Annotated in this window: 104 protein-coding genes, 3 tRNA genes and 1 pseudogene (1 of these 108 only partly in view); 70 read left to right on the plus strand and 38 right to left on the minus strand. The window is 71.6% G+C overall.

Annotated elements, in window-relative coordinates:
- A protein-coding gene (locus tag ABEB12_RS13880; RefSeq protein ID WP_185064642.1) for a DUF72 domain-containing protein crosses the window boundary here: on the plus strand, positions 1-766 show its 3' portion. Its footprint begins 32 nt before the window's first position; the window shows 766 of its 798 coding nt (coding positions 33-798); the start codon falls outside the window, past its left edge; its stop codon occupies positions 764-766.
- Here the strand turns inward: ABEB12_RS13880 and ABEB12_RS13885 are convergent.
- Complete coding sequence (locus ABEB12_RS13885; protein WP_345702801.1) at positions 744-1889, minus strand: MFS transporter; 1146 nt, start codon at positions 1887-1889, stop codon at positions 744-746. The genes ABEB12_RS13880 and ABEB12_RS13885 overlap by 23 nt on opposite strands.
- 177 nt (positions 1890-2066) lie before the next feature.
- Between ABEB12_RS13885 and ABEB12_RS13890 the strand changes: the two genes are divergently transcribed.
- Positions 2067-3617, plus strand: coding sequence for a M20/M25/M40 family metallo-hydrolase (locus ABEB12_RS13890; RefSeq protein ID WP_185063877.1), 1551 nt, complete (start codon positions 2067-2069; stop codon positions 3615-3617).
- 114 nt (positions 3618-3731) lie between these two features.
- On the opposite strand, the gene ABEB12_RS13895 is transcribed toward ABEB12_RS13890, so the two are convergent.
- Both ABEB12_RS13895 and ABEB12_RS13900 read right to left on the minus strand, forming a co-directional pair.
- Positions 3732-3923 (minus strand): 4Fe-4S domain-containing protein, encoded by a 192-nt coding sequence (locus ABEB12_RS13895; protein ID WP_185063878.1) that lies wholly within the window; start codon positions 3921-3923, stop codon positions 3732-3734.
- 211 nt (positions 3924-4134) lie between these two features.
- On the minus strand, positions 4135-6009 hold the full coding sequence (locus tag ABEB12_RS13900) for an AMP-binding protein (protein ID WP_185063879.1): 1875 nt from the start codon (positions 6007-6009) through the stop codon (positions 4135-4137).
- 81 nt (positions 6010-6090) lie between these two features.
- On the opposite strand from ABEB12_RS13900, the gene ABEB12_RS13905 reads away from it, so the two are divergent.
- A complete protein-coding gene (locus ABEB12_RS13905) occupies positions 6091-6234 on the plus strand; it encodes a hypothetical protein (RefSeq protein WP_185063880.1) in 144 nt (47 codons plus the stop codon).
- Between the two features lie 18 nt (positions 6235-6252).
- Here ABEB12_RS13905 and ABEB12_RS13910 read toward each other — a convergent pair whose 3' ends face one another.
- The 3 genes from ABEB12_RS13910 to ABEB12_RS13920 form a co-directional block, all read right to left on the minus strand.
- Positions 6253-7644: a hypothetical protein gene (locus ABEB12_RS13910; protein ID WP_185063881.1), complete on the minus strand. Its 1392-nt coding sequence runs from the start codon at positions 7642-7644 to the stop codon at positions 6253-6255.
- A 90-nt stretch (positions 7645-7734) separates the two neighbouring features.
- Positions 7735-7956, minus strand: a complete 222-nt coding sequence (locus ABEB12_RS13915; protein WP_185063882.1) for a cation transporter — start codon at positions 7954-7956, stop codon at positions 7735-7737.
- Between the two features lie 119 nt (positions 7957-8075).
- A complete protein-coding gene (locus ABEB12_RS13920; RefSeq protein WP_185064643.1) occupies positions 8076-8357 on the minus strand; it encodes a metal-sensing transcriptional repressor in 282 nt (93 codons plus the stop codon).
- A gap of 224 nt (positions 8358-8581) precedes the next feature.
- Here ABEB12_RS13920 and ABEB12_RS13925 point away from each other — a divergent pair, with 224 nt between their 5' ends.
- From ABEB12_RS13925 to ABEB12_RS13945, 6 genes are all read left to right on the plus strand, one after another.
- On the plus strand, positions 8582-8836 hold the full coding sequence (locus tag ABEB12_RS13925; protein WP_185064740.1) for a hypothetical protein: 255 nt from the start codon (positions 8582-8584) through the stop codon (positions 8834-8836).
- A gap of 127 nt (positions 8837-8963) precedes the next feature.
- Positions 8964-9036: transfer RNA gene (locus ABEB12_RS13930), tRNA-Glu, on the plus strand.
- Positions 9037-9049: 13 nt separating this feature from the next.
- Positions 9050-9123: transfer RNA gene (locus tag ABEB12_RS13935), tRNA-Asp, on the plus strand.
- A 37-nt stretch (positions 9124-9160) separates the two neighbouring features.
- Positions 9161-9237, plus strand: a tRNA-Phe gene (locus ABEB12_RS13940).
- A 600-nt stretch (positions 9238-9837) separates the two neighbouring features.
- Positions 9838-10131 (plus strand): helix-turn-helix domain-containing protein, encoded by a 294-nt coding sequence (locus ABEB12_RS42120; RefSeq protein ID WP_425572250.1) that lies wholly within the window; start codon positions 9838-9840, stop codon positions 10129-10131.
- Positions 10128-11108, plus strand: a complete 981-nt coding sequence (locus tag ABEB12_RS13945; protein WP_221498477.1) for a tetratricopeptide repeat protein — start codon at positions 10128-10130, stop codon at positions 11106-11108. The genes ABEB12_RS42120 and ABEB12_RS13945 overlap by 4 nt, the downstream gene beginning before the upstream one ends.
- Here the strand turns inward: ABEB12_RS13945 and cutA are convergent.
- The 5 genes from cutA to ABEB12_RS13970 all read right to left on the minus strand — a co-directional run bounded on the left by cutA (position 11064) and on the right by ABEB12_RS13970 (position 13547).
- Complete coding sequence (gene cutA, locus ABEB12_RS13950; RefSeq protein WP_185063884.1) at positions 11064-11384, minus strand: divalent cation tolerance protein CutA; 321 nt, start codon at positions 11382-11384, stop codon at positions 11064-11066. The two genes, ABEB12_RS13945 and cutA, sit on opposite strands and share 45 nt — an antisense overlap.
- Positions 11385-11439: 55 nt before the next feature.
- Positions 11440-12087 carry a hypothetical protein gene (locus ABEB12_RS13955; protein WP_185063885.1) on the minus strand — a complete coding sequence of 216 codons (648 nt, stop codon included), beginning with the start codon at positions 12085-12087 and terminating at the stop codon, positions 11440-11442.
- 67 nt (positions 12088-12154) lie between these two features.
- Complete coding sequence (locus ABEB12_RS13960) at positions 12155-12643, minus strand: hypothetical protein (RefSeq protein ID WP_185063886.1); 489 nt, start codon at positions 12641-12643, stop codon at positions 12155-12157.
- Positions 12644-12717: 74 nt separating this feature from the next.
- A complete protein-coding gene (locus tag ABEB12_RS13965) occupies positions 12718-13374 on the minus strand; it encodes an SDR family oxidoreductase (protein WP_345702802.1) in 657 nt (218 codons plus the stop codon).
- Entirely contained in the window at positions 13371-13547 is a 177-nt protein-coding gene (locus tag ABEB12_RS13970) for a hypothetical protein (protein WP_345702803.1), read from the minus strand. The genes ABEB12_RS13965 and ABEB12_RS13970 overlap by 4 nt, the downstream gene beginning before the upstream one ends.
- Before the next feature lie 113 nt (positions 13548-13660).
- Here ABEB12_RS13970 and ABEB12_RS13975 point away from each other — a divergent pair, with 113 nt between their 5' ends.
- Together ABEB12_RS13975 and ABEB12_RS13980 are read left to right on the plus strand one after the other, a co-directional pair.
- Positions 13661-14398 (plus strand): hypothetical protein, encoded by a 738-nt coding sequence (locus ABEB12_RS13975; RefSeq protein WP_185063887.1) that lies wholly within the window; start codon positions 13661-13663, stop codon positions 14396-14398.
- Positions 14399-14419: 21 nt separating this feature from the next.
- Complete coding sequence (locus ABEB12_RS13980; protein ID WP_221498478.1) at positions 14420-16033, plus strand: AMP-binding protein; 1614 nt, start codon at positions 14420-14422, stop codon at positions 16031-16033.
- Here the strand turns inward: ABEB12_RS13980 and ABEB12_RS13985 are convergent.
- Both ABEB12_RS13985 and ABEB12_RS13990 read right to left on the minus strand, forming a co-directional pair.
- Positions 16030-16491 carry a nuclear transport factor 2 family protein gene (locus ABEB12_RS13985; protein ID WP_185063888.1) on the minus strand — a complete coding sequence of 154 codons (462 nt, stop codon included), beginning with the start codon at positions 16489-16491 and terminating at the stop codon, positions 16030-16032. The two genes, ABEB12_RS13980 and ABEB12_RS13985, sit on opposite strands and share 4 nt — an antisense overlap.
- A gap of 654 nt (positions 16492-17145) precedes the next feature.
- Positions 17146-18387 carry an oxygenase MpaB family protein gene (locus tag ABEB12_RS13990; protein ID WP_185063889.1) on the minus strand — a complete coding sequence of 414 codons (1242 nt, stop codon included), beginning with the start codon at positions 18385-18387 and terminating at the stop codon, positions 17146-17148.
- 58 nt (positions 18388-18445) lie between these two features.
- Here ABEB12_RS13990 and ABEB12_RS13995 point away from each other — a divergent pair, with 58 nt between their 5' ends.
- The 4 genes from ABEB12_RS13995 to ABEB12_RS14010 all read left to right on the plus strand — a co-directional run bounded on the left by ABEB12_RS13995 (position 18446) and on the right by ABEB12_RS14010 (position 21916).
- Positions 18446-19084 carry a TetR family transcriptional regulator gene (locus ABEB12_RS13995; protein ID WP_221498479.1) on the plus strand — a complete coding sequence of 213 codons (639 nt, stop codon included), beginning with the start codon at positions 18446-18448 and terminating at the stop codon, positions 19082-19084.
- Positions 19085-19173: 89 nt separating this feature from the next.
- Positions 19174-20523 carry a C4-dicarboxylate transporter DctA gene (gene dctA, locus ABEB12_RS14000; protein WP_185063890.1) on the plus strand — a complete coding sequence of 450 codons (1350 nt, stop codon included), beginning with the start codon at positions 19174-19176 and terminating at the stop codon, positions 20521-20523.
- Positions 20524-20549: 26 nt separating this feature from the next.
- Positions 20550-21401, plus strand: a complete 852-nt coding sequence (locus tag ABEB12_RS14005) for an alpha/beta fold hydrolase (RefSeq protein WP_185063891.1) — start codon at positions 20550-20552, stop codon at positions 21399-21401.
- Between the two features lie 5 nt (positions 21402-21406).
- Complete coding sequence (locus tag ABEB12_RS14010; RefSeq protein ID WP_345702804.1) at positions 21407-21916, plus strand: DinB family protein; 510 nt, start codon at positions 21407-21409, stop codon at positions 21914-21916.
- Positions 21917-22318: 402 nt separating this feature from the next.
- Here the strand turns inward: ABEB12_RS14010 and ABEB12_RS14015 are convergent, their stop codons facing one another.
- The 3 genes from ABEB12_RS14015 to ABEB12_RS14025 form a co-directional block, all read right to left on the minus strand.
- The gene (locus ABEB12_RS14015; RefSeq protein WP_345702805.1) at positions 22319-22879 is read right to left on the minus strand and encodes a TetR/AcrR family transcriptional regulator; all 561 of its coding nucleotides are present in this window, start codon (positions 22877-22879) and stop codon (positions 22319-22321) included.
- A gap of 61 nt (positions 22880-22940) precedes the next feature.
- Complete coding sequence (locus tag ABEB12_RS14020; RefSeq protein ID WP_185063894.1) at positions 22941-23270, minus strand: SMR family transporter; 330 nt, start codon at positions 23268-23270, stop codon at positions 22941-22943.
- Positions 23267-23920: an NAD(P)H-dependent oxidoreductase gene (locus tag ABEB12_RS14025; protein ID WP_185063895.1), complete on the minus strand. Its 654-nt coding sequence runs from the start codon at positions 23918-23920 to the stop codon at positions 23267-23269. Before ABEB12_RS14025 ends, ABEB12_RS14020 begins: the two co-directional genes overlap by 4 nt.
- 109 nt (positions 23921-24029) lie before the next feature.
- Between ABEB12_RS14025 and ABEB12_RS14030 the strand changes: the two genes are divergently transcribed.
- The 3 genes from ABEB12_RS14030 to ABEB12_RS14040 are packed head-to-tail and all read left to right on the plus strand — an operon-like array spanning position 24030 to position 26115.
- A complete protein-coding gene (locus ABEB12_RS14030; RefSeq protein ID WP_185063896.1) occupies positions 24030-24719 on the plus strand; it encodes a 2OG-Fe(II) oxygenase in 690 nt (229 codons plus the stop codon).
- Positions 24720-24728: 9 nt separating this feature from the next.
- Positions 24729-25754 carry a pirin family protein gene (locus ABEB12_RS14035; RefSeq protein ID WP_345702806.1) on the plus strand — a complete coding sequence of 342 codons (1026 nt, stop codon included), beginning with the start codon at positions 24729-24731 and terminating at the stop codon, positions 25752-25754.
- Between the two features lie 37 nt (positions 25755-25791).
- Entirely contained in the window at positions 25792-26115 is a 324-nt protein-coding gene (locus tag ABEB12_RS14040; protein ID WP_185063898.1) for a GNAT family N-acetyltransferase, read from the plus strand.
- Between the two features lie 112 nt (positions 26116-26227).
- On the opposite strand, the gene ABEB12_RS14045 is transcribed toward ABEB12_RS14040, so the two are convergent.
- From ABEB12_RS14045 to ABEB12_RS14060, 4 genes are all read right to left on the minus strand, one after another.
- Positions 26228-27025, minus strand: coding sequence for an alpha/beta fold hydrolase (locus ABEB12_RS14045; RefSeq protein ID WP_185063899.1), 798 nt, complete (start codon positions 27023-27025; stop codon positions 26228-26230).
- A 12-nt stretch (positions 27026-27037) separates the two neighbouring features.
- On the minus strand, positions 27038-27973 hold the full coding sequence (locus ABEB12_RS14050; RefSeq protein ID WP_185063900.1) for an SDR family NAD(P)-dependent oxidoreductase: 936 nt from the start codon (positions 27971-27973) through the stop codon (positions 27038-27040).
- A 66-nt stretch (positions 27974-28039) separates the two neighbouring features.
- Positions 28040-28855, minus strand: coding sequence for a class II aldolase/adducin family protein (locus ABEB12_RS14055; protein WP_345702807.1), 816 nt, complete (start codon positions 28853-28855; stop codon positions 28040-28042).
- Positions 28856-28863: 8 nt separating this feature from the next.
- Positions 28864-29871, minus strand: coding sequence for a zinc-binding dehydrogenase (locus ABEB12_RS14060; RefSeq protein ID WP_185063901.1), 1008 nt, complete (start codon positions 29869-29871; stop codon positions 28864-28866).
- A 99-nt stretch (positions 29872-29970) separates the two neighbouring features.
- Between ABEB12_RS14060 and ABEB12_RS14065 the strand changes: the two genes are divergently transcribed.
- Positions 29971-30522 carry an AAA family ATPase gene (locus ABEB12_RS14065; RefSeq protein ID WP_185063902.1) on the plus strand — a complete coding sequence of 184 codons (552 nt, stop codon included), beginning with the start codon at positions 29971-29973 and terminating at the stop codon, positions 30520-30522.
- A gap of 420 nt (positions 30523-30942) precedes the next feature.
- Positions 30943-31398, plus strand: coding sequence for a hypothetical protein (locus tag ABEB12_RS14070; protein WP_185063903.1), 456 nt, complete (start codon positions 30943-30945; stop codon positions 31396-31398).
- A 319-nt stretch (positions 31399-31717) separates the two neighbouring features.
- On the opposite strand, the gene ABEB12_RS14075 is transcribed toward ABEB12_RS14070, so the two are convergent.
- Positions 31718-32632 (minus strand): NAD-dependent epimerase/dehydratase family protein, encoded by a 915-nt coding sequence (locus ABEB12_RS14075; RefSeq protein WP_185063904.1) that lies wholly within the window; start codon positions 32630-32632, stop codon positions 31718-31720.
- Between the two features lie 267 nt (positions 32633-32899).
- On the opposite strand from ABEB12_RS14075, the gene ABEB12_RS14080 reads away from it, so the two are divergent.
- The 5 genes from ABEB12_RS14080 (at position 32900) to ABEB12_RS14100 (ending at position 36709) form a co-directional block, all read left to right on the plus strand.
- Positions 32900-33538, plus strand: a complete 639-nt coding sequence (locus tag ABEB12_RS14080; protein WP_185063905.1) for a bifunctional DNA primase/polymerase — start codon at positions 32900-32902, stop codon at positions 33536-33538.
- A 234-nt stretch (positions 33539-33772) separates the two neighbouring features.
- On the plus strand, positions 33773-34981 hold the full coding sequence (locus ABEB12_RS14085; protein ID WP_185064648.1) for a DUF445 family protein: 1209 nt from the start codon (positions 33773-33775) through the stop codon (positions 34979-34981).
- Positions 34982-35137: 156 nt separating this feature from the next.
- Entirely contained in the window at positions 35138-35641 is a 504-nt protein-coding gene (locus tag ABEB12_RS14090; protein ID WP_185063906.1) for a helix-turn-helix domain-containing protein, read from the plus strand.
- A gap of 5 nt (positions 35642-35646) precedes the next feature.
- The gene (locus ABEB12_RS14095) at positions 35647-36318 is read left to right on the plus strand and encodes a hypothetical protein (protein ID WP_185063907.1); all 672 of its coding nucleotides are present in this window, start codon (positions 35647-35649) and stop codon (positions 36316-36318) included.
- Positions 36319-36406: 88 nt separating this feature from the next.
- Positions 36407-36709: a DUF2516 family protein gene (locus ABEB12_RS14100; RefSeq protein ID WP_185063908.1), complete on the plus strand. Its 303-nt coding sequence runs from the start codon at positions 36407-36409 to the stop codon at positions 36707-36709.
- 4 nt (positions 36710-36713) lie between these two features.
- On the opposite strand, the gene ABEB12_RS14105 is transcribed toward ABEB12_RS14100, so the two are convergent.
- Entirely contained in the window at positions 36714-37574 is an 861-nt protein-coding gene (locus ABEB12_RS14105) for a hypothetical protein (protein WP_185063909.1), read from the minus strand.
- 107 nt (positions 37575-37681) lie between these two features.
- Here ABEB12_RS14105 and lon point away from each other — a divergent pair, with 107 nt between their 5' ends.
- Complete coding sequence (gene lon / locus ABEB12_RS14110) at positions 37682-40051, plus strand: endopeptidase La (protein ID WP_185063910.1); 2370 nt, start codon at positions 37682-37684, stop codon at positions 40049-40051.
- A gap of 176 nt (positions 40052-40227) precedes the next feature.
- Here lon and purU read toward each other — a convergent pair whose 3' ends face one another.
- The gene (gene purU, locus ABEB12_RS14115) at positions 40228-41112 is read right to left on the minus strand and encodes a formyltetrahydrofolate deformylase (protein ID WP_185063911.1); all 885 of its coding nucleotides are present in this window, start codon (positions 41110-41112) and stop codon (positions 40228-40230) included.
- Positions 41113-41135: 23 nt separating this feature from the next.
- Positions 41136-41636 (minus strand): DUF2505 family protein, encoded by a 501-nt coding sequence (locus tag ABEB12_RS14120; protein WP_185063912.1) that lies wholly within the window; start codon positions 41634-41636, stop codon positions 41136-41138.
- A gap of 59 nt (positions 41637-41695) precedes the next feature.
- Here ABEB12_RS14120 and ABEB12_RS14125 point away from each other — a divergent pair, with 59 nt between their 5' ends.
- From ABEB12_RS14125 to ABEB12_RS14140, 4 genes are all read left to right on the plus strand, one after another.
- Entirely contained in the window at positions 41696-42784 is a 1089-nt protein-coding gene (locus tag ABEB12_RS14125; protein ID WP_425572245.1) for a UDP-N-acetylmuramate dehydrogenase, read from the plus strand.
- Positions 42781-43962, plus strand: coding sequence for an Ig-like domain-containing protein (locus ABEB12_RS14130; protein ID WP_185063914.1), 1182 nt, complete (start codon positions 42781-42783; stop codon positions 43960-43962). The genes ABEB12_RS14125 and ABEB12_RS14130 overlap by 4 nt, the downstream gene beginning before the upstream one ends.
- Positions 43963-44019: 57 nt before the next feature.
- The gene (locus ABEB12_RS14135; protein ID WP_345702809.1) at positions 44020-45147 is read left to right on the plus strand and encodes a pyridoxal phosphate-dependent aminotransferase; all 1128 of its coding nucleotides are present in this window, start codon (positions 44020-44022) and stop codon (positions 45145-45147) included.
- A gap of 396 nt (positions 45148-45543) precedes the next feature.
- Positions 45544-46110: a DUF3558 family protein gene (locus ABEB12_RS14140; RefSeq protein WP_185063915.1), complete on the plus strand. Its 567-nt coding sequence runs from the start codon at positions 45544-45546 to the stop codon at positions 46108-46110.
- A 53-nt stretch (positions 46111-46163) separates the two neighbouring features.
- On the opposite strand, the gene ABEB12_RS14145 is transcribed toward ABEB12_RS14140, so the two are convergent.
- The gene (locus tag ABEB12_RS14145) at positions 46164-46907 is read right to left on the minus strand and encodes an SDR family NAD(P)-dependent oxidoreductase (RefSeq protein ID WP_185063916.1); all 744 of its coding nucleotides are present in this window, start codon (positions 46905-46907) and stop codon (positions 46164-46166) included.
- Between the two features lie 54 nt (positions 46908-46961).
- Here ABEB12_RS14145 and mshA point away from each other — a divergent pair, with 54 nt between their 5' ends.
- Positions 46962-48266 carry a D-inositol-3-phosphate glycosyltransferase gene (gene mshA / locus ABEB12_RS14150; protein WP_345702810.1) on the plus strand — a complete coding sequence of 435 codons (1305 nt, stop codon included), beginning with the start codon at positions 46962-46964 and terminating at the stop codon, positions 48264-48266.
- 157 nt (positions 48267-48423) lie between these two features.
- Here the strand turns inward: mshA and ABEB12_RS14155 are convergent, their stop codons facing one another.
- Positions 48424-49191 (minus strand): LuxR C-terminal-related transcriptional regulator, encoded by a 768-nt coding sequence (locus ABEB12_RS14155; RefSeq protein ID WP_221498481.1) that lies wholly within the window; start codon positions 49189-49191, stop codon positions 48424-48426.
- A 249-nt stretch (positions 49192-49440) separates the two neighbouring features.
- On the opposite strand from ABEB12_RS14155, the pseudogene ABEB12_RS14160 reads away from it, so the two are divergent.
- The 8 genes and pseudogenes from ABEB12_RS14160 to ABEB12_RS14195 form a co-directional block, all read left to right on the plus strand.
- A pseudogene (locus ABEB12_RS14160) lies at positions 49441-49687 on the plus strand (FAD-dependent oxidoreductase); the annotation flags it as partial.
- Positions 49571-50104: a flavin monoamine oxidase family protein gene (locus tag ABEB12_RS14165; protein ID WP_345702846.1), complete on the plus strand. Its 534-nt coding sequence runs from the start codon at positions 49571-49573 to the stop codon at positions 50102-50104. The pseudogene ABEB12_RS14160 and the gene ABEB12_RS14165, both read left to right, overlap by 117 nt.
- The gene (locus tag ABEB12_RS14170) at positions 50101-50607 is read left to right on the plus strand and encodes an ester cyclase (protein ID WP_345702847.1); all 507 of its coding nucleotides are present in this window, start codon (positions 50101-50103) and stop codon (positions 50605-50607) included. Before ABEB12_RS14165 ends, ABEB12_RS14170 begins: the two co-directional genes overlap by 4 nt.
- Before the next feature lie 31 nt (positions 50608-50638).
- A complete protein-coding gene (locus tag ABEB12_RS14175) occupies positions 50639-51064 on the plus strand; it encodes a DUF3574 domain-containing protein (RefSeq protein WP_185063918.1) in 426 nt (141 codons plus the stop codon).
- A gap of 533 nt (positions 51065-51597) precedes the next feature.
- Positions 51598-52101: a YbjN domain-containing protein gene (locus ABEB12_RS14180; protein WP_185063919.1), complete on the plus strand. Its 504-nt coding sequence runs from the start codon at positions 51598-51600 to the stop codon at positions 52099-52101.
- Positions 52102-52198: 97 nt separating this feature from the next.
- A complete protein-coding gene (locus tag ABEB12_RS14185; protein WP_185063920.1) occupies positions 52199-53185 on the plus strand; it encodes a DUF4349 domain-containing protein in 987 nt (328 codons plus the stop codon).
- Positions 53186-53913: 728 nt separating this feature from the next.
- Positions 53914-54627, plus strand: a complete 714-nt coding sequence (locus ABEB12_RS14190; protein WP_185063921.1) for a dienelactone hydrolase family protein — start codon at positions 53914-53916, stop codon at positions 54625-54627.
- Positions 54628-54638: 11 nt separating this feature from the next.
- The gene (locus ABEB12_RS14195) at positions 54639-55382 is read left to right on the plus strand and encodes a phosphoglyceromutase (RefSeq protein ID WP_185063922.1); all 744 of its coding nucleotides are present in this window, start codon (positions 54639-54641) and stop codon (positions 55380-55382) included.
- 156 nt (positions 55383-55538) lie between these two features.
- On the opposite strand, the gene ABEB12_RS14200 is transcribed toward ABEB12_RS14195, so the two are convergent.
- From ABEB12_RS14200 to ABEB12_RS14215, 4 genes are read right to left on the minus strand one after another with little or no spacing between them, the layout of a single operon-like run.
- A complete protein-coding gene (locus tag ABEB12_RS14200; protein WP_185063923.1) occupies positions 55539-56357 on the minus strand; it encodes an ESX secretion-associated protein EspG in 819 nt (272 codons plus the stop codon).
- On the minus strand, positions 56354-57688 hold the full coding sequence (locus ABEB12_RS14205) for a collagen-like domain-containing protein (protein WP_185063924.1): 1335 nt from the start codon (positions 57686-57688) through the stop codon (positions 56354-56356). The genes ABEB12_RS14200 and ABEB12_RS14205 overlap by 4 nt, the downstream gene beginning before the upstream one ends.
- A gap of 5 nt (positions 57689-57693) precedes the next feature.
- Positions 57694-58284, minus strand: a complete 591-nt coding sequence (locus tag ABEB12_RS14210) for a DUF3558 family protein (RefSeq protein ID WP_185063925.1) — start codon at positions 58282-58284, stop codon at positions 57694-57696.
- 8 nt (positions 58285-58292) lie between these two features.
- Positions 58293-58682, minus strand: coding sequence for a hypothetical protein (locus ABEB12_RS14215; protein WP_185063926.1), 390 nt, complete (start codon positions 58680-58682; stop codon positions 58293-58295).
- Positions 58683-58865: 183 nt separating this feature from the next.
- On the opposite strand from ABEB12_RS14215, the gene ABEB12_RS14220 reads away from it, so the two are divergent.
- The 11 genes from ABEB12_RS14220 (at position 58866) to ABEB12_RS14270 (ending at position 68948) form a co-directional block, all read left to right on the plus strand.
- Complete coding sequence (locus ABEB12_RS14220; RefSeq protein WP_185063927.1) at positions 58866-60116, plus strand: ATP-binding protein; 1251 nt, start codon at positions 58866-58868, stop codon at positions 60114-60116.
- Positions 60113-60802: a response regulator gene (locus tag ABEB12_RS14225; RefSeq protein ID WP_185063928.1), complete on the plus strand. Its 690-nt coding sequence runs from the start codon at positions 60113-60115 to the stop codon at positions 60800-60802. Before ABEB12_RS14220 ends, ABEB12_RS14225 begins: the two co-directional genes overlap by 4 nt.
- 48 nt (positions 60803-60850) lie before the next feature.
- Entirely contained in the window at positions 60851-61861 is a 1011-nt protein-coding gene (locus tag ABEB12_RS14230; protein WP_185063929.1) for a Ppx/GppA phosphatase family protein, read from the plus strand.
- A complete protein-coding gene (locus ABEB12_RS14235; RefSeq protein ID WP_185063930.1) occupies positions 61858-63180 on the plus strand; it encodes a hypothetical protein in 1323 nt (440 codons plus the stop codon). The genes ABEB12_RS14230 and ABEB12_RS14235 overlap by 4 nt, the downstream gene beginning before the upstream one ends.
- 5 nt (positions 63181-63185) lie before the next feature.
- A complete protein-coding gene (locus tag ABEB12_RS14240) occupies positions 63186-64049 on the plus strand; it encodes a sugar phosphate isomerase/epimerase family protein (RefSeq protein WP_345702811.1) in 864 nt (287 codons plus the stop codon).
- 37 nt (positions 64050-64086) lie between these two features.
- Positions 64087-64953, plus strand: a complete 867-nt coding sequence (locus ABEB12_RS14245; RefSeq protein ID WP_185063932.1) for an acyl-CoA thioesterase domain-containing protein — start codon at positions 64087-64089, stop codon at positions 64951-64953.
- 146 nt (positions 64954-65099) lie between these two features.
- Positions 65100-65900 carry a pyrroline-5-carboxylate reductase gene (gene proC / locus ABEB12_RS14250; protein ID WP_185063933.1) on the plus strand — a complete coding sequence of 267 codons (801 nt, stop codon included), beginning with the start codon at positions 65100-65102 and terminating at the stop codon, positions 65898-65900.
- Positions 65901-66193: 293 nt separating this feature from the next.
- On the plus strand, positions 66194-66406 hold the full coding sequence (locus tag ABEB12_RS14255; protein WP_345702812.1) for a helix-turn-helix domain-containing protein: 213 nt from the start codon (positions 66194-66196) through the stop codon (positions 66404-66406).
- Between the two features lie 212 nt (positions 66407-66618).
- On the plus strand, positions 66619-66720 hold the full coding sequence (locus tag ABEB12_RS14260; RefSeq protein ID WP_010241351.1) for a 30S ribosomal protein bS22: 102 nt from the start codon (positions 66619-66621) through the stop codon (positions 66718-66720).
- A 171-nt stretch (positions 66721-66891) separates the two neighbouring features.
- Positions 66892-67929, plus strand: a complete 1038-nt coding sequence (locus tag ABEB12_RS14265; protein ID WP_185063934.1) for an NAD-dependent epimerase/dehydratase family protein — start codon at positions 66892-66894, stop codon at positions 67927-67929.
- Between the two features lie 14 nt (positions 67930-67943).
- A complete protein-coding gene (locus ABEB12_RS14270; protein WP_425572246.1) occupies positions 67944-68948 on the plus strand; it encodes a lysophospholipid acyltransferase family protein in 1005 nt (334 codons plus the stop codon).
- A 161-nt stretch (positions 68949-69109) separates the two neighbouring features.
- On the opposite strand, the gene ABEB12_RS14275 is transcribed toward ABEB12_RS14270, so the two are convergent.
- The 3 genes from ABEB12_RS14275 to ABEB12_RS14285 all read right to left on the minus strand — a co-directional run bounded on the left by ABEB12_RS14275 (position 69110) and on the right by ABEB12_RS14285 (position 72262).
- Positions 69110-70015: an HAD family hydrolase gene (locus ABEB12_RS14275; protein WP_185063935.1), complete on the minus strand. Its 906-nt coding sequence runs from the start codon at positions 70013-70015 to the stop codon at positions 69110-69112.
- A 164-nt stretch (positions 70016-70179) separates the two neighbouring features.
- On the minus strand, positions 70180-71499 hold the full coding sequence (locus ABEB12_RS14280; RefSeq protein WP_185063936.1) for a DUF5667 domain-containing protein: 1320 nt from the start codon (positions 71497-71499) through the stop codon (positions 70180-70182).
- Positions 71500-71668: 169 nt separating this feature from the next.
- Positions 71669-72262 carry a sigma-70 family RNA polymerase sigma factor gene (locus ABEB12_RS14285; protein WP_221498628.1) on the minus strand — a complete coding sequence of 198 codons (594 nt, stop codon included), beginning with the start codon at positions 72260-72262 and terminating at the stop codon, positions 71669-71671.
- 773 nt (positions 72263-73035) lie between these two features.
- On the opposite strand from ABEB12_RS14285, the gene ABEB12_RS14290 reads away from it, so the two are divergent.
- The 18 genes from ABEB12_RS14290 (at position 73036) to ABEB12_RS14375 (ending at position 93842) form a co-directional block, all read left to right on the plus strand.
- Positions 73036-74640: an AMP-binding protein gene (locus ABEB12_RS14290; RefSeq protein ID WP_345702813.1), complete on the plus strand. Its 1605-nt coding sequence runs from the start codon at positions 73036-73038 to the stop codon at positions 74638-74640.
- A complete protein-coding gene (locus ABEB12_RS14295) occupies positions 74637-74900 on the plus strand; it encodes a glutaredoxin family protein (RefSeq protein ID WP_185063937.1) in 264 nt (87 codons plus the stop codon). The genes ABEB12_RS14290 and ABEB12_RS14295 overlap by 4 nt, the downstream gene beginning before the upstream one ends.
- A gap of 605 nt (positions 74901-75505) precedes the next feature.
- Positions 75506-77302 carry a molybdopterin-dependent oxidoreductase gene (locus ABEB12_RS14300; protein ID WP_185063938.1) on the plus strand — a complete coding sequence of 599 codons (1797 nt, stop codon included), beginning with the start codon at positions 75506-75508 and terminating at the stop codon, positions 77300-77302.
- Positions 77303-77436: 134 nt separating this feature from the next.
- Positions 77437-78111, plus strand: a complete 675-nt coding sequence (locus tag ABEB12_RS14305) for a fasciclin domain-containing protein (protein ID WP_185063939.1) — start codon at positions 77437-77439, stop codon at positions 78109-78111.
- Between the two features lie 224 nt (positions 78112-78335).
- Positions 78336-79112 carry a redox-sensing transcriptional repressor Rex gene (locus ABEB12_RS14310; RefSeq protein WP_185063940.1) on the plus strand — a complete coding sequence of 259 codons (777 nt, stop codon included), beginning with the start codon at positions 78336-78338 and terminating at the stop codon, positions 79110-79112.
- Positions 79109-80569 (plus strand): glutamyl-tRNA reductase, encoded by a 1461-nt coding sequence (locus ABEB12_RS14315; RefSeq protein WP_185063941.1) that lies wholly within the window; start codon positions 79109-79111, stop codon positions 80567-80569. Before ABEB12_RS14310 ends, ABEB12_RS14315 begins: the two co-directional genes overlap by 4 nt.
- The gene (gene hemC, locus ABEB12_RS14320; RefSeq protein WP_185063942.1) at positions 80566-81534 is read left to right on the plus strand and encodes a hydroxymethylbilane synthase; all 969 of its coding nucleotides are present in this window, start codon (positions 80566-80568) and stop codon (positions 81532-81534) included. The genes ABEB12_RS14315 and hemC overlap by 4 nt, the downstream gene beginning before the upstream one ends.
- An 18-nt stretch (positions 81535-81552) precedes the next feature.
- On the plus strand, positions 81553-83091 hold the full coding sequence (locus tag ABEB12_RS14325; RefSeq protein WP_185063943.1) for a uroporphyrinogen-III synthase: 1539 nt from the start codon (positions 81553-81555) through the stop codon (positions 83089-83091).
- A gap of 301 nt (positions 83092-83392) precedes the next feature.
- Positions 83393-84364, plus strand: a complete 972-nt coding sequence (gene hemB / locus ABEB12_RS14330; protein ID WP_185063944.1) for a porphobilinogen synthase — start codon at positions 83393-83395, stop codon at positions 84362-84364.
- A 97-nt stretch (positions 84365-84461) separates the two neighbouring features.
- Positions 84462-84890, plus strand: a complete 429-nt coding sequence (locus tag ABEB12_RS14335) for a hypothetical protein (protein WP_185063945.1) — start codon at positions 84462-84464, stop codon at positions 84888-84890.
- Positions 84891-84958: 68 nt separating this feature from the next.
- Positions 84959-85597 (plus strand): hypothetical protein, encoded by a 639-nt coding sequence (locus ABEB12_RS14340; RefSeq protein ID WP_185063946.1) that lies wholly within the window; start codon positions 84959-84961, stop codon positions 85595-85597.
- Between the two features lie 61 nt (positions 85598-85658).
- Positions 85659-86981 carry a glutamate-1-semialdehyde 2,1-aminomutase gene (gene hemL / locus ABEB12_RS14345; RefSeq protein ID WP_185063947.1) on the plus strand — a complete coding sequence of 441 codons (1323 nt, stop codon included), beginning with the start codon at positions 85659-85661 and terminating at the stop codon, positions 86979-86981.
- A 17-nt stretch (positions 86982-86998) separates the two neighbouring features.
- Positions 86999-87607, plus strand: coding sequence for a histidine phosphatase family protein (locus tag ABEB12_RS14350; protein WP_185064656.1), 609 nt, complete (start codon positions 86999-87001; stop codon positions 87605-87607).
- The gene (locus tag ABEB12_RS14355; RefSeq protein WP_185063948.1) at positions 87604-88188 is read left to right on the plus strand and encodes a redoxin family protein; all 585 of its coding nucleotides are present in this window, start codon (positions 87604-87606) and stop codon (positions 88186-88188) included. The genes ABEB12_RS14350 and ABEB12_RS14355 overlap by 4 nt, the downstream gene beginning before the upstream one ends.
- A 54-nt stretch (positions 88189-88242) precedes the next feature.
- Entirely contained in the window at positions 88243-89019 is a 777-nt protein-coding gene (locus tag ABEB12_RS14360; protein ID WP_185063949.1) for a cytochrome c biogenesis protein CcdA, read from the plus strand.
- Positions 89019-90632 (plus strand): cytochrome c biogenesis protein ResB, encoded by a 1614-nt coding sequence (gene resB / locus ABEB12_RS14365; protein ID WP_185063950.1) that lies wholly within the window; start codon positions 89019-89021, stop codon positions 90630-90632. Before ABEB12_RS14360 ends, resB begins: the two co-directional genes overlap by 1 nt.
- A gap of 586 nt (positions 90633-91218) precedes the next feature.
- The gene (gene ccsB, locus ABEB12_RS14370) at positions 91219-92223 is read left to right on the plus strand and encodes a c-type cytochrome biogenesis protein CcsB (RefSeq protein ID WP_185063951.1); all 1005 of its coding nucleotides are present in this window, start codon (positions 91219-91221) and stop codon (positions 92221-92223) included.
- 296 nt (positions 92224-92519) lie between these two features.
- The gene (locus tag ABEB12_RS14375; RefSeq protein ID WP_345702814.1) at positions 92520-93842 is read left to right on the plus strand and encodes a MinD/ParA family ATP-binding protein; all 1323 of its coding nucleotides are present in this window, start codon (positions 92520-92522) and stop codon (positions 93840-93842) included.
- 272 nt (positions 93843-94114) lie between these two features.
- On the opposite strand, the gene ABEB12_RS14380 is transcribed toward ABEB12_RS14375, so the two are convergent.
- Positions 94115-94309, minus strand: a complete 195-nt coding sequence (locus tag ABEB12_RS14380) for a hypothetical protein (protein ID WP_185063952.1) — start codon at positions 94307-94309, stop codon at positions 94115-94117.
- A 143-nt stretch (positions 94310-94452) separates the two neighbouring features.
- Here ABEB12_RS14380 and ABEB12_RS14385 point away from each other — a divergent pair, with 143 nt between their 5' ends.
- Positions 94453-94845 carry a DUF4229 domain-containing protein gene (locus ABEB12_RS14385; RefSeq protein WP_345702815.1) on the plus strand — a complete coding sequence of 131 codons (393 nt, stop codon included), beginning with the start codon at positions 94453-94455 and terminating at the stop codon, positions 94843-94845.
- On the opposite strand, the gene ABEB12_RS14390 is transcribed toward ABEB12_RS14385, so the two are convergent.
- The 4 genes from ABEB12_RS14390 to ABEB12_RS14405 all read right to left on the minus strand — a co-directional run bounded on the left by ABEB12_RS14390 (position 94765) and on the right by ABEB12_RS14405 (position 98354).
- Entirely contained in the window at positions 94765-95640 is an 876-nt protein-coding gene (locus ABEB12_RS14390) for a 1,4-dihydroxy-2-naphthoate polyprenyltransferase (RefSeq protein WP_185063953.1), read from the minus strand. The two genes, ABEB12_RS14385 and ABEB12_RS14390, sit on opposite strands and share 81 nt — an antisense overlap.
- Positions 95641-95715: 75 nt before the next feature.
- Complete coding sequence (locus tag ABEB12_RS14395) at positions 95716-96516, minus strand: ABC transporter permease (RefSeq protein ID WP_185063954.1); 801 nt, start codon at positions 96514-96516, stop codon at positions 95716-95718.
- An 18-nt stretch (positions 96517-96534) separates the two neighbouring features.
- Positions 96535-97059 carry an ABC transporter permease gene (locus ABEB12_RS14400; protein ID WP_345702816.1) on the minus strand — a complete coding sequence of 175 codons (525 nt, stop codon included), beginning with the start codon at positions 97057-97059 and terminating at the stop codon, positions 96535-96537.
- Positions 97060-98012: 953 nt separating this feature from the next.
- Positions 98013-98354, minus strand: coding sequence for a hypothetical protein (locus ABEB12_RS14405; RefSeq protein WP_345702817.1), 342 nt, complete (start codon positions 98352-98354; stop codon positions 98013-98015).
- Here ABEB12_RS14405 and ABEB12_RS14410 point away from each other — a divergent pair.
- Positions 98353-98541: a hypothetical protein gene (locus tag ABEB12_RS14410; RefSeq protein WP_345702818.1), complete on the plus strand. Its 189-nt coding sequence runs from the start codon at positions 98353-98355 to the stop codon at positions 98539-98541. The genes ABEB12_RS14405 and ABEB12_RS14410 overlap by 2 nt on opposite strands.
- The last annotated feature ends 192 nt before the right edge of the window (positions 98542-98733 follow it).

The following is a 98733-nucleotide window of genomic DNA, read 5'->3' on the forward strand; positions in this document are numbered from 1 at the left end:
GCGCGGCGAGTTCTACCCCAAGGGCCTGGCCCACCGGCGCGAGCTGGAGTACCTGGCCGGTCGGCTGCGCAGCGTGGAGATCAACGGCTCGTTCTACGCGCTGCAGCGCCCGGCCAGCTACCAGGCCTGGTCCGCGCAGACGCCGGACGACTTCGTGTTCTCGGTCAAGGGACCGCGGTTCATCACGCACATGAAGCGCCTGCTCGAGCCGGAGACGCTGCTGGCCAACTTCTTCGCCTCCGGGGTGCTCGCGCTGGGGCCGAAGTTGGGGCCGGTGCTCTGGCAGCTGCCGCCCAACTTCCGCTACGAGCCGGACCGGCTGGCCGCGTTCTTCCGCGAGCTGCCCCGGGACACCGAGGAGGCCGCCGCGCTGGCCACCCGGCACGACGAACGCCTGGAGGGCCGCGCGCACCTGGTCACGGACGCCCGCCGCCCGCTGCGGTACGCGCTGGAGGTCCGGCACGCCAGCTTTCAGACCGACGAGTTCCCGGCGCTGTTGCGCGAGCACCATATCGCCCTGGTCACCGCCGACTCGGCCGGCCACTGGCCGTACTTCGAGCAGCCCACCGCCGACCTGGTCTACCTGCGGCTGCACGGCGACGCCGAGCTCTACACCAGCGGTTACACCGACGAGGCGCTGGACCGCTGGGCGTCCAAGATCCGGTCGTGGCGGGCGGCGCACGACGTGTTCTGCTACTTCGACAACGACGTGAAGGTGCGCGCGCCGGCGGATGCGATGGCGCTCACCCGGCGGTTGGCTGGATGAGCGTCGCCCGGACCGCGCGCACCGACGGGTGCGCCAGCATCAACCGCCGCCCGAGCACCAGCACCACCGACGCGCTGACCATCGCGCCCGCGCCGACCAGCCAGGCCAGCGGGTAGGAGTGCGAGGCGAGGAACCCGAAGACCAGTGGTCCCAGGCAACCGCCCAGGTAGACGCCGGCCTGAGTGATCGACGTGGCCGACGCGGGGGCCAGCGGGTTCAGCCGGACCACGGCGAAGTTGAGCACGCCCGGCCACGACCAGCCGAGGCCGTAGCCGAGCACGGTGCCCAGCAGCAGCGGCCAGATGCCGGGCAGCGCGAGCAGGGCCAGCCCGGCCGCACCGGTGAGTAGCGTCCCGGCGACGATCAGCAGATGGTTGCCCTGGCGGCGGTCGGCCAGCCAACCGCCGCCGATCCGGGAGATCACGCCGACCACGCTGCCCATGGTCAGCACCGCACCGGCCATTCCGGGGCCGATGCCCTGCGCCACGGCCGAGTCGACCAGGAAGATGCCCAGCGCGCTGGCCGACCCGGCGGCCAGCGTGGCGCCCAGCGCGAGCACGATCAGCGGCCCGGTGGCGCGTTCCGGGGTGTCTTTGGTGTCCTTGGTTGATTTCGGCCGGGCCGGTGGGCGCGGGCCGCGCGGCGCCAGCGGCAGTGCGCCCAGGGCCAGCGCGCCGACCACCAGGAACGCCCAGCGCCAGCCGACGGTCAGCGCCACAGTGGGGATGGCCGCGCCGGTCAGCAGGGTGGCGATCGGGATGGCGGACTGTTTCACCCCGAAGGAAAGTCCCTGCCGGTGCTTCGGCACCTGGCGGGCCAGGGAGAGGTTGGAGGACAGCTGGCCGAGCGAGTTGGCCGCCGCGCCGACCATCATGATGATCACCAGGGTGGTGTACGACCGGGCCAGGCCGCCGATGCCGAACATGGTCAGCGAGGCCAGCAGCACGCCGGCCCGGCTGGTCAGGCGGTCGCCGTAGCGCTCGACCAGTGCGCCGGCCGGGATCGAGCACAACGCGCCGGCGGCGAAGTACAGCGCGACCACGACGCCCAGCCCCGCCGGGGAGAACCCGAGCTCGTCACCGATCTGCACGGCCAGGCCGCCGACCAGGAATACCGGAACCACCGACGCGGTAGTGGTGGCAACCGCGCCGATCGCAGCTTTGACGGCTCCGCCACCCGCCGCGTCGCCACTGACCACACAAGCAGCGTGCGCCGCCCGGAAGATCAGCCGCAACCGCTCGTGGGATAGATCGCATCGGGGTACGTTCCTTGACAAGTCAGAGACTTGGAGGGGGTCTTGATGGAGGGCATCTCACGGCGCAAGGCGATTCGCATCGGCGGCCAGACGGTGGGGCTGGCCGCACTGGGCGGCCTGGTGGGTGGGACGACCGCCGGATGCGCGCCGGCTTCCGGTCCGGGTGGCGCCGCTTCCGGGAAGCCCGCGCCGGCCGATCTGGACCCGCTGGAGCTGACCCGGGCCATGGTCCGCTTCGACACCTCGCACAACGGCGAGGGCGGGGTCACCGTGCCGCACGCCGAGATGCTGCGGGCCAAGTTCGCCGCGATCGGGGCCGAGACGGAGATCATCCCCACCCCCAAGCCGGACAACGCGCACTTCATCGCCCGCATCAAGGGTGCCGGCGCGCCCGGCGGGCCGAAGCCGCTGCTGCTGCTCTGCCACTCCGACGTGGTGACCGTGGAGCGGGAGCGGTGGAGCGTCGACCCGTACGCCGCCGAGGTGCGCGACGGCTGGGTGTACGGCCGGGGCACGCTGGACATGAAGGGCACCAACGCGGCCTTCCTCGCCGCACTGTTCCGGCACGTCAACGAGGGTGCCCGGTTCGACAGGGACATCATCTTCCTGTCCGACTGCGACGAGGAGGCCGGCACGCACGGCACCCGCTGGTTGGCCGAGGGGCACTGGGACAAGATCGACGCCGGCTCGGTGATCACCGAGGGCGGCTGGATCCTGACTCGCGCCGACGGGGTGACGCCGATGCTGGCGGCGGTCACCGTGCAGGACAAGTCTTCGGTGAACCTGGAGCTGGTCGCCCAGGGGACCACCACCCACTCCTCCCATCCGATGCCGGACGCGGCGATCATCCGACTGGACCGGGCCATCGCCCGGCTGTCCGACTACCAGCCCGGGGTGAACATCACCCCGCTGGCCCGCCCGTACTTCGAGGCGCTGGCCTCGGCAACCGACAACCCGTCACTGGCCTCGGCCCTGCGGGTCATGTTGGGGGCCACTGACCAGGGCGAACGCAACCGCGCCGGCGACCTGGCGGTGCAGCTCAGCTCATACCCGTGGCTGCACAACGCGCTGATGCGGCACGTGATCACCCAGGTGATCCAGCAGGCCGGCTACCGCACCAACGTGATGCCCGGGTCGGCCACGGCGATCATGAACCTGCGGCTGATGCCCGGCGGCCAGCCGATCGGCGCGGTGATGGACGAGATGCGCGGGGTGCTCGGCGGGGACAACCAGCTGACCCTGCGGGTGAGCTCCCGGGGCGCCGGCACCCAGACCCCCGAGCAGCTGGTGGCCGCCGCCGAGAAACGCCTGGTCGTGGCGCCCGCACCGACCGACACGGACGTTTTCCGCGCACTGGAGAAGGGCCTCAAGGAGACCTTCGCCGGCGTACCGGTCACATCCAGCCCGTTCGAGGCGGGCACCAGCGCCGGCCCGTGGCGCGACCGGGGAATCCCCGTGTACGGCCTCTACCCCTACCCGGTCGACAACGACACCCTCACCCGCATGCACGGCAACGACGAACGAATCCGCATCGACGCCCTGCACCAGGCCACCACCCTGATGTACCGAGTCTTCGCCAACTTCCGCCTCCCCTAACCCCCACCGCCGCCCCCGGCGAGTCGGGGATCCAGGCACGGCGAGTCGGGCTTTCGGGCACGGCGAGTCGGGGATCTGGGTACGGCGAGTCGGGCTTTCGGGTACGCGGACCGGTCAGTCCTCGATGCGGATGGCCGCCTTCGGGCACATCTGCACCGCCTGCTCGACCTCGGCGCGCTTCGACTCGTCCGGGTTCTCGTCCAGGATGTACAGGAAGTCGTCATCCCGGACCTCGAACACGTCCGGCGCCACACCCATGCACAGCGCGTTGCTCTCGCACTGATCAAAGTCAACTACGACCTTCATGGCGCTCATCCTGCCTCGGATCGTTCCGTCGCGACAGCTAGCCAAGCCTAACCTGACCTGGCCCTTCGGGTCTGTCGCCTGCCTCCTGGTCGGTATACCCGAAATCCCGACACTCCGTACCCAGATCCCCGACTCGCCGTACCCGAAATCCCGACTCGCCGTACCTGGATCCCCGACTCGCCGGGGTGGCCGGCGGCCGGGGGTGGTGGGGTTAGCGGCGGAGGATGGGGCGGAGCTTGTCGAGGACGCCGGGGTCGTCGATGGTGGACGGGATGGGCTCGTCGGCGCCGTCGGCGATGCCGCGCATCGTTTTGCGCAGGATTTTGCCTGAGCGCGTCTTGGGGAGTGCGGGGACGACGGCGACCTCCTTGAACGAGGCGACCGCGCCGACCTGGTCGCGGACCATGGCGATCAGTTCGGCGGCCAGCTCGGCCTCGTCGGCTTCCACGCCCGCCTTGAGCACCACGAATCCTCGCGGGATCTGGCCTTTCATCGTGTCCGCGACGCCGATCACCGCGCACTCGGCCACGTCGGGGTGCGCGGCGAGCACCTCCTCCATGGTGCCGGTGGACAGCCGGTGACCGGCCACGTTGATCACGTCGTCGGTGCGGCCCATGACGAACACGTAGCCGTCCGCGTCCAGGTGGCCGCCGTCGCCGGTGAGGTAGTAACCGTCGAACGCGGACAGGTAGGAGGCCACGTAGCGCTCGTCGTCGTTCCACAGCGTGGGCAGCGCACCGGGTGGCAGGGGCAGCTTGAGCACGATCGCCCCGTCGGTGTCCGCCGGCGCCGGTGAGCCTGAAGGGTCGAGCACCTGGACGTCCCAGCCCGGCACCGCCACGGTCGGGGAACCGGGCTTCACCGGCAGCGGCTCGAGGCCCATCAGGTTCGCGGCGATCGGCCAGCCGGTCTCGGTCTGCCACCAGTGGTCGATCACCGGCACACGCAGCAGGTCCTGCGCCCAGCGCAGCGTCTCGGGGTCGAGCCGCTCGCCGGCCAGGAACAGGCACCCGAATCGTGACAGGTCGTAGTCGGCGAGCAGGGCGCCCTTCGGGTCCTCCTTCTTGATCGCGCGGAACGCGGTCGGCGCGGTGAACATGGCCTTCGCGCCGTGCTCCGCGATCACCCGCCAGAACTGGCCGGCGTCCGGGGTGCCCACCGGCTTGCCCTCGTAGAGCACCGTGGTCGCCCCGGTCAGCAGGGGTGCATAAACGATGTACGAGTGGCCGACGACCCAACCCACGTCCGACGCGGTGAAGAACACCTCGCCCGGCCCGATGTCGTAGATGTTGGCCATTGACCAGCGCAAAGCCACCGCGTGCCCGCCGTTGTCGCGGACCACGCCCTTCGGCTTGCCCGTTGTACCCGATGTATACAGGATGTACAACGGGTCGGTGGCGGCCACCGGAACGCAGTCCCGAGGGGTCGCCGCGGTGAGCGCGGTGGCCCAGTCCACGTCCCGCGCGCCCAGTTCGGCGGTGGCCTGCGGGCGCTGCAGGATCACGCAGTGGTCGGGCTTGTGCGTGGCCAGCTCGATGGCGCGGTCCAGCAGCGGCTTGTACTCGACGACCCGGGCAACCTCGATTCCGCAGGACGCCGACACGATCACCTTGGGCGCCGCGTCGTCGATCCGCACGGCCAGCTCCTTGGCCGCGAAGCCGCCGAACACCACCGAGTGCACCGCGCCGATCCGCGCGCAGGCCAGCATGGCGATGACCGCCTCGGGCACCATCGGCATGTAGATCACCACGCGGTCGCCGGCCGTGACCCCCAGTTCGGCGAGCACCCCGGCGAACCGTGCCACCTCGTCGCGCAGCTCGCCGTAGCTGTAGGTGCGCGTCGTCCCGGTCACCGGGCTGTCGTAGATCAGCGCGGCGCGGTCGCCGTGGCCGGCGTCGATGTGCCGGTCCAGCGCGTTGTGGCAGGTGTTGAGCGTGCCGTCCGGGAACCAGCGGTAGAAGGGCGGGTTCGACGAGTCGAGCACCTGGGTCGGCTTCTGGTACCAGTCGATCGCCTCGGCCGCCGCTCCCCAGAACCGCGCGGGGTCGTCCAGGCTGGCGCGGAAGGTGTCCTGATAGCCGGTCATGCGTCTCTCCGATTGGCTGCCGTTTGTGATAGAGGTGACACTAGATGGGCTCGGCTGGCACGGCACGACGGATCGGAATCGGTGGACGAGGAACGTCGGACGGACGAAGCGGACCTGGGCGGTGACCCGGTCTGCTGGTTGAACCGGGTCTGCATGGAATGCGGCCGGTTCGCCGCCGAGCCGGGTGACCGCTGCGCGGAGTGCGGCGCGGACCTCCCCGACTGACCGGCCGTCCCCGGTGCCTCAGGGCCTCCGCCGGGGCAGCAGGTGGGCCACCGGCTCCGGAGCGCGATGCCGCGCACCCGGGCGGTCGGCCGGCCGCGCGGCGTGCGAGCCGAACAGCGGGGTCACCGGTGAGGCCGGCCCGCCCTCGGACTCGAAGTCCTCCGCGTGGGGGTCCGCGTCGGCCGGTCCGTGCCGCTGGGCCGGGGGGAGCGGTTCCCGCACGTCGAGCGGGTCGAACTCGTGGAACGGCTTGAGGTGGTCCAGCGGGGAGGGTGTCGGCGTCGCTTCGGGCTCCGGGGCGCGCCGGGACCGGCGTCGCGGTGCCTCCGGCGTGCCGGCCTCCCGGCTGTCGGTCCGCTCGGTGCCGCGCGCTCCGGCCTCGCGGTGCCGGGAACCGCGTGCCCCGGTGTCGCGCTGCCCGGTGTCGCGGGCGCCGGCCTCCCGGCGGCGGGTGCCTCGGGCTCGGGGCGCGGCCGGGTCCTCGGTGCCCAGGTCGGTAGCACCGCCGCGGCGGCCGCCGGGCGGGGAACCGGCGTTCGCGGTCCGGAATCCGCCGCTGCCGGTGACCGGTGAGCCGCCGGTACCGGTGTTGGGCGAGCCGTTGGAGCCGGGTTCGGCGGCGCGAAATCCCCCGGTGCCGCTCGCCGGTGACCGGCCGGCGCCGGGGTCGGCTGCCCGGAATCCGCCGGTGCCGGTGTTGGGTGAGCCGGTGCCGCCGGGGGCGGCGGCGCGGAATCCGCCGGTGCCGGTGTTGGGTGAGCCGGTGTTGCCGGGGTCGGTTGCCCGGAATCCGCCGGTGCCGGTGTTGGGTGAGCCGGTGTTGCCGGGGTCGGTTGCCCGGAATCCGCCGGTGCCGGTGTTGGGCGAGCCGGTGCCGCCGGGGGCGGCGGCGCGGAACCCTCCGCTGCCGGTGGTCGGCGAACCGCCGGTCCGTGCGCCATCCGCGCGGAGTCCGCCGGTGGCCCGGGAGCCGCCCGCACCGGGTCCGGACGGGCGTCTTCCGTGGCCATCCGGGGCCGCGCCGGGGTCAAGTGGACCGGGGACAAGTGGACCGGGGGCGGGTGAACCGGGGCCGGACCGGGCGCCGTTGGCCGGGGTTTCGCCGTTCGTCTCCTTGTCCAGGCGCTCGAGCACCCAGTCCACCAGCAGCGAGGTCGGCGGGACCCCTCGGGCCTCGGCCAGCCGGCGCAGTTGTTCGATGCGGGCCGAGGGCAGCCGTACCTGGAACACCTGGGCCGAGCCGAAACGGCCGGCGAGGTCGGACGGCGCGTCCGCCTCGGGAGAGATCGCGGCGAGGTACGACTCGAGCTCGTCGGTCGGCGGCGGGGTGGAACCGGTGCGCGAGTCGGTGCCCGGCTCAGTTCGTGAGTCGGCACGGTGTCTGGACGGACGGCGATCGCGGAACACCATGGCGAAGAACCTTAGGGGTCCATTAGGGCGGGAGCGGGCATATCGTTCGCGTTATCCAAATATCATGCGATGAGGCGACGGCTGGCTGCGTCAGTCGGCCAGCGCGTAACCGGCTTCGGCGACGGCGCCCGTAATTTCCGCGCCGTTCAGCTCTCGATCACTCGTGATAGTGACGGCGCCGGTACCCAGAGTCACATCGACCGATCGCACGCCGCTCAGCGCGCGCAGCTCCTCGGTGACCGCACCGACGCAGTGGTCGCAACTCATTCCGGTGACGGTGACGGTAATGCGGAACGGAGCCTGTACGGCCATCTGAGCCTCCTGGGGTGCGCTGGTTCTTCCGGGGTTGTTGAGGTCCGTGTGGGGGTAACTCAAGCGGGTGATGTCCATCGTGCCGCCGGGTCCGTTCGGCCGGCGCAGGGGGGTGCCGTTCAGGAGCGGACCAGCCGGGCGATCGCGTCCGCCGCTTCCTTGACCTTCGCGTCGGCCTCTTCGTCGCCCGCGCGCGCGGCGTCCACCACGCAGCTGGACATGTGCTCGGTGAGCAGCTCGAGCGCGAACGACTGCAGCGCGCGGGTGGCGGCGGAGACCTGGGTCAGCACGTCGATGCAGTAGGTGTCCTCGGCGACCATGCGCTGCAGCCCGCGCACCTGGCCCTCGACCCGGCGCAGGCGGCGCAGGTGCGCTTCCTTCTGGTGGGCGTAGCCCGGCATCCCTGGGCTCTCCCCATCGTGCGTCACCCCACGAGCATACCTCTCGGGGGTACCTCGTGCGGAGACAGGCTTTCGGGTAGCCGTTATGTCACTGAGGGTGTATGAGGTCACCCGGGCAGGGGGGTGCACGGGGCCTGCGCGATAGGTAACGTGCACGTCGCGGTGACGGGGGTGACCGATTTGTGATCGGTGGCGTTCGCGCCGAATGCCGACGGGGAGGCGCAATGAGTGGTTCGGGCAGCGTGCCCGCGCAGACCGCAAAGTCTGCTGACCAGCGATTTGGCAGGGACGTACCGGCGGCGGCCATTCCGACACAACGGAACGCCGCCGACGCCTATCGGGTGACGGAAGATCAGGTTCACCGGGCGCGCATCGTGGTCGCGCGCAACGCGGAGGACTCCGAGGATTGCCGGCGGCTGCTGGACATGCTCGGGCTGATCGCTTCGTCGCCGGATCAACTTCCGCCCGTGCGGCGCTGATCGAGGCCGGTCAGAGCCCTGTCGGGCGGTTGTCGGGGGGTCGATTTGAGTGCTGCCCGGGGTCTGACATATGCTTTCATCGCTCCCAGCGGTCAGCCGTTGGAGGTCACGGTCCAAACGGGCCTGGGTCCCCATCGTCTAGCGGCCTAGGACTCCGCCCTTTCAAGGCGGCAGCGCGGGTTCGAATCCCGTTGGGGGCACGTAAGTGAGCAAGGCCCAGTGGCGCAGTTGGTTAGCGCGTCGCCCTGTCACGGCGAAGGTCGCGGGTTCGAGTCCCGTCTGGGTCGCTCGGTTCGATGTCTGGCTTCTGGCCAGGCGCGCCGGGGCCAGGTAGCTCAGTTGGTACGAGCGACCGCCTGAAAAGCGGTAGGTCGGCGGTTCGACCCCGCCCCTGGCCACCACATGTAGCCTCACCAGGGAAGATGCCACAGAGAGTGGATCGTCCCTGGTGAAGGATCTTGACTTAACCTACCGCCTTTGGCCTCACTCATGTGGAATCCAGGGCGAACCATGGCGAGCGTCGACGTACCGTGGAAGCTCCTCGCGGACGCGCCAGTCCGCCCAACAGCCTCCGCACCGTTTAGACGGCCTGGGTTCTGCTGCCCGGCTGCCTGCTGGAAGCCCACACACCGTCCGGCCGTTTGCCTGGTCGACCATGAGTTGGGCATGAGTGAGGATGCTTCCCCGGACATTGACGTACCGGACCGCGAGTTCGGCGTCTTGCTTGATGCGGCCAAGCGGGTACCGGCCTGTTGGCTGGGAAGGCCGCTCTGGCCCGCCGAGTGTGCTCATGTCGCCACGAAACCGCTGGTCGCTGCCCTGAGATAAGGGCACAGCGAGTACCCGATCTGGGTAAACGCGCCGGTAACTTAAGTCAAGAGCGCACCGGCTGAGGAAGGATCGAACCCGTGGCAAGGCAACGGCCGGCGGACTTTCTGCCAGCATGTGTGCTGGCTCGGCCGGACTTCGTCGAGGCGTGTGCTGCGCGAGATCTCGGTGCTGTGTTGAGGCTGGCGAAGCAGTGGGGTGGGCTCGGGTTCTCGGCCTCGCACCTCGCGCGGCGGTGTGAGATGACCGTGTCCAGGGTTCAGGACTACGCCAACGGGCGAATCCAAGCGAAGCGGGTTGAGATCTTCGAGCGCGTTGCGGATGGTCTGCGCATCCCGGGCGCGATGTTCGATCTAGCTGCACGCCCCTGGGAGCGGGACAGCCAAGATTCTCACGTCGTGGAAGCCACACGGAGTGAACCCTCGACGGAGGACGGAGAACTATCCGTGCTGCGCGCGAATTCATGAAACTCAGTGCCGAGCTTGCCGCTACAAGCGTGGTGGCGGGACTGCCCTCCGGAGTTAGCGGTGACAAGATCGGCGCGACGTCGGTGGACGAGCTTCGAGCCAGCTTCGCTCGACTGCGCCTGCTCGATGACCAGCTCGGCGGCGGCGACACGTTCCGGGTGTATCTATCGGAAGTGGAGAACCTGGCGGCCCTCCTTAAGCGCGGTGGGTTCGCTACGCCGGTGCAGCGGGAGCTGCAAATTCTGTTCGCGGAACAGACTCAGCAAGCCGGGTGGGCCGCGTTTGACGCAGGGTGGCAGCAAAAGGCGACGAGCTTGTTCGAGCGGAGTTTTGAGGCGGCCAAGGAGGCGAACTCTGCCGAGCTGGCAGGCAACGCCCTGGCGCTCCGCTCGTATCAGCTTCTGTCGAACGGGACTCTCGCTCCCGAACTCACCGACAAATCGCTCATGATCGCCGCGGACACGGTCCACCCGGCGGTGAAGTCGCTGCTCTACCAGCGTGGTGCTTGGACCTATGCCGTCGCCGGCCGAGTCGGGCAAACTGCCGAGGCCCTCGGCCGCGCCAGCGAGGCACTTGCCGACTCAGCGGCGGCCGGGCCGGCGCCCGATTGGGCTGCGTGGGCGCACAATCCGCTGGAACTGCAAATCATGACCGGCCGGTGCTGGTCGGTTCTGCACAGGCCGATCCGAGCGATCACGGCGCTAGAAGCGGCCATGGGACAGTACGACGACAGCCACGCCCGCGATAAGGCGCTGTACCTTTCCTGGCTCGCCGATGCCTACCTGGACGCGGGCGAGGTCGAGCACGCGGCGGTGGTAGCGGGCCGCGCGCTCGACCTTGCGACGAACGTCGCGTCGACCCGTCCACGTGAGCGGTTTGCGGCGCTGCTCGGCCGGCTTGAGCCGCACAAAACCGTGGCGGAGGTTGGCGAGCTATTCGTGCGTAGTCCGCTCGACCCAGTCCAGGTAGGGAGCTAGACCAGCGGCGAGCGGAATCGCCGTGATCTCCGGGTTCGTCCACTCGTGCTGCTCTACGAGGTGCTTCTCAAGCTCGGCGTATCGGTCCTCGGTGGTCTTGAGGATGACCTGCCACTCCTCACCGGTGCCGAACTCGCCCAGATGCCAGAACGTGCTCGTGACGGGACCAACCACCTGGCCGCCGGCGGCCAGCCGCGCCTCGACCGCGCCGCGTGCCAATTCGGTCGCGACCTCCTTGCTCGGCGCTGCTACTTGGACCTGCCAAACCTGTGCCATGCCATCCGAGGTTAGTGCCCAGGACAGTGGCGGTTGCTCGTTCGGTCTACCGGGGTCAGCCGGCGGGTTGGGGCGGCGGGAGCAGCTCGGCCACGGTGCGGCCGGAGCTGTGCAGTTTGTCGCCGAGGCCGTTCAGTGCGTCGCCGACGGCGCCCAGGATGTCGGAGATCTCGCGTAGCGAGGCGGAGAGCAGGTCGAGGTTGCCGGCGACGCCGGTGACCGTGGCCGCGCCGTCGTTCAGCGTCCGCGCCGGGCCTTCCAGCGGCTTGGTGCTGCCGACGTCCAGGCCGGAGATCACGTCGAACCCGGCGACCATGGTGAACTTCGGCTCGAAGCTCGGGATGTCGATCTCGTTGAGCTGGGTGGCCACGCCGGTGAGCATGGCGGCGGCCGCGCCCAACTGGTCCTTGGTGGAGGCCATCACGTCGGCGCCGCCGGTGAGCGCGCCCCGGGCACCGCCGCCGCCGTCCGGCCCGATCAGCGCGCGGGCGGCGTTGGCGGCCTGCTCGCCGGCCTCGGCCAGCCCGGTGCCGACCGTGTTCAGCAGCTCCGGCAGCTGGTGCAGCAGGCCGGCCGCGCCGTCCGGCAGGTCGCGCAGCAGCTGGAGCAGGCGACCGAAGTCGTCCTGGTTCTCGAGGAAGAAGTTGACCGCCCGCTTGACCTCGTCGATGTTGAGGTCGGTGAACAGTTTGCCAAGATCCACGGCCGGAAGTTTATGAGTCACGACGGCCGTCCGCGTCGCCCCCACCGGGTGAATCCCGGGGCCGGTTTCAGGGTTGGTAGAGCTCGGACACCCGGTCGATGTGATCGGTGCCGTCGACGTGCAGCCGGGCCAGCACCGAGGTGCCCCGGGACAGCACGGCGACCAGCTGCTCGCGGGTGCACGGGCGGTTGCCGTCGCCCCGGTCGTCCACGGTGATCTCGGTCGAGCACAGGGTGAGCGCGCTGAGCACGGTCGGCCGGGCGGCCAGCGGGAGCCGGTGCGTGGCGGAGTCCGAGGGGTCGGGTTCGTAGTGCCCGTTGTCGGCGCCGCCGGCGACCCGGTGCACCACCTGGAAGCGGACCATCCCGGCGGCCGCGTCGAAGCCGACCAGTTGGGCGGTGACGTCGGTGTTCGGGAATCGCAACTGGGACGCGGACGGCGGGGCGGCGGACGGCGGGGCGGCCGGAACCTGGGGGCCGCCGCACGCGGCCAGGGAGAACGCGGCGACGCCGGCCAGCAGGAGGCCCTCGGCGGCGCGGATCGCACGGTTGGTCACGATCGGAGAAGCTACCGACCCGGCGCTCCAATGCAAAGATCTTTGCGTTGTCCGATAGGCGACACAAGTCTGCTTCAGTACGTGGAGGCGCCGGCGTCCACCGGCATGGTGGTCCCGGTGACGTACCGGCCGGCGTCCGAGGCCAGGTAGACGATCGCGTTGGAGATGTCCACCGGTTCGATCAGCGGCACGGGCAGCGTGTTGCGCAGCGACTCCACGGCCGAGGGGTACTCCTCGGTCAGCGCCTGGAACTCCGGGTTGGCCACCATCGGGGTGTTCACGCCGGTGGGGTGGATGGTGTTGCACCGGATGCCGAACGGGCCGAGGGCGTTGGCGTAGCAGCGCATGAGCCCCACGACGCCGTGTTTGGCGGCGTGATAGCCGAGCGTCCCGTGGCTCTTCAGGTCCATGCCCCGCAGCAGGCTCTTGAGCCCGGCCATCGAGCTGGTGATCACGATCGATCCGCCCTGGCCCTGGTCGATCAGGGTGGGGATCGCGGCTTCGCAGGTGTGCAGCACGCCGGTCAGCATGATGTCGATCGACTCGTGCCAGGCCTGGATCGGCTTGGCCTTCTCGCCGATGATGGCCAGGATGCCGGCGTTGGCGAGAACGATGTCGACGTGGCCGAGCTCGGCCAGGCCTTCGTCGAACACCGCCTGGACGGCCCGCTGGTCGCGGACGTCGGCCCGCTTCGCCACGATCCGCCGGTCGAGGGCCTCGACCTGCTTCACCGTGTCGGCGAGGTCGTCCTCCGTCGCTCCCGCGAGGGCACCGAGTCGATCTGCTCGCAGATGTCGAAGGTGATGATGTCGGCGCCCTCCTGGGCCAGCCGGACCGCGTGCGAACGCCCCTGTCCGCGGGCGCCGCCGCTGATGAACGCGACCTTGCCGTCAAGCACGCCCATGACGATCTTCTCCCGTTTCGGTCCTGGCGATAGCACGCTCGTGGGATGGCGCCTCGCGCCGGAGTGAGTGATGATAGTGCTTACTTCTATCCGCCACAGCGTTGTGAGGGACCATGTCCGAGCGCAGTCAGATCGCCATTGTGTGGTGGGCGCTTGCTTTCACCACGATCTTCGGGGTTGTCCTTGGGGTGCTGCTGGACATGATCCCGCCGCCCGACGCGACCATGAACGCCGCGCAAATCGCGCAGTGGTACACGGAGCGGGCCGGGCAGATCAAGCTGGGTGCCACCCTGGGCGCCTGGACCGGCGCGTTCATGCTGCCGCTCTGGGCGGTGATCGGCGTGCAGATCTACCGCCAGGAGAAGGGCCTGCCGATCTGGTCGGTGATGGCCGTCGCCGGCGGGGCGATGATGTCCATCTTCCTGGTTCTGCCGCCGCTGTTCTTCGGCGTCGCCGCGTTCACCCCGACCCGGGCGCCCGAGATCACCGCGACGATGCACGAGCTGGGCCTGTTGACGCTGGTCACCACCGACCAGTACTACATCTTCAACTGGGTCGCGGTGGTGGCGATCTGCTTCCTGCCCCAGCGGGCGCCCCATTCGCCGTTCCCGCGCTGGTTCGGCTACTTCAGCGCATGGATCGGGTTCATGTTCGAGGCCGGCGCCATCGCGTTCAACGCCCGCACCGGCCCGTTCTCCTGGAAGGGCCTGCTGGTCTTCTGGTTCCCGCTGACCCTCTTCGGGCTGTGGATCCTGGTCATGTCGTACCTGCTGCTGACCAACCTGGCGAAGCAGAAGCGCGACGCATTGGCCGCCGAGCAGGCGAAGCAACCGGAGGTCGCCGCGGTCTGATATCTCACTTAGCGTGAGGTGATGCCGAGCCCAATGCTGCGCCGCGCCGCCGACTACCAGGAACTGTGGCACCAGATCGACTTCGCCACGCTGGACATCCCGGAGCGGTTCAACATGGGGGTGGCCTGCACCGACGTCAACGATCCCTCGGCCCGGGCGCTCACCGTGGTCAACCGCGACCGGACCAGCCGGGACTACACCTTCGGTGAGGTCACCGAGCAGGCGAACCGGCTGGCCAACGCGCTGATCGCGCTGGGCATCGGGCGCGGCGACGTGGTCGGCGTGGTGAACCCGGCCTCGTTCGAGACCGGCAGCGCCTACATGGGGCTGCTCCGGATGGGCGCGGTCGCGCTGCCGCTGTCCTCGCTGTTCGGCCCGGACGCGCTGCGCTACCGGCTGGACAACGCGGGCGCTCGCGCGGTGATCACCTCGGCGGCGAACGCGCCCAAGGTGCGCGAGGCGCTGGCCGGCGCGCCGGACGTGCCGCTGCTGGTGATCGACGGCGCGGGGGAGGGGGAGCACGACTACCGGCGGGCCCTGGCGGCGGCGTCGCCCGCGTTCACGCCGGTGGAGACGGCGGCGGAGGACCCGGCGTTCCTGATCTACACCTCGGGCACCACCGGCGACCCCAAGGGGGCGCTGCACGCCCACCGGATCGTGTTCGGGCACATCCCGGCGTTCGAGACGATCTTCGAGTTCTACCCCCAGGCGAACGATGTGCTGTGGTCGCCGGCGGACTGGGCGTGGATCGCCGGGATCATGGACATCCTGGTGCCCGCCTGGTTCTACGGCCTGCCCGTGGTGGTGGACCTGGACGGCGCGTTCAACGCGGAGCGCGCGGTGTGGCTGATGCGCGAGTTCCGGGTGACGTTGACGCTGCTGCCGGCCACCGCGCTCCGGGTGATCCGGGCCTCCGGGTTGCCCGGCGGCGACTTCGCCTACCGCTCGGTGTGCTCCGGCGGGGAGGCGTTGGGCGCGGAGCTGCTGCGGTGGAGCGAGGAGTTCTTCGGCTGCACGGTGAACGAGGGCTACGGGCAGACCGAGCTGAACGCGTGCATCGGCAACTGCGCGACGGTGTACCCGGTGAAGCCGGGCTCGCTGGGCCGGTCGCTGCCCGGAGCGGTCGCCGTGGTGCTGGACGCGGACGGCAACCCGGTGCTGGACCAGCTGGGCGAGATCGCCGTCGACCGGCGGCACCCGAGCACCATGCTGGAGTACTGGCGCAACCCGTCGGCGACCGCCGAGAAGTTTCACGGAAACTGGCTACTCACCGGTGACTTGGGCAAACAGGACACCGACGGTTACATCTGGTTCGAGGCGCGCAAGGACGACGTGATCAACTCGGCCGGCTACCGGATCGGCCCCGGCGAGATCGAGAGCAGCCTCGGCGCGCATCCGGCGGTGGCCATGGCGGCGGTGATCGGCGTGCCGGACGAACGGCGCGGCCAGGTCCCGAAGGCCTTCGTGGTGCCCCGCGACGGCTACGCCGGGGACGACGCGCTGGCCGACCAGCTGCGTACCCACGTGCGCGAGCGGCTGGCGCCGCACGAGGTGCCCCGGCAGATCGTGTTCCTGGACGACCTGCCGAAGACCACCACCGGCAAGATCATGCGCCGGGCATTGCGGGACCTCTAACGGCGCAGCCTGTTGCGGACGAAGGTGAACAGCGCCGACGGGCGGGTGACGATCCCCTTGACCAGCGGCAACGGGTCGAAGTAGGCGATCCGCTGGCGGACCTTGCCGTGCTCCAGCCGGATCCGGTCCAGGCTGATCCAGCTGAACGGTCGGCCGCCGAGCGTGCCGGACAGGCGCAGCTCGATGTACACCACGCCGTCCCGGTGGCCCCAGCTGACGATCTCCCCGGTCAGGTCGGGCATCAGCGAGAACAACCGGCGCCAGAACGCGGCGGCCTCGGCGTGGCCGTGCACGGGCGCCTCCACCGGCTGGATGAACTCGACGTCCGGGTGCACCAGCTCGTTCAGCCGTTCCGGGGTGGGCTCGGCCCAGAACTCGCCGAACCGCCGGACGAAGTCGACCGCCTCGGCCTCGCCGTGCGGGTCCTCGATGCGGGCTTTCTCCTCAATCGTGCTCATGCAAAAACCCTAAGCGCGGCGGCCCCGCTCTGTCTAGATACAGACTGTTTGTATTTTTCTTTTGGCAATTCCCCTGTGGTGTTGCGCTGCGGGGCGTCGCTGCGTGGATTCGTTCCGTGACGGCGGTGGCGGTTTGGTGAGGTTTCGGTCTGGCGCGGTGCCGGTCCAGGGCGGCTTGGGCGGCGCGGCGGGGCGGTCTCCCGCGGCTCGGGTACGGCCCGTTGCGCCGCTGTTGGGTGCGCACCTGGCGGCTCGTTCGCTACGCACCGTGACGGCCGGGCCGGCCCTCGCGCGGGTTCGGGCCGCCATCACTCGCCGAGCGCTGGTTCAGTCCGGTTGGATCATGGAATCCGCCGGACTGAGCTTGCGCTCGGTGAAGCCGCCCGCCTGGCTGCCCACCGCCGCGCCCTCCGTTCGCGCTCCGTCCGACCACGGTCCGTGACCGAGGCGCGGGCCGGCGGCCGCCCGAAACCGGTCGGCCCGACACCATGGCACGGGAGATCGCCCCGCCGCGCCGTCCAGGCCGATCTCCGAGCCGGCACCCGGCTCAACTGAAGATCGACATCAACCTCACGCACCTTTCGAAGCCCAAAAAGGGCCGTGAGGTTGATGTGGATCTTGATCCCGGGCGGGAACTGGCGGCGTCGGGAGGGCTCAGTTGGGCAGGGCGCCGATGGCGGGTTTGGCGGCGCCGAAGCGGCGGTTCATCTCGCGTTCGGCGAACCGGCCGTTGACCCGTTCCAGCAGGCGGCGGCCGGCCCGGATGCGGGCGACCAGGCCGGACTCCAGCAGGTTCCGGGCGACAACCCCCGGGATGGCCCAGACCGGCGTGATCGGCAGCTCCAGGTCGCGCATGCCCTCCTTGCGCAGGAAGTAGCGCAGCATGCTGAGCAGGCGCAACCGCGTGTAGGTGGAGCGCGCCTTGTTGAACCGGCCGTACCGCAGCGTGCGCATGCCCTCGACCAGTGACCCGCTGAGCGCCGCGCCGGCCGGCGTGACGTCGCCCTGCGCCAGGATCACGTGGTACATGAACGCGGTCTGCTCGCGTTCGGTGTCGAACAGCCAGTCCTCGTCGACGCCCATCAGCCAGCCCACGTAGCGGCCCAGGTGCATGATCGCGTGCGCTTCCTTGGGCGGCACGATCCAGCCGAGCAGCCGGGCACCGATGAGCAGGATGCAGAAGAACAGCGCGAGGGTGGCGGCCTGGTCGCTCTGGTTGATCGGCAGGCCCCACCGCCCGGTATCCCAGCGGCCGTTGCGCTCGAACCGGTCGTTCATCAGCGCGTGCATCGCGCGCACGTGCACGGTGAGCTTGAAGCCCTCGCCGTCGCGGCGCATCGCGCCCGGCTGATGGGTCGCCAGCGCCCACTTCTGGGTCTCGCCGAGCCGGCGCATCGCGGTGGAGCCGGTCAGGCCGCCGGTCTCCACCAGCAGGTCGGCCGGCCCGCCGAAGCGGTAGCCGCCGATCAGGGACAGCTGGAGCAGCACGTCGCTGGCCACCCGGTTCATCCGGCGCAGTGCGCGGGCGCCGTGCTCGAGCAGCTCGAAGTCCACCCACTCGGGCACCTCGTCGACCACGGCGAAGAACCGGCGCAGCGCGGCCGGCGCGTCCGGCACGCCGTCGATGCCGTGTTCCAGCGCGCGGTGGAACTGGGCCATGGTGACCCGCTCCGGGTCGCCCTTGCGCCGGCCCATCGCCCGGGCCAGCTCGGCCCCCAGCTCGTCGCGGGCGAACATGCGCCGGCCCAGCCGGTCCATCAGCGCGGGATCCGGCTCGCGCACCCGGCCGAGCACCTTCAGCGGGAAGGCCAGTCGCGCGTTGCGCTTCGGCGCCGCCCGGAACCGGCCGGGGTAGGCCGCGCTCCCGGTGTTCTCGTGTGCCACTTCCGCCACCATGCAACTATGCTGACACGAATATTTGCTCGCTTTCAATTCGTGTTTAGAAGGAGTCCGGATGGCCGTGCGGCGCCGGCAGAGCCGGCGGGAGCCCAAGCAGGCCCGTTCCCGGGAGATGGTGGAGCGGATCGTCGCGGCCGGCCAGGCGGTTCTGCTGGACAAGGGCTACGACGGGGTCACCACCAACCACATCGCGGCGGCCGCCGGGATCAGTCCGGGATCGCTGTACCAGTACTTCCCGGACAAGGAGGCCATCCTCACCGAGGTGCTCGAGCGGTACACGGAGGGCCTTCGTGCTCGCATTTCACGCGCGTTTCTCGGCACGCTCACCCGGCCGTCGGTGGCCGACTCGGTGCGGGACAACCTGAACGCGTTGCTGGACGCGTTCTCCGAGCGCGCGGACCTGCTGCGGGTCCTGGTCCGGCAGATGCCGCTCAGCGCGGACAACCGGCACCTGGCGTTCCGGCACCAGGTCGACGACCTGGTGGTGGCCGCGCTCAGCTCGCTGCCCGGCGTGCCGGACGACCGGCCGCTGGACGCGATCGCCTGGGTGCTGGTGCGAACCGTGGAGCACGCCACCACCAGCTACGTGCTCGAGCGGCCGCCGATCGCCCGGGACGCGGTGGTGGACGAGCTGACCGCGCTGATCACCGGTTACCTGTGGAGCCGCCTGAGAGTCGCCGACGCTCGCCCCTGACGCTCTTGACGCCGGAGGACCGCCCACGCACACTGACCTCGCGGAAATCGTATTCCGTAATACGGAATTAACATAACCGGGAGGTCGGCTTGACGGCAACCGAGGAGACCGAGCCGGAATGCGTCGACCCCAAGCCGCGAAAGCCCTGGTACCGGTCGCTGTTCCTGCAGGTACTGGTGGCGGTGGTGGCCGGCATCGCGGTCGGGCACTTCTTCCCCACCCTCGGCGCGGACCTGAAGCCGCTGGGCGACGGCTTCATCAAGCTGATCAAGATGATCATCGCGCCGTTGATCTTCTGCGTGGTGGTGACCGGCATCGCCAAGGTCGGCGACCTGTCCTCGGTCGGCCGGATCGGGCTCAAGGCGATCGTCTACTTCGAGGTGGTCACCACGTTTGCCCTGGTCCTCGGCTTGCTGGTGGCCAACCTGACCCGGCCGGGCGCGGGGTTCACCGTCAACCCGGCCACCCTCGACCCGGCGGCCATCGACGCCAAGACCGGCGGCGGCCACCTGCCCAGCACCAAGGAGTTCCTGCTCGGCATCATCCCGGAGAGCGTGGTCGGCGCGTTCGCGCAGAACACGCTGCTGGCGGTGCTGCTGTTCGCCTGCCTGTTCGGCGTGGCGCTGGCCCAGTTCGGCGGCGGGCGGGCCACCCGGCTGCTCGAGCTGATCGAGGAGCTGAACGAGGTGATCTTCCGGATCGTCGGCTACATCATGAAGGTGGCGCCGATCGGTGCGTTCGGCGCGATGGCGTTCATCATCGGCCAGTACGGCATCGCGTCGCTGGCCACCTTCGGCAAGCTGATTCTGGCCTGTTACGGCGCCGGGGTGCTGTTCGTGCTCATCCTCGCGGTGATCGCGCGGGTGTTCGCCGGGGTGAACCTGTGGAAGTTCATCCGGTACACCCGGGAGGAGTTCGCGCTGGCGCTGGGCACCGCGTCCACCGAGTCGGTGCTGCCCCGGATCATGCAGAAGCTGCGCGACGCGGGGAACTCGCCGGCGGCCACCGGGCTGGTCATCCCGACCGGCTACTCGTTCAACCTGGACGGGGCCACGGTGTACCTGGCCATCGCGTCGACCTTCCTGGCCCAGGTGTTCGGGGTGGATCTCACCCTGGGCCAGCAGCTGGCCATGGTCGGCGTGCTGATGCTGACCTCGAAGGGCATGGCCGGCGTGCCCGGCTCGTCCTTCCTGGCGCTGTCCGCGACCGCCGCCGCACTGGGCGCCTACCCGGTCGCCGGCGTCGCCCTGCTGCTCGGCGCGGACCGGATCATGGATTCCATGCGGGTGGTGGTCAACCTGCTCGGGAACTGCGTGGCCACGTTCGTGGTCGCCAACTGGGAGGGGCAGCTGGATGCGGAGCGGATGCGCGCCACGCTGAACGGCCGGCCCGCCCCCTCCGGTGCCGAAGCCAGCGCCTCGCGGGCCTACGATCATTAGATGATTCCCTCCCAGGAGGCGGCCCGATGAAGCCCGAGCGGCGCGAGTTTCCGGTCGAAGGGCTGACCCTGGTCGGCGACTACTGGCGGGCCGAGGACCCGGTGGGCACCGTGCTGCTGCTGCACGGCGGCGGGCAGACCAGGCACTCCTGGTACCGCACTGCCGAGCGGCTGGCCGCCAACCGGTGGAACGCGCTGAACATGGACGCGCGCGGGCACGGCGAGTCCAGCTGGGCGAACGACGGCGACTACTCGATCGACGCGCTGCAGTCCGACCTGGCCACGGTGGTGGCCACGCTCGGTGAGCCGCCGGTGTTCGTCGGCGCCTCGATGGGTGGCTCCACGGCATTGGTCGCGCAGGGCGAGCGGGCGCTCGGCCGGGGCCTGGTGCTGGTGGACATCGTGCCCAAGCTGGAGATGGCCGGCGTGGACAAGATCCAGGCGTTCCTCACCGCCAACCTGGACGGGTTCGCCACCGTCGAGGATGCGGCCAAGGTGGTCTCCGCGTACAACCCGCACCGCAAGCGCCCGCCCACCCCGGACGGCCTGAAGAAGAACCTGCGCCTGCGGGCCGACGGCCGCTGGTACTGGCACTGGGACCCCGAGTTCATGCTGAACATCGACGACGAGCCGCGCCGCCAGGTCCGCGAGGAGCGCATGCGCGCCGCCGCGGCCGCCGTCCGGGTGCCGACCATGCTGGTCCGGGGCAAGCAGTCCGACCTGCTCAGCGACGAGGGTGTGCGGGACCTGCTGGAACTCATCCCGCACACCCGCTACACCGACGTCACCGGAGCCGGCCACATGGTCGCCGGCGACGACAACGACGTGTTCACCGAGCACCTGCTCGGCTTCCTGGACGAAGTCGCCGCCCGGGGATGAACCGGGTGGAGGTGCCGCCGCTGCCGGGCGAAGATCACTCGTGCTCCGAGTGCGGGTTCTCCTACCTGGCGCTGGACGTGGGCGAGGCCCGTGCGGTGATCACGGCGGTGCCGGACCGGACCCGAGCGGCCGCGCTGGCGGTGCCCGACCCGCGCCGGCGGCTCGCGCCGTCGCGTTGGTCCGCGCTGGAGTACGTCTGCCACCTGCGGGACGTGTACATCAGCTCGACGATCCGCCTGTACCGGGTGCGCACCGAGGACCGCCCGTCCCTGGAACCGATGCTGAACGACCTGCGCACCGCCCGGTTCCGGCACAACGAAATGTCCCTGCCCGCCGTGCTGGACGAACTCGGCCTGACCGTGCTCGGCTTCCTGGACGAGGTGGACCGGGTACGCCCGGACGGTTGGACCCGCACCGCGACCCGCCTGCCCGGCGAGGAGCGGACCGCGCTGTGGTTCGTCCGGCACGCCGCCCACGAGGGCGTCCACCACATCCGCGACATCGAAGCCAGCTGACCGTGGTCGGGCGTTGAGGCCGGCTCGACGACGCCGGAGCCCGGAGCCCGGAGCGGCGAAACTCGCGGCGCGGCACGCCTTGGCTCTGCGTGGAAAAATGCGGCCACCCGGCAGGTGATCGTGCGCAAGCGCCGGTTGTGATCGCTGCTCGTCGTCGAAGGCAAGCTCAGCCCGGTCATTCCTTGATCAAAACCGGATCCATCCCGCGCTCGGCGGAGCGGTCGCCCAGCACAGTCAGCTCGCCGTCCCAGTTGCCTCATCCCGCCACGCGGTGGTCGCCCAGGGTGAGTGCCGGGTGCTGTGTGGCGGTGGTCCAGGGCGTCGTGTCCGCCGAGCGGCAGTTCAGGACTCCCGGGGGGAACTGTGGACCGCCGACCTGGTCCGGACCTTCGGGTCGCGGTCTTAGAGCAGGCGATGGGCCAGCTCGGCCAGCCCGCTGGTGATGCGTTCGACCGACAGCCCGACCCGGTCCCGCTGGTATTGGTAGACCTCCGCCGCCAGCGGCGCCAACAGGGCATCGACCAGAGCCTCCGGGTCGGAGGTCCGTCCCGAGGCCACCACCAGCGCTTTCACGTGCGCGCGCCAGAACCCGTAGGCGCCGTGCGACATCCGGGCCGCCCCGGCATCCGCGCCGAGCAGTACGGGCAGCTGCGCCTCCAGCAGGGCGACCATCGCCGCGTAGAACGCGGCCAGCCGGTCGGCCGGCGGGGCGCCCGGGCCGAGCGGCGGCTGGCCGCGCAGGAGCTGTTCCTGCAGGTCACGCTCGTGCGCGTCGAGGATTGCCTCGGCCACCGAGCTGACGTCCGGGTAGCGGCGGTACAGCGTCGCCCGTCCGACGCCGGCGGTCCGGGCGATCTCGTCCATGGTCACCGCGCGTGGGTCGCGGGTGCGGAAGAGCTCCGTGGCGGCGGCCAGCACCCGCGCGCGGTTGCGCGCGGCGTCGGCGCGCTCGGTTGGGGGCACGGGCGCGATGGTAGGGCGCGTCCCCCGGCGGGTGGCGGAACCCGGGGCCGGGGGACGCGACTCAGGCGTGCTCCGTGGTCGCATGGGCGAGCAGCACGCCGGCGGTGATCAGTGCCAGTGCGGTCATCCTCGACAGGGTGAGCCGGTCGTGGTGCACCAGCAGGCCGAGCAGGACCGCCCCGGCGGCCCCCATGCCGACGAACACCAGGTAAGCGGTGCTGATCGGCATGGCCCGCGCGGCCAGCGCGAGCAGGTAGATCACCCCCAGGCAGAGCACCAGGCAGAGCAGGGTCGGCCACGGCCGGCTGAGGCCCTGGGTGGGCGGGATGCTCTGCACCCAGGCGATCTCCACCACGCCGGCCAGTAACAGGTAGGTCCAGCCGGCGCTCATTTCGCCACCTCGGTGTACTCGCGGCCCACCGCGGTGAGGGCCTCCCGGTGGGAGGCCGCGTGGGCCTGGGCCAGGTGGGTGAGGGTGTGGTCGACCTGGGTGTTGGTCAGTTCGGTGGTGATGAACACCGGGTCGGTTACGCCGTAGTGGCCGCTCAGGAACGCGCGGAGGTAGGTCTCCTGGTGTTCCACCGAGGCCCGGGGGGTGCCGGGTCGGTAGGAGCCGCCCCGGGCGGAGGCGATCACGAAACGCTTCCCGGTCAGGGACATTCGCGGGAAGGTGACCTGGTCGATCCACAGCTTCAGCGCCGCCGGGATGGTGAAGTTGTACATCGGCGTGGTGATCAGCACGGTGTCGGCCGCCAGCAGTTCGTCCAGCAGCGGGCGGCAGACCTCCCAGGCCGTCTTCTGTGCGTCCGTGCGCACCGCCTCGGCGTAGCGGGCCGGGTCGGTGATGCCCGCGCGCAGCAGCTCGTCGCACAGCTCGGTCCATCCCTCGGTGATCACCGGGACCGGATCGGCGGCCAGGTCACGGTAGGTGTAGACGCCGGAGGGGTGGGCGGCGCGCCAGCGCGAGGCGTACTCGGCGCCCAGCTCGCGAGAGAACGAACGGCGGCGGGCGCTGGTGTCCAGGTGCAGCAGGTGGGTCACGACAACTCCTAAGTGGTCACTCTGTCCGTTACGTCTCGCCTCAACCGGACAGGGTGACCGGTTATTCCGGAACCGCAACCGAGGCCGCTCGAGCGGGGTTCGATGGGGTATGACCACGCGACTGGACTGGGCCGAGATAGGCGAGAGGCTGGACGCCGGCGGGGTCGCGGTCACCCCGCCGGTGCTCACCCCGGACGAGTGCACGGAGCTGCGCGAGCTGTTCGACGCCGACGAGCTGTTCCGGAGCACGATCGTGATGGCCCGGCACGCCTTCGGCGAGGGCAGCTACCGGTACTTCGCCGACCCGCTGCCGCCCCTGGTGGCCAAACTGCGGGCAGAGCTGTACCCGCCGCTGGCCGCGATCGCCAACCGCTGGGCCGCCCAGCTGGGCGAGCCGACGTGGCCGGACGAGCTCACCGAGCTGCACCGGCGGTGCGCCGCCGCCGGCCAGGACCGGCCGACGCCGCTGATCCTGCGCTACGGCCCGGGCGGCTACAACTGCCTGCACCAGGATCTCTACGGGGAGCTGACCTTCCCGCTGCAGGTGCTGTTCATGCTGAACACGCCGGACCGGGACTTCACCGGCGGGGAGAGCGTGTTCGTGGAGCAGCGGCCCCGCCAGCAGTCGCGCCCGGTGGTGGTGCGGCCGGGGCTGGGGCAGGCGGTGGTGTTCGCGGTGCACCACCGGCCGGTGCGCGGCTCGCGCGGCTTCCGGCGGGTGAACCTGCGGCACGGGGTCAGCGAGGTGCACGAGGGCCGGCGCCACGTGTTGGGGGTCATCTTCCACAACGCGCGCTGACGCGCGCCCGTGAGTGATTTGTATGGCTATAGCCATACAAATCACTCACGGGCCGCGCAGCGGCAGAATGGCGGGGTGAGCAACCTGGAGACGCGGCCGAGCCTGGTGGAGTGCGGCGGACGGGCGGGCACCCCCGGCGGCCCGGTGCACGAGCTGCTGGCCGGACGGGCGGTACTGCTCGGCGAGCACACCGAGGTGCGCCGCCTGCTGCCCACGCTGGGCCGGCGGCTGGTCGGGGCCTGGTGCTTCCTGGACCACTACGGGCCGGACGACATCGCCGAGGAACCGGGCATGCGGGTGCCGCCGCATCCGCACATCGGGCTGCAGACGGTGAGCTGGCTGCTGGACGGCGAGGTGCACCACCGGGACAGCCTGGGCAGCGACGTGGTCATCCGGCCCGGTCATCTGGCCCTGATGACCGCCGGCCGGGGCATCTCGCACTCGGAGAACTCGCCGCCGGTGCATCCCGCGCTGCTGCACGGCACGCAGCTGTGGGTGGCGCTGCCGGACTCCGCGCGGGCGATCCCGCCGGCGTTCGAGTACCACCAGGCGCTGCCGACGTTCACCGGGAACGGGGTGCGCGCCACCGTGCTCCTGGGTGAGATGGCCGGGGCGCGGTCACCCGGCACCGTGCACACCCCGCTGGTCGGCGTGGACCTCGCCCTGGACAGGAGCGCGGACGCCCTGCTCCCGCTGGAGCCGGATTTCGAGCACGCGGTGCTCACCCCGACCGGCGGCGCCACGGTGGACGGGGTGGACCTGCAACCCGGATCGCTGCTGTACCTGGGCACCGGGCGGCGGGAGGTCCGGGTGCGGGCCGGGGCGGACGCCCGGCTGCTGCTGCTCGGCGGCGAGCCGTTCTCCGAACGCATCGTGATGTGGTGGAACTTCGTGGCCCGGGACGGTGCCGAGGTGGCCGAGGCGCGCACCGACTGGGCCGCCGGACGGCGGTTCGGCCAGGTGGCCGGAGGCCAACCACTGGACGCCCCCGAGCTGCCGCCCACCCCGCTCATCCCGCGTGGCCGCGTTCGCTGATCTACGCTGGCCGGCATCTCGGGGGCTGGAGGCACGGATGAACCAAGCGAAACAGAGTGGTGAGGTGCTGGTGCGGGACGCCACCGAGCGGTCCCGGTTCGAGATCGCCGTGGACGGCGCGCTGGCCGGCTTCTCCGAGTACCACACCCGGCCCGGCCGCGTCGTGATCACGCACACCGAGATCGGGGACGAGTTCCAGGGCCAGGGCCTGGCCGGCAAGCTGGTGCGGGCCGCGCTGGAGCAGGTCAAGCGGCGGGGCGAGCAGATCACCCCGCTGTGCCCGTACGTGGCCGGCTACATCCGCAAGCACCCGGAGTACGTCTCGCTGGTGGACGAGCGCCACCGCACCCAGTTCGAGTAGCCCGAACCAACCCCATATCGCGGGTTTCGCCAGCCTGTGTCGCGGTTTCCCCCACGCCCGGTCGCTGACGGAATCCGCGATATGGGCCGGTGACACCCGCGATATGGGCGGGTTAGGCGGCCGCCCGGTCCGCCTGGGTGCAGGTGTCCAGGATGGTGCGGGCGACCAGTTCGGGGTCGTCCACCATGGGCACGTGGCCGCAGCCGGGCAGCGTGACGTGCCGGGCGTTGGGCAGCAGCCGGGCGGCCCGCTGCGCCTGGCGCAGCGGCAGGATCCGGTCGTGTTCGGCCCAGGCGATGGTCAGCGGCACCCGGGGCGGGCGGCTGTGCCAGGCGAAACCCCGCCCGGCGCGCAGCGTGCGGGCGAACGCGGCGGACTCGCGCAGCGCGGCCGCGTCGCCCTGCGCGGTGACCAGGTCGATCCGTTCCGGGTGCTCGTGCAGGATGCGCAGCGAGGCCGCGCGCAGGCCGGGGTTGTTCAGCAGGGCGTTGCTGGCGAACCCGGGGGCCAGCGCGCCGGCCCGGATCATCCGCAGCGTGGCGAAGGCCCGCACCCGGTCGCGGGCGGTCCAGAAGCCGGCCGGGGACAGCGCGGTCCCCGAGGCCACCAGGTCGCGGGAGGCCGCCTCCACCGTCATCAGCCCGCCGAGCGAGTTGCCGGCCAGGTGCGGGCGGTGCACGCCCAGCGCGCGGAACGTCTCGGCCAGCGTGTCCATGCTGGAGCCCAGGTCGTGCGGGTGGTCGGCGGGCAGCGGCGGGGACAGCCCGAACCCGGGCAGGTCCACCGCGATCACGTCGTGGTGTTCGGCGAGCAGGTCCAGCACCGGCTCCCAGGCCTGCCAGCGGTGGCCGATGCCGTGCAGCAGCACCAGCGGCGAGCCGTTGCCGCGCCGTTCAAAGTTGACCTTCATGACATCACCTGCTCAGGCTCGGGGGCTGCGCGCCGGGTCGTCGTCGGGGGCGGGCTTCGGCTCCGCCGGGGCCGGTCGCAGCCGGCGGGTGAGCCGGTCCAGCCGGGGCAGTTGGGAGTCCAGGTCCAGCGTGGCCAGCCGGCGCATCAGCGGCATCGCGTAGTGGAAGGTGCCGTAGGCCAGCCAGGAGCCGACGGTGACCGGCAGCACCGGGATGTCGAACCGCACGGCGAACCGGATCCGCTGGGCGACCAGTTCCGGACCGGGGGCGAGCCGCCCGAACACGTCCTGGATCAGCCCGCCTTTCTCCGCCGAATCGCCCGGCCCGGCGAACTTGGTGGCCGCGTAGATGTTGGTGGCGATGAAGCCGGGGCAGATGGCGCTCACGCCCACGTTGTGGTCGCGCAGCTCGGCGCGCAGCGCCTCGGAGAGCATCAGCACGGCGGCCTTGGTCATCACGTACGCCGGCAGCGCCCGGCTGGGCGTGTACGCGGCGGCGCTGGCGATGTTCACGATGTGCCCGCGCCTCTTTGGTTCTGTTTTGTGCCGCTCGGCCAGCTGGCGGCCGAACAGCCGGCAGCCGTAGGCGACGCCGAGCAGGTTGACGTCCACGATCCGGCGCAGGTCCTCCACCGAGTGCTCGAGGAACGGCCCGCCCATGCCGATGCCGGCGTTGTTCACCACCACGTCCGGCACGCCGTGCGCCTCGGCGACCGACCCGGCGAACCGTTCGAAGGCCTCCGGGTCGGCCACGTCCAGCTGGTACGCCTCGGCGGAGCCGCCGTGCTGGCTGATGCGCAGCACGGTCTCGGTGGCGGCGGCCAGGTCGATGTCCGCGCAGATGGCGGTGGCCCCGTCCTTGGCGAACGCCTCCGCCGTGGCCCGCCCGATGCCCGATCCGGCGCCGGTGACGACCACCAGCTCCGGACGGGTCAGCCTTCCGACCATCCGCCCTCACCCCATCGTGAAAGTTAACACCGCTCGTAAAAACGTAACATCTGTAAAGGGTGTTAGCTAGTCGAACAGGTCGGGCTCCGAGCGGGTGATCTGGTCCCACAGCGGCTGGAACATCAGCCAGCCGAGCGACTCGGTGCCGATCTGGTCGTGGGTGAGCTTGGCGTTCTCGTGGTCGATCGGCCGGGTGTCGCCGGTGGCCTTGCCGATCAGCTGGGCCTGCGCCGAGCGCTCCATGGTGATGAACCACCAGGCGGCCGAGTCGACGCTGGTGCCGGCGGTGAGCAGGCCGTGGTTGGCCAGGATGATCGCCTTGTTCGCGCCCAGGGTGGCCGCGATCCGCTTGCCGTAGTCGGTGTCGTAGACCACCCCGGAGAACTCCTCGAACCGGGTGTGGTCCTGGTAGAAGGCGCAGGAGTCCTGGGTGAGCGGCTCCAGGAACTGGCCGGTCGCGGCCAGCGTCTTGCCGTACAGCGAGTGGCTGTGCGCCGCCGCGACCACGTCCGGCCGGGCGTGGTGGATCGCCGAGTGGATGGCGAAAGCGGCCTCGTTGACCGGGTGCCGCCCCCGCACCACCTGGCCGTCCGTGTTGACCAGCAGCAGGTCGCTGACCCGGATGTGCTTGAACGATACGGCGAACGGGTTGACCCAGAAGTGGTCGGTGAACTCCGGGTCGCGGGCGGTGATGTGCCCGGCCACGCCCTCCTCGAAGCCGAACCGGCCGAACAGGCGGAGCGCGGCGGTGAGCCGTTCCTTGCGGTGCCGGCGCTCCGCCGCGACGTCGTCGAACACCGGTGGCCGGCGCGTGATCAGTTCCTCGGCGGGGATCGGTGACAGGTCCTCGCGGGTGAGCGGTTCGCGGCTGGAGGGCGGCACGGCGGCTCCTAAGTTAGTTTCAGCACCAACTTTCCGATGTTCTCTCCGCGGAACAGCTTGAGCAAGGTTTCCGGGAAATCGGCGACCGAACCGCCCACCACGTCCTCCCTGGACTGCAGCTTGCCCTCGCGCAGCCAGCCGGCCATCGCGGCGGCGCCCTCCGGGTAGCGGTCGTAGAAGTCGGTGACGATGAAGCCCTCCATGCGCGCGCGGTTGATCAGTAGGCTCAGGTAGTTCTTCGGCCCGGCGATCTGCTCGCGGGCGTTGTACTGGCTGATCGCCCCGCACAGCACCACCCGCGCGCCCACGGTGAGCCGGGCCAGCGCCAGGTCCAGGATCTCCCCGCCGACGTTGTCGAAGTACACCTGCACGCCGTCCGGGGTGGCCTCGCGGATGCGCCCGGCCAGGTTCGGCTCGCGGTAGTCCAGCGCGGCGTCGAAGCCCAGCTCACGCACCCATTCACACTTCTCCGCGCCGCCCGCGATGCCCACCGCCCGGCAGCCGTGGATCTTGGCCAGCTGGCCGACCAGGCTGCCCACCGCGCCGGCCGCGCCGCTGACCAGCACCGTGTCGCCGGGCTTCGGCACGCCGACGTCGAAGAAGCCGAAGTAGGCGGTCATGCCGGTCATGCCCAGCGCGGCCAGGTAGGTGGGCATGGGCACGGCGCCCGGGTCGACGGCGATCAGCGCGGTGCCGTCCGACACCACGTACTCCTGCACGCCGAACATCCCGGTGACGTGCTGGCCGACCGGAAACTTCGGGTGGTTCGAGGCCACGACCTCGCCGGCGCCGAGCGCCCGCATCACGTCGTTCAGGCCCACCGGCGGCAGGTAGGAGGGCCGGTCGTCCATCCACCCGCGCATCGCGGGGTCCACCGAGATGTGCGACACCTTGATCACCAGTTGGCCGTCGGCCGGGGTGGGCACCGGCTCCTCCACGAGCGCCCAGTCACTCGGCTTCGGCTCGCCCACCGGCCGCGCGGCCAGTCGGACCTGGTGGTTGACGGATGTGCTCACCTTGGGCTCCCGTGATCGCCGGCATGCTGCTGGGTCTGCTGGGTGCGAGCCTGCCACTCAGCCGGGGTGCCCGCGAGTCGGGCGGCCTAGGGTCACCCGGTGCCGCGCCTCATCCTGTTGAACGGTCCGCCGGGCATCGGCAAGTCCACGCTGGCCCGGCGCTACGTGGACGACCACCCGGGCGTGCTCGACCTGGACATCGACCGGCTGCGCTCGATGATCGGCGGCTGGCGGGATCGCTACGCGGAGAGTGGTGCGCTGGCCCGGACCGCGGCGCTCACCATGGCTGTCACCCACCTGCGCGCGGGTCATGACGTGCTGGTGCCGCAGTACATCGGCCGGGCGAGCGAGCTGGCGCGTCTCGAGCGGACGGCCGAGGAGGCCGGCGCGGAGTTCCGGGGACTTGCCCTAATGGACGAGAGGGCCGGTGCGCTGGAACGGTTCGAGCGGCGCGAGGCGGTGACGCCCGAGCAGCGCGCCGCCCGGCGGGACGTGGCCCTCGGCGGGGGAGCGGTCATGCTCGGCCGGATGTACGACCGGCTGGCCGAGCTGCTGCGCGACCGTCCGGGGGTGGTCGTACTGCGCAGTGTGCCCGGCGACGTGGACGGGACCTATCGCGCCCTGCTGACGGCGTTGGGTGAACACCCATAACCGGTGCTCAAGTGGCACACGCGAGTTTTGTGGGTGGCTTCGCTGCGCCGTTCGAGCGGTGAACTTTCCAAGCACTTCGATCACTCGATGATCTCGTTATAACCTCCGCCTCCCGCGGTCGGGAGTCGACCGCCTGACCGGGGCGGAGGCACGTTGAGCCAGCAAGAATTCCGAACGCGACCGGACGGGACGAAGTATCCGCTCACGCCGACGAAGCCCAAGAACGGCTGGGTCGGGGTGGCGCTCGTGGCCGGACTGGTGCTCGGCGGCGGAGCCGTGGGCACGAGTACTTCGGCTGCCGCCCCAGGGGCGAGAGCCGGGCAGTCGGCCCAGGCGGCCCGCTCGGCGCAGTCCGCGTGGTCGGGAAGGTCCGGGCGGTCGGGGAGGTCGGCGCGTTCGGCGGCGGCCGAGGTGAGGGCCGTGGTGCGTGCCGCGCGGGTGGTGGACCGACTGCGGCGCCAGGGCCACCAGGCCCGGCTGGAGGCCCACCGGGACGACCCGGACTGCGCCGCGCACGCCGAAGGCGAGCTGCGGGCCTGCCTGGCGAACCACCAGGCCCACCGGTGCCGGGGCCTGCGGCGCGCGCTGATCGTGGTGCCGGTGGAGGGGACCGAGGTGCTGGTCGCGGTGTCCTGGGTGCGCATGCGGGACCGGCGGTCCGCCGCCGAGTTGCGGCGACTGCTGGTATGGCCGGGCGCGGGCAGCGTCGTCGAGCTGTCCCGGGAGATCGGGCGCTACCGGGGCGTGCGGTTCGACGCGGCCGCCTCGGTTTCCGCCGTGGACGGCGACACGGTGATCAGCGTGCGGGCGCGGCCGGTGTCCGGAGCGGCGGGCGCCCGTCTGGCCGGCGTGATCGCCCGCGCCGCCCTCGGCTGAGCCGCCGGCGCGAAACCGCGGTCCGGCTGCCCGGCGCGCGCTGGCTCGATCGACCTCGACAGCAGTCTTGTTCGATCACGACCTGCGCCAGACTGACGCCGATCTCGATGCCGGCACCGCCGGCCCTGTCCGGGACGCCCGAGGAGGGTGATCGCCGTCCCTGGCGGTTAGGCGTCGATTTTCGACGCCTAACCGCCACGGTTGGAGATCATGCCCCGCCGCAGCCACCCAACGCGGGCACCCGGCCAGCGCCGTCCCGGCTGAGAGTGACTGAACCACGCTGCTGAAGTGACTGAACCACGCTGCTGGAGTGACTGAATCAGGAGGGGAGGGTGGGCATCCAGGTGGCGGTTTCGGGGAGGCCGGCCGAGAGGGGGCGGGGGGTTAGGCCCAGGGCGTGGGTGGCGGTGTCCTTGACCTGGACCGGGGCTAGCTTGCCGTACACCTCTGATCGCCGGGCGAACGTTCCGGCGTCCGGGCCGAGTGAGCTGCCCGGTGGCAGCGCGCGCACCCGGTGCGGGCTGTTGACCAGCGACGCGTACCGGTGCAACACCTCTCCGAACCCGGCCACCTCCCCGCACAGCACATAACGCCGCCCGGGCGAGCCGTGCCGGTGGGCGAGCAGCATCCCCCGGGCCACGTCCTCAGCAAGCACCCAACCCACCCGGGCGTCCACCACCTCGGTGACCCGGCCGGCGGCGGCCGCCGCGAACAGCGCGTTGTAGCTGCCCGCCCCGGCCGGGCTGGGGCCGTAGATGGCGACCGGGCTGACCACCACGGCGGGCAGCCCGGAGCCCAGCACCAGGGCCTCGGCCTCCGCCTTGGTCACCGAGTACGGGTCGGTGAACGCGGTCACCCCGGGCGGCGCATCCTCGGACACCAGGCCGGTCCGGTCGATGATCGCCGCGCCGGTGCTGGTGTGGACGAACCGGCCCACCCCGGCCCGGGCGGCGGCGTCCAGCACGTTGCGGGTGCCGGCGACGTTCAGCTCCCTGGTCTCGGCCAGTGAGCTGCCGATCGAGGCGGCCAGATGGAACACTGCCGTGCAGCCGGTCGCGGCGGCGTACAAGGCGTCCGGATCGCCCAGCTCGGCCACCGCGTACGGCACTCCGGCCGGCAACGCGGCTGCCCTGGCCTCGGTGCGGACCACCGCGCGCACCGGTTCGCCGGCTGCCAGCAGCGCCTTGACCAGCGCGGAACCCAGATAACCGGTCGCACCGGTGACGAGCAGCATGCCCCCATCCTGCCCGTGGGGCACTTGGGCGCGACCGGCGGTCGGTAGGCGGTCGCTAATCGAATGGAGTAGCCGCCGATCTTGAAACAGCAGCCGGTTATCCAGGTGTTCCCAATGGGGCACGGATGGGCTATTGGCGCCGCGGGCCACTCGTCTCGGGGTCACGCCCAGTGAGCGCTGCCGGTGCCGTAGAGCACATCCTGAGAGCGACATCTGTGTTGTTATTCACAGGCACGTTTAGCCCGAGAAACAGATGGAGGCCGGGAGATGTCGTCGTGGTGGAACAGTTCGCGGGCCATTTACGGCGCGGAACTGCGAGCCGGCGCGCTCTGCCTGGTCGACCACGGTTGGCCGGTCGTACCGGGTTCCTGCCTGGATTCGGTCCCGGCGTTTGAAGAGGGGGTGGCGGCGGCCAGTTGTGACCCGGCGCGGGTGGGCCAGTGGTGGTCCGAGGCGCCGTACTCGGTGTTGTTGGCCACCGGTGACGCGTTGGACGTCATCGAGGTGCCGGCCTGGATGGGCCGCCGGATGGCCAGCACGCTGCGAGAGGTCGGACTGGTCGCCCCACTTGTCGCCACGCCCACCGGGCGTTGGTGTTTCCCCGTGAGCCCCGGCGGCGGCCAGCTGACCGAACAGGTGGCCGCCGCCGATGCCAAGTGGCACGGGAAGGGCTCCTGGGTCATCGCACCGCCGTCCGAGTGTGCGGACGGGCTGGTGCACTGGCGAGTGCACCCTTCGGTGTGCGGCTGGCGCCTGCCGGACGCCGAACTCGTGCACAGCGCGGCCGCCGAGGCCGCGCGTTGGCGCGCCGCTACGACTCCCGCGGCGGCGGCAGCGCCCGAAGGGGCGGACGACCGGCTGGTAGCCCAGCGGCCAGCCGGCGTCGCCTCTGGCATGCGGTCCTAGCCCAAGGACCGCGAGCCACGCAAGGGGCTGATTGCTCCGCTGCGGCGAACCGTCGGGGCGCGCCGGAGCAGCCCGAAAGACCGGGCCGGGGTAGGTGGTCCGCCCGCCACCACCCCGGCCCGGTTCGCGAGTGGTTCCAAGGAGACCGGGCACACTGTGAATGTGACAACCGCGTTCACACCGATCGGTCTGGACCCGCGCAACGCCGAGATCAAGCGCCGGGGCCTGCGCCGGATGAAGCTCGTGGCGGCCGGTTTCCTGGCCGGCGCCACGGTGCTGTTCATCGCGGCCCACCTGTGGCTGTCCGCCGGCGGGCCGGGTTGGCTGGGCTACGTCAAGGCCGCCGCCGAGGCCGGCATGGTCGGTGCGCTGGCCGACTGGTTCGCCGTCACCGCGCTGTTCCGGCGCCCGCTGGGCCTGCCCATCCCGCACACCGCGATCATCCCGACCAAGAAGGACCTGCTCGGCGACAGCCTCGGTGACTTCGTCGGGGCCAACTTCCTGGCCGAGGACGTGGTGCGGGACAAGCTGAGCCGCGCCGAGCTGCCCCGGCGGCTGGGCACCTGGGTGGCCGAGCCGGAGAACGCCGAGCGGGTCACCGCCGAGCTGGCCACCGCCGTGCGGGGCGCGGTCACCGTGCTGCGCGACGAGTACGTGCAGGACGTGCTCGAACAGGTGCTGGTGAAGCAGCTGATGGACCGCGAGTGGGGGCCGCCGCTGGGCAAGGTGCTGTCCGGGGTGCTGGCCGACGGCGCCCACCACCGGATGGTCGACCTGGTCTGCGACCGGGCCTACGAGTGGGTGCGGGGCAACTACGACCTGGTCATGCGGGTGGTCTCGGACCAGGCGCCGAACTGGTCGCCCCGGTTCGTGGACGAGCTGGTGGCCGACAAGGTGTTCCGCGAGGTGCTGGAGTTCTCCTGGGCGGTGAAGACCGACCCCGACCACCCGCTGCGCAAGGCGGTGGACAAGTTCCTGGTCGAGTTCGCCGACGACATGCAGCACGACCGGCCGACCATCGAGCGCACCGAGGCGATCAAGCACCAGTTGGTCGAGCACCCGGATGTGCAGCGGTTCATCGGCAAGGCCTGGGGCACCGCCAAGACCATGTTGCTGGACGCGGCCGCCGACCCGTCCAGTGCGCTGCGCCGGCGGGTCGCCCAGGGGTTGGCCTCGCTGGGCGAGCGGTTGGCCACCGACGCGGAGTTCCGCGCCAAGTTCGACGGCTGGCTGCTGGACGCGGCCGGCTATGTGGTGCGCCACTACCGGGCGGAGATCACCACACTGATCACCGACACGGTGGACCGCTGGGACGGCCCGGAGACCGCTCGCAAGGTGGAGCTCCAGGTGGGCCGCGACCTCCAGTACATCCGGATCAACGGCACCGTGGTCGGCGCCCTGGCCGGCCTGGCCATCTACACCCTCTCCCAACTCCTCGGCTGACCCGCACCACCACCCCGCGAGGCGGTACCCACGGCACTCGCGGGGCGTGGGGAAACGTGGCGAGGGCCACGTAACCTGCGCAAGCAGAGTGCTTGCTACAGCTAGCGCAATGGTCTACCGTCGGTAGCACCAGATCGAAACCCACTGGGGGCGTAAATGAGCAAGTCCGATTCCAACCCCGTCGAGCACGTCGGCCACGCCGTCGGGCAAGCGGTCGAGGACATCGGTGAGTACATCCGCCAGCAGCGGGTAGGTGCTCAGGTCTCGTTGCGACAGCTGGCCAAGCTGGCCGGCGTGAGCAACCCGTACCTGAGTCAGATCGAGCGGGGGCTTCGCAAGCCCTCGGCGGAGATTTTGCAGCAGATCGCCCGGGGGCTGCGCATCTCGGCCGAGGCGCTCTACGTCCGCGCGGGGATTCTCGAGCAACGGCCGGCCAGTGCGGTGACCGACGCGGTGCTCGCGGATCTCGAACTGTCCGAACGGCAGAAGCAGGTACTGCTCGACATCTACCAGTCCTTCCGGCTGGAGAACGAGCACTCCGCCGGCAAGGCGCCGAGCACGACCGCCGGCCAGACCTTCGGCAGCGTCGCCGACCAGCAAGCCGACCGCGTGACCGACAACTCAAACCAGAACAACTCCACGATCTCACCAGAGAGGTGATCACGATGGCTCCGACCCTTCCGACCTCCGCCGACGTTCGCAAGGCCCGTACCCAGGCCAACAAGGCCGTCTCCGAGCGCTTCGACCTGGTCCGCACCCCGCTGCTGGCCGTGCTGGGCGCCGGCGACCTGGGTGTCAACAAGGTCAACGACGCGCTGTCCAAGGCCCGCAAGAACGCCGAGGAGCGCCGCGGCGTGGTGACCGAGCGGGTGGAGAAGCTGCAGTCGCAGCTTTCCGACCTGCCCACCGAGCTGCGCGAGCGGTTCGAGGCCGAGCGCGCCCGTTACAACGCCGACGAGCTGCGCAAGCGCTACGACGAGCTGGCCGAGCGCGGCGAGGGCGCCCTGGACCGCATCCGCAAGCAGCCCCGCGTTGCCAAGACGCTGGACAGCATCAGCGACGTCAACGAGCGGTTCGAGAAGCAGGTGGACAAGGTCGTCGACGACGTGCACGACCGGTTCACCACCGCCGACGCCAAGGTGACCGCGGTTCGCGCCGACGCCGCCGACAAGGTGGAGGAGGCCGGCTCGACCGCCGCCGCGAAGGTTGAGGAGGCCGGCGCGACCGCCGCCGAGACCACCAAGACCACCGCGACCAAGGCCGCCACCAAGGCCGCGCCGCGGCGTGGCAACGGCGCCGCCGCCAAGCGGACCACCAACGGCGGTACCGCCAAGTAATCCGCGTCACCCAACGTAACCGCGCCCCGGGACCTCCCGCCCCGGGGCGCGGTTCGTCTGTGTGTCCGGCAACCCGTACTCTGGTGCGGTGGCGCTGCTGAGTGTGCTGGACACCTACATCCTGACCGCCATCTGGGTGCTGGCCATCCCGGTCGGGGGCTGGGCGTTCGTGCACGCCTTGACCTGCCGCCCGGATGCCTTCACCGCCGCCGAGAAGCTCACCAAGCCGGCCTGGCTGGCCATTACCGGCATCGGGCTGGCCCTGCTGGTCATCTGCCGAGGGCCTTACGCCGAGGGCGCGTTCTTCTGGATCGCCGCGCTGTGCGCCGAGCTGGTCTACCTGGTGGACGTGCGGCCCAGCCTGATCGAGGTCCAGGGCGGCCGGAGGTAAGGATTCAGCGCCGTAGCTCGTTCAGCGCGGCTTCGGTGATCAACTGTTCGCGAGCCGAGGGGTCGTCGTGGCAGCGCCGCATGAGCCGGAGCAGCCGCGCCGGGTCCACGGCCAGCCGGCTCCCGTCGATCAGCAGCAGGTGCTCGTCGGACACCCGGGGGAAGAACACCACGGGCATCCGGTGGAACCACGCCTCTCCCCGGGCGTCGGGGTCGGTGCCCAGGACGATCAGCGGGGAGCGCTCGGGCTGGACGGCGCTCACCACGTGGACCGCCGACCAGGCGCACGCCGCCTCGAAGCCGGCGCCGGACAGGTACACGACCTCCGGCGAGAGCCGGACGAACCCCGGACGCCACCGGCCGAGCACCAGCGCCACCAGGCCGCGGACCCACCAGACGACGGCCCAGCTGAGGGCGAGCAGCATCAGCAGCGCCCCGATACCGGTCAGGATGGTCGGTTCTTCGGACAGGTGGGCAACGGCCGCGTAAACGAGCGTGCCGACGAACAGGCCGAGGGTAGCGAAGCAGCTCACCTCCGCGAGGAACGCCAGCCGGGAGTTCGGGATGACCAGTTGCCCGTCGCCGTCCTCGTCGGTCTCCAGCCGGGCGAACCGCCCCCGGCGCGTCCGCACCCGCACCTGGGTCGCGTAGCTCAGCAGGGCCAGGGAGAGGAACAGGCCGGCCCCGCACGCCGGATACACGAGGCCCGCTCCTCCCGTGTAGTAGCCGTCGACCGCGAAGTAGCCGCTGACCAGCCCCAGCGCCAGGCAGGCGAGCGTGACGCCGATCTTGTTGGCCCGGTTCTCCGCGCGCCAGGACGCCGGCCACAGGGCCGGCTGCGGGTCCGCCGGGAATGCGTCGCTCACCGGCAGGAGTTTGTCAGGTTGAGGGCGGATTCCGCCCTGAGCGAACCTGGCTCAACTTAACTGCGCCCCGTCGGAATGACTGCAACGGTGTAAGCGTTGCAAGCGGCATGACTGAGACGCTGAAGCTGCCGGTACTGCCACTGACCGACTCGGTCGTGCTGCCCGGCATGGTGGTGCCGATCCGGCTCGACCAGCCCGAGCCGCGGGCCGCGGTCGATGCGGCGCAGGCGGAGTCCAACACCGAACGCCGGGTGCTGTTGGTGCCGCGCCCGGACGGAAACTACGCGGCGGTGGGCACCGTCGCGGTGCTCGAACAGGTCGGCCGGATGCCCACCGGCGAACCGGCCGCCGTGGTTCGCGGCGAGCGGCGGGCCAGGATCGGCTCCGGGGTGCCCGGGCCGGGCGCGGCGCTGTGGGTGGAGGCCACCCCGCTGGACGACGTGGTCGCCCCGCCCGGCCGCGCCGACGAGCTGGCCCGCGAGTACAAGTCCCTGATCGTGTCGCTGCTGCAGCGGCGCAACGCCTGGCAGGTGATCGACTCGGTGGAGTCCATCACCGACCCCGGCCAGCTCGCCGACACCGCCGGTTGGTCCAGCTGGCTGTCCACCGAGCGCAAGCTCGAGCTGCTCGCCGAGGTGAACGTGATCACCCGGCTGGAGCGGCTGATCGCCTGGACCCGTGAGCACACCGCCGAGCAGGACGTGTCGGAGAAGATCGCGGACGACGTCCGGGAGGGCGTGGAGAAGACCCAGCGGGAGTTCCTGCTCCGCCAGCAGCTGGCGGCGATCCGCAAGGAGCTCGGCGAGTCGGAGCCGGACGGTTCCGACGACTACCGGGCTCGGGTGGAGGCCGCCGACCTGCCGGAACACGTGCGCAAGGCGGCGCTGACCGAGGTCGGCAAGCTGGAGCGGGCCTCCGACCAGTCGCCCGAGTCGGGCTGGATCCGCACCTGGCTGGACACCGTGCTGGACATGCCGTGGTCGGTCCGCACTTCCGACAGCGACGACCTGACCGGCGCGCGGGCCGTGCTGGACGCCGACCACGCCGGCCTGGACGACGTGAAGGAACGCCTGGTGGAGTTCCTCGCGGTGCGGGCCCGGCGGGAGCGGCGCGGAATGGAACGGCTGGGCGGGCGCGGTTCCGGCGCGGTGCTGTCGCTGGTCGGTCCGCCCGGTGTGGGCAAGACCTCACTGGGTGAGTCGGTCGCGCGGGCGCTGGGCCGCAAGTTCGTCCGGGTCGCCCTGGGCGGCGTGCGGGACGAGGCGGAGATCCGAGGTCACCGGCGCACCTACGTGGGCGCACTGCCCGGGCGCATCGTCCGGGCCATCCGGGAGGCCGGCGCCATGAACCCGGTCGTGCTGCTGGACGAGATCGACAAGGTCGGCAGCGACTTCCGGGGCGACCCCACGGCGGCGCTGCTCGAGGTGCTGGACCCGGCCCAGAACCACACCTTCCGGGACCACTACCTGGAGGTCGACCTGGACCTGTCCGATGTGCTCTTCCTGGCCACCGCGAACGTGCTCGAGGCCATCCCCGGCCCGCTGGCCGACCGGATGGAGATCGTCACGCTGGACGGCTACACCGAGGCGGAGAAGGTCGCCATCGCGCGCGACCACCTGCTGCCCCGGCAGGTCGAGCGGGCCGGGCTGGAGCCGGCCGACGTGGAGTTCTCCGAGGTCGCACTGGGCATGATCGCCGCCGAGTACACCCGCGAGGCCGGTGTCCGCCAGCTGGAACGGGCACTGGCGAAGGTCCTGCGCAAGGTCGCCGTGGAGCTCGATTCCAGCGCCCCCACCCCGGCGATTCAGTCACTTCAGCAGGGTGGTTCGGTCACTTCGGCAGCTACCCGGCCGGTTCGGGTGGACGCCGACGCGTTGGTCGGCTACCTGGGCCGGCCCCGGTTCACCCCCGAGTCGGCCGAGCGCACCTCGGTGCCGGGCGTGGCCACCGGGCTGGCGGTCACCGGCACCGGCGGGGACGTGCTGTTCATCGAGGCCACCTCGATGGACGGTGACGCGGGGCTGACCGTGACCGGGCAGCTGGGCGACGTGATGAAGGAGTCCGTCTCCATCGCGCTGTCCTACCTGCGCTCCCGCGGCCTGGCCGGGTCACTGGCCGAGCGCAAGGTGCACGTGCACGTGCCGGCCGGGGCGGTGCCCAAGGACGGTCCGTCGGCGGGCATCACCATGACCACGGCGCTGGCCTCGCTGGCGTCCGGCCGCCCGGTGCGGTCGAACGTGGGCATGACCGGCGAGGTCACCCTGCAGGGACGGGTGCTGCCGATCGGCGGGGTCAAGCAGAAGCTGCTGGCCGCCCACCGCGCCGGCCTGACCGACGTGATCATCCCGAAGCGAAACGAGCCCGACCTGGACGACCTGCCCAAGTCCGTGCTCGCGCAGCTGAAGGTTCACCCGGTCGCCGACGTCGCCGAGGTCCTCGACCTGGCCCTCGAGCCCGTCCGGGAGATGGCGGCCTAACCACCGCCCAGCCATATCGCGGGTTCCACCAGCGCATATCGCGGGTTCCACCAGCGTGTGTCGCGGACTTTGCCGGCTCATGTCGCGGATTCGCTCGCCGTTCGGCGCGGTGGAATCCGCGACATGACCGGGTGGAACCCGCGATATGTGCTGGTGGAACCCGCGATATGGCGGGGTTAGGTGAAGGTGATTGTTTTGTTGCCCTGGACCAGGACTCGGTCCTCCAGGTGCCAGCGGAGGCCTCGGGCGAGGACCAGTTTCTCGGCGTCGCGGCCCAGGCGGACCATGTCGGCGACGGTGTCGCCGTGGTCGATGCGGATGACGTCCTGCTCGAGGATCGGGCCGGCGTCCAGGTCGGCCGTGACGTAGTGGCAGGTGGCGCCGATCAGCTTGACGCCCCGGGCGTGCGCCTGGTGGTAGGGCCGCGCGCCGACGAAGGACGGCAGGAAGCTGTGGTGGATGTTGATCGCCCGGCCGGCCCACGCCTCGCACAGCTTGGCCGGCAGGATCTGCATGAACCGGGCGAGCACCACGGCGTGCGGGTCGTGCGCCTCGACCTGGGCGGCGACCTCGTCGAACGCAGCGGAGCGGGCGTCCCCGTTGACCCCGGGCGGCGGGAACGGGACGTAGGAGAACGGCAGCCCGTGCGCCTCCACCATGCCGCGCAGGGCCTCGTTGTTGCCGATCACCGCCGACACCTCGCAGGGCAGCTCCCCGCTGGCCACCCGGCCGAGCAGGTCGTGCAGGCAGTGGCCCTCCTTGGTCACCAGCAGCACGATGCGCTTGGTGTCGCCGGTGTCGGTGACCCGCCAGGTGGCCTGGTCGGACAGCTCCCTGGCCACGTCGGCGAACCGCTCGCGCAGCTCCGCCGCGTCGAACGGCAGCGACGATGCCCGCACCACCTGACGCGTGAAGAACCACTCGGTGTCGCTGTCCGTGTGGTAGGCGGCCTCGGTGATCCAGCCTCCCGCGTCGGCCAGGAACCCGGAGATGCGGGCCACGATCCCGGTGCGGTCCGGGCAGCTGAACGTGATGACGTAGCGGCGGTCAGGTGTGCTCACGGGCACTTATCGTGCCAGTTGCCCTAACGGAGACTGAGCCACTCCTGCGCAAACCGGGATTCCCGGTCGATGAGCTTGTTCAGGTGCTCGGCGATGAGCTCCTCCACCTTGCCTCCGACCAGCGGGACGTTAACCTTCGCGGTGCCGTCCAGGACGTAGTCGCAGGACCCTCCGGCCCCGGTGAGCGCCAGCGTGCCGCTGACCTGGCCGGGGGCGTCCTTCACCCGCCCGCCGATCTCGCCGGCGTACCGCCCGGGCGCGACCAGCCGCCAGGTCTCGGTGCGCTCGATGCGCAGGTCGCCGGGCAGCAGCTTGCGCACCGGGCCGGGCAGGTGGTCGCGGCTGACGCCCTGGAGGAAGACGATGCGCGCGGCGTCCGGCGTGGCGCTGTGGTCGACCAGCCCGGCACCCGGGCCGCCGATCCGGGCCAGCCTGGCCTCCAGGAACTCGCGGTCGGTGAGCACGCCGAACACCGCCTCGGGTGCCGACGAGTAACGGAACGAACACCGGATCGGGCGCGACATGGCGCGCAGCGTAACTCAGCGCGGAACGCGCTGGGCCGAGCATGCGCCCAGTTAGGCGCATGCGGGAGACGCTACCGCTACCGTTGGGACACGTGACTGAGTACAGCACGGCGACGGCCCGGGTGTCGCTCGCCGAGCACACCACCCTGCGGCTCGGCGGGCCGGCCGAGCGGCTGGTGCACGCCGGCACCGCCGAGGAACTGGTCGCCGAGGTGCGCGCGGCCGACGCCACCGGTGCTCCGGTGCTCGTGCTGGGCGGCGGGTCGAACCTGGTGGTGGCCGATGCCGGCGTGCCGGGCACCACGGTCCGGGTGGCCACCGGGGGCACCGCGCGGGAGCGCCTCGGGGACGGCCGGGTGCTGCTCACCGCCGAGGCCGGCGAGGACTGGGACTCGGTGGTGCGCGGCGCGCTGTCGGCCGGTCTGGCCGGCCTGGAGTGCCTGTCCGGCATCCCCGGGTCGGCGGGCGCCGTGCCGGTGCAGAACGTCGGCGCCTACGGCGTGGAGATCGCCGAACTGCTGGTCGACGTGGACCTCTACGACCGGCGGCGGGGCGTGGTCCGCGAGCATGTGCCGGCCGCCGGGCTGGGCCTGCGCTACCGGGGCAGCCACCTGAAGGGCCGGGACGACGCGGTGGTGCTGCGCATCCGGCTGGCCCTGCGCTCCGATGCGGAGGCTTCGGGGCCGATCCGCTACCCGGAGTTGGCCGACGCGCTGGGCGTTCCACTGAACGCGACCGCGCCGCCGGAACGGGTGCGCGCGGCGGTGCTCGCGCTGCGCCGGTCCAAGGGCATGGTGCTGGACCCGGCCGAGCACGACACGTGGAGCGCCGGCTCGTTCTTCACCAACCCGATCGTGCCCGCTCCGGTCGCGGAGCGGATCGTGGACGGCCCCCGCTACCCGGCCCCGGACGGGCTGGTGAAGCTGTCCGCCGCCTGGCTGATCACCAACGCCGGCTTCCGCCGGGGACACCCCGGCCCGGGCGGAAGGGTCGCCCTGTCCGGCCGGCACAGCCTGGCGCTGACCAACCGGGGCGGCGGGCGCACCGAGGACCTGCTGACGCTGGCCCGTGAGGTGCGGGACGGGGTGCGCGGGGCGTTCGGCGTCGAGCTGCACCCGGAGCCGGTGCTGGTCGGGTGTGCGCTGTGAGGGACGTGCGCCGGCTGCTGCTGAGCGTGGCCGTGACGGTGGTCGGCGGGGCCGGCCTGGTCACCGCGCTCGGGGACGGCGACGAGGAGGGCGTGGGGTCGCTGCTGGCGCCGTCGCCGCCCAAGGTCAGCGTCAGTTACCAGCCCGGCGCGGGCGGCCCGCCGGTGAACCCGAGGGCCACGATCGCGGTCACCGCCACCGGTGGCCAGCTGCGCGAGGTGGCGCTCACCCAGGGCGGGGGCAAGCCGGTGAAGGGCGCGCTGTCCGACGACCGGCGCACCTGGACGGCGGGCGAGCCGCTGGCCTACGGCAAGTCGTACACCTGGACCGGCACCGCCGTGGACCCGGACGGCAAGACGGTCCCGCTGGGCGGCTCGGTCACCACGGTGACCCCGGCGAAGATCGTGCGCGGCACGCTGAACATCGGCGACGGGCGGGTGGTGGGCGTTGCCGCGCCGATCCGCATCCAGTTCAACGGGCACGTGACCGACCGGGCGGCGGCGGAGAAGACGCTCACCGTGCACACCTCGGTGCCCACCGAGGGGTCCTGGGGCTGGCTGCCGGACGAGGGCGGCGGTTCCCGGGTGGACTGGCGGCCCCGGGAGTACTGGCAGTCCGGCACCAAGGTCACGGTGACCGCCAACCTGTTCGGCGCGGACTACGGCGCCGGCGCGTTCGGCGCCTCGGACGTCAGCACCACGTTCACCATCGGCCGGGCCCAGCTCACCCGGGCGGACGTGCGCAGCCATGAGCTGGTGGTGCTGCGGGACGGCCGGGAGGTGGCGCGCTACCCGGCCAGCTACGGGCTGGACTCCGACCCCAACCGGAACACCCGCTCCGGCATCCACGTGGTCACCGAGAAGTTCACTGACAAGCGGATGGTGAGCCAGCAGTACGGCTACGACGTGATGGAGAAATGGGCGGTCCGGATGAGCAACAACGGCGAGTTCATCCACGCCAACCCGCAGACCGTCGGCGTGCAGGGTTCCTCGAACGTCAGCCACGGCTGCGTGAACCTCTCCCTGGACGATGCCCGGCAGTACTACGACGGCGCGGTCTACGGCGACCCGGTGGAGGTCACCGGTTCCGGGGTGCAGCTGTCGGCGAAGGACGGCGACATCTGGGACTGGACGCTTTCCTGGGCGGACTGGCAGCGATTGTCCGCGTTGAAGGGGTAAGCCAATTTCTCGGAATTGGCGCTGCCGTTTCCGGCGGAATTGAACCACCCTGGGGAAATGCTCGATCAGTATTTGCCGCCGCTGCGTTTCCCGACCAGTGCCATGTCCGGCCTGGTGGACCGGCCGGTGCGCTACGACCTCGCGGAGAGCACCTGCCCGCCGCTGCGCCTGGGCGAGCTGGGCGACCTCACCGAGCTGGCCGGATTGCCGCTGGGCTACGGCACCTCCCGGGGGGACTCCGAGCTGCGGGAGCTGATCGCCGCCGAGGCGGGCGCCGACCCGGGCCAGGTGCTGGTCACGGTGGGCGCCATCGAGGCGATGTTCCTGCTCGCGCAGGACCGCCGGCACGGGCGGATGCTGGTGGTCGGCCCGAGCTTCCCGCCGGCCCGCGAGGTGCCCGAGGGCCTCGGCGCCCGGGTGGACACGGTGCCGCTGCGGTTCGACGACGGCTACCGGCTGCCGCTGGACGCCATCGAGGCGGCGCTGGGTCCGGACGTCACGCTGGTGTCCTGCGCCTCCCCGCAGAACCCGTCCGGCGTGCGGTTCACCGACGACGAGCTGCGGTCGCTGCTGGCCCGGGTGGAGCGGCGCGCGCCGGAGGCCGTGGTGCTGGTCGACGAGACCTACCGGGCGTCGACCTACGGGTCGGCGCCGGTGCCCGGCTCGGCCATCGGGCTCTCGCCCCGGGTGGTCACCTGCTCGTCGCTGTCCAAGGCGCACGGCGCCCCCGGGCTGCGGATCGGCTGGCTGGTCACCGCGGACGCGGCGCTCTACGAGCGCCTGCGCAACGCCAAGTTCCTCAGCACGGTCACCTGCTCGGTGGTGGACGAGCTGCTCGGCACCCGGGTGCTGCGCTCCCGCCGCCCGATCCTGGCCGCGCGGGCGGAGCGGTTGGCCCGGGCGCTGGACGAGCTGGTCGCCTGGTGCTCCGGCCGGCCCGTGGACCTGGTCCGCCCGGACGGCGGGGCGCTGTGCTGCCTGCGGCTGCGCGCCGACCGTTTCCCGGACGACGCCGTGCCCGCGTTCTACGCCCGGCTGGCCGAGCTGGACACCCGGGTCGCGCCGGGCCACTGGTTCGGCGAGCCGGACCGGGTGTTCCGCCTCGGCTTCGGCCACCTGGAGGAGGCCGACTTCACCGAGGCCCTCTCCCGCCTGGCCGAAGCCCTGACCCGCTCCTCCGGCTGAGCGCTCCCGCCCCCGACGGAGATCATCAGGCACTCACGGTTGGTTCGCGGCCCGAAAACTCCGGTGATTGCCTGATGATCACGGATGGCATGGTCATCAGGGCACAGTGGCTGCGCCGGCGTGCCTGAAGTGACCACCATGCCCTGATGATCACCGATTACATGGCCACCATGACATGACGACCACCCGAACCCGCCCCGAAGTGACCACCATGTCATGTTGATCATGGAAAGGTGGCCCGAGCCGGCGCACCCAGACCCCGCCGATCCCACCCCCGGCAAGTGCTACCACTCTCGGGGACGTATGGGGTAATTGGTGCTTCTGGGGTACCGGGGGTTGCGATATTTGGGGCAAACCCTAAGGCGCGAAACCGTTTTCCTCGGTTAAATGGTGTGAGTGGGGCTGCTGCGCGGGAGCGGGATCGCGCTGGTCGGGCTGCTGCTGGCCGGGTGCGGCGGCGTGGCGGAGGAGCCGGCGCCGCCGCCCCCCGTGGTGTCCTCCCGGCTGGAGCTGCCGGTGCGCCCGGCCACCCTCTCGGTGCAAGGCGTGGACCCGTGCTCGCTGGTGTCCGGGAAGCTGCGCGAGCAGTTCAGCGCGGTCGACGCGGGGCTGCGGGACGAGGCGCCGGACGGGCTGGGGTGCGCGTGGACCGGGCGGCCGGGCACCCGGGGGTTCAGCATGGGCCTTCGGCTGGTGCGCCGGCCGGTCCGGGAGTTCCTCGAGCTGCCCGGCGCCCGGGTGGCCAACGTGGCCGGGTTCGGCGCGGTGGACGTCCCCGGGGCACCCCACGAGCCCGGCTGCGTGACCCGGGTCGAGGTAGCCGACGACACCACGCTGTGGGCCAGCTACCAGGTGATACCCGATCCGGCCGCGCCGGAGGTGAGCCCGGACACCGCGTGCGAGCGCTCGCACCGGATCGCCATCGGCGCCCTGGCCCAGCTGCTGCTGCGGCCACCCCGGTAACCGGACCCGTGAGTGATTTGTGTGGCTATAGCCACACAAATCACTCACGGGTCTCAGTCCCGGTGCGCGCGGGTGGCCGAGGCCTGCGCCCTCGGCTTGAGCTCGATCAGGTCCAGGTTCACGTGCGGGGGCCGGCTGACCGCGAAACCGATCACCTCGGCCACGTCCTCGGCGACCAGCGGGGTGAGCCCGGCGTAGACCTGGTCGGCCCGCGAGGCGTCGCCGTCGAACCGGACCAGGGAGAACTCGGTCCGCACCATCCCCGGCACGATCTCGGTGACCCGCACCGGCCGGCCGAGCAGCTCGCCGCGCAGCGTCCGGTGCAGCGCCGACTGGGCGTGCTTGGCCGAGGTGTAGCCGGCGCCGTTGTCGTACAGCTCGTAGGCGGCCACCGAGGTCACCGTGACCACGTGCCCGTCCCCGGAGGCGATCAGCGCGGGCAGCAGCGCCTTGGTCACCCGCAGGGTGCCGAGCACGTTGGTCTCCCACATGGACCGCCAATGGTCCTCGTCGGCGTTCTCCACCGTCTCCAGGCCGAACGCGCCGCCGGCGTTGTTCACCAGCACCCGGGCGGCCGGGACGGCGGCGGCGAACTCGGCGACGGATGCGGCGTCGGTCACATCCAGGGCCAGGGCGGTGCCGTCCAGCTCGGCGGCGAGCTTCTCGAGCGGGTCCAGCCGGCGCGCGCCGACGATCACGTGGAAGCCCTGACCGGCCAGTTGGCGGGCGGTGGCGGCGCCGATTCCGGAGCTGGCTCCGGTGACCACGGCGACGGGACGTTCGCTGTTCGTACTCACGAGGCCCCAGCCTATCGATGGGTGCGGACCCCGCTCGCGTGCTAGGAAGGCGTGGTGCGTGCTATCGGGTCGCCCAGGCGGGTGTGTGTGTTGTCCGTGCACACCTCGCCGCTGGAGCAGCCGGGCACCGGCGACGCGGGCGGGATGAACGTCTACATCGAGCAGACCGCCGTGCGGATGGCCCGGCGCGGGGTGGCCGTGGAGATCTTCACCCGGGCCACCTCGTCGGACCAGCCGCCGACGGTCGAGCTGGCCCCCGGCGTGCAGGTGCGCCACGTGGCCGCCGGCCCGTACGAGGATCTGGGCAAGACCGAGCTGCCCAGCCAGATGTGCGCGTTCACCGCCGGGGTGCTGCGCACCGAGGCCCGCCACGAACCGGACCACTACGACGTCATCCACTCGCACTACTGGCTGTCCGGGCAGGCCGGCTGGCTGGCCCGGGACCGCTGGCGGGTTCCGCTGGTGCACAGCGCGCACACCCTGGCCAAGGTGAAGAACGCGGCGCTCGCCGACGGGGACCAGCCGGAACCCCGCTCGCGGGTGATCGGCGAGGAGCAGGTGGTCGCCGAGGCCGACCGGCTGGTCAGCAACACCGACACCGAGGCCGAGCAGCTGATCACGTTGTACGACGCCGACCAGGCGCGCACGGTGACCATCCCGCCCGGCGTGGACCTGCACCTGTACACCCCGGGCGACCGCGCGGCGGCCCGCCGGTCACTGGACCTGCCGGAAGACGCCGTGGTGCTGGCGTTCATCGGCCGCATCCAGCCGCTCAAGGCGCCGGACGTGCTGCTGCACGCGGCGGCCGAGCTGCTCGCCGCCACGGCGGCCGGGGAAGGCGCGGCGGCCGCCCGCGCGCTGCGCGAGCGGCTGGTGGTGCTGGTGGTGGGCGGCCCCTCCGGGTCCGGGCTGGCCGAGCCGACGGCGCTGCGCGAGCTGGCCGTGTCGCTGGGGCTGACCGGCGTCGCCCGGTTCCTGCCGCCGATGCGGCGCGAGGGGCTGGTCGACGTCTACCGGGCCGCCGACCTGGTCGCGGTGCCCAGCCACAACGAGTCGTTCGGCCTGGTCGCGCTGGAGGCGCAGGCCTGCGGCACGCCGGTGGTGGCGGCCTCGGTCGGCGGGTTGCCGGTGGCGGTGGCGGACGGCCGGTCCGGGTTGCTGGTGCACGGGCACGCGGCGGCCGACTGGGCCGGCGCGCTGGCCTCGGTGGCGCTGCGGCCGGAGTACCGGGAGAAGCTGTCCGCCGGCGCGGTCGAGCACGCCCAGCGGTTCTCCTGGGAGCGCACCACGGACGCCCTGCTGGCCACCTACGCCGACGCCGGCCTGGAGTTCCGGGGCCGCGGCGCCCGGGCGGGCTAGCGCGGAACGCGCTTGCCGAGCGCGCGCCCAGTTAGGCGCGCGCGGGAGACGCTAGCGCGGATCGCGCTTGCCGAGCGCGCGCCCAGTTAGGCGCGCGCGGGAGACGCTAGCGCGGATCGCGCTTGCCGAGCGCGCGCCCAGGCGCGCGCGGGAGACGCTAGAAGCGTTCCTTGTCCAGCAGCGCGGCCAGGCTGGTCCGGTTGGAGACACCGAGCTTGCGGTAGATGTTCTCCAGGTGCTTCTGCACGGTGCGCGGGCTGACCGCCAGGACGCGGGCCGTCTCGCGGTCGGTGAGGCCGCCGGCCACGTGTTCCACCACCGCGCGTTCGGTCCGGGTGAGGCCGGGCAGCGCGTCCAGCGCCAGGTCCAGCCGGTCGGCCTGCCGGCTCAGGTGGTGGACGGCGGTGGTCAGCTCGGCCATCCGGACGGCCCGGGCGGAGGCCTGGACCAGGTGCGGGGTGAGCAGGTCCAGCACCGCCCGGTCCCGCTCGGAGAAGCCCCGGGATGACCGGTTCAGGGCCAGCGTGGTGCCGTGCCGCTGGTCCAGGGTGGCCATGCAGAGCAGCTGGTCGAGGGTGCCCCGGGACTGGTAGAAGTCCACGTAGAGGGGCAGCCGGCGGAGCTGGCGGAGCTCGGCCAGGTCGGTCATGGCCACCGACTCGCCCAGCTTCAGCTGGCCGGACCGGTAGCCGGCGAGCCCGGGGTGCTGGGCAAACACCGCCTGGAACTCGTCCGAGCCGGAGATGTTCTGCTCGGCGGGCTCCACCGCCGCGCCGACCAGCTTGTTCGTCCGGTGGTCCACCTTGGTGTACGAGGTGACGTCCGCGCCGATCAGCCGGCCGATCCCGGCCAGCACCGAGGCGGACGGCTGTCCGTTGGGGCCGCACCCTCCCTCGGCGTTCAGCTGGTGGACGAGGTCGAGCACGGCGAGCAAGTCAGCGTTTGACAAAGGCCGCACATCGACATAATGGCGGACCGATCTACTCACCGGTACGTACTTGTGCGTATTCCGGGTCGTTACTTGTGCTGATTCGGTGAGGCGGTGACCTTGCCGACGATCAGCCCGACGACCACGCCGAGGCTGAGCCGCCGCGCCGTGCTGCGCGTCGCCGGGGTGGCCCTGGCCGCCGCCGGGGTGGCTGCCTGTGCCGGGTCCAGGGGGCGGCGGGCGGTGGTGCTCGGGGCCGGGCTCGCCGGCCTGGCGGCCGCGGTTCGCCTGGCGAACGCCGGTTACCAGGTCACCGTGCTGGAGGCGCGGGACCGGCCCGGCGGGCGGGTGCTGACAGTGCGGGAGCCGTTCACCGGTGGCGGCTACGCCGAGGCGGGCGCGGTGCGCATCCCGGACGTGCACGTGCACACCCGCGGCCTCATCGCCGAGTTCGGCCTGGCGGACCAGCTGTTCGACCACGGCCAGGACACCGGCTCGCGGCTCTGGCACGTGGGCGGGCGGCGGTTCGTCACGCCGCAACCCGGCCAGGCGTGGCCCGGAGGGCACGCTCCAGGCCTACCTGTTCGGCGCCAACGCGGACGCGCTGGCCCGGGTGCCGGCGGCCGAGCGGGCGGGGGTGATCCAGGCCGAGGTGGCCAAGTTCTTGCCCGAACTGCCCGGGCGGGTGCTGGCCAGTTACGTCAAGGTGTGGTCGGAGGACGAGTTCGCCGGCGGAGCCTGGGCGTCCGCCCGGCCGGGGCAGCTGCGTTGGGTCCTGCCGGCGGCGCGGGCGCCGGAGGGCCGGCCGCACTTCGCCGGGGAGCACACTTCGGTTTCCGTCGCGTGGATGGACGGGGCGCTGGAGTCCGGCGAGCGGGCCGCGCGGGAGATCATTGGAGGACCGACGTGACGGATGCCAAGGCGGTGTGCGCGCGCTCGATGGAGATCATGGCGAACGGCACGCCGGCCGACTTCGCCGAGGTGATCCACCCGGACGCGTACAACCGGGAGTCGGTGGACGAGCCGCCGGCGTCGCGCGGGCGCGGGCCGGACGCGTTCTACGCCACAGCGTTGTGGCTGCGCGCGACCTTCTCGGACATGCGCTGGGAGGTGCACGAGGCGGCCCAGGACGGCGACCTGGTGGCGCTGCACACCACCATGTACGGGCGGCAGACCGGCCCGTTCGTGCCGTACGACGAGAACGGCCGGCCGGCGAGGGCGTTCGCGCCGACCGGCCGGCGGTTCGCGGTGCGGCACACGCACTGGTTCCGCGTCGCCGACGGGAAGGTCATCGAGCACTGGGCGAACCGGGACGACATGGGCATGGCGCTGGCGCTGGGCTGGCTGCCGCCCTCGCCGCCGCACCTGCTGCGCTCCCTGCTCGCGCTGCGCCGGGCCAGGAGAATGTCATGATCACGGACGGGATCGTGACGGGAGTGGTGGCATGCGTCGGTTGATCATGTTCGTGGTGCTCGCGGCGGCGCTCGCGGGCTGTGCGGAGGTGCAGCCCGCCGCGGCGGCGCCGCCGCCGGGGTGCTCCGGGTACGTGCGCACCGAGCTGTTCTTCGGCACCACCCGCCAGGGTGGCCCGGAGATCAGCGACGCGGAGTTCCGCGCCTTTCTGGACGCCGAGATCACGCCGAGGTTCCCGGACGGGCTGACCATGCTGACCGGGTTCGGCCAGTTCCGGGGCGCGGACGGCAAGCTGGCCCGGGAGCGCAGCCAGGTCCTGGTGCTGCTCTACCCGGTCAACACGGCGCCGGACAGCGGCACCAAGATCGACCAGATCCGCGAGCTCTACAAGCGGAAGTTCAACCAGGAGTCGGTGCTGCGCGCCGACGACCCCGAGCCGTCCTGCGTGTCCTTCTAGCCTTGATCGCCATCTGTGGCGGCTCTGCGGTGGCCGAGTGGGTGATCGCCATTCGTGGCGGTTCAGCCTCGATTTTCGACGCTGAACCGCCAGAAACGACGATCCCCGCCGCCTCAACGGTCACTCTGGTTGCACGAAAGGAACGCCGTGGGGTTTGACCTTGCCGCAACCCCCACCACGTACCTCCCATGAGACAGTCGGGCGAGCCCCGGCAGACCAACCCACCCGCGCCGTCCAAGCCGCTCCGAATCCTGCGCGCCCGAAAACCGCCGGATCTGCTCCCCCTCCGCTGTGAGAGGGATCCGGCAACAGCCTCATTTTCGCTGCTCATCCACCACAGACAGCGATCAAGGACATCCCGTTGCGGCCTTGCCGCCGCGCCGTTGGGCAACAGTCTCGGTTGGTGGAGCGCCGGTGGTCAAATTCATGGTCATCAGGACATGGTGGTCGTTGCCGGGGAGTTCGGGCGACCGTGACGTCCTGATGACCATGAAGCGCGTCGGCCACCACCCGGCCGGCTATCCTGCGTGATCATGGCTGATGACGCGGAGATCGAGCGGCTGGACGCGCTGATCGCGGCGGCGCTGGACGACGCCGAGGTGTCCTACCAGCGGCACGGCGTGGGCCGGTTCCTGGCCACGCTGCCCGGCACCGCGCGGCTGCAGACGCCGACCTGGCTGATCGTGGCCGACCACGCGCTGCTGGTCGGCGCGTTCGTCTGCCGGCGGCCGGACGAGGGCCACGAGGACGTCTACCGGTTCCTGCTGCGGCGCAACGCCAAGCTGTACGGCGTGCACTACTCGCTGGACAAGGTCGGGGACATCCACCTGGTCGGCCGGATCGGGCGGCACGCGGTGACCGCCGAGGAGATCGACCGGCTGCTCGGCCAGGTGCTGGAGGCCGCCGACCGGGACTTCAACCAGCTGCTGCGGCTGGGCTTCGCCACCTCCATCCGCCGGGAGTGGGCCTGGCGGGTGGACCGGGGCGAGTCGCTGGCCAACCTGCGCGCCTTCGAAGATCTGGTCGACACCGACTGAGACGCCCGACTGAGCGTTATGCATTCGTGATGTAGACGGGACAACCCGACTGGTTCGTCGCGCCGTCTCACCCGTAACCGGGGAGATGGGGGCGGTCATGAACAGGTGGCAACGGGCGACTCGTCGGCTGCCCGTCCGGCTGCTGGCCGCCGGGGTCGCGCTGGTCGTGGTGACCTGGCTCGCGGCCGCCGCACTGACCGCGCCCGGCTCCGGTGCACCGGCCGGCCGCGATGCCGTATCGAGTGGAGGCTCGTCGGGGGCCGCTCGACCCGGCATCGCGGCCGGTCCGGCCGAGGCGGACGCGCCGGCGGCCAAGCTGGACCAGCGGGCCGCGCCGATGCCCGCCCCGGCCCCGGGGGCGCCGGCACCGGTCAACCCCGACCTGATCGGCCAGGAGCGCGCGGTGGTGCGCACCGCGCGGCTGACCCTCGACGTCGCCGACCCGCCGGCCGCCTCGGCCCGGGTGCGGGCCGCCGCCTGCGGCTTCGTGGCCAACGAACAGACCCGGGACCGCGCCGCCAACCTGACCCTGCGCGTGCCGGCGACCCGGTTGGACGAGCTGATCGGCCAGCTGACCGGCCCGGGCGGGGTGGGCAGGGTGACCGACCGGGCCGAGCAGGCCGAGGACGTCACGGACCAGATGGCCGACCTGGAGGGCCGGCTGAACAACCAGCGGGCCAGCGTGGCGCGGATCAGGGCGCTGCTGGAGCGGGCGGTCACCGTCGGGGACGTGGTGGCCATCGAGTCCGAGCTGACCCAGCGCCAGGGGGAGCTGGAGTCGCTGGAGAAGCGGATGGCCGCGGTTTCCGGCCGGGTGGCGTTGGCCACCCTCACGGTCACCCTGAACCCCGAAGCTCCGCCGCCTCTGGCCGAGGCCCCCGGCGGATTCCTGGCCGGCCTGGCGGCCGGCTGGCGGGCATTCCTGGCCACCGGTACGGCGGTGTTGACCGTGCTCGGTGTGCTGGCGCCGTTCCTGGCGGCGCTGGCGGTGATTGTCGGGCTCCTTCTCGGCGCGCGGGGGACGCTGCGCCGGGGCCGCCGGGCGGCTTCTGGGGAGTCGGCCGCTACCGGTAGCGGCGGTTAGGGAGCCCGATTACGGACGGAGTGGCCCAAGTCGATGAGGGGGAGTCATGTCCTTGGGCCACTCCGCTTACACCGCCCCGGCATCTCGCAAAAAGGGGGACAGGAGATGCCGGGACGCCTGCTCACGGCCCACGGGGGACGGGCCGTGATGCCCGGTGATGCGTCAGGACTGAAGTCGCATCCCCGAGAGAAAAGTAACCCTGGCAGCGACGCTGTCACGATGCAAGGGGGCGCGGTTGACCAATTCAGGTGGTCCTAACTACCGCTCACCGTTAACAATCGGTGTCGCGTGCCTACTTCCAGCCGCACCGCGCCTAGGTGCAACAACCGTCCAAAGTGGGTTCTACGAGGGCAAAAACAACCTGGCTACAGTAGGGGTAGCAGCGGTATTAACTATATAACCGTGTCGATAGTTGATAGCGAGGCATAAATAACCGCCGCAAAAAGAGTAGCCTAGAATCACTCATTCGGGCGAGATCTGTTTGGAGTTTCGAACGATCGGATTGCCGACCGTCTCAGTTGGTGCACCGAAACTCCTGGATGCCCCCGGTTCGCCTTCTCTGACCGGTCTCAGCGGGCTTTTCCGCGGATGGCCGGTTGCTGTCGGTGAGCGGTCGTGTGAAGAGAGTGCGCGGGCGCGGTGTCCCGGTCGCGCGCCGAACGGTCGGGCATGGCACCGTTGCGGAGTCAATCGCGAATTCTCCAGCCCGAGGAACGGTGGCGACCAAGGTGACGAGCACGCACACCGAGCGGATCACGGCCCACGACGGCGGCACGTTCGACGCGTTCTGCGCGGTTCCGGACGGCGGTCGGGCACCCGGTGTGCTGTTGTTCCAGGAGATCTTCGGCGTCAACGAGAACATGCGCGGGCTGGCCGAGCGGATGGCCGACGCCGGCTACCTCACGCTGGTGCCGGACATGTTCTGGCGGATCGAGCCGGGCTTCGAGCGGCGTGACGAGTCGGGGATCGCGGACGGCGTCGAGATGGTCCAGCGGCTGGACCGCGAGCTGGCCGCGGCCGACATGACCTCCACCTTCGCCCACCTGCTCGGCATGCCCGGCTGCACCGGCAAGGTGGGCGCGGTCGGTTTCTGTCTCGGCGGGGTGCTCACTTACACCTGCGCGGCGCTGGCCCGGGTGGACGGGCGTGGGTTGGACGCCGCCGTGCCGTACTACGGCTCGGGCATCCACGAGATGCTCGACTGGGCGGACCGGATCACCTGCCCGATCATGTTCCACTACGGCGTCGCCGACCCGTACATCCCGGTGGAGGCGGTGGCCCAGGTGGCGGCCGCGTTCGCCGACCGCCCGGACGCGATCGTGCACCGCTACGACGCCGGCCACGCGTTCTCCAACTGGGACGCGCCGTCCCTGTGGGACAAGGCCGCCGCCGACCTGGCCTGGGAACACACCCTCGCCTTCCTCGCCGAACATCTGCATTAGCCTGGGGAACCGTGAGCGACGCGTATCAGCTGATCCTGTTGCGGCACGGCGAGAGCGAGTGGAACGCCAAGGGGCTGTTCACCGGCTGGGTGGACGTGCCGCTGTCGGCCAAGGGCGAGGGCGAGGCGCGCCGGGGCGGCGAGCTGCTCGCCGAGTCGGGAACCCTGCCCGACGTGCTGCACACCTCGCTGCTGCGCCGCGCAATCTCCACCGCCAACCTGGCCCTGGACGCCTGCGACCGGCACTGGATCGAGGTGCGCCGGGACTGGCGGCTGAACGAGCGGCACTACGGCGCGCTGCAGGGCAAGAACAAGAAGCAGACCCGCGAGGAGTTCGGGGACGAGCAGTTCATGCTCTGGCGGCGCTCCTACGACACCCCGCCGCCGCCGATCGAGCCGGGCAGCGAGTTCGCCCAGACCGACGACCCGCGCTACGCCGGCCTGAACGCCCCGCGCACGGAATGCCTCAAGGACGTGGTGGCCCGGATGCTGCCGTACTGGGAGTCGGCCATCGTGCCGGACCTGCGCGCCGGGCGGACCGTGCTGGTCGCCGCGCACGGCAACTCGCTGCGCGCGCTGGTCAAGCACCTGGACGGGATCTCCGACGCCGAGATCGCCGGCCTGGACATCCCCACCGGCATCCCCCTGCGCTACCAACTCGACGCCGACCTGCGCCCGCTGACCCACGGCGGCGAGTACCTGGACCCGGAAGCCGCCAAGATCGCCGCCGCCGCCGTAGCCAACCAAGGCCGCTAACCCCCCATATCGCTGGTTTCCCCAGCCCATATCGCGGGTCTGCCCACCTCATGTCGCGGGTTTCAGCGTGGCATGTCGCGGGTTTCAGCATGGCGAAACCCGCGACATGTGCCGGCGAAATCCGCGACATGACGGGCGTGGGGTAGCGATATGGGGTTAGGCGAGGACGCGTAGGTCGGGGGCGGTGTGTAGGGCGTCGGTGAGCTCTCGCCACTGGTGGGCCAGGCGCTGGGGGTCGGTGGGGGCGACCGTGACCGTGCCGGCCTTGCGCAGGAGCATGAAGTGGCCGCTGCCGGTGCGGTGGAAGCCGATCACCCACGGCGCCCGGCGTTCCGGGCCGCCGTAGCGGGCGGTGGCGCCGAGTTGCCCGCCGCCGAGGATGCCCGAGCACATCCGGGCCAGTGAGTTCGCCGCCTGCCGGTCCACGCCCAGGGCCCGCAGCTCGTCGGTGAGCGCCGCGAAGCCGTCCCCCTTGGCCAACCGGGACGCGGCGGTGTCCAGCGTGTCGGCGGGGATGTTCACCGGGGTGCCCTCGCCGGGGGTGATCGGCCCGAGCAGGTCGAGCAGCGCGCCGGCCACCCTGGAGCCGTCCAGCGGGCGCAGCCGGATCGGCCCGGCCCCGTCGTGACTGAGCACGATCGCGCCCTGGGCGCCGGCCACCGCGCCGACGCCGAGCACCGGCCGGCCGGCGCCGGAGGGGTTCGCGTACCGGATGTCCAGGTGGTAGTCGGCCTGCGCGATCACCCGCAGCAGACCGACCAGCACCGGCGCCGGGCGCGAGCCGTCGGAAAGGCCCCGTCGGGACAGCCCGGCCATCGCCTCCCGCAGCAACCCGTCGGCCCCGGCCCGCTCGGCCGGGGTCCAGCCGGGGCGGCGCAGCCGGAACAGCACGGGGGTCTCGCCCAACCGGAGCGCCTCCCAGCAGGCCAGCAGCTCGGTCGGGGTGAGTTGGATGGCCGCCGGGTGGCGGTTCACCACGGTTCCTGGTCCGGCCCGAGCACCGGCGGCACCGCGTCGTCCCCGATACCGGCGCTGAACGGCTCGTCGCTGGGCAGGAAGACGTTGTTGCGGTGCTGTCGATCCCCGGACAGCATTCCGCCGGCCAGCGGCATACCACCCGGTCCGATGCCCGGTCCGATGCCGGGGACCCCCGGACCGATGCCCGGGCGGCCGCCCGGGCCGGTGCCGCCGGGTGCCGGTTCACCGGCCAGCCCGGGCCCGTACGGCCGTTCCGGCGGACCGAGCCCGCGCGGCACGCCCGACTGGCCCGGCTGGTTCGGCCCGCCGGCCTGGCCGGCCTGGTTGGGTCCGCCGGTCTGGCCGGGCTGGTTGGGTCCGCCGGTTTGACCCGGCTGGTTGGTCCCGCCGGGGAGGCCGGTCTGGTTCGGTTGGTTGGTCCCGCCGGGAAGGCCGGTCTGGTTGGGCGCACCGGGCGGGCCGGACTGGTTGGGTAGGCCCGACCGGCCCGGCGGGAGCGGCGGCTGGCCCGGACGGCCCGGTTCGCCGAAGGGCGGTGTCCCCGGCGCCCGGCCCGGTGCGGGCGGACGGGCGGAGTGGCCGGACGGCGGCCGCAGGCCCGGGAAGCCCGGGACCGGCAGGCCGGAGGGGCCGGGTTGCCCCGGCGCGGGCGAGTGGCCGGGCCAGGCGCCCGGAGGGGCGGCCGGCGGCGCCGACGGCGACAGGTCCGCCAGGTCGGTCGGCGCGGGACCGGGATGAGCACCGGGCGGGCCGAGATGCCGGGGGCCGGGCACGTTCCCGGATCGGCCATCCCCCGGGCGGGTCGGCGGGAGAACCGGGTCCAGGGTGGGGAACGCGTCGACCGCGGCGCGGGTGTTCGCGTCGTGCGCCGAGTAGGCGGCGAACGCGGCCTTGGTGGCCGCCGCGTTGTCCGCCACGGCGGCCGCGTGGTCGGTCACGCCGAAGTACCTGGTCGGGAACATGTCGTCCCAGATGGTCGGCGGCGGCACCGGCTTCGGCGGGACGATCTTGGGCTTCATCTCGGCGAACGAGCTCGCGTAGTCCTGCACCCGCTCCCCGCCGTTGCCGGCGGCCGGCGCGCCCCGCTCCGCCCACCGGATGACCCGGTGCATCGCCGACGCGCTGGCGTCCGCCGCCGCGCCCTGCCAGTCGGCGCCCGCCGCGCGCAGCGCCCGGCTCACCCGTTCCGCCGACCCGGACGCCCACCTGTGCAGCGAGCGCAGCCCCGCGACCGAGGGATCCACCACGCGGACGCCCGGCCCGCCGTGCACCTGCTCGTAGAGCCGGCGGAGGTCGGAGCCGTCGTCGTAACACAGGTCCTCGGTCATGGCGCCTACCGGTTGCCGGCCCGGGCTTGCAGACTGGTGATCATCATCTCGGCCGCCCTGGTGGCCAGCTGGCAGGCCTTCCCGTGGTTCATCCCCGGGTAGTCGCTGCTCAGCGTGTTGTACTGGACCACAAGGCTCTGCCCGGGCGCGACGTCCAGGTAGAGCAGGCAGTTCCCTTCAGGGCTCCCGGCCGCGGCCGGGCCGGTGGCCGCGGCGAACCCGGCGACCTGGGTGAGCCGGGCGCCCCGGCCCAGGTAGTAGCCCACGCCGTGCTCGAGCGTCTTGCCCGCCGACCAGCCGTCGTCGAACCGGGCGTCGGGCGGGTTCGACCAGACACAGCCGTAGCCGCCGTTGGGGTCGTCGCCGAGCGGCCGGCGCCGGCCGGGGCCGTCCGCGCCGAGGGCGGTGACCTGCCCGGGGGTGAGCAGCTCGCAGGGTTCGACGTCGTTCAGCGGAAGGGTCGCCGGTCGGGGCGGAAGCGCCGGGTCGGCCGGCGCCGGGGACGCCTCGGCGGGAGAGGTCGGGGCGGCTGTGGGTGCCCGGTCGGCGGCGCAGCCGGCCAGGGCGAACAGCAGCGCCAGCAACGGCACGATCATCGGCCGGCTCATCGGGGTGCCCCGGGCGTGATCGGCGGCGGGTTGTCCCGTTGGAACTGCCGGAACGAAGCGGCGAGCTGGTCCTCGGTGTGCCCGTACCGCCTGGCCATCTGGCCCAACTCCTCCGCGCCGGCCTTCAGCGCGTCGACGTAGGCCGCCCACTGCTCCAGCAGCGCCCCGATCTTGGCGTTGAACTCGGGCTCGGCCCGTTCCGACACGCGGTCCAGGCCGGGTTTGCCGACGCCGGTGCCCATCTTCATCATCGCGACCTGGTCCCGCATCAGCTGTGACTCGGCCAGCAGGGCGTTGCGGACCTGCATCACGTTGGCCGGGGTGATCCGCAGGCCGGCCAGGTTGGCGCGCACCTCGGCGGCCGGCGTGCCCGGGACTGGGTCCATGCACACGGACGATAGCCAGCCGGGAACCGCCGCGTGGCCGGTTCTGGAAAATCCGCCAAATCACTCAACTGAGTGAACGCGTGGTAAACGGTCGCGGAACTCTGGCTCCATCGGGGTCGGACTCGTCACGATGCGGGGGCTCCGGCTGGTCATGAGCCCCCATGCGGGACATACGATGCAGCCGTGACCGCCCTGGCGTGTGTCGGCCTGGCCGGCGGGGCCCTCTTGTTGGGTCTGTCCGTCGGGTGGTTCCTCTTTCGCCGAAGGGTCCCGCGAACGCCGCGTTCGGTGGGCCCCACGTTCGCCGACCTGCTGCACCGGGTGACCCAGTCGTCCAACAACGGCCTCGCGGTGATCAACCGCTACGGCGACGTGGTGCTGCACAACCCGAGGGCGGCCGAGCTGGGCGTGGTGCGCTCCTCGCGCGCCGACGCCCGTGCGCTGAAGGCGGCCGAGCGGGCCATCGCCGGGGGCGAGATCCTGGACGTGGACCTCTCGCCGACCGACCCGAGGGGCGGCCGGCACCCGGAGGCGGTGCTCGGCCACGTGCGCCCGCTGGGCGACGGGTTCGCGGTGGTGGACGCCGAGGACACCTCGGAGGCGGTCCGGCTGGAGGCCACCCGGCGGGACTTCGTGGCCAACGTGAGCCACGAGCTGAAGACCCCGGTGGGCGCGATCGGGTTGCTCGCCGAGGCGGTGCTGGACGCGGCGGACGACCCGGAGGAGGTGCACCGGTTCGTCACCAAGATCCTCAACGAGGCGAACCGGCTGGGCTCCATGGTCACCGAGCTGATCGCGCTGTCCCGGCTCACCGGCGCCGAGCGGCTGCCCGAACTGGCCGTGGTCGACCTGGACGAGGTGCTCACCGAGGCGTTGGCCCGCTGCCGGCTGGTGATGGAGTCGACCGGCATCGGCATCCACACCGACGAGGCCAGCGGCCTGCGCGTGGACGGGGACCGCACCCTGCTGGTCACCGCGCTGTCCAACCTGCTGGACAACGCGATCGCCTACTCGCCGCCCCGGGCCACCGTCTCGGTGAGCCGCCGCCGGGTGGGCGACATGGTGGAGGTCGCGGTGACCGACCGGGGCATCGGCATCGCCCCCGAGCACCAGCAACGGGTGTTCGAGCGGTTCTTCCGGGTGGACCCGGCCCGGTCGCGGGCCACCGGCGGCACCGGCCTCGGGCTGGCCATCGTCAAGCACGTGGCCGCCAACCACGGCGGCGAGGTGCGGCTGTGGAGCCACCCGGGCACCGGTTCCACGTTCACCCTCCGGCTGCCCGCGCACGGCGTCGTCCCTGCCTCTCGTGCCAACCCGCCCGCCCAAACGGCTCAAACCGCCCAGACTGGCCAACCCGCCCCGCCCGAGCACACGACCAATGGGGTCAAGCCAAACCCGGCCGACCGCACGCGCGAACCAGGAGGAGTGCTGTGACCAGGGTTTTGATCGTCGAGGACGAGGAGTCGTTCGCCGACCCGTTAGCGTTCCTGCTGCGCAAGGAGGGCTTCACCGCCGCCGTGGCCGGCACCGGCCAGGACGCGCTCGACGAGTTCGACCGGAACGGCGCCGACATCGTGCTGCTCGACCTGATGCTGCCGGGAATGAGCGGCACCGAGGTGTGCAAGGCGCTGCGCCAGCGGGCCGGCGTGCCGATCATCATGGTCACCGCGCGGGACAGCGAGATCGACAAGGTGGTCGGCCTCGAGCTGGGCGCCGACGACTACGTCACCAAGCCCTACTCGGCGCGCGAGCTGATCGCCCGGGTGCGCGCGGTGCTGCGCCGGGGCGGCGAGGGCGGAACCGACACCGACTCCCCGCCCTCGGTGCTCGAGGCCGGTCCGGTGCGGATGGACGTGGAACGGCACGTGGTCACGGTGGCGGGCGGCGAGGTGCCGCTGCCGCTGAAGGAGTTCGACCTGCTGGAGTACCTGCTGCGCAACGTCGGCCGGGTGCTCACCCGGGGCCAGCTCATCGACCGGGTCTGGGGTGCCGACTACGTGGGCGACACCAAGACGCTGGACGTGCACGTGAAGCGGCTGCGCTCGAAGATCGAGGCGGACCCGTCCGCGCCGAAACACCTGGTCACCGTGCGCGGCCTGGGGTACAAGTTCGAGACCTGAGCCACGTCACAGCCAGCCCAACCGAAGATCGGGATACGGTGGTTGCCCGTGCGCCTCGGAGTGCTTGACGTCGGTTCCAACACGGTCCATCTGTTGATCGTGGACGCCTATCGCGGCGGCCACCCCACCCCGATGACCTCGGAGAAGACCGCGCTGCGCCTGGCCGAGTCGCTGGACGAGCACGGCCGGCTGAGCCGGCCGGGGGCGGACGCGCTGATCCGGGCGGTGAGCGACGCGCGCGACTCGGCGGCCGCCGCCGACTGCGCCGACCTGCTCGCGTTCGCCACCTCGGCGCTGCGCGACGCGCCCAACTCGGCCGAGGTGCTGGCCCGGGTGCGCGCGGAGACCGGGGTGGCGCTGCAGGTGCTGCCGGGTGAGGACGAGGCGCGCTACACGTTCCTCGCGGTGCGCCGCTGGTTCGGTTGGTCGGCCGGGCGGCTGTTGGTGCTGGACATCGGGGGCGGCTCGCTGGAGCTGGCCAGCGGGATGGACGAGCTGCCGTCGGTCGCCGAGTCCCTGCCGCTCGGCGCCGGCCGGCTGACCCGGGAGTGGTTCTCCACCGACCCGCCCACCCGCAAGGAGATCGACGCGCTGCGCGAACACGCCGAGGTCATGCTGGCCCCGGTGGCCCGCAAGCTGCGCCGCGACGGCCGGCCGGAGCGGATCGTCGGCACCTCCAAGACGTTCCGCTCGCTGGCCCGCTTGACGGGCGCCGCGCCGTCCGCCGAAGGACCGCGCGCCCGCCGGGTGCTCACCGAGACCGGGCTGCGCCAGGTGAGCGCCTTCATCAGCCGGATGTCCGCCGCCGACCTGGCCGAACTCGAAGGGGTGAGCCCCAGTCGGGCGCACCAGCTGGTGGCCGGATCGCTGGTGGCGGGGGCCGCGATGCGTGCATTAGGGGTAACCAGTTTGGAGATATGTCCCTGGGCGTTGCGCGAAGGCGTTATCCTGCGGCGTTTAGACTGGCTTGATGGTGCCGGGCGAGACACGGGCCGGATGGCCCCAGCGCCGGGCCTGTCTGGACTGGGGCCGCCGGAGGAGGCGCGGTATATCGGATGACAGCGGAGCGTAGTTCCGACCCGGGGCGCCAACGCACCGTCGCCGAACTGTTGCAGCAGTACGGGGGCGACGGCCGTTCCGGCGGTGGCGGTCGCCGCCGTCGGCGCAGCGCCGACGAGGACGATGCGGCCGTCGAGTCGACCGGCTCCGGACTGCCGGCCGACCCGCCGTCGCCGGCTAGTCCACACGCGTCCGAGACGCTGTCCCAGTACCCGTCCTTCGGGCAGCCGGGTCTGTCCGGGGCCGGTGACGGCGGGCTGGACTGGCTGAGCGGCGGGCGCTCCGAGTGGGACCGCCCTTCGGGGGTGGAGGACTCCTACTCGGCGCTGGACCGCACCGGGCGGGTGAGCGACTCGTACCTGACGCCGGAGCGTCCCGGTTCGGCCGGCGAGGACTCGTTCGAGTGGGACCGGTTGTCCGAGCGCGACGCCCCGCCCGACCCGTTGGGCGGCCGGGAGGCCCCGCCGTCCGGCGGCACCGGCGGCACCGGTGGCTTTCCCACCCAGAACTACCGGGGCATCTACCAGGGCGACTCGCGGCAGAGCGGTGCCTTCCGGGCCGAGCCGTACCAGCCCGAGCCGTACCAACCCGAGGCCTACCAACCCGAGGTCAAGCCGGCCGAAACCACGCAGGCCTACCGTGCCGACCCGCTCGCGCCGCCGCTCCGCCCGGAGCGGCCGACCGACCGGCTGCCCCGGTACCGCTCCGCCGAGGAGGAGGGGCCGAGCACCGAGGTGGCCTCCCGGGCCGCGCTGCTCGACGAGGACGAGCTCGAGGACACCCAGGGCGACGGCCGGCTGGACGACGATGACGACGAGGTGGAGTCGTTCCGGGTCCAGCTGGGGCCGGAGGACACCGGCCAGGGTCTGCGCCGGGTCCGCGAGGACCGGGACGACGACCTGGACGACTCGGACGCCGATGACCCGGAGGCCGACGACGAGCCCGACGAAGCGCCGCCGAGCCGCCGGTCGCGGCGTGCCAGGGCCGTCGAGGCCGAGGCGCCGGCCGGGCTGACCGACGAGGACGACCTGGACGACCCGGACGACGGCCGGAGCCCACTGGTCGCCTGGCTCATCCTGGTCGGCCAGGGCATCGCGGGCGCGGTGCTCGGCGGCGCGCTGTGGGTCGGGTTCCGCTACCTGTGGCTGAACTTCCCGGTGATCGCGCTGGCCGGCGCCGTGCTGGCCACCGCCGGACTGGTGCTGGTGGTGCGCACCATCCGGGGCAGTGACGACATCCGCACCACCATGTTGGCCGTGCTGGTTGGCCTGATCGTCACCATCTCGCCGGCCGTGCTGCTGCTCACCGCCAACGGGTGAGGCGGGTGCGGCAGCCAGCGATCCCGGTCGCGCTCTCCACCGGGTCCGTCTACCCGGAGTCGGTGGAGGTGGGCTTCCGGCTGGCCGCCGAGCTGGGCTACGACGGCGTCGAGCTGATGGTGTGGAACGACCCGGTCTCCCAGGACATCCCGGCGGTGGAACGGCTGTGCCGGCGCTACCGGGTGCCGGTGCTGGCGGTGCACGCGCCGTGCCTGGCGCTGACCCAGCGGGTGTGGGGCACGGACCCCATCGAGCGGCTGCGGCGCAGCGGCGAGGCGGCCGCCGTGCTCGGCGCGGGCAGCGTGGTGGTGCACCCGCCGTTCCGCTGGCAGCGCGACTACGTGCGGGCGTTCGCCGACACCGTGGAGCAGGTGGCCTCCGACTACCGGGTGGCGCTGGCGGTGGAGAACATGTTCCCCATCCGCCGGGCCGGCCTGCAGGCGGTGCCCTACGCGCCCAGTGACGACCCCACCGACGTCGGCCACCGCTACTACACCCTGGACCTCTCGCACACCGCCGCCGCCGGCGTGGACGCGCTGGCGCTCATGGAGAAGATGGGCGACGGGCTGGCGCACATCCACCTGACCGACGGCAGCGGCGCGTCCAAGGACGAGCACCTGGTGCCGGGCCGGGGCAGCCAGCCGTGCGCCGAGGTGTGCGAACGGCTGGTCACCGACGGTTTCCGGGGTGTAGTGGTGATCGAGATCAGCACCCGCCGCGCCCGCACCAGGCACGACCGGACCGCGCTGCTCGCCGAGTCCCTGCTGTTCGCCCGGCTGAACCTGCAGCCGGCGCCGGCACAGCTTTCCGGCCCGGTCCTGGCGCCGCCGGAGCCGGTGGTGATACCCGGCACAGATCGGGGCCGTTGACCGCGCCGGCCGGGCTACTCGGTGGTAGAGCTACTACATGCAGCCAGTATCGGTCACGTCCGCCCCGTTCTCGGGGAGTCTCGGACTCACGCCGCTCGGTGTCGGTGCCCACGCTCGTTCCGCTGACGCTGCGCTCGGTGAGTATCAGGCGGACCTGGACGGGCAGTGGGACGTCGGCTCGGGCAAGCTGCACGGCGGTTACCTGCTGGCACTGGTGGCCAAGGCCGCCGTCACCGGTCTGGCCGCGGACACCGACGAGTCGCTCGACCCGGTCGCGGTGAGCGCGGAGTTCCTGGCGGCGCCGGACCCCGGTCCGGCGCGGGTGCGCACCCAGGTGCTCAAGCGGGGCCGCACGGTGTCGGTGACGCGCGCCGAGCTCTACCAGGGCGACCGGCTGATGCTGCACAGCACGGTCACCGCCGGCAAGCTGCTGACCGGCGCCGAGGCGCCCGCTCCGGTGTGGGCGGAGCTGCCCGAGCAGCCCGCCGAACCGCCCGCCGACGCGATCGCCACCACCGACCTGGACCGCACGGTCCCGCTGGCCGGCGCGTGCGAGGTGCGGCTGGACCGGCCCACGGTGGGCTACCTGCGCCGGGAGACCGGCCCGCCGGTGATCAGGGGCTGGGCGCGCCCGCACGGCGAGCAGCCGGACGTGCTGTTCGCGGTGATGGCCAGCGACATCCTGCCCCCGGTGCTGTTCAACGTCTCCCGCCCCGGCTGGTCCCCGACCGTCCAGCTCACCGCCCTGATGCGCGCCCGCCCCGCCCCCGGCTGGCTGCGCGTGATCACCAGCAGCCGCCAGGTGGCCGCCGGCTGGTTCGACGAGGACTGCGTCATCCTGGACGCCACCGGCACCCTCATCTGCCAGTCCCGCCAACTAGCCCTAGCCCCCCTAAACAAGTAACCCCCCGCCCCGCCGCCCCCACCCGCCCCGCGAGTCGGGGATCCGGGTACGGCGAGTCGGGGATCTGGGTACGGCGAGTTGGCGTTCCCAGCACACCGAGTTGGCGATTTCGGCACCGTCGAGGGTGCGAGCTACCGTGACCGGTCATGACGAGCATTGCGTTGCTGGGCGGCGGCAAGATGGGCGAGGCACTGCTGGCCGGCCTGGTCAAGTCCGGCCATCCGATCGACCAACTGTGCTTCACCGAGCGGCACCCGGAACGCGCCCGCGAGGTGACCGAACGGCACGGCGTCGCGGCGCGTGACCTGGCCGTCGCCGTGCCGGGCGCGGACACCCTGGTGGTCGCGGTCAAGCCGCAGGACATCGAGCCGCTGCTCGCCGAGCTGGACAAGCTGCTCCGCCCCGGCACCCTGGTGGTGTCGCTGTGCGCCGGCCTGACCACCGCGCTGTTCGAGCGGTCGCTGCCCGAGAACACTCCGGTGATCCGGGTGATGCCGAACACGCCGATGCTGGTCGGCGAGGCGATGAGCGCGATCTCTCCCGGCCGGCACGCCACCGAGGAGCACCTGGTCGAGGTGGAGGGCATGCTCGCCTCGGTCGGCCGCGTGGTGCGGGTGCCGGAGCGCCAGCAGGACGCGGTGACCGCGCTGTCCGGTTCCGGACCGGCCTACTTCTTCTACCTGGTCGAGTCGATGATCGAGGCCGGAGTGCTGCTCGGCATGGCCCGCCCGCTGGCCACCGAGCTGGTGGTGCAGTCCGCGCTCGGCGCGGCGCGGATGCTCCGGGAGACCGGCGAGCACCCGGCGGTGCTGCGGGAGGCGGTCACCTCGCCCGCCGGCACCACCTCGGCGGCGCTGCGCGAGCTGGACCGGCACGGCACCCGGACCGCGCTGACCGCGGCCATCGAGGCCGCCTGCCGCCGTTCCTCGGAGCTCGGCGCGTCGTAACCCGGTCGAGTTCGGCGACCGAAGTAGCATGCTGTTAGCACGCATCGCCTGATACGGGTATTCGGGTTCCTGAACGGCCCACCGTCTGGTGCCAATGTCGCCACATTCGACACTCGTATGACGTTGCGTAGTAGAAGAGGGTAACGAATTACTCCACTCGGGTGGTATTAACTCAAAGGGATTGCTATAACATTCGCTCCAGTAACCGCTGCCACGTTAGCCTCAGTAGGACGCGGGGGGACCAGTGAGCGGCGGTGCACGCTCAGTAACGCAACACATGCGAGGTGGCCCAAGTGGCGAAGGAGCAAGTGGAACGGCCAGACATCGGTCAGCTGCAATTTCTGACCGTCGCCGAAGTGGCGGCCATGATGAGGGTGTCCAAGATGACGGTGTACCGGCTGGTCCATTCGGGCGAGCTGCCGGCGGCCCGGGTCGGACGTTCCTTCCGGGTGCTCCGGGAGGCGGTCGAGGAGTACCTGCGCGGCGCGTACCACGACGCCGGGTGACGTAGGCCGTCCCGGACGCCGTCGACGCGGCCGATACGCGGCCCGCGTTCCGGTATCCGAAACCCGAACCGGCGATCGGTCCCGGTGCGGAAGACGGGGGTGCACGAGGGCCCCCGGCCCGATGCCGGGGCCGGTACCGGCGCGGACCCGGCGACCTCGCCGGTTAGACTGTTCGTTCAGGTCGTGTTCGGTTCAATGAAGGGTGTCCCCGGGTGGGCTCGGTCATCAAGAAGCGTCGCAAGCGTATGTCGAAGAAGAAGCACCGCAAGCTGCTTCGCAAGACCCGGGTGCAGCGGCGCAAGCTCGGTAAGTGACCCCTTCCCTGGCGTGACCCGCGCCGGTCGCCACCGAGTCTCTCGCAGGTGTCGGCCCGGTAGCGGGGCGTAAGAGATGCGTGAACTCCGTCGCCGTTCCTGTTGTGTAGCGGAAACCACGACTAGCATCGGCCGTCGCGGTCGCGAGCAGTCAATGGTCAGGGAGTTTCGGTGGGGTCTTCTGTCGTCCTCGTCACCGGCGTGGGCCGGTTCATCGGTGCACGGTTGGCGGCACGGCTCGCCGAGGATCCTCGGATCGACCGGGTGCTCGGCGTGGACACCGTGCCGCCGCCGGCGTCGTTGCTGCGCGGCATGGGCCGGGCCGAGTTCATCCGGGCGGACATCCGCAACCCGCTGATCGCCAAGGTGATCGCGTCCGCCGAGGTGGACACCGTTGTGCACACCTCGCTGTCGTCCAACCCGGACTCTTCCGGTGGGCGGGCGACCATGAAAGAGATGAACGTCATCGGCACCATGCAGTTGCTCGCCGCGTGCCAGCGCTGGCCCGGCCTGCGACGCCTGGTGGTCAAGTCGACGACCGCGGTCTATGGGTCCAGCCCACGCGACCCGGCCATTTTCACCGAGGCAATGGGGCCGAAGGACCTGCCGTACGGCGGTTACGCCAAGGATGCCTCCGAGATCGAGGGCTATGTGCGCGGTTTCGCTCGCCGCCGGCCCGACGTCTCGGTCACCGTCCTGCGCTTTGCCAATTTCATTGGGCCGCGCATTGACACGTCGCTGACCAGGTATTTTTCGATGCCGGTCGTGCCGACGGTGCTGGGCTACGACGCCCGCATGCAGCTGTTGCACTCGGATGACGCGCTGGCCGTGCTGGAGAAGGCGACGCGGCAGGACCACCCCGGTGTGTTCAACGTCGGCGCGCCGGGCGTGCTGTTGCTGTCCCAGGCGATCCGGCGCGCCGGGCGGGTGCAGATGTCGATGCCCAGCTCGGTTGTCGGTCCGATCAGCCGGTTCTTTCGGGGAGCCCGGCTGGTGGACTTCACACCCGAGCAGATGAGGTTCCTGAACTTCGGCCGGGTGGTGGACACCTCGCTGTTGCGGGAGACCTTCGGGTTCACGCCGAAGTGGACCACCGTTGAAGCTTTTGACGACTTCGTGCAGGGCCGCCAGCTGCGCCCCGTGATCTCGGCCGACCGGCTGGACGCGGTGCAGGAGCGCCTGGTGGCCACGGCGCGATCGCTAATTTAAAGGGGAACCAAGGGGTGGCCGAAGCACGAGTGATCCCACTACACACAGACACCGACGACCGCGCCGACTTCCGGCCGGAGGAGCTCGCCCCGGTGCGGGTGGTGCGCCGACCGGTCCCGGTGCGCGACGAACCGCCCGCGGCCGTGCCGCTGCCGGCTCCGGCCGATCGCGCGACCGAGCCGACCGACGACCGGTTCGGCGAGCTGTTCGACTTCCTGCGCCGCCGCGCGGCCGGGGACTACCGGGTCGACGAGTTCGGGTTCGACTCCGAGTTCACCGACCACCTGGTGATGCCGGTGCTGCGCCCGCTGTACGAGCGCTGGTTCCGGGTGGAGACCATCGGCGCGACCAACGTGCCGGACGCCGGCGGCGCGCTGGTGGTGGCCAACCACTCGGGCACGCTGCCGTTCGACGCGCTGATGACCACCGTGTCGCTGCGCGACCACCACCCGGCCGGCCGGCACCTGCGGATGCTCGGCGCCGACCTGCTGTTCCGCACGCCGATGCTGGGCTCGCTGGCCCGCAAGGCCGGCCACACCCTGGCGTGCAACCCGGACGCGGAGCGGCTGCTCAACGCCGGCGAGCTGGTCGGTGTGTGGCCGGAGGGCTACAAGGGCGTCGGCAAGCCGTTCAAGGACCGGTACAAGCTGCAGCGGTTCGGGCGGGGCGGGTTCGTGTCCACCGCCATGCGCTGCGGCGTGCCGATCATCCCGTGCTCCATCGTCGGCGCGGAGGAGATCTATCCGCTGATCGGTGACCTGCGGCCGCTGGCCCGGTTGTTCGGCCTGCCGTACTTCCCGATCACTCCACTGTTCCCGCTGCTGGGGCCGCTGGGGGCGATCCCGCTGCCGTCCAAGTGGTACATCGAGTTCGGCGAGCCGATCAGGACCGACAAGTACTCGCCGTCCGACGCCGACGACCCGATGCTGGTGTTCAACGTCACCGACCAGGTCCGGGAAAACATCCAGCAGACCCTCTACCGCCTGCTCTCCCAACGCCGCAACGCCTTCACCGGCTAGAAGACACCCATATCGCGGGTTTGACCCGTTCATGTCGCGGATTCCGCCAGGGCCGAATCCGCGACATGGGCAGGCGGAACCCGCGATATGGACTGGGGGAACCCGCGACATGGGCAGGTGGGACCCGCGATATGGACTGGTGGGACCCGCGATATGGCGGGTTAGGTGGTGCGGCGGCGGTAGGAGAGGGCGGCGGCTACCGCGCCGGCTACGGCGCCGGCGCCGATTACGCTGGGGACGCCGATTTTGGCGGCTTTGCGGCCGGTGCGGAAGTCGCGGATCTCCCAGCCCCGGCGACGGGCCACGTCGCGCAGGTCGGAGTCCGGGTTGACCGCCACCGCCGTGCCGACCACGGACAGCATCGGCACGTCGTTCACCGAGTCCGAGTACGCGGTGCAGCGGCGCAGGTTGAGGCCTTCCCGGGCGGCCAGCGCGCGGACCGCGTGCGCCTTGGCCGGTCCGTGCAGCACCTCGCCGACCAGGCGGCCGGTGTAGAGGCCGTTCTCGCTCTCGGCCACGGTGCCCAGCGCACCGGTCAGGCCCAGCCGGCGGGCGATGATGTTCGCCAGCTCCACCGGGGTGGCGGTGACCAGCCAGACCCGCTGGCCGGCGTCCAGGTGCATGTTGGCCAGCGCGCGGGTGCCCGGCCAGATGCGGTCGGCCATCATCTCGTCGTAGATCTCCTCGCCGAGCTCCACGATCTCCGCCACCGAACGGCCGGCGACGAAGGAGAGCGCGCTGTCCCGGCTGTCGTGCATGCCCTGCCGGCTCTCCTTGCCCAGAGCCCGGAACTTGAGCTGCTGCCAGGCGAACCCGGCCAGGTCGGAGGTCTCGAAGAACTTGCGCGAGGCGAGGCCACGGGCGAAGTGGAAGATCGACGCGCCCATCATCAACGTGTTGTCCACGTCGAAGAACGCGGCGGCGGTGAGGTCCAGCGGAATGGCCTCACCGGACGCGTCCCGCGCCTGCTGTTCGGGTAACGGGTTGGCCAGCGCCGCAGCGGCGGAGGCCTCGCCGGCGATCTCGGCCGGCGTGGTGGTGCGGCGGGTATCCGTCGAAGCAGACACGGTCTGCCCGGCGGCCTCCGAGGGCCCGACCGGTTCGGCCGAACCTGGGGAGACCGCCGCGCCAGGATCAGGTGGGACAGCCACCCAACGCCTCCGATCAGCGGGGTGTGTGCGTACCTGTCCAGGGTACTGCGATGAGCGCCTGGCGCAGGTCGTGCCGCGCCTTAGTTGCTCGGCGGCTGCAGACCGGGCAGCAGCGGCTCGAGCAGGTTCGGCGGCTTGGGCTGCTCGGCCGGGCTCTTCTCCGGTAGCAGGTCGTTGTTGCCGCGCACCTGCTGCCGGTCGTGCAGCCCGCCGAGGCCGTCCCGGTTGTTGCCGAACAGCCCGGACTCCTCGCTCTTCTTGTCCGACTTGTCGCTCTTGTTCGCGCTGGAGGACCCGTCGGAGTCCGAGTCACTGCTCGACGGCGAGGACGGCTTGACCGACTTCACCGATTCGCTGGGCACCAGCGACTTGGTCGGCGCCGGCGCGTCCTTCACGCTGCACGCGCCCTTGGCCGGCAACGGGCCGAGCTGGTCCGACTCGGAGGACAGCACCCGGTCACAACCCTGCCGGTTGCTCACCGACTGGGCGCGGGTGCGCACGTCCTCCAGCTGGCGCAGCGAGTGGTCCGCGTCCGCCTGGGACTCGGCCGGCAGCGAGGTGCGCATCGAGGACAGCTTGTCGTGCTGGCCCTCCGCCCAGTTGGCCAGCGAGCCCATCTGCGCCTTGTTGTTCGCGCCGGAGGAGAGCGCCATCCGGGAGCCGGCGGCGGTCTGCTCGTCGAAGCCCTTCAGCGCCTGGCTGATGTCCTGGCCCTTGGTGGCCGCCGGCGCGGACTGCTGCTGGTTCAGCTCGCGCACCTCGTCGATGCGGGTGGCCGCGACGTCCAGCTGCCGCTGGGCCTTGTTGCCCTGGCCCGGCGTGACCCCGACGATGGCCGACTCGGTGGCCTGCTTGACGCCGTAGAGACTGTCGCCGGGCAGCGCGCCCTGGCTGAACATCGCCCCGCCACCGGTCACCGCGATCACCATCAGGCCGGCGGCGGCGCTGGCGCTGATCAGGCTGCGCTTGGCCGGGCTCGGGGCCTGGGTGGGAGTGCGGTGCCGGCCTCGGCGGAACAGCGAGACCACGTTGTTCGGGCGGACGGATTCGACGTCCTCGTCGTTGGCCTTGGCGATCAGCTCGGTGGCCGGGAGCGGGACATCGGTCAGGGTCTCGGGGTTCACCGACTCGTCAACCTGCGGAATGACACTGGTGTCATTCGAGTCAACACTCGATGGAGTGGCGGGCGCCGACATGATTTCGGCCGCCTCGGCCATCACCCGGGCGCGCATCCTGGCGGACGCATCCGCGCTGGGTGCCAGTGTCTCGCCGCTGCGCTGCAGCAACGCGACCAGCTCCAGCTCACGACGGAGTTCCTCGTCGCCGATGCTCGCGGTGTCGAGCCCTTGCTCCACCGCGGCGGCGAACCGTTCGCGCCTCTGGCCTTCGCCCGCTGACATGTCTCTGGTCCTCACTGCGTCACCACGCTCCCCCGACCCTGACCTTCACAACGAGTCAGGACCCCAGTGGTTACGGGGGTGAGGCTGTTCATCATATCGGGTGACTGAATTACAAAGCCTGTGCGCCACGTGATCGCGCTGTGTAACCCCGCGCGCGGGTTCCCGCCACTCACCGGAGTCCTTCGGGCAGTAGTTGGGCCAGACGTCGTACCGCTCGGTGTTGCAGGGCCTTCACCGCGCCCTCGTTCCGCCCCATCAGGCGAGCGGTCTCCGCGACCGAGAGCCCCTGGAGGAAGCGCAGCGCGATGCACTCCTTCTGGTCGGAGTTGAGCTTGGCCACGCAGCGGAGCAACTCCTCATAGGTGGCGCCGTTCAGTACCTGCTGCTCGGGGCCGCTGGTGCTGGGGGAGAGGTCGGCGATCTCGGAGGTGGTCTGCTCCAGCCGGTAGCGGCTGGACTTCACGTGGTCGAGCACCAAGTTGCGGGCGATCGTGACGAACCAGGCGCCGATGTCCCGGCCCTGGTAGCTGACCGAGTTGATCCGGCGCAGGGCGCGCAGGAAGGTCTCGGCGGTCAGGTCCTCGGCCAGCTGCCGGTCACTCACCCGGAACAGCACGTAGCGGAACACCATCTCGTGGTAGCGGTCGTACAGCTGGCCGAAGGCCTGCTGGTCGCCGGCCTGGGTGGCCCGGACCAGGTCCCAGCCGGCCAGCCCGTTCGAGTCGGCACCGGACCCGCCGGCCGCCTCACCGGCTTCCAGCATGTCCGACTCGTAATCGTCGTCCTCGCGGTCCTTGGCGGCCGGGTCCTCCGGCGACAGCGGCGGGACCACCGGGGTGGCCTGCGACTGCACCGGTGCGCTGCGTGGCTCGGCGACCCGGGGGTGGTCGCCGGTTGCCGGGGGCCGCGCCGGTGGGTTGGCCGGCGCGTTCCCGATGGGGGGCGGAGGGACCTCGTCGGGGCGAGGTCGGGGGAGCACCGGCACCTGGTAACCCGGCCGGCCGCCGTTGGGGCCGGGGGCGCGGGTGCCGCGCTGGTCCATGCGCTGTGTGGCGGGGTCCATGTTCCTCGTCGGGGAAATGTGACCAGCGACTTCCGAATCCGGGCGTTGCCCGGAGCGCAGAAGCCTCGTTGGTCGATATGGCCGGGTCACGATTCCCGGAGGGGACGCCGTGCTGGAACCGAATCAGTTCCTCGAGAACGAAAGTGGCTCGAGCCAGTCTTCATATGGCGCTCCCTCGGGATCGACGGTGCCAGGCGGCCGTCCCCGCCTGCCCATGCCGGCCGTGCAGGGGAGCATAGGGCCGACCGGGTTGACCCTTTCACCACCACCCCACGTTCTCGGCAGGCAGCCGGTGAACGGCCTGTGACGCGCGGTCGGCGCAGTCTTTGGGTCGTTCGGCGGTCGACGGGCGTGTCGCTCGCGGGACGAACGGGTGCTCCGGCTCGACGAATGGGTGACGGTGCGTGTGTGGCGCCGTCAGATGGGCGCTGACACGTTCCACACCGCTCGGCCGCGCGTGCCAGACTTTCGCGGTGACCAGCCGACCGGAGCCAGTGCCGAACCCGGAGCCGACCGCCGACGTGAGCCCAGTGACCCCGCAAGGCAATGTGGCCGACCTGGTGGCCGCCGCGAGCCGCCGAGGCGCGGACCATCCCGCGCTGGTCGAGCCGGGGTTGGGCCGCACTCTCAGCTGGGCGGAGGTGGACGCGGGGGCGAACGCCGAGGCGGCCCGGTTACGCGCCGCCGGCGTGCAACCGGGGGATCGGGTGCTGATCCGGCTGGGCCACGGCGCTCCTTACTGTCTTGCGCTGTTCGGCGCACTGCGGGTTGGTGCGATCGCCGTGCCGGTCGGGCCGGAGGCCAGCGCCCGCGAGCTGGACGTGATCGCCGGCGACTGCACGCCCGGCGTGATGGTGGCCGAGCCCGGCGACGAGATCGTGGACGTGCTCGCCTCGGCCAACTCGGCCCGGCGGCTGGACCCGCCGGAGACCGAGGTGGGCGCGGTCGCCGGCGCGACTCCGGTCGGGGGCGGCGAGGACATCGCGGTGCTCGGCTACACCTCCGGCGTGACCGGGGTGCCCCGGGGCGTGCGCATCTCGCACCGCGCGCTGCTGGCCAACCGCGCACAGGTGGCGGCATTGCGCCCGGTGCCGGTGAGCCCGGCGGACCGGGTGCTGCTGCAGTGGCCGATGTCGCACGCCTACGGGCTGGGCGCCGGGCTGCTACAGGTCTGCTGGGCCGGGGCGACCACGGTGCTGACCGACCGGTTCGACGTGCGCGAGGTGGTGGAGGGCATCCGCCGGGAACGGGTCACCGTGCTGGCCGGGGTGCCCGCGCTGTACCGGGCCATGGTGGAGCTGCCGCAGGCCGGGCTGCGCGAGTCGCTGGTCACCCTGCGGCTGGCCATGGCCGGCGGGGCGCCGCTGGCCTCCGAGCTGGCCGCCGAGTTCTCCCAGGCCTGCGGGTTGCAGCTGTTCGAGGGCTACGGGCTGACCGAGACCGGGCCGGTGCTGACCAGCACGCTGGTCGGCGGGCTGGCGAAGGCCGGCTCGGTCGGCCGCCCGCTGCCCGGTGCTCTGGTGGGCGACATCGAGGTCGCCGGGGTGGAACTGCGCCTGGTGGACAGCCACGGTGCGGACATCCACGCCGCCGCCGACGACGAGGACGAGGACGACGAGCCGGACACCGGGCTGGTCGCGGTGCGCGGCCCGAACCTGTTCTCCGGGTACTGGCCGGACGGTGCCGGCGGGCCGGACGAGGACGGCTGGTTCCGCACCAACGACGTCGGCTACGTCGACGCGGACGGCGACCTGCACCTGGTGAACCGGGCCAGCGACCTGGTGATCGTGAACGGGTTCAACGTGTACCCGCGCGAGGTGGAGCTGGTGCTGGACGAGCTGGCCGGGGTGACCGAGGCGGCCGTGGTCGGGGTGCCCGACCCGAACTCCGGCCAGGCGGTGAAGGCGCTGCTCGTGTTGGCCCCCGGCGCGGAGCTGGACCCGGATGCCGTGCGCGAGCACTGCCTGGCCCGGCTGGCCCGGTTCAAGGTGCCGGCCGTGGTCGAGTTCGTGGACTCGCTGCCCCGCTCGGCCACCGGCAAGATCAACCGGGCGGTGTTGCGGGTGGCGGCCTCGTGAGCGGTTTCCCGGAGTTCGCCGGGAACCCGGTGACCGTGCTCACCCGGCGGGAGTGCTCGCTGTGTGAGAAGGCGGTCGGTGAGGTTTCCCGGATATGTGAGCCGCTCGGCGTGCGCTGGGTACCGGTGGACGTGGACACCGACCCGGAACTGCGCGCGGAGTTCGGCGACCGGGTGCCGGTGATCCTGATCGACGGTGCGGAGCATGGGTTCTGGCGGGTCGAGGAGAAACGGTTCCGGGCGGCTCTCGCGCGGCGGTAGTGGTCCGGTTTAAAGATCGGCTTGGACGGTCTCGCGTGGCGGTAGGGGTTCGGTGCCGGTTTTAAAGATCGGCTTGGACGGCCACGGTGGGTGGGCTGCCGCGGCTTGGCAGCGGCCTGTTGCGTTGGCGGCGGCCCATTGCGTTGGCGGCCGAGCCTGTTTCGGCTCGGCTCGGCTGAGCCTTGGGCGGCTCGGCTCGGCGGGCCTTGGGCAGCTCAGCTTGCCGGGCTTTGGGCGGCTCGGCTCGGCTGGGCCCTGGCGGCTCAGCTCGGCCGGGTCGGCCCCGCCTCGGCGCATGATCAGCATGACATGGTGGTCGCCTTCGTTCGCTTGAGGCGGCCGCCATGTCATGGTGACCTTGAAACGGTGATCATCAGGGCATGGCGGCCCTTTTCGGGCGTGTGAAGCGGCCCTGGTGCCCTGATGACCATGGAACGGTGACCATCGGCGCCTGATGATCATGAAACGTGAGAGGCCGCGCCCGAGCCGCGGTAGACCACCCACGCGCGGCCGTCCAAGCCGATCTTTAAAACCGCCGCCCGCAACCATTACCGAAGCCTGACGGTTTCCCCTCCCGGGGCCGCTGAGCTGGTAGGACCGGGGGCATGGTGGATGCCCGGTTGGGCCGGGGCACCTCGGTGGGTGTCTCGGTGCTCTCGTTCGGCCTCGCGCTCGGCGTCGGGCAGCTGGTGGCCGGACTGCTCGCGCCGCTGTCCGCGCCGTACCAGGCGGTGGCGGCGGCGGTGGTGCGGTTGGCGCCGGCCTGGTTGGTGGAGTTCGGCAAGTCGCTGGCCTACCCCGGGCTGCCGGCCGGCGTGGCGGACAAGGCGACGCTGCTGGTCGGCGTCGGGGTGGTGGTGCTGCTGGTGGCGGTGCTGGCCGGGCTGGCCGCCCGGCGGCGGGTGCAACCGGCGCGGCGGGTGCTGCTGGCGGTCGGCGTGGTCGGGCTGGCGGCCGTGGCCACCTCGCCCACCTTCGCCCTGCTGGACGTGTTCGCGCCGCTGGCCGCGCTGACCGCCGGCTGGCACTGCCTGGGCTGGTTGCACTCCTGGGCACTGGCCGCGGAGACGGAGCGGGCGGTCGAGGCCGAGCGGCCGGCGGCGGGGTGCACCGAGGGGCGTGCGGCCGGGCGCACCGAGGCGCCGGCGGCAGGGCGGACCGAGGGGCTGGCGGCCGAGCGGACCCAGGCACCGGCGGCCGAGTGGACCGAGGGACCTGCGGTCGGGCACACCGAGGCGTCGGCGGCGTGCCGGACCGAGGCGCCGGCGGCCGAGCGGACCCAGGCGTCGGCGGCGGGGCGGACCGGGGGGCCAGGGGGATCCGGGGCCCGGACCGGGCCGTCCGGTGACCGGGCGGGGTGGGGGCGGCGGGCGGTTCTCACCGCCGGGGCGGCGGTGGGGGCGGGCCTGCTCGGCACGCTGGCCGGTGGTGGGCGGGGTTCGGTCGGGGTGGCGCCGGGTGGTGTCGCGTTCCCAGCCGCGCCGCCGGTGCCGCCGGGCGCGGACTTCGTGGCCCAGGGCACGCCCACCTTCGTCACCCGCAACGAGGACTTCTACCGGATCGACACCGCCCTGCGGGTGCCGGCGATCTCGCCGGCGGACTGGTCGCTGCGCATCCACGGCCTGGTCGACCGGGAGCTGACCCTGAGCTACGCCGACCTGGTCGCGCGGCCGATGGTGACGCGGCCGGTCACGCTCGCCTGCGTGTCCAACGAGGTCGGCGGCGACCTGATCTCCACCTCCCAGTTCACCGGGGTGGACCTGCGGGAGGTGCTGCTGGCCGCCGGCCCGAAGGCCGGTGCCGACCAGGTGCTCTCCACCAGCGAGGACGGCTGGACCTGTGGCACCCCGCTGGACGTGCTCCTGGAACCCGACCGGGGCGCGCTGCTCGCGGTGGGCATGAACGGCCAGCCGCTGCCGCTGGAGCACGGGTATCCGGTGCGCATGGTGGTGCCGGGGCTCTACGGCTACGTCTCGGCCACCAAGTGGGTGGTGGACCTGGAGCTGACCACCTTCGCGGAGAAACAGGCGTACTGGTTGGAACGCGGCTGGGCGGAGCGCGCGCCGATCAAGACGCAGGCCCGGATCGACCGGCCGCGCGCCGGCGAGCCGATGCCGGCGGGCCGGGTGGTCGCCGCCGGCATCGCCTGGGCCCAGCACCGGGGCGTGGAACGGGTGGAGGTGCGGGTGGACCGGGGACCCTGGCAGCCGGCCGAGCTGGCCACCGACGTGAGCCGGGACACCTGGCGGATGTGGCGGGCCACGCTGGACGTGCCGCCCGGCCCCCACCTGCTGCAGGCGCGCGCGGCCGACGCCACCGGGGTGTGGCAGACCGAGATCCGCGCGTCGCCGGTGCCGGACGGGGCCAGCGGTTATCCGGAGGTCTCCTTCCTCGCGCGATGAGGTAGCTCGTTGGGGGGAGGTTGCTCTCCCGCCGGGAGCGGCGGCTCGTTAGGGGATTAGGGTCCGCGCACGATTCCGGTGCGTGTTTGAGTCGTGACCCGTCGTGTTCGTTCCCGGCAAGGAGGACCTGGCCCGTGAAGAGGACCATGAAGACCCAGCGGCTGTTGATGGCCGGCATGGCCGCCCTGCTCGCGGTCGGTATCAGCGCCTGCGGCGGGGATGTGATCGGCGAGCAGGGTCCGACCTCGCCCGCGCCGGCCCCCGCCGCGCCGGGGAACCCGGACGGTGTGACCAACGTCGCGCAGATGTTCGGTCCGGCCTGCGCCCAGCTGCCCCAGGGCGGCACGCCGGGTTCCGCGGTCCGCGCCGCCGGGCTGGGCACGGCCGACGCGATCACCGCCTCACCGCTGCTGCGCACCATGACCAATGCGCTGAACCAGTCCGGACTGGCCGGCCAGGTGAACAGCGAGCCGGGCGTCACCGTGTTCGCGCCGTACGACCGCGGCTTCACCAACCTCCAGCAGAACCTGGGCCAGCCGCGCTACGACGCCCTGTTCGCGGACAAGGCCAAGCTCACCGACGCGGTGAAGTACCTGGTGGTGGTGAAGCGCTACGACCGGGCCGGGCTGGCCGGGGCGAAGAACGTGACCACCCTGCAGGGCGGCAGCCTGAAGATCACCGATGCGGGTGACACGATGAACATCACCGACAACGCCGGGACCACCGCGCACGTGCTGTGCGGAAACATCCCGACCCGCAACGGCACGCTGTTCCTGATCGACAACGTGCTGCAGCCCCGGCAGCCGTAACCTCAGGCGTTAGAGCTGGTCACAGCTTCGGAAGTCGCACTAGCAGACGCGGACCAAGATCGCTACTTTGTGCCTGCGTTCACAAGCGGCTACCGTAGTTCGCGGCGCCGTAACACCGGCTGAAATTCGCTATACACACCGGCCCCCGCGAAGACCTCGCTGATGAGCGGTGTGGTGTCGGCGCCGACCCATACGACCAGCTCAGTGACCGAGGAGACGCCAGCGTGACGTTGCAGCCGCGGGCCGCCCTCCCCGGAAACGGTACGGGGAGCGGTACGGCCCAGAGCAACGGCGCGAAGCTGGACCGGGCAATTCCGGAAGCCACCGTCGCCCGGCTCGCGGTGTACCTGCGGGTACTCGGCGACCTGGCGGCGACCGGCTCGGAGACCGTGTCCAGCGAGGACCTCGCGGCGGCCGCCGGGGTCAACTCGGCCAAGCTGCGCAAGGACCTCTCCTACATCGGGTCCAACGGCACCCGGGGGGTCGGCTACGAGGTCGCCCGGCTGGTGCGCCAGATCGAGCACATCCTCGGGCTGACCCAGCGGCACGGGGTCGCGCTGGTCGGCGTCGGGAACCTGGGTCACGCGCTGGCCGGGTACAGCGGCTTCGCCAGCCGGGGCTTCCCGCTGCGCGCGCTGTTCGACGTGGACTCCGACCTGCTGGGCATCCACATCAACGGCATCCTGGTGGAGCACGCGGACCGGATCCCGGAGGTGTGCGCGGAGCGAGGCGTGACCATCGGGGTGATCGCCACCCCGGGGCCGGCCGCGCAGGCGGTGTGCGACCGGCTGGTCGCGGCCGGCGTGCGGTCGATCCTGAACTTTGCGCCGCAGGTGCTCCAGGTGCCCGAGGAGGTCGAGGTGCGCAAGGTGGACCTGGCCGTGGAGATGCAGATCCTCTCCTTCCACGTGGCCCGCCGGCACGGCGAGGGTGGGCAGGGCGGGAGCGGCGGCGTGAACGGCGAGGCCGGCGCGGAACGGCCGGTGGTGGTTCCGCAATGAGCCTGCTGGTGGTCGGACTCTCCCACCGCAGCGCTCCGGTCGACGTGCTGGAGCGGGTGGCGGTCTCCGGTGAGGACGTGCCGAAGCTGCTGGACGAGCTGACCCGGGGTGGCCGGGTCGGTGAGGTCATGGTGCTCTCCACCTGCAACCGGGTCGAGGTCTACGCCGTGGTGGAGGCCTTCCACGGCGGGCTGGCCGACGTGTCCGGCGTGCTCGCCCGGCACGCCGGGGTGGCGGTCGGCGAGCTGTCCGCGCACCTTTACGTGCACTACGCCGCGTCGGCGGTCGAGCACCTCTTCGCGGTGGCCGCCGGGCTGGACTCGATGGTCATCGGCGAGGCGCAGATCCTCGGCCAGCTGCGCACCGCCTACCAGGCGGCGACCGAGGCGGACACCGTCGGCCGGGTGCTGCACGAACTGGCCCAGCAGGCGCTGCGGGTCGGCAAGCGGTCGCACGCGGAGACCGGGATCGACAAGGCCGGCGCCTCGGTGGTCTCCGAGGGGTTGGCGCTGGCCGGCGAGGCGCTGGGCGATCTCAACGGCGTACAAGCACTGCTGGTCGGCGCCGGTTCGATGGGTGGGCTGGCCGCCGCCGCGCTGCGCCGCGCCGAGGTGGCCGGGCTGGTCATCGCCAACCGCACCGAGGAACGGGCGCGCCGGCTGGCCGCCACGGCCGCCGAGAACGGACTGGCCGCCCGGGCCACCACGCTGGACAAGCTGCCCGCCGAGCTGGCCGAGGCCGACCTGCTGGTCACCTGCACCGGTGCGGTGGGCACCGTGCTCACCTCGGCCACCGTGGCCACGGCGGCCGCCGGCCGGGCCGCCCGGCCACTGGTGATCTGCGACCTCGGGCTCCCCCGGGACGTGGACCCGGCGGTGGCCGACCTGACCGGGGTCACCGTGATCGACCTGGCCACGCTGAACGAGCGGCTCGGCAACCGCGCCGAGGGCGCCACGGTCCGCGCGGTGCGCGAGATCGTCTCCGCCGAGGTGGCCACCTACCTGTCCGCGCAGCGCTCCGCCGAGGTCACCCCCACGGTCACCGCGCTGCGCCGGCGCGCCGCCGAGGTGGTGGACGCCGAGCTGCTGCGCATGTCCGGCCGGCTGCCCGACCTGGACCCCCAGGTCCGCGACGAGCTGGCCCGGACCGTCCGCCGCGTGGTGGACAAACTGCTGCACACCCCGACCGTGCGGGTGAAACAACTGGCCGAGGCGCCGGGCGGCGACACCTACGCGGAGGCGCTGCGCGAGCTGTTCGGGCTCGACCCGCAGGCGCCGGCCGCCGTGGCCGCCATGCGCGCGAACGGGCCGGGCGAAGGCGGATCCGTCCAGGTGGACGGCATGATCGCCGGCGTCCCGACCGTAGCGTCGGCAGAGAGAGCCTCGGCGCCGACCGTGGCTTCAGCGGAGAGAGCCTCGGCGCCGCACGACCAGATCCCCAGAGACGGAGCGTCATGAGCTCACCAAGCCAACGGGTTTTGCGGATCGGCACCCGGGGCAGCGCGCTGGCGGTCGCCCAGGCCAACTGGGTGGCCGGGGCGATCCGGGCCGCCGGTTGCCCGGTCGAGCTGAAGGTGGTGCGCACCACCGGCGACGAGTCGGCCGCGCCGATCCCCGAGCTCTCCGCGAAGAGTGGCACCGGCATCTTCACCAACGCGCTGCGCGAGGCCCTGGCCCGCGGCGAGGTGGATTTCGCGGTGCACTCCATGAAGGACCTGCCCACCGAACCGGACCCCCGGCTCACCCTGGCCGCCGTGCCGGTGCGGGAGGACCCCCGGGATGCCCTGGTGGCGCGGGACGGCCTGGTGCTGGGCGAGCTGCCGGCCGGCTCGTTGATCGGTACCGGCTCGCCCCGGCGGACCGTTCAGCTGAACGCGCTCGGGCTGGGCCTGGACGTGCGGCCCATCCGGGGCAACGTGGACTCCCGCATCCGGCAGGTGCGGGACGGCAAGCTGGATGCCGTGGTCGTCGCCCGCGCCGGGCTCGCCCGGCTGGGGCGGCAGGCCGAGATCACCGAGACGCTCGACCCCTTGCAGATGCTCCCCGCGCCCGCACAGGGTGCGCTCGCCCTGGAATGCCGGGTCGAGGACCTGGAGACCGAGCACCGGTTGGCCGCACTGGAGGACCCGGCCACCCGGGCCTCGGTGATCGCGGAGCGCGCCACCCTGCGCGCCCTGGAGGCGGGCTGTAGCGCGCCGTTCGGGGCATTGGCCGAGGTTGTCGAGGATCTCGACGACGAAGGCCGGGTTGTGGAAATTCTGTCGCTGCGCGCCGTCGCGGCGACGCCCGAGGGCGCCCTGCTGCGTGCCTCGACCATTGGACCGATATCCGAAGCCGCGTCGCTGGGGATTGCCCTGGCGGCCGAATTGCTCGACTTGGGCGCCGAATCGCTACCCGCGGCCGGTGGCCCCGCGCACCGTTAGATCGGGGAGATCCGAGAAATGAACCGTACGCACAGCACAAGCCGGATCGCCTTCGTGGGCAGCGGCCCGGGGGACCCCGGCCTGCTCACGGTGCGCGCCCGGGAAACCCTCGGCGCCGCGCCGCTGATTGTCACCGACCCGGACGTACCCGAGGCGATCCTGGCGCTGGCCGCCGACGGCGCCGAGGTCCGGCCGGCGGTCGGCGACCCGGCCGAGGTGGCCAAGGACCTGATCGCGGAGGCCGTCGGCGGCCGCCCGGTGGTCCGCCTGGTCGCCGGTGACCCGCTGACCGCCGACTCGGTGGTCGCCGAGGCCGCCGAGGTGGCCCGGGGCGAGGTGCCGTTCGACGTGATCCCCGGCGTACCCGCCGCCACCGCCGTTCCGGCCTACGCCGGCGTGGCGCTGGGCTCCAACTACTCGGTGGCCGACGCGCGCGGCCGGGTGGACTGGGCGAGGCTGGCCGCCGGTCCGGAGCCGGTGGTGCTGCACGCCACCGGCGCGCACCTGCCGGAGATCATCACCGGGCTGGCTTCCCAGGGCGTGCCGGAGCACACCCCGGTGACCGTGACCGCCGAGGGCACCTGCTCGGTGCAGAAGACCGTGGTCAGCTCGCTGGCCACGCTGGTCACCGACTCGGCCGCGCTGGGCGGCCCGCTGGTGCTCACCGTGGGCGAGGCGGTGCGCCGCCGGGAGACGCTGTCCTGGTGGGAGTCCCGCGCGCTGTACGGCTGGCGGGTTCTGGTGCCCCGCACCAAGGACCAGGCCGGCGTGATGAGCGAGCGGCTGCGGGTGCACGGCGCCATCCCGGAGGAGGTGCCCACCATCGCGGTGGAGCCGCCCCGGTCCCCGGCGCAGATGGAGCGCGCGGTCAAGGGCCTGGTGGACGGGCGCTACCAGTGGGTGGTGTTCACCTCCACCAACGCGGTGCGGGCGATCTGGGAGAAGTTCGCCGAGTTCGGCCTGGACGCCCGGGCGTTCTCCGGCGTGAAGATCGCCTGTGTCGGCCCGGCCACGGCCGAGAAGGTCCGCTCGTTCGGCATCAACCCCGAGCTGGTGCCCGAGGCCAGCGAGCTCACCGAGATCTCCTCGGAGGGCCTGCTGCAGATCTTCCCGCCGCACGACGACATCCTGGACCCGGTGGACCGGGTGCTGCTGCCGCGCGCCGACATCGCCACCGAGACGCTGGCCGCCGGCCTGCGTGACCGGGGCTGGGAGATCGATGACGTCACCGCGTACCGCACGGTGCGCGCCGCGCCGCCGCCCGCCCCGATCCGTGAGGCGATCAAGACCGGTGGGTTCGACGCGGTGTGCTTCACCTCGTCCTCCACGGTGCGCAACCTGGTCGGCATCGCCGGCAAGCCGCACGCGCGCACCCTGGTCGCCTGCATCGGCCCGAAGACGGCGGAGACCGCGAGGGAGTTCGGCCTCCGGGTGGACGTCCAGCCCGACATCTCCCAGGTCCCCAGCCTGGTGGACGCCCTGGCCGCCCACGCCGCCCGCCTCCGCGCCGAAGGCGCCCTCCCTCCCCCGCGAAAGGCGAAGGCCCGCCGCCGCTAACCCCACCCCGCCATATCGCGGGTCTCAACACCTCGTGTCGCGGGTCTCCACATCCCGTGTCGCGGATCTCAACATCCCGTGTCGCGGATTTCGACGCATTGTGTCGCGGTTTCATGCGCTCTGTTCCGGGCCGGTCACGCCCCGGCTCGCCGGCTCGGTGGCGCCGTGCCCGAATCCGCGACATGCCGTGTCGAAATCCGCGACATGGGGTGTGAGGGAGCGCGACATGGGCTGCGGGGGACCGCGATATGGGGTGGGGGGAACCGCGATATGGCGGGGGTGGGAGTCGTAGGGTTGGGGTATGTATCCGGTGCAACGGCCTCGGCGGCTGCGGGTGACTCCGGCGATGCGGCGGTTGGTCGCGGAGACGGAGTTGCGGCCTCGGCACATGGTTCTGCCCATGTTCGTGCGGGAGGGTGCCACGGAGCCGGTGCCGATCGCGTCCATGCCGGGCGTGGTGCAGCACTCCAGGGACTCGCTGCGCAAGGCGGCGGCGGAGGCGGTGCGGGCCGGGGTCGGCGGGTTGATGCTGTTCGGCGTGCCGGCCGAACATGACGCGACCGGGTCCGGCGCGGTCGACCCGGACGGCATCCTGAACGCCGCGCTGCGCGACGTCCGGGCCGAGGTGGGCGACGACACGGTGATCATGTCGGACTGCTGCCTGGACGAGTTCACCGACCACGGGCACTGCGGCGTGCTGGACGAGCAGGGCCGGGTGGACAACGACGCCACGCTGGCCGTGTACGCCGAGATGGCCGTCGCGCAGGCCGATGCCGGGGCGCACCTGATCGGCCCCAGCGGCATGATGGACGGCCAGGTCGGCGTGATCCGGGAGGCGCTGGACGCGGCCGGGTACGCCGACACCGGCATCCTGGCCTACACCGCGAAGTACTCCTCGGCGTTCTACGGGCCGTTCCGGGAGGCGGTGAACTCCCAGCTCAAGGGCGACCGCAAGACCTACCAGCAGGATCCGGCCAACGCCCGCGAGGCGTTGCGCGAGCTGGCACTGGACCTGCAGGAGGGCGCCGACCTGGTCATGGTCAAGCCGGCCATGGCCTACCTGGACATCCTGCGCCTGGTGGCGGACAACTCGGACGTGCCGGTCGCCGCGTACCAGATCTCCGGCGAGTACGCGATGATCGAGGCGGCCGCCGCGAACGGCTGGCTGGATCGGGAGCGCACCGTCCTGGAGACCCTCACCGGTATCCGCCGGGCCGGCGCGGACCTGGTGCTGACCTACTGGGCGGTGGAGGCCGCCGGCTGGCTGGACTGAGCTAGGGTTGATCAGCTCACACCCACCGGGGTGAACCTGGACAGGACAAACGTGTTGCACTGCTGCGGCAATACAAGTTGATGATTTGATATAACGCGTGAACATTGCATATGCGCCACCGGCCGACCAGACCGGGGCCATTCCGCCGGCCCAGGTGCGGGCCTCCTACGCGCTGTTATTCGGCGTCGTGGTGTTTTCCACGCTGAACGCCGTCATCCAGGTCGCCTACCAGATCAGCGGCGTGGCCGTGCCGGTCGGCGCGGTGATCGAGGCGGTGCTGCTGCTGTTGCTGGGCAAGCACATGCGGGACGGCAAGCTGTGGGCGCGGATGGCGCTGCTGAGCGTGGCGTGGGTGTTCGTGGCGGTCAGCCTGCTCGCCCTGTTCGCGCTCTACCAGCTGGAGGACCTGCGCCGGCTGCCCGGCGTCGCCGCGTTCACCGTGGTGTACGTGGTCGGCAAGCTGCTCCTGATCATCGCGGCCACCGTGCTGATGTACCGCCCCGCCGTACGGTCGTACTTCCGCTGACCGCCGCCGCGGCGCCGCCCGTCCGATACGGTGTATCAATTCTGGATCAAGCGGACTAGGGTGCGTGCGTGACCACGCCGTCAGACCCCGCTCAGCAAGGCCAGGGCGACGCGGCCGGCGAGGCTGAGTCCCCATCCCAGGACAGCCCCGCCGCCGAGACCTCAGCCGCCACCGAGGCCGAACAGACAACCGCTTCCCCGGAGGAGAAGGCGCCGTCCAACCGGCTGCCCGCCCGCCGCCCGCCCGAGGTGTGGGCCGGTGCGGTGTTCCTCACCCTCGCGGCGGTGCCGGCGCTGTTCCTCGGCGTGCTGCTCGCCGTGCAACCCGGCCGCACCGGCTCCAACCTGCAGGACACGCTCACCGGCGCCCGTGCCTCCATGGACCTCGGCACGCTGCTCGCCCTGTTCCGGGTGGCCGGCCTGTTGCTGCTGGTGCTCGGCGCGATCTACATCGTGCTGGCCTGGATCGCCACCAAGCCCAACCGGGGCGCGCGCACCATCGTCACCATCATGGCGGCCGTTGAGGTTGCGCTGCTGGTGTTCGCCATGGTGGTGTCCGGGACCGACCCGGTGAGCCTCGGGTTGCTGTTGCTCGCCGTGGCCGGCGCGCTGCTGCTGTACCTGCCGCGCTCGGAGGAGTTCTTCGGGCAGTCCGCCCCGGCCAAGGCCCGCGAGCCGGAGCCGGAGCCGGAGAACGCCACCAGCTGATCCGCCGAGGACTCCCGGCCGGCGCCAGCGGCCGGGAGGCGACTCTGCGAGACTGGCGGCCGTGACTGACGCACCGACATCCGTGTCCTGTCGCCGATCTTCCGAGCTGTTCGACCGGGCCGAGCGGGCCATTCCGGGTGGGGTGAACTCCCCGGTGCGCGCGTTCGGCGCGGTCGGCGGCACCCCCCGTTTCATGACCGCCGGGCAGGGTTGCCGGCTGACCGACGCGGACGGCAACCGGTATGTCGACCTGGTCTGTTCCTGGGGGCCGATGATCCTCGGCCACGCCCATCCCGCGGTGCTGGACGCGGTGCGTTCGGCCGCCGGTGGCGGGCTGTCCTTCGGCGCGCCGACCGAGGGCGAGATCGAGCTCGCCGAGGAGATCATCGCCCGGGTCGAGCCGGTCGACCAGGTGCGACTGGTCAACTCCGGCACCGAGGCCACGATGAGCGCGATCCGGCTGGCCCGGGGGATCACCGGCCGGCCGGCGATCGTCAAGTTCGCCGGTTGCTACCACGGGCACGTGGACGCGCTGCTCGCCGAGGCGGGCTCCGGGGTGGCCACCTTCGGCCTGCCCACCAGCCCCGGGGTCACCGGGGCACAGGCCGCCGACACCATCGTGCTGCCCTACAACGACCTGGACGCGGTGGCGGCGGTGTTCGCCGAGCGCGGGCCGGAGATCGCCTGCGTGATCACCGAGGCGGCCGCCGGGAACATGGGCGTGGTGCCGCCGGCCGAAGGGTTCAACGCCGGCCTGCGCGCGCTCACCCACGCGCACGGCGCGCTGCTGGTGATGGACGAGGTGATGACCGGTTTCCGGGCCGCCCGCGCCGGCTGGTACGGCTGCGAGGGCGTGGCCGGTGACCTGTACACCTTCGGCAAGGTGATGGCCGGCGGGCTGCCGGCCGCCGCGTTCGGCGGCCCGGCCGAGCTGATGAAGCACCTGGCCCCGGCCGGCCCGGTGTACCAGGCCGGCACGCTGTCGGGTAACCCCCTCGCCGTGGCCGCCGGGCTGGCCACGCTGCGCGCCGCCACCGACGAGGTGTACGCCACGCTGGACGCCAACGCGGAGCGCCTGGGCGGGCTGATCACCGCCGCGCTGGCCGCCGAGGGGGTGCCGCACCGGGTGCAGTACGCCGGCAACCTGCTGTCGGTGTTCTTCGCCGAGGAGCCGGTGACCGACTTCGCCTCGGCGCGCGCGGCGCAGACCTGGCGGTTCGCCCCGTTCTTCCAGTCGCTGCTGGAACAGGGGGTGTACGGCCCGCCGAGCGCGTTCGAGACCTGGTTCGTCTCCTCCGCGCTGGACGACGACGCGTTCGAGACGGTGCAACGCGCACTCCCGGCGGCCGCCCGCGCGGCGGCCGGGGCGCGGGTGCCGGCGTGACCCGCACGGTGGTCCACATGCTCCGCCACGGCGAGGTGCACAACCCGGAGGGCGTGCTCTACGGCCGGCTGCCCGGGTACCGGCTGTCCGAGCGCGGCCAGTGGCAGGCCAAGACGGTGGCCGAGGCGCTGGCCGACGAGCCGATCGCCGCCGTGCTGGCGTCCCCGTTGGAACGGGCCCAGCAGACGGCCGCGCCGCTGGTGGCCGGGCGGGACCTCGAAGTGATCACCGAGCCGGGCCTGATCGAGGCGGCCAACGACTTCGAGGGCCGCAAGTTCGGCGTCGGGGACGGCGTGCTGCGCCACCCCGAGTCGTGGGTGAAGCTGCGCAACCCGTTCCGGCCGTCCTGGGGCGAGCCGTACGCGGTGATCGCCGCCCGGATGCGCGCGGCCGCCCACCGCGCCCGCGACCTGGCACCCGGAGGGGTGGCCGTGTGCGTCTCCCACCAGCTGCCCATCTGGACGCTGCGCCGCAACCTGGAGGGCAAGCGGATGTGGCACGACCCGAGGCAGCGCCAGTGTGGCCTGGCCTCGCTGACCAGCCTGGTCTTCGAGGGCGAGAAGCTGGTGGAGATCCGCTACCGGGAACCGGCCGGGGCCAGCGACCCGAAGGTCACCGGCGCGTGAAGGTTCTGCTCTGCGTGCTCCTGGCGGCGTTCGCGCTGACCGGCTGCGCCACCGGGAAGGACGCGGTGGCCCGCGGCGGCGACTTCCAGTTCGTCGCGCCGGGCGGCAAGGACGTGATCACTTATGACCCGCCTTCGGCGCGCGGGGTGCTGCGCACCTTCGGCGGGGAGAGCCTCACCGAGCCCGGCCGGCAGATCGGCATCCAGGACTACCCGGGCAAGGTCGTCGTGATCAACATCTGGGGTTCCTGGTGCGGGCCGTGCCGCGCGGAGATGGCCGACCTGCAACTGGTGTCCCAGCAGCAGGCGGCGGACGGCGTTGTGGTGCTCGGGCTGAACCAGCGGGACTCCCGGGAGGCGGCCGCCGACTTCGCCCGCAACACCGGGGCCACCTACCCGTCGATCTACGACCCGCCCGGCCGCGCGCTGTTCGTGCTGTCCGGGTACCCGCGCAACGTGGTGCCGTCCACCATCCTGCTGGACCGCGAGCACCGGGTCGCCGAGGTGATCCTGCGCCGGGTCCGCCCCGGCGAGCTCACCGAGGCCGTCCGCCGCCTGGCCGCCGAGCCCGCCCCGGGCTAGCGTTCTCCACCCGGCGAACGGGGGCGTGACCGGGCTGTTTACCCTCGGGGGGACATGGACCCGTCCACCAGCCTCGCCATCTCCGGGCCGCCGCTGCTCGCGGTGCTGGTCGCGATCGCGGCCGGCGCGGTCAGCTTCGCCTCGCCGTGCGTGGTGCCGCTGGTGCCCGGTTACCTGGCCTACCTGGCCGGGCTGGTCGGCGCGGACGCGCCGCCGGTCACCCCGGACGAGGCCCGCCGGGGTCGCGGCGGGCGCTGGCGGGTGGCCGGGGCGGCGGTGTTGTTCGTCGCCGGGTTCACCGTGGTGTTCGGCGCGATCATGGTCGGCGTCGTGCGGCTGGCCGACGCGCTGACCCGCAACGAGGAGCTGCTGCAGCGGGTCGGCGGGGTGTTCACCATCCTGATGGGCCTGGCCTTCGTCGGCCTGGTGCCCGCGCTGTCGCGGGAGCGGCGGCTGCACGTGGTGCCGCGCGCCGGGTTGCTCGGCGCGCCGCTGCTGGGCGCGGTGTTCGGGCTGGGCTGGGTGCCGTGCATCGGGCCGACCCTGGCCGGCGTGGTCGCGGTGGCCGCCGGCACCGGCGGCGGTTCGGTGCGCGGGGTGGCGCTGGTGCTGGCCTACTGCGCCGGGTTGGGCCTGCCGTTCGTGCTGATCGCGGTGGGTGCGGCGCGGGCGGTGCGCGCGCTGGCCTGGTTGCGCCGGCACACCAGGGCGGTGCAGATCGCCGGCGGCGCGCTGCTGGTGCTGGTGGGGGTGCTGTTGGTGAGCGGCCTGTGGGGGACGTTGGTGGCCGGCCTGCAGGTGACCATCGCCGGCTTCACCCCGCCGATCTGATGACCCGTTCCGAGACCGACACGGCGCCACCCGATGTGCCGGAAACGCCGACTCAGGGTGCCCAGGACGCCGACTCGCGGGCGTATTTCGCGTTTGTGCGGAACACGTGGCGGGGGCTCACCTCGATGCGGACGGCGTTGGTGTTGCTGTCGTTGCTCGGGGTGGCGGCGTTGCCGGGGGCGTTGCTGCCGCAGCGATCGCTGAACGCCTCGCGCACCGACGAATACCTGGCCCAGCACCCGACCATCGGGCCGTGGCTGGACCGGATGGGGTTCTTCGAGGTCTTCGCCAGCCCGTGGTTCGCGGCGATCTACCTGCTGCTGTTCGTCTCGCTGATCGGCTGCCTGACCCCGCGCGGGCTGGAGTACGCGCGGGCCTGCCGGGCCCGCCCGGTGTCGGTGCCGCGCAACCTGAACCGGCTGCCGCACCACGCGCGCGGCGAGGTGGCGGGTTCGCCCGACGAGGTGCTGGCGGCCGTGCGCGCCCGGTTGAAGGGCTGGCGGCTGGAAATCCGGGGGCACACCGTGTCGGCGGAGAAGGGCTACCTGCGTGAGGCCGGCAACCTGGTGTTCCACCTGGCCCTGGTCGGGCTGCTGATCGGGTTCGCCGCCGGCAAGCTGTTCGGGTACGAGGGCCAGGTCATCGTGCTCACCCAGGGCGGGCAGTTCTGCAACTCCGGCATCCTGAACTACGACTCGTTCCGCGCCGGCACCCTGGTGGACGGCACCTCGCTGAGCCCGTTCTGCGTGCGCGCGGACGACTTCCGCGCCACCTACCAGCCGGACGGCCAGGCCACGTCGTTCCACGCGGACATCGCCTACCAGGCCGGCGACGACCTGACCGCCGGCCCGACCGGCCCCTGGCGGCCCTACGGCCTGGAGGTCAACCACCCGCTGCGGGTGGCCGGGGACCGGGTCTACCTGCTGGGCAACGGCTACGCGCCCCGGTTCACCGTCACCTATCCGGACGGCACCCGGCGCACCCAGGTCATCCAGTGGCGCACCGTGGACCCGACCACGCTGCTCGCCGAGGGCGCCACCAAGTTCGACCCGCCGAACGCCGCCGACCCCCAGCAGTGGCGGAACAACCAGATCGCGGTGACCGGGCTGTTCGCCCCCACCTCGTCCGGCGGCAAGGTGGTCACCTCGGTGTTCCCCGCGCTGCTCCGCCCCGAGGTGGCCGTGGACGTGATGCGCGGCGACCTCGGGCGGGACGACGGCCGGGGTCAGTCGATCTTCGAGATCGACCAGCGACAGGTGGACGCCGGCGTCCTCAAGCGCGTGGCCCGGTCGAACCTGACCCCGGGCGCGGAGATCACCCTCGACGACGGCACCCGGGTACGGTTCGACGACGTGGCGCAGTGGGTGTCCCTGCAGGTGTCCCACGACCCGGCGCAGGAGGCGGTGCTGCTGTTCGCGGTGCTGATGCTCGGCGGACTGGCCACCTCCCTGACCATCAAACGCCGCCGGTTCTGGGCGCGGATCACCCCGGGCGCCTCCGGGCGGACGGAGCTGGAGCTGGGTGGGTTGGCGCGCACCGACCAGGCCGGCTACGGCGAGGAGTTCCACCGCCTCCGCGACGAACTGCTGCCGGAGCGCCCGGCACTTTCGTGATCAGCATGGCATGGTGGCCGGTTTCCGGGGCTGGAGCGGCCCTCATGTCATGCTGACCATGGGGAATCCTCGGTTCGGTCGCGGTGCCGGCTTAAAGGACGGGCTTGGACGGCAGCGGCCGGGCTGGTCTGCCGCGGCTTTGGTTCGGCGGGTTGCGTTGGGGTTGGGCACGGGTCTTGGCTACGCGGCGTGACGGGTCGGCGCGCTCCGGCGAGTGGCAGGCCGGTTCAGCGCGACGACATCCACCTCAGCGGGGTGAACCTCGAGATCAAACCCCTCTCGCGTGGATGTCGTGAACGAACGACCACAGACTCGCCAAAGAAACGGCTACAGCACGTAACAGTCGCACCAAAGCCCCGGCAGCCCGGCAACGGGCACTGCCCGAGCAGCGGCCAGGCGATCATCTGAACCTCCATTCAGTGATCAACAGGGCAGGATGGCCGTCTCGAGGGCGCCGAAGCGGCCATGGTGCCCTGATGACCACGGAAGTGGGGGACAGGCAGCACAAGGGTCACTCGCTGAGTGACAACGGGCAGGACGTAGCGTGTCGGATGATGCGTTGTGGTCCGTGGAGAGGCACTGTGTGATGCAGACCAACGTGGTGCTCGCCCTGTACAGCGACTACGCCTTCCGCACCGCCGTCGTGCTCTACCTGGCGGTCATGGTGCTGCACCTGGCGGAGTACGCGGGCACCCGGAAGCTGAGCCGGGTCCGGGAACCACAGGAGGCCGTCGCGGTCGGCGCCGGCGAGGGCGGTGCCACGGTCACCGACCGGCCGGACGCGGCCACCCCCCGCGAGTGGCCGGCGCGCCTGGGCCGGATGGCCGTCGCGCTGACCATCCTGGGCGCGGCGGTGCACGCCGCGTCGCTGGTGTTGCGCGGGCTGGCGGTGGTGCGCTGGCCCTGGGGCAACATGTACGAGTTCATCTCGGCGATCTGCCTGGCGGCGGTGGTGACCTGGCTGGTCATGCTGCGGCGCTCGCCGGGGCTGCGGGTGATCGGCGCGTTCGTGCTGCTGCCGGTGGAGATCCTGCTGTTCCTCGCGGGTAGCTCGCTGTACGTGAAGGCGGCGCCGGTGATGCCCGCGCTGCAGTCGTACTGGCTGGCCATCCACGTCTCCACGGTCGCCATCTCGTCCGGCCTGCTGATGGTCACCGGTGTCGCCAGCATCCTGTTCCTGCTGCGCAAGCGGGTCTCGGCCCCCGGCGGTGTCCCCGTCGGGCGCCAAACTGGGCGCCCGACCGAAGCCGGCTTCGCCGGGGTGCTGGCGTTGCTGCCCACGTCGGACGCGCTGGACCGGCTGGCCTACCGGATCACCGTCTTCGCCTTCCCGCTCTACACCTTCGCCATCATCGCCGGAGCGATCTGGGCCGAGTCGGCGTGGGGGCGGTTCTGGGGCTGGGACCCCAAGGAGACCGTCGCCCTGGTGGTCTGGGTGGCCTACGCCTGTTACCTGCACGCCCGCTCCACCGCCGGTTGGCGCACCGGGGGAGCGGCCTGGATCAACGTCGTCGGCTTCGCCGCGATCCTGTTCAACCTCTTCTTCGTGAACCTGGTCACCGCCGGCCTGCACTCCTACGCGGGCTTGTAGTGCCGCGGAAACAAGGTCGTCTCACCCGCCTTCGGCGCCCAGCCGGCGCCTCGCGGCGTTGTCGTCGTCGCACGTAGCTCCGCTACGCGCTCCTCCTCCGCCTTGCGAGGCATCCGCCTGGATCACCGAATCCGGGCAAGGGACCTCATTTCCACGGCACTAGATCAAGGAAAACGCACGTCGCGCCGGTCGCGGTGAAAACGTTGCGCACACAATCGAGTACGGCGCGTGACTCGCGCGGCACGGCCGGCCCGACTACTGTCCTGCACTCGGGGACATGCGGTGTGAGGAGAGCCGTGGAGCAGGGGCAGCGTGACTACCCGCCGGGGACAGTGGGTTATCTCGCTCAGGGACGCTGGGGGCGCAACGCCAGGCCCGACACCGAGGACGCCGACGGGTCGGACCAGGCACCCGAGCCGACCAACGGGCGGAACGACGGCGGCGACCATACGGACCAGGACGAGGTCGTCGAGGCCGAGTCCACCTCGGAAACCACCGAGCCCGAGTCGGACCAGGAGCCGGACGACGCGGAAGCGGCCGACGAGGACGCGGAAGCACCCGACGACCCGTTGAAGACCGTTCCGGTACCGACGGCCAGCCTGACCGCGCCGCCGACCGGCCCGCTGACCAAGGCCCCGTCGCGCTGGGTGGAACCGGGCGCGCTGGCCGCCGAGCGGGCGCAACGGGCCCGGCTGGGCGGCATCGGCACCGAGATCGCCAAGTTCGCCAAGGGCCGGCGCCCGCCGAGGTCCGGTTGGCGGCGGGTGCTCTACCAGCTCACCAACGGCTGGCTGAACCTCGGCGAAAGCCCCGCCGACGTGCGGGAACGGCAGCTCACCGTGCGGGTCAACCAGCCGCTGCACGGCTGCTACAAGATCGCCATGCTGAGCCTCAAGGGCGGCGTCGGCAAGACCACCGTGACCGCCACGCTGGGCGCCACCTTCGCCTCCCTGCGCGGCGACCGGGTGATCGCGGTGGACGCGAACCCGGACCGGGGCACGCTCAGCCAGAAGATCCCGCTGGAGACCAGTGCGACCGTGCGGCACCTGTTGCGGGACGGTCAGCGTATCCGCCGGTACTCGGACGTGCGGGCGTACACCTCGCAGGGGCCGTCCCGGCTGGAGGTGCTGGCCAGCGAGCAGGACCCGGCGGTGTCGGAGGCGTTCAGCGAGGCCGACTACCGGCGCACCGTGACGCTGCTCGAGCACTTCTACAACATCGTGCTGACCGACTGCGGCACCGGCCTGATGCACTCGGCCATGTACGGCGTGCTGGGGCTGGCGGACGCGCTGGTGATCGTGTCGTCCGGGTCCATCGACGGGGCGCGCAGCGCGTCCGCCACCATGGACTGGCTGGACGCGCACGGGCACGGCGAGCTGGTGGCGAACTCGGTCGCTGTGATCAACTCGGTCCGGCGTTCGTCCGGGCAGGTGGACCTGGACCAGGTGGCGGAGCACTTCGCCAAGCGTTGCCGGGCCGTGCTGCGCATTCCCTACGACAGCCACCTGGAGGAGGGGGCGGAGCTGGACCTGAACCGGCTCTCCCGGCCGACCCGCGCCGCGCTGCTGGAACTGGCCGCGACCGTCGCCGAGGCGTTCCCCAGCCCGGACGAGACCTGATCCCGGGCCGCGCACCCACTCGGTGACCGATCTTCGGAGCCGACATCCGCCGGCTCCCCCCTTCCGAGCCGGCGAACGTCGGCCGTCGTACGCCCGGAAGAGCTGGTCGGGCGACACGAGCGGGTGGTGCGGTCCGCTGAGAGTAAGCCCGGATGGCCGGTGGCTTCGGTGGTTTAAGGAAGGCTTGAGCTGGCGTTGAGGAAGATATGAGGCTGCCGCCGAGCCTCACCGGGGAGGCATCGACGGCAGCCACGCAGAGCTACGGATCACCGCTAACGGGGCGGGTCGTCCCCCTGGTGACGCAGGCGCTGATCCAGCTGGCGCAGAAACTCCGGGTCATCGTCGGGCGCGACGGCCCGGCGTGGCGCGGGAGCCTGGGCGGTCGGCGCACCGGACTGCCTAAGCATGGTGTACCAGACGATCATTCCGGCCATCGATACCGCGACCAAGGCAATGACCAACAACACGGTGACCACCTCCTGTTACGAGGCTAACCCAGAGACGGCCGGCGCGACGGCGCCTTCGGGTGAACATCACCCACGTGATCTCAGCGAAGTGACCGATCGTGTCAGTGTCGGCACGGCCGGCACGAGTCAGTACCCTCGCTGTCGTGAGTCCGGAAGCCACCCCGCGCCCGCTGGGTGCGGCAGTCGCCCGCTACGGCCTGGCCAGGGTAGCCCTGGTAGCGCTGGTCACCGCGCCGCTGACCTGGTTGGGCGTGCCATTCCTGGTGGCCCTGCTGGTCGGGCTGGTCGCCTCGGTGCCGTTGTCCATGCTGCTGCTCGGCGGCCCGCGCGCGGATCTGGACGCCGCGTTGGCCTGGTCCGGGCGGCGGCGCGGCGAGCAGCGGGCCCGGTTGCGCGCGCAGCTGCGCGGTGAGGCCGTGGACGCGCTCCCACCGACCGAGCCGTCGGCCGGGCCTTCAGCTCAGGGCGAGGCCGACGCCGGTGCCGATGGCCCAGGCCAGCATGACTATTCCGGACGCGCCGAGCACCGGGATTAGCTTCGGCCCGGTCGCACCGCCCAGCACCGTACGCACCGGAACCACCGCGAGCGGCGCGGCCAGCAGGCCCAGCAGCAGCCACGGGCTGAACAACACCCCGGCGAGCAGCGAGAACAGGAACGGGATCGCCACCAGCGTGGCGTAGAGCAGGCGGGTGCGGCGGTCGCCGAGCGCCACCGCCAGGGTGCGCTTGCCGGACTGGGTGTCGGTGGGGATGTCCCGCAGGTTGTTGGCCACCAGCACCGAGCAGGACAGCATGCCGACGCCGACCGCGGCCAGAACCGCCGGCGCGCCGGGCGGACCGCTCTGTACGTACACGGTGCCCAGCACCGCGACCGGCCCGAAGAACACGAACACCGCGACCTCGCCGAGACCCCGGTAGCCGTACGGCCGGGAGCCGCCGGTGTAGAACCAGGCGCCCAGCACGCAGGCCGCGCCGAGCGCGATCAGCCACCAGTGCCCGGTCAGCGCCACCAGCACCAGGCCGGCCAGGCAGGCGATGCCGAACGAGACGAACGCCGCCGTGCGCACGGTCGCCGGCTCGGCAGTGCCGGAACCGACCAACCGGAGCGGTCCGACCCGGTTGTCGTCGGTGCCCCTGACCCCGTCGGAGTAGTCGTTCGAGTAGTTGACGCCGATGATCATCCCGAGCGCGACCACCAGCGCCAGCACCGCTCCCACCGGCTGGAACCCACCCGCGCCGATCGCCGCGCCGGTGCCGGCCAGCACCGGGGCGACCGCGTTCGGCAGCGTGCGGGGCCGTGCCCCCTGAACCCATTCCCCCACCGTGACCACGCAATCAACCTACTTGATCGCCGCGCCCCGCCGGCCGAGGCGTGTGGCCCGGCCGGCGGGACGTCCCCCGACCGGTCAGTTGGCGATCGGTGCGTTCGGCGAAAGGCCCCAGAACAGCTGGGTGCCGAGCACGCCGATGATGTGGATCAGGACCATGTTCAGCATCATCGACTTCGCGGTGTTCCGCCCCACCCCGACGGACCCGCCGCGTGCGGTGAAGCCGTAGTAGCAGCTCACGAAGGTGATGACCGTGCCCATGGTCATGATTTTGATCATGGAGTAGAGGAAGTCGGCCGGGTTCTGGAACAGCCAGAAGATGTACAGGTAACCACCCGACGAGACCCCACCGAGGTTGACCACGGTGATCAGGTACTCGGAGACGTACATGACTCCCAGGCCCACGGTGTACAGGAACGGCATGGCGATCCACACCGCCAGCACGCGGCTGGCCAACAGGTAGCTGCGGGACTTGACCCCCATCGCCTCCATGGCGTCGATCTCGTCGGCGATCCGCATCGAGCCCAGCTCGGCCACCAGGCCGCAGCCGACCTTCGCGGCGAAGATGTAACCCCACATGTAGGGGGCCATCTCCCGGATTCCGCACCAGGCGTTGAACACCCCCGAGTAGATCGGGGCGCCGATCTGCTTGAGGGTGTACGCCGCCTCGAGTCCGCACTGGTACCCGATGACCGCCTGCATCACCCAGATGATCAGGCCGCTGGACAGGATCAGGATCCCGGCCTGGTGCAGCACCTCACTGCCGTACTTGCGCACATCGGGTATCGACCGGAGCACCGTCCCGGCGAACCGGGCGATCTCGCCGACCGAGCCCAGCACGTTCTTCACTCCGCTTTCGCGGGTGTCGGTGATGGTCATTTCGGCTCCTCCTCCCGGTTACCGGTAGACCTGCATGTCGGGGTTGAGCCCCAACATCAACGTGGTGAACGCGAAGTTGAACATCCAGATCCCGGCGAACGCGATCACCACCGCCTGGTTCACCGCCCGGCCCACACCGATCGGACCACCCTCGGCCCGGTAGCCCTTGTAGCAGCACACAATCCCGATGATCAGACCGAACAGGGAGGTTTTGACCACGCTGCACCACATGTCGGTGGTGGTCGCGTTGTTCCAGAAGTTGGCGAAGTACGCGCTCGGGTTGGCATTCAGCTCCCAGGCGGCGATCAGGCCGCCGAACACGCCGAAGCACAGCGCCACCACATCCATCAGCCCGGTCATGATGGTCAGGGCGATGACGCGGGGCAGGATGATGGTGCGGACCGGGTCGACGCCGAGGACCTCCATGGCGTCGAACTCCTCGCGGATGCGCCGGGCGCCGAGGTCGGCGGTGATGGCGGTGCCCATGACGCCGGCGACGACCATGGCGTTGATCCACGGGGCGAACTCGCGCACGCTGGCCATCAGGAAGAACGAGCCCAGCCGCTCGGGAATGCCGAACAGCAGGAAGATGTTGCCTGCCCTGCAGGCCGGGTGCGCCCATGCCGAACGCGGTACACGAGACGATCATGGGCAGCCAGCAGAGCTTGAGCGTCTCGAACATCTGCTCACGCACGTCACCCCAGTACCCGACCGGTTTGGTGATGGCGCTCTTCGCGACCTCGAGGAAGAGGTCGAACATCTCGCCGGCCTGCTGCAACGGCCGTGCGGCAACACCGGGTGCTCGGCGCAGCCCCCGGCCGAACTTCGGCAGGGAAGCTGCCTTCGTCCGCCCCGGCCCACGGGGCGCGGACGTTTGCATCGCGCTCATAGACGGTCTCCAGGTCGTCGGATGCCTGCCCGACCGGCAGGTGAGCGAAGGCTAAAACCGTCGAACGGCGCCGAACGGCCCTCTCGCCTGTTCGGACGCACAGCTTCGTGCCGCCGCACAACGCAACCCCGCCCCGGTTGTTACCCCTCCGCCTTCTGGCTCGTCCCGACTCGCCGGGGGCTTCCCGGGAAGGCGGCGCCGGGAGGCCGGTTCAAGACGGCTTGGACGGCGCGGCCGGGCGGTCTCCCGTCGCTCAGCGCGGCCCCTTGCGTTGTCCTGGGCACCCGGCGCACTGCTTCACTACGTACCGTGATTGCCGGAACCGCTTCCCGAGCAGCGTCGCTCACCGAGTGCTGGCTCAATCCGCTCGATCATGGGCGTTTACCGGACTGAGCCAGCGCTCGGCCAAGCCACCCGTCCTGGCCGCCCACCGTCTGACCACGGTCCGTAGCCGAGGCCCGGAAGCGGGGCGCAACGCAACGGGCGGCACCCGGGCCGCCGCCGACCACCCAGGTCGCGCCGTCCAAGCCGTCTGGACCATGCACCACGCCCACGCACCTCTTGGGTCGAGAGAGAGCAACCGAGGAGATGTAGATCTTGACCGGGGTCAGCAGGGCCGGAGGTCGGCCTCGGTGCTGATGCGAACCGCGTTCGCGGGCAGGTACTGGTCGGGGCCGATGCGTACCCAGTTGTTCGGCGTGGCGCACTCCACGAGCACTCCGGCGCGATCGGCGGCGGCGCCCACCGGTTCGGCGTCCGGGGCGGGGGCGCGGCGCACCACGGCGTGGCGGGCGGTCGGCTCGGCCTTGCGGTCGCCCTCGCCGTCGCGGTCCTCGCCCTCGCCCTCGCCCTCGCCGTCGCGGTTCCGGTGCTTGCTGTCGTCTCGGTCCTCGCCGGAGTCCCCGTCGTCGTCGTTGGCGAGCGGGTCGTCCAGCGCGCCGCCGAACATGTCGTCGTCGTCTCCCGACCGATGGTGGGGCTTGCCCGGCCGCGCCGACGCACCGGGCCGCGCCGACGCACTGGGGCGCGCCGATGCACTGGGGCGCGCGGAGGTGCTGGGCTGTGCGGAGGTGCTGGGGCGCGCGGAGGCACTGGGCTGTGCGGAGGTGCTGGGGCGCGCGGAGGCACTGGGCTGAGTGGAGGTACTGGGCCGATCGGATGCGTCGAGTGGGCTGGATGCGTTGGGTGGGCTGGTTGCGTTGGGTGGGCTGGTTGCGTTGGGTGGGCTGGTTGCGCCGGGTGGGCTGGTTGCGCCGGGTGGGCTGGTTGCGCCGGGTGGGCTGGTTGCGCCGGGTGGGCTGGTTGCGCCGGGTGGGCTGGTTGCGCCG

Origin of the sequence: Actinospineispora eucalypti, from assembly GCF_039543365.1 — a bacterium.
Lineage (GTDB): Bacteria > Actinomycetota > Actinomycetes > Mycobacteriales > Pseudonocardiaceae > Pseudonocardia > Pseudonocardia eucalypti.

Coding starts and splice junctions, on each gene's coding strand:
- ABEB12_RS13890 (WP_185063877.1), top strand. CDS start 2,067: ATGGAGGGCATCTCACGGCGCAAGGCGATTCGCATCGGCGGCCAGACG.
- ABEB12_RS13895 (WP_185063878.1), bottom strand. CDS start 3,923: ATGAAGGTCGTAGTTGACTTTGATCAGTGCGAGAGCAACGCGCTGTGC.
- ABEB12_RS13900 (WP_185063879.1), bottom strand. CDS start 6,009: ATGACCGGCTATCAGGACACCTTCCGCGCCAGCCTGGACGACCCCGCG.
- ABEB12_RS13910 (WP_185063881.1), bottom strand. CDS start 7,644: ATGGTGTTCCGCGATCGCCGTCCGTCCAGACACCGTGCCGACTCACGA.
- ABEB12_RS13915 (WP_185063882.1), bottom strand. CDS start 7,956: ATGGCCGTACAGGCTCCGTTCCGCATTACCGTCACCGTCACCGGAATG.
- ABEB12_RS13920 (WP_185064643.1), bottom strand. CDS start 8,357: ATGCCGGGCTACGCCCACCAGAAGGAAGCGCACCTGCGCCGCCTGCGC.
- ABEB12_RS13925 (WP_185064740.1), top strand. CDS start 8,582: ATGAGTGGTTCGGGCAGCGTGCCCGCGCAGACCGCAAAGTCTGCTGAC.
- ABEB12_RS13945 (WP_221498477.1), top strand. CDS start 10,128: ATGAAACTCAGTGCCGAGCTTGCCGCTACAAGCGTGGTGGCGGGACTG.
- cutA (WP_185063884.1), bottom strand. CDS start 11,384: ATGGCACAGGTTTGGCAGGTCCAAGTAGCAGCGCCGAGCAAGGAGGTC.
- ABEB12_RS13970 (WP_345702803.1), bottom strand. CDS start 13,547: ATGGGCGTGCTTGACGGCAAGGTCGCGTTCATCAGCGGCGGCGCCCGC.
- ABEB12_RS13975 (WP_185063887.1), top strand. CDS start 13,661: ATGTCCGAGCGCAGTCAGATCGCCATTGTGTGGTGGGCGCTTGCTTTC.
- ABEB12_RS13980 (WP_221498478.1), top strand. CDS start 14,420: ATGCCGAGCCCAATGCTGCGCCGCGCCGCCGACTACCAGGAACTGTGG.
- ABEB12_RS13985 (WP_185063888.1), bottom strand. CDS start 16,491: ATGAGCACGATTGAGGAGAAAGCCCGCATCGAGGACCCGCACGGCGAG.
- ABEB12_RS13990 (WP_185063889.1), bottom strand. CDS start 18,387: ATGGTGGCGGAAGTGGCACACGAGAACACCGGGAGCGCGGCCTACCCC.
- ABEB12_RS13995 (WP_221498479.1), top strand. CDS start 18,446: ATGGCCGTGCGGCGCCGGCAGAGCCGGCGGGAGCCCAAGCAGGCCCGT.
- ABEB12_RS14005 (WP_185063891.1), top strand. CDS start 20,550: ATGAAGCCCGAGCGGCGCGAGTTTCCGGTCGAAGGGCTGACCCTGGTC.
- ABEB12_RS14020 (WP_185063894.1), bottom strand. CDS start 23,270: ATGAGCGCCGGCTGGACCTACCTGTTACTGGCCGGCGTGGTGGAGATC.
- ABEB12_RS14030 (WP_185063896.1), top strand. CDS start 24,030: ATGACCACGCGACTGGACTGGGCCGAGATAGGCGAGAGGCTGGACGCC.
- ABEB12_RS14040 (WP_185063898.1), top strand. CDS start 25,792: ATGAACCAAGCGAAACAGAGTGGTGAGGTGCTGGTGCGGGACGCCACC.
- ABEB12_RS14045 (WP_185063899.1), bottom strand. CDS start 27,025: ATGAAGGTCAACTTTGAACGGCGCGGCAACGGCTCGCCGCTGGTGCTG.
- ABEB12_RS14050 (WP_185063900.1), bottom strand. CDS start 27,973: ATGGTCGGAAGGCTGACCCGTCCGGAGCTGGTGGTCGTCACCGGCGCC.
- ABEB12_RS14075 (WP_185063904.1), bottom strand. CDS start 32,632: ATGCTGCTCGTCACCGGTGCGACCGGTTATCTGGGTTCCGCGCTGGTC.
- ABEB12_RS14080 (WP_185063905.1), top strand. CDS start 32,900: ATGTCGTCGTGGTGGAACAGTTCGCGGGCCATTTACGGCGCGGAACTG.
- ABEB12_RS14085 (WP_185064648.1), top strand. CDS start 33,773: ATGAAGCTCGTGGCGGCCGGTTTCCTGGCCGGCGCCACGGTGCTGTTC.
- ABEB12_RS14090 (WP_185063906.1), top strand. CDS start 35,138: ATGAGCAAGTCCGATTCCAACCCCGTCGAGCACGTCGGCCACGCCGTC.
- ABEB12_RS14095 (WP_185063907.1), top strand. CDS start 35,647: ATGGCTCCGACCCTTCCGACCTCCGCCGACGTTCGCAAGGCCCGTACC.
- lon (WP_185063910.1), top strand. CDS start 37,682: ATGACTGAGACGCTGAAGCTGCCGGTACTGCCACTGACCGACTCGGTC.
- ABEB12_RS14120 (WP_185063912.1), bottom strand. CDS start 41,636: ATGTCGCGCCCGATCCGGTGTTCGTTCCGTTACTCGTCGGCACCCGAG.
- ABEB12_RS14125 (WP_425572245.1), top strand. CDS start 41,696: ATGCGGGAGACGCTACCGCTACCGTTGGGACACGTGACTGAGTACAGC.
- ABEB12_RS14135 (WP_345702809.1), top strand. CDS start 44,020: ATGCTCGATCAGTATTTGCCGCCGCTGCGTTTCCCGACCAGTGCCATG.
- ABEB12_RS14175 (WP_185063918.1), top strand. CDS start 50,639: ATGCGTCGGTTGATCATGTTCGTGGTGCTCGCGGCGGCGCTCGCGGGC.
- ABEB12_RS14180 (WP_185063919.1), top strand. CDS start 51,598: ATGGCTGATGACGCGGAGATCGAGCGGCTGGACGCGCTGATCGCGGCG.
- ABEB12_RS14185 (WP_185063920.1), top strand. CDS start 52,199: ATGAACAGGTGGCAACGGGCGACTCGTCGGCTGCCCGTCCGGCTGCTG.
- ABEB12_RS14205 (WP_185063924.1), bottom strand. CDS start 57,688: ATGACCGAGGACCTGTGTTACGACGACGGCTCCGACCTCCGCCGGCTC.
- ABEB12_RS14210 (WP_185063925.1), bottom strand. CDS start 58,284: ATGATCGTGCCGTTGCTGGCGCTGCTGTTCGCCCTGGCCGGCTGCGCC.
- ABEB12_RS14215 (WP_185063926.1), bottom strand. CDS start 58,682: ATGGACCCAGTCCCGGGCACGCCGGCCGCCGAGGTGCGCGCCAACCTG.
- ABEB12_RS14235 (WP_185063930.1), top strand. CDS start 61,858: ATGACAGCGGAGCGTAGTTCCGACCCGGGGCGCCAACGCACCGTCGCC.
- ABEB12_RS14245 (WP_185063932.1), top strand. CDS start 64,087: ATGCAGCCAGTATCGGTCACGTCCGCCCCGTTCTCGGGGAGTCTCGGA.
- proC (WP_185063933.1), top strand. CDS start 65,100: ATGACGAGCATTGCGTTGCTGGGCGGCGGCAAGATGGGCGAGGCACTG.
- ABEB12_RS14280 (WP_185063936.1), bottom strand. CDS start 71,499: ATGTCAGCGGGCGAAGGCCAGAGGCGCGAACGGTTCGCCGCCGCGGTG.
- ABEB12_RS14285 (WP_221498628.1), bottom strand. CDS start 72,262: ATGCTGGAAGCCGGTGAGGCGGCCGGCGGGTCCGGTGCCGACTCGAAC.
- ABEB12_RS14300 (WP_185063938.1), top strand. CDS start 75,506: ATGGTGGATGCCCGGTTGGGCCGGGGCACCTCGGTGGGTGTCTCGGTG.
- ABEB12_RS14315 (WP_185063941.1), top strand. CDS start 79,109: ATGAGCCTGCTGGTGGTCGGACTCTCCCACCGCAGCGCTCCGGTCGAC.
- hemC (WP_185063942.1), top strand. CDS start 80,566: ATGAGCTCACCAAGCCAACGGGTTTTGCGGATCGGCACCCGGGGCAGC.
- ABEB12_RS14325 (WP_185063943.1), top strand. CDS start 81,553: ATGAACCGTACGCACAGCACAAGCCGGATCGCCTTCGTGGGCAGCGGC.
- hemB (WP_185063944.1), top strand. CDS start 83,393: ATGTATCCGGTGCAACGGCCTCGGCGGCTGCGGGTGACTCCGGCGATG.
- ABEB12_RS14350 (WP_185064656.1), top strand. CDS start 86,999: ATGCTCCGCCACGGCGAGGTGCACAACCCGGAGGGCGTGCTCTACGGC.
- ABEB12_RS14360 (WP_185063949.1), top strand. CDS start 88,243: ATGGACCCGTCCACCAGCCTCGCCATCTCCGGGCCGCCGCTGCTCGCG.
- resB (WP_185063950.1), top strand. CDS start 89,019: ATGACCCGTTCCGAGACCGACACGGCGCCACCCGATGTGCCGGAAACG.
- ccsB (WP_185063951.1), top strand. CDS start 91,219: ATGCAGACCAACGTGGTGCTCGCCCTGTACAGCGACTACGCCTTCCGC.
- ABEB12_RS14395 (WP_185063954.1), bottom strand. CDS start 96,516: ATGACCATCACCGACACCCGCGAAAGCGGAGTGAAGAACGTGCTGGGC.
- ABEB12_RS14400 (WP_345702816.1), bottom strand. CDS start 97,059: ATGGCCAGCGTGCGCGAGTTCGCCCCGTGGATCAACGCCATGGTCGTC.
- ABEB12_RS14410 (WP_345702818.1), top strand. CDS start 98,353: ATGTCGTCGTCGTCTCCCGACCGATGGTGGGGCTTGCCCGGCCGCGCC.
- ABEB12_RS14405 (WP_345702817.1), bottom strand. CDS start 98,354: ATGTTCGGCGGCGCGCTGGACGACCCGCTCGCCAACGACGACGACGGG.